Raw genomic sequence first — 109,844 nt, forward strand, 5'->3', positions numbered from 1 at the left:
TCCGCTCGACCCCGTCCAGCACCGTCGAGGTGGCGACCAGCGCCAACTCGTCGCGGACCCCCTCCAGCGCCATCACCGCGTAGATCTCGCAATCGGGCGCGTGCCGGCCGCAGACCTTCAGCGCCTCGCGCTTGGCATAATCGATGCTCAGGTAGCCCCGCGCCCAGCCATAGGCGCCATCGGGCGAGACCGCAAACGCCCCCATGTGGCTCTGCTCGCTGGTGAAATTCGTCCACCCCTCCTCGGCCGAGGAGACGCGCGGCAGGTCCATGCCGGGGGTGAAGCGCATCTCGAACGGGGTCTCCACCACCTGAAGCGGCTGGGCCTGCTGGGCCGCGGCCGGGCCGGCCAGCCCCAGCACAAGGGCCACAATCGCGGAGGACAGGCAGGAAAGGGATCGTGTATCAATCATGGCGGCAACCGTTTGCAAGGCAATCGGCCGCCAGTATGCCACGCTTTCGGCGCCCTGTAACGCCCTTGCCGGGTCGGGTATTCCTCAGCCCGTCCCGCCGGGATCGCGCCAGCGGTTCACGATCGGGTAGCGCCGGTCGAGCCAGAAGGCCCGCGGCGTCAGCCGCACGCCCGGCGCCGACTGGAACCGCTTGTACTCGCTGATATAGAGCAGGTGCTCGACCTTCTTCGCATCGGCCCGGTCGAACCCGGCGGCCACGCAATCCTCGATCGAGCCGTCGCGATCCACGAGGATCTCGAGGATCGCGTCCAGCACCGGGTAGTCGGGCAGGCTGTCGCTGTCCTTCTGGTCGGCGCGCAGCTCGGCCGAGGGCGGCTTGGTGATGATCCGCTCGGGGATCACCGTACCTGCCGGGCCGGCCATCCAGTCGCGGTGCTGGGCGTTGCGCCAGCGGCAGGTCTCGAAGACGCGGGTCTTGTAGAGATCCTTGATCGGATTGTAGCCGCCGGCCATGTCGCCGTAGATCGTGGCATAGCCCACAGCCACCTCGGACTTGTTGCCGGTGGTCAGCAGCATCTCTCCGAACTTGTTGGACAGCGCCATCAGCAGCAGCCCGCGCAGGCGCGACTGCAGGTTTTCCTCGGTCAGGTCCTCGGCCCGGCCCGCGAAGAGCGGCGCCAGCGTGGCCGTCACCGCCGCGCGCGACTCGGCGATCGGCACGTAATCATAGTGGCAGCCCAGCGCCTTGGCGCAGGCCTCGGCATCCTCCAGCGAGGCGGGCGAGGTGTATTCCGAGGGCAGCATCACGCAGCGCACGTTCTCGGCGCCCAGCGCATCCACCGCGATCGTGGCGACCAGCGCGGAATCGATGCCGCCGGACAGGCCCAGCAGCACGCGGCCGAAGCCGGTCTTGCCGCAATAGTCGCGCAGCGACTCGACCATGGCGCGGTAATCCTGCTCCCAGGCGTCGGGATGGGGCGTGAACGGCCCGTTCATCGCCCGCCAGCCATCCGCCCCGCGCTCAAGGTCCACATGAGTCACCACCGCGTCAAAGACCGGCAGTTGCACCGCGATCTGCCCGCCCGGGTTCAGCACGAAGGACCCGCCGTCAAAGACCTGGTCGTCCTGCCCGCCCACCATGTTCAGGTAGACCAGCGGCAGGCCGGTCTCGACCACGCGGGCCACCATGTGGTTCAGCCGCGTCTCATACTTGCCGCGGTAATAGGGCGAGCCGTTGGGCACCAGCAGGAACTCCGCCCCGGTCTCGGCCAGCGTCTCGGCCACGTCCTCATGCCAGGCATCCTCGCAGATGGGCGAGCCAATGCGCGTGTCGCCCACCGCATAGGGCCCGGCGACGGGCCCGCTGTCGAAGATGCGCACCTCGTCGAACACGGTCTCGTTGGGCAGGTGATGCTTGAGCACCCGGCTGACCACGCGCCCGCCGCGGCAGACATGGTAGGCGTTGAAAAGCTCGGTGCCCTCGATCCAGGGCCCGCCCACGGCCAGCGCCGGGCCATCGGCACAGTCCCGCGCCAGCGCCTCGATCACCTCGATCGCATGGGCGTGGAAGGCGGGCTTCATCACCAGGTCCTGCGCGTTGTAGCCGGTGATGAACATCTCGGGCAGCGCCACGAGGTCGGCGCCCGCATCGCGCCCCTGCGCCCAGGCGTCGCGCGCCTTGGCGGCATTGCCGGCAAGGTCGCCGACCACGGGGTTCAGTTGTGCCAGTGTCAGGCGGAACCGGTCGGTCATCGCGCTGCGCCCCTTCTCTGCATCTCTCCGGCGACATAGCAGAAGCGGCCGGGGATGAAAGCCCAAGCGGCCCGAAGCGGTTTCGCCCTTGCCCCCGCCAAGCGCCTACGGTCATGTGGAAGTGCCTGAAAGAACCGGGAAACCCGCCATGCACAGCCCCCGCCCCCGCGTGCCCGCCTGTCTGCTTGCCGCCTGTTTGCTGGGCAGCGCGATCGCGGCCACCCCCGCCGAGGCCGCGTCCAAGACCTATCCCAGCGGTGCCGTCTACGAGGGCGAGATGTCGGGCGGCAAACCCCATGGCCAAGGCGTGATCCTCTTTCCCGACGGAAAGAGCCGCTACGAAGGCGCCTTCCGTGACGGCGCCTTGCAGGGCTATGGCCGGATCATCGACGCGACCGGCGCGATCACCTACGAAGGCCACGTGGTCGGTGGCCTGCGCAACGGGACCGGCCGGGCCTTCTACGCGACCAGCACCTATGAGGGCAGCTTCGCGGATGACAAGCGGCACGGCAAGGGCACCCTGCGCGGCGATGACGGTTATGTCTACACGGGCGACTGGCAGGCCGGCCAGCGCCATGGCACCGGGCGCGAGACACTGGGCGATGGCGGCATCTACGAAGGCGAATTCCGCGCCGACACGTGGCACGGCACCGGGCGTTTCACCTTTCCCGACGGCGCGGTCTATGCGGGCCGGTTCACCGCCGGCACCGCCACCGGGCGCGGCCGGCTGACCCATGCCGACGGCACCGTGCAGGAGGGGCTGTTCGCCGATTTCCGCTATCTCGGCCCCGCCGACTAGCGCCGGCCGCCCCGGTCGGCGGCCCGTCCGCGCGGATGATCGGCGCGGCGGGGAAAGAGATTGCCCCTGTGCCCCGGCTCCTCTAGTCTTTGTCAAGACAAGAGAAAACCGCGCAACCGGACAGTCAATGGCATGAAAATCGCTGGTACCGTCACCGCTGCCGTCGTGGCCTTCATGGGTCTCGCCGCGCTCGCGCAGGAAGAAGGCGAGGTCCAGACCAAGCAATACGATGATGGCGGGGTCTACGAGGGCACGTTCCAGAACGGGTTGCAGCACGGCACCGGCACCTACCGGCTGCCCAATGGCTACGAATATACCGGCGAATGGGTCGAGGGCGAGATCAAGGGCGAGGGCGTTGCGCGCTTCCCCAACGGCTCGGTCTACGAGGGCCAGTTCGCCAAGGGCAAGCCCGAGGGCGTGGGCAAGATCATCTTCGCCGATGGCGGCACCTATGAGGGCACGTGGCTGGACGGCAAGATCACCGGACAGGGCGTCGCGGTCTATGCCAATGGCGTGCGCTACGAAGGCTCCTTCCGCAACGCGCTGCACCACGGCCGCGGCGTGATGACCGCGCCCAACGGCTATGTCTATGACGGGCAGTGGGTGAACGGGGTCAAGGAAGGCCGCGCCACGATCACCTATCCCGACGGTTCGGTCTACGAGGGCCAGGTCGCCGATGGCGAGCGCGACGGCGAGGGCAAGCTGACCATGCCCGACGACCTGGTCTACGAAGGCACCTGGCGCGAGGGGCAGATCGACGGGCGCGGCCGGCTGGTCCAGCCCAATGGCGACATCTACGAGGGCCAGCTGGTCGACGGCCGCCGCGAAGGGCGCGGCAAGGTGACCTACGAGAATGGCGACATCTACGAGGGCGAGTTCAACAACGACCAGCGCCATGGCGAGGGGACGTTCATCGGCACGGATGGTTACCGCTACGAAGGCAACTGGATCACCGGCCAGATCGAGGGCCAGGGCAAGGTCACCTATCCCGACGGCTCGGTCTACGAGGGCGAGTTCAAGGGCGATCTCGCCAATGGCACCGGCAAGATCACCTATCCCGACGGCGCCACCTACGCCGGCGACTGGGTCGACGGCGTGATCCAGGGCGAGGGCATCGCCACCTATCCCAACGGGATGGTCTACGAGGGCAGCTTCGAGAATGCCCGCAATGACGGGTTCGGCGTCATGACCTATCCCGATGGCTACCGCTACGAGGGCGACTGGCAGGACGGGCAGCGCCACGGCACCGGCCGCGCGGTCTATCCCGACGGCACCGTCTACGAGGGCCAGTTCCGCGAGGGCCAGCGCCATGGCGAGGGCGCCATCGCCATGCCCACCGGCTTCCGCTACGAGGGCGACTGGGTGCGCGGCGAGATCAACGGCGAAGGTATTGCCGTCTACGCCAATGGCGACGTCTACGAAGGCACCTTCCGCAATGGCAAGCGGCAGGGCGAGGGCACGATGCGCTATGCCAGCGGCGAACAGGCCACGGGCGAATGGCTGAACGGCGCGCTCGCCCGCCCGACCGAGGTGACCGATCCCGAGGCCGAGGCACAGGATACGCCCGAGACGCCCGACGGCCCCGCGCCCGCCGAGGAGGCAACCGACCCCGCTGAGTGACCGCGCGCCCCGTCTGCTAGCCCGCCCTGCCCCATGGGCCGGGCCCGCATGCCGCGGTCGCGATACCGCCAGACTGACGCGAAAATCTGAAGAAGCCGTTACCGAACACGCGTTTCGGCGAAATCCCTGCCCGAAACGTACGAAACGGACAGGCCTACACCGTCTCGCCCGCGCTCATCCGTTCGAGAAAATCCTCGGCCTCGGACAGCACGGTCCGCCGCTTTTCCTCGCTCATCCGGTCCCATGTCGCGTACATCTGGCCCATCCGCGGATTGCCCGAAAAGCGCTCGCGATGGCGATCCAGGAAATGCCAGTAAAGCAGGTTGAACGGGCAGGCCTGCGCGCCGGTCTTGTCCTTGACCCGGTAGTGGCACTGCCCGCAATGATCCGACATCTTGTGGATGTAATTTCCCGAGGAAATATAAGGCTTTGAGGCGATGATCCCGCCATCGGCGAACTGGCTCATTCCCACCGTGTTGGGTGCCTCGACCCATTCGAACGCGTCGATATAGACCCGCAGGTACCACTCATGCACCTCGAACGGGTCGATCCCGGCCAGCAGCGCGAAATTCCCCGTCACCATCAATCGCTGGATATGGTGGGCATAGGCCTCTTCCTCGGTCTGCCGCACCGCCTGGCCCACGCAGCGCATCCGCGTCTCGGCGCCCCAGTAGAGCGGCGGAAGTTTTCGCTGTTGATTCAACTTGTTGCGGCGCGGATAGTCGGGACCTTCGCGGAAATAGATACCGCGCACATATTCCCGCCAGCCGATGATCTGGCGGATGAACCCCTCGGCCGCGTTGATCGGCACGTCACCGTTTTTGTACGCCTCTTCAACGGCCTGGCAGACCTCCAGCGGGTCCAGCAACCCGATATGCATGTAGGCCGAGAGCAGCGAGTGATAGAGGAAGCGATTGTCGTCCAGCATCGCGTCCTGGTAATCGCCGAATTCCGGCAGCGCATGTTTCACGAAATGCGTCAGCGCGCGCCGCGCCTGCCCCGGCTCGGTGGCAAAGTGGAACGGGCGTAACTGCCCGAAACTGTTGCCGAAACGCGCCTCGACAAGGTCCAGAACCTCCTCGGTGACCGCGTCGGGGGTGAACTGCATCGGACCGCCGAAATCGATCTCGTCCGGGGCAGGCTTGCGGTTGTCATGGTCGAAATTCCACTTGCCGCCCTCGGGCTCTTCGCCATCCATGAGCAAGCCGGTACGCTTGCGCATCTCTCGATAGAAATACTCCATCCGCAACGATTTGCGCCCCTTGGCCCAACGCTCGAACATGTCATGCGAGGCGACGAAACGGTCATCCTCGACCATGTGCAGCTTGAGCGGCATGTCCTGCAGCGCCTCGATCAGCCGCCACTCGCCCGGCTCGGTCGCGATCACCTCGGAGGCGCCGGTCTCGTCGGCGCGCCGCAAAAGCTCGCCCGGGATCGAGCCGGTATTCTCGGTATCGTCCAGCTGCGAATAGCGCACATCCCAGCCATCCTCTTGAAGGTGTTGGGAAAACTTGCGCATGGCGGCCAGGATCAGGGCGATCTTCTTGGGGTGGTGCTGCACGTAGGAGGTCTCGTCCGCGACCTCGGCCATGACCACGATATCATGCGCGCGGTCGGCCTGTTTAAGCGCCGCGATCCCCTCGGACAGCTGGTCGCCCAGCACCAGGACAAGCCGGCTCACCACGGGATCTCCTTGCCGGCATAATCGTAGAAGCCGCCGCTGTCGGCCGGCTCCAACCCCTTGATGACATTGATCAAACGCTCGGCCGCGTGGTCCGGCGTGACCGAGGGGTGGCGGCCCAGATATTTCTCGGTAAAGGCGGTCGCGACGGTGCCGGGATGCAGGCAGGCGCAGATCAGCTCCTTGTGGGTGCGCCCCAGTTCGACCGCGGCACCGTGGATCAGCTGGTTCAGCGCCGCCTTGGCGGTGCGGTAGCTGTACCAGCCGCCCAGCCGGTTGTCCCCGATCGAGCCCACGCGCGCCGAGAGCACCGCGAAGACGGCCCGCCGGTCGCGCGGCAGCAACGGCACAGCATGTTTCAACACCAGCGCGGGGCCGGCCGCGTTCAGCGCGAACTGGTCCATCATCGCCTTGGGCGTCAGCGCGGACAGCGCCTTTTCCGGCGCGCCGCCGTCGATCTCGAGCGCGCCGGTCGCCACGAAAATCAGGTCATACGTGTCGTCCAGCGCCGAGAAACAGCGCTTTATGCTGGCCTCGTCGGTGAGGTCCAGCCCATGTGTCGAGCGCGCAAGCCCGGTGACCAGCGTGCCCTCGTCCCGCAGCGCCGTGGCCAGCGCACGGCCGATCCCGCCGCTGGCGCCGATGATCAGTGCATTTTTCATGACGCGGAATTAGCGTCGCCCCGCAGCGCTTCAAGAGCTTTGCCGCGGCGCCGCCGCCCCGACATCCTCGCGCGCGATCGAGACGGTTTTTATCACGGCATGACAAGGGGTTCCGGGCGCCAGCCCCAGCGCCTCGGCCGAGCGTCGCGTGACCCGGGCAAGGATGCGGCCGGCCGCCGTGTCCAGCGTGACCAGCGCGCCCGGCCCCTCGCCCGCGCGCACCGCGTCGATGCGGCCGGGCAGGATGTTGAGCGCCGACAGGCCGCGTGGCGCCTCGCGCGACAGGATGACGTCCTGCGCCGCCACGCGCACCCGGACCAGCGTGCCCGGCGCCTGCGCCACGCGGGGCAGGAACAGGCGCTGGCCGCCCGCCTCCAGCTCGGTCAGCCCGTCCTCGTGATGGGTGCGGATGCGGGCCTGCAGCACGGCACCCACGCCGCGGATGCCCGCCGGGGTCACGGCGGGATCGCTCAGCACCTCGGCCGCGGGGCCGCAGCGGATCACGCGGCCCGCCTCCAGCACGACGACGGTCGAGGCCAGCCGCGCCACCTCGCCCGGGGCGTGGCTGACATAGAGGATGGGGGTGCGGGTGACCTCGCGCAGGCGTTCGAAATAGGGCAGGATCTCGGCCTTGCGCGGCTCGTCCAGCGCGGCCAGCGGCTCATCGGCCAGGATCAACGCGGGGTTGGCCAGCAGCGCCCGGCCGATGGCGACGCGCTGCTTCTCGCCCCCCGACAGGGCGGCAGGGCGGCGGGAGAGCAGCGCCCCGATCCCCAGCATCCCGACCACGTCGTCAAGGCGCGGCGCGCCTTCGCACGGGGCGAAGCGGCGCCCGTAGAGCAGGTTCTGCCGCACGGTGAGATGCGGGAAAAGACGTGCATCCTGAAAGACATAGCCAACGCGGCGGCGATGCGGCGGGCGCCAGATGCCCCGCGCGGTATCGACCAGCACCGTGCCGTCGACCGCGATGCGCCCGCTTTGCGGCCGCAACAGCCCGGCCACCGCATTGACCAGCGTCGTCTTGCCCGAACCCGAACGGCCGAAGAGCACGGTCAGCCCCTCGGTTGCGGAAAATTCCGCTTGCAGGTGGAAATCACCCAGCCGGTGATCCAGCGCGACGTCCAGCCCGCGATCCTGCGCGCCGCTCATGTGCCCGCGATCCTGCGCGCGACGCGCTGCGACAGCCATTCCGACAGCAGAAGCGCGCTCATCGCCACGGCCACGGCGACCAGCACCAGCCGCAGCGCGGCCGCCTCGCCGCCGGGCACCTGCAGGAAGGCATAGATCGCCGAGGGCAGCGTCTGGGTCTGGCCGGGAATGTTCGAGACGAAGGTGATCGTGGCCCCGAACTCGCCCATCGCCTTGGCAAAGGCGAGGATCGCCCCGGTCAGCACGCCGGGCAGGATCAGCGGCAGGGTGACGGTGGCAAAGACCACGCCGCGCGAGGCGCCCAGCGTGGCGGCGGCCTCTTCCAGCCGCGTGTCCACCGCCTCGATCGACAGGCGCATGGCGCGCACCATCAGCGGAAAGCCCATGATCCCAGCCGCCAGCGCGGCCCCTGTCCAGCGAAAGGCGAAGGTGATGCCCAGGTCCTGCAGGAAGGCACCCAGCGGCGCCCGCGTGCCCAGCACCGCCAGCAGAAGGTAGCCCGTCACCACGGGCGGCAGGATCAGCGGCAAGTGCACCAGCCCGTTGAGCAACTGCTTGCCGGGGAAACGCCAGCGCGCCAGCGCGTAGGCGGTGAACAGGCCCAGCGGCAGGGCGACCAGCGTCGCCCAGAAAGAGACGCGCAGCGACAGGGCCACGGCGCGCCATTCCTCGGGGCCGAGCCAGCCCATGGCTCAGGGCCGCTCCAGCACGGCAAAGCCCTGCGCGGCAAAGATTGCGGCGGCCGACTCTCCCTGCAGGTAGGCAAGGAAGGCGTCCACATCGGCCCCCTCGCGCAGCGCCGCGACCGGGTAGCGGATCGGCGGGTGGGTGTCGGCGGCAAAGACATGGCGCACCGCGACGCGCGGCTCGGCCTGCGCATCAGTGGCATAGGTGATGCCCAGCGGCGCCTCGCCCAGGGCCACCAGCGCCAGCGCAGCGCGGACATTGTCGGCCTGCGCCACGCGATCCGACAGTTCGCCCCAAAGGCCCAGCGACTCCAGCGCCGCCCTGCCGTAGATCCCCGCCGGCACGGCGTCGACCAGCGCCATGGCCAGCCGGCGCTGGCCCAGCGAGGTGGCGATCTCATCGGGCGGCAGGGGCCCGGCGCCCGCCGGCCCGATCAGCACCAGCCGGTTCGAGAGCAGGTCGACCCGCGTGCCCGGTACCAGCAGCCCGTCGCGGTCGAGCACGTCCATCCACAGCGTGTTGGCCGAAATGTAGAGATCGGCCGGCGCGCCGTACTGGATCTGTCGCGCCAGCGCCGAAGAGCCCGCGTAGGACAGCGTGACCTGCGTGCCCGTCTGCGCGGCATAGCCCTTTGCCACGGCGTCCAGCGCGGTCTTGAGGCTGGCCGCGGCGAAGACGGTCACCGGCTCGGCCCGGGCCGGCAGCGACAGCGCGAGCCCGCAGAGCCAGAGCAACGCGGCGGGCAGAAGGCGAAAGCGAAACCAAGTCATCCTGCGCCCTGCATGGCACGGGCCGGCGCTCCGCGCCAGAGCCCCGACGCCGCGGTCACGTGCGCGTCAGCCCCTTGCGCATCGCCGCCATGTCCAGGTCGCAGGACACGAAGACCGCGCCGGCATCGATGCATTCCCGCGCAAAGACCGGGTCCAGCGTCAGCACGCCGGGCGGCTGGCCCGCACCGCGGATCCGCTTGATCGCCGAGAGGACGGCAGATTTGACCTCGGGCGCGCCGGGCTGGCCGGGCAGGCCCATGCTGGCGGCCAGATCGGCCGGGCCGACAAAGATGCCGTCGATCCCCGGCACCGCGGCGATGGCGTCGATCCGGGCAAGCGCGGCCTCGGTCTCGACCTGCACCAGCAGGCAGATCTCGTCGCGGGCGGTGGCATGGTAACCGGCGACCTGCCCGTAGCCTGTCGCCCGCGTCAGCCCGGCCACGCCGCGGATGCCCGCCGGCGGGTAGGTCACGGCGGCGACCGCCTCTGCCGCCTCCTCGGCGGTCTGCACGTAGGGGATCAGCAGCGTCTGCGCGCCGATATCCAGCAGGCGCTTGATCTCGGCCGCGTTCAGGTGGCTAGGCCGGACCAGCGGGCTGACCGGGTGCGGCGCGACAGCCTGCAGCAGCGACAGCACGCTCGCCACGTCGTTCGGCGCATGCTCGCAGTCGAAAAGCATCCAGTCATAGCCGCAGGTGGCCAGCATCTCGGCGGCCAGCGGGTCGCGCAGGGCGCACCAGATGCCATGCTGGACCTCCATCCGGCGCAGCGCGGCCTTGAAGCTGTTGGGTTTCAGGTCTGCCATGATCTCCCCCGATCCGGGCGCCGCGGGCCGCGCGGCGCAGATGGCACCGGGCGGGGCGGTCGCCTCTCCGGTCACTGCTCTCTGCATAAGCGGCTTTGTGGCAGGGATAAAGCCATGCGCGGATGTCCGGGCACGGAAGGTGCGACAGATTGTCGGAACCCTTGCCGCCAAGCCCGCGTTGATCAGCCGACAAACATGCGGGGACGGGCGCCGGACGGCACATGAGGGCCTCGCGATCAACAAGCGGACGGGAAGATATCATGGCGACGACAGACTCCGACACCTTGCCCGACGCGATGCGCGAGAAAGCCTCGGCCGTGGCCGGGGATGCCCGCGACATGGCGCATGAGAAAGCCGACGAGACCGTCGGCGCGGCCCGGGACCGCGCGCAGGACGAGCTGCGCTCGGCGCGCTCGGCCACCGATGCGGCGGCCGAGGAACTGCCCGAAGGATCGCTTCAGGCCGAGGCGCTGTCGCAGGCCTCGGGCCTGCTCGACACGGCCGTGGCCTCGCTCAACGACGTGGATTTCGACACGCTGGCGCAGGATGTCTCGCATTTCGCACGACGCAACCCGCTGCTGTTTCTCGGCGGTGCCGCGCTCGCGGGCTTTGCCGCGGCCCGGTTCCTGAAGGCCGGTGACGGCAGCACGGCGCGCCGCGCGCCAACGCAGGATCCGTGGAGCGGGCATGTCGTCCAACGGGGGGACCGCTCGTGACCCAGCCCGACCCGGATCCGACCCTGCGCGACGCGCCGGACATCCTGGGCGAGGCGATGACCCATGTCACCGGGCTGATCCGCGCCGAGGCCGCGCTGGCCCGGAGCGAGATCGCCGCCGGCTTGACCAAGATGCGCCACGGTGCCGTCCTGATCGCCGTCGCCGCGCTGGTCGGGCTGGCCGCGGTTCACGCGCTGGCCGCCGCCCTGGCTCTGGCGCTGATTGCCCTCGGCCTGCCGCCGCTGGCGGCCACCGCGCTGGTGGCGCTGCTGCTGGTCGCAGCCTGCGCCGGACTGGCGCTGATGGGGCGCAAACGCCTGAACACCGATGCGCTCGTGCCCGAACAGGCGCTGCGCAACATCGAGAAAGACATTCGATCCGCACGGGAGATGACCCATGGCTGAGACCCACGCACATGATCTGGACCGCAAGGCCGCGCATCACCGCAGCGAGCTGAGCCGGACGCTCGGCCGCCTGACCGAGGCCGTGAACCCCGCGCGCACCGGCGCGGATGCCGTTTCCGGCGCCGCCTCGCTCGGCCATGACGCGATTGGCACGGTCACCCGCGCGGTCAGCCGCAACCCGGTTGCGGCGCTATTGGTCGGCGCCGGGGCGGCCATGCTGCTGACCAAGTCCGAGCCGCGCCGCGGCGACGGGCCGAATGCCGATCCCACGGCCCCGCCCCTGACGGAGCCGGGCTTCGACGACCGTGTCGCGGCCGCCGATCGCAGCCTGCAGCGCGAGGCCGCGCTGAACGCGCGCGAGGCGCAGCCCACGCCGCCCGATTCCGACTATCTCGAGGCGCTGGTCGATGCCGGGCTCGAAAAGCTGGGCCCGGAGGCGCGCGCCCGTATCATCGACGCCCGCCGCCGCGCCATCGCGGCGCAGCGCGACATCGAACGGCAGGCCGCGCGGATCAAGGCGCGCGCCCGGCAGAGCCACCAGGATCAGCCTCTGATGACCGGCGCGCTGGCGCTGGGGATCGGCGCGGTGATCGGCGGGCTCTTGCCCTCGACCAAGCGCGAGACCCAGCTGATGGGCGCCAAGCGCGACCAGCTGTTCCAGCATGCCGAGGCGCTGCTGCACGAGGAGCTCGACCAGCTGAAGACCCGCACCGACGCCGCCATGCAGGCCGGCGTGTCCAGCGCGCGCCGGGAATTCGCCGACGATGCAGCGCAGTGACCCCAGCGACGCGCCGCCGCGCGTCCATATCTCGGGCACGGTCACCTGGCTTCTGGCCATCATCGCGGGCCTGCTGTCAATCACGGCCCTGCGTCTGGCGCAGGACCTGCTGGCGCCCATCGCGCTGGGGCTGGTCTGCTCGGTCGTGCTGGGCCCGCCCCTGACCCGGCTCGCTAGGATGGGCGTGCCGCGCGGCATCAACGCGACCGGCGCGCTCCTGGCCAGCATCGGGGTCTTCGTGCTGATGGTCGCGGCCATCGGCCCGATCATCGGCAAGCTGATGCAGGTGCTGCCCCAGATCGAGCGCGAGGCACAATGGTGGTTCCGCAAGGCCTCGAACACGTTGCGGGGGCTGGATATCGACATGGACCGCACCATCGCCGAGGAAGGCGAGGAAGCGGTCAAGGACGCGGTCCCGAACCTGATCGAGGCGCTCTGGCTGGCACCCAACTTCATGGGCCAGTTCCTGATCTTCGCCGGCACGCTGTTCTTCTTCCTGCTGACCCGTGACGAGATCTACGACAAGCTGGCAAGCTTCGAGACGCATATGCGCCGGGCCGACCGCGCCGTGTCGCATTATTTCGTCACCGTGACGATGATCAACGCCTGCCTGGGCGGTGCCACGGCGGGGGCGATGATGCTGATCGGCCTGCCCAGCCCGATGCTCTGGGGGTTTGCCGCCTTTATCCTGAATTTCCTGCTCTACCTCGGCCCGATCGCGATGATCTGCGCGCTGGCCATCGCCGGCATGACGCAGTTCACCGGGATCCAGTCGGTGCTGCCGCCGGTGGCGTTCCTCTGCCTCAACCTGACCGAGGCGCAATTCGCCACGCCGACACTGGTGGGCCAGCGGCTCAAGATCAATCCGCTGGCGGTGTTCCTGTCGATCATCTTCGGGCTCTGGCTCTGGGGACCTCTGGGCAGCATCATCGCGCTGCCGGCCATGATCTGGATCGGCGCCTTCTTCGGACGGATCGGCGCCGAGACGCCCGGGGCCGAGCCCGCCGAGGACACGACCGTCCCGGAGACGGCAAAGACTGCCACCTGACCCTGCACGGGAACCCCTGAACATGTTGATGCGTTGTGACTGCATGACCGAACCTCGATCCGCGGCGTTTCGGCCGCTGCCCCACGCCACCACGACGACCGGAGACCCGCGGCTGTGCGGTGTCGAGATCGAGTTCGGCGGCATGACCGAAATCGGCGCGGCCGAGGTCACGCAACGCCTGCTGGGCGGCACGATCGACGAGACCGGGCCGCGCCACCTCATCCTGCGCGACAGCGAGATCGGGGATGTCGGCATCGAGCTGGACACCGCGCTGCGCAAGGCCGACATGGCCGTGGTCAATGCGGGGCTGGACATGGCGCGCGGCCTGGTCCCGGTCGAGATCATCTCGGCCCCGCTGGACACCGACGGGATGGAACGGTTGGATGCGTTGCGCGATGCGCTGCGGCAGGCCGGCGCCACCGGGTCGCGTGACGGCGTACTGTTGGGCTTCGGCATCCACCTGAACCCAGCCGTCGTGGCGCCGGACGATCCGGTGACCCTGTCGACGATCCTGGCCTACGGCTTGCTCGAGGACTGGATGCGCGCGCATTGGGACCTGGACGGCACGCGCCGCCTTCTGCCCTTCGTCGACCCCTGGCCGCGGCGGCTGGTCGACGATCTGGTGGCCGAGGCACCCGAGGATCTGACCGCGCTGCGCCGGATCTATGCGCGCCACACCCATAGCCGCAATCACGGGCTGGACCTGATGCCGCTCTTTGCCCATGCAGATCCGGACGGTTTTGCCGAGGATTTCCCGTCGCCCGGCAAGACTTCGGCCCGGCCCACCTTTCACTTCCGCCTGCCCGATTGCCGCATCGACGAACCCGCCTGGTCGCTGGCCGAACCGTGGGAGATGTGGCGCAAGGTGGAATGCGCTGCGGGCGACAAGGCGCTGATGGGCTGCCTGCGCACCGCCTGGCGCATCAACCGCGACAAGTGGATGAACGGGCGCAGCGACTGGGTGCGCACCGTCTCCGAGATCCTCGAGGAAACCGCCAAGGAGGCCGGCGCATGAGCCGACCCAGAATTGGCGTCACCACGTCGCGCAAGTCGGGGTGGCGCATCTTTCCGCTGGTCAACCTGAACCTCTGGCTGACCGGGGGGCGGGGCACGCGCTGGGGCGCCGGTCGCCCCGCGGATCTCGACAGCGTCGACGGCATCATCATCGGGGGTGGCGATGACATCTCGCCCGAGCTGTATGGCGGCCGGCTGGAACTGGCCGCGCAGTTGAACCCGGAACGGGACGCCTTTGAACGCGAGCTGGCCGAGCAGGCGCTGAAGCGCAACATCCCCGTGCTGGGCATCTGCCGCGGCGCGCAGATGCTGAACGTGGCCCTCGGCGGCACGCTGGACCAGGACGCGTGGCAGACATACGGGATGGAGGACAAGATCAAGACCATCCTGCCCCGCCGCCCCGTGCTGATCGAGCCGGAGACTCATCTTGCCCGCATCGCCGGCGAGACGCCCATGCGGGTCAACGCGCTGCACACGCAGGCGGTGGACCGGCTGGGTGAGGGGCTGCGCATCGGGGCGCGCGACCGGGCCGGGATGGTGCAAGCGGTCGAACGCACCTGCGATCCCTTTGCGCTGGGTGTGCAATGGCACCCCGAGCACCTGTTCTACGCCCATCGCCAGCGCCGCATCTTTCGCGCGCTGGTCACCGCCGCGGGCGCCTATGCCGAGCAGCGCGAGCAATCGGGCGCCGTGATGGCCGATACCGTCACGCCTGCGCGCGCCGGACCCTGATTGTTTCGATAGCTCGGCCGAGAGATGCGCCGCCCCTTCGGGCGGCGCTTTTGCGTGTCAATCGCCCACCATCGTCTCGCCCAGCGTGTCGGCCTTGACCGCGCCGCGCTCGCCCATGGGGCGTTCAGGCCCGGTGGTGCTGTCCCGGCGGGTCTGCGCCTCCAGCTCGGCATCGGCCTGCGCGCCCAGCAGCACGATATAGGCGCTCAGCCACATCCAGGTCAGCAGCACGATCACGCCCCCCAGCGCGCCGAAGGTCTCGTTATAGGTGCCGAAGGACTGCACGTAACGGCTGAACCCGATGCTGCCGGCCACCCAGAGCGTACAGGCCAGCGCCGCACCGGGCGTCAGCCAGCGCCAGCGGGCCGCGCTGCGGTTTGGGCCGAACCGGTAGAGCGCGGCGATGCCCACCACGCCCAATGCGAAGAGGACCGGCCAGCGGATCAGCATCAGCACGCTGACGATGGTCGGGTTCTGGCTGACCAGCGCCACGATCGCCGGGATCGCGGCGACCACGATGGCCGAGACCATCAGCCCCAGCATCATCGCCAGGGTCAGCCCCAAGGTCAGCAGCTTGAGCATGAAGAAGCCGCGCTCTTCCTTCTCCTCGTAGATGACGTTCAGCCCGGCGATGAAATTTTCGACCGCGCGCGAGGCGGAGAAGAGCGCCAGCCCCGTAGCCAGAAGCGCGGCAAGGCTGAGGCTGCTCTGGTCCGAGCCGACCACGTCGTCGAGCTGGCCCAGAAGGATGTCCGCCGCCTGCGGCGGCAGCAGCGTCGCCACCGTGTCGGAGAACTCGACCAGCATCTCGGGGTCGACCAGCATGCCCGAGACCGCGACCAGCGCGGTGATTCCCGGAAAGACCGAGAGCAGCCCGTAGAAGGCGATGCCGGCGGCGAGCAGGCCGATATTGCGCTCTCCGAGCTTTCCGTAGATGCGCCAGAGAATGTCCAGGTATCCACGTGGCGGGATGTTCAACGGGGTGCGTGCCTCTCGTCCGCGGGCCATGATCTCTCCATCCATGTCTTCCGGTCAGTACTCGAACGTCGCCCGGCCGCGAAACCCCCGGCCGGGCGCACCGTCAGGCTGCGCGGGAGACGCCACCGGAGGGTGCGAAATCATGCTGGGTGAAGACCAGCTCCAGCCTGAACCCCGCCTCGGAACGGTCGACCTTGACCTGCCCTTCCAGCTGGCTGACGAAGGCGCGCATCAGGCGGTTGCCCAGCCCATCCTCGCTGGGGGTCTCGTCCTCGGCCGGGCGCACGGGCGTGCCGGCGCTGTTCTCGATCACCAGACGGGCCTTGCGGTCCTCGACCGAGAGGGTCACGGCGATCCATGGTTTGCCCTCGGACGGATGGCCGACATATTTCTGCGCGTTGGTCATCGCCTCGGCCAGGTACATCGACAGCGGCACGGCCTGGTCGGGGAACAGCTCCAGCGGCGCGAGGTCGGTGCGGATCTCGACCTCGGAATTGTCCGAGGGCCCCGAGATATCCGAGACCATGGCGGCGATCAGCTCGGCCACGTCCACGGTCGCCATCTCCGGCTTGGTGTAGAGCGTTCGGTGCAGGATGGCGAGCCCGCGCACCCGCTGCTGCAGGCTGGCCAGCATGCGCCGCGCCTCAGGCGTGCGGGCGGACCGTGCCTGCATGTTCATGATCGAGGCGATCAGTTGCAGGTTGTTCTTCACCCGGTGATGCACCTCGCGCAGCAGCACCTCCTTGTCGCGCAGGTCCTGTTCCTGCTGCGCCTCGGCATGGGACAGCAAAAGCACCATCTTGTTGAACGCGCGTTCGGTGTCCTTCAGCTCTTCCGGCGGGTTGTCCAGCTCCAGCTGGCCGCCCTTGAGCTTGCCCAGCGCGTATTGGCGCATGGCACGCCGCAGCGCCGACATGTGCCGAATCACCAGCCGCTGCACGCCGAAATAGGCCACGCAAACCCCGACGATCCACATGAGCCCGGGGAAGATCAGCGGCATCCAGTTGCGTTCTTGCCAACCGCTGTCAAAGGCTGAAGACACGTCGAGACTGCCCACCACGGCGACATTGCCCGGGATCATCTGGCTGACCGCAAACAGCCGCGTCTCGCCATTGCCGGCCTCGGAGATGAAGGTCTGCCCGATGCGGTTGACCAGCTCATCCACCGTACGGCCGGCCGGCAGGTGCTGCGCGGCCCCGTCCAGCGGGGTCGAGGCGGCCAACACGTTGCCATTGGCCGTGATCGTGGCCAGGAAGAAGCCCCCCTCTTCCGAGGTGGTGGGCATCAGGGCCTCGGCATAGCTGTGCGGGATCGAGATGATGATGTAGCCCAGAACCGTGTCGCCATCGCGCACAGGCAGGCTGGAGACGATCACCGTCTCGCCGGTGATGGCACCGGCGGGGCTTACCTCGACGAAGGGGCCGTCATTCTCGACGATGCTGGCAAACATGGGCCGGTCGGCCACGCTGATCGGATCGCCCATGGACTGGCAGTCCAGCAGTCCGTCGGGTTTCACGAATCCGGCAAAGATCGACTGGGGGAACGCCTCGACGAAACGCTCCATCACGGCGTCGCATTGATCGGGCTCGATCGAACGCACGACAGCGCCGAGCGCCTGCGCGGCACCCAGCGCTTCCTGAATCAGCTCCCGCTCTTCCGAGGCCGCGGCGACCGTGCGTTCCATGAGCGACGCGCGCCCGACATTGCGCGCCTCGGCCAGGACGGCCTGCGTCTGGTAGAGCGAGATGAGACCCAGCGGCAAGAGGGCAAGCGTCAGCAGCGCAACCAGCTGAAAGGACAGGCTGCGCAGCCGACTGAACCGCACCGTCATGAAGGCTCCCGTCTCACGCTGCCGAAGGATTCGCGGCCACGATCCCTGCCGTGACGATATCCGTCGCCTCGAGCACCTCGTCGTCGTTCAGCTGCATCAGCTCGGCCAGGCGGCTGCGTGCCCGGTTCACCCGGCTCTTGATCGTGCCGACGGCGACGCCACAGATCTCGGCGGCTTCCTCGTAGGAATGTCCCCCGGCCCCCACCAGCACCAGTGCCTCGCGCTGTTCGGCATTCAGCGTCTCGAACGCCTGGTTGAAGTCACGCATCTGCAGCCGACCATCATGATGCGGCTTGTTCGACAGGCCCGCAGACAGCGCGCCATCGCTGTCCTGCACCTCGCGCTTGTGCTTGCGGTGATAGGAATACAGCGTGTTGCGCAGGATCGTGAACAGCCAAGCCCGCATGTTGGTGCCGGCCTCGAACTTGTCGATATTCGTCCACGCCTTGACCAGCGCATCCTGCACGATGTCGTCGGCCAGCGCCGAGTTGCGCGTCAGGCTCATGGCGAAGGCCCGCATGGCGCCGATATGCTCGACGATTTCGTCTCTGGGATCACCGCTCATCGGCGTGCTCCTGTACGGGACTGCCGTCCTGATCGGCGGCCTTGAGACGGGCCAGCAGGTCGGTGAACCTGTCGGGCACGTCCTCGTTGAGGGTCTCTTCGTAGGCCCGCTTCAGGTTCGCATCAATTTCCTGCTGCAACTTTGATGTTCTCGCGTTGTTCGACATGGGGTGCTCTGTGGGTGCTCTATTTGAGTTCGTCTTTTTCGCGCATTATCTGGAACCAAACGCGGAAACCGACGTTGGGTTCCCGGCAATTGCAAAAAAACAGGACGGATCTGAACATGAACGGCACCTCCAGGGACCTCGCCTCCAAAGTCGGTGACAACCTGCCCTTCCTTCGGCGCTATGCGCGCGCGCTGACGGGTTCTCAGGTCAGCGGGGACAACTACGCGATGGCCGCTCTCGAAGCGATCCTGAGCGATCCTCACTCGTATGATGACAGTCTGGCCCCGAAGACGGCGCTGTTCAAGGTATTCCACAGCATCTGGTCGACCAGCGGTGCCGCCTTGGCCGATGACGAGGATGGGCTGCGCTCCAAGGCGCAGGAACACCTGGCCAAGCTGACCACCGGCACGCGCGAGGCGCTGCTGCTGCACACGATCGAGGAATTTCCCTACGCCGACATCGCCCATATCATGAGCGTGTCCTCGACCGAGGCCAAGCAGCTGGTCGATATCGCCATCGACGAGATGTCGCGCTCGCTGTCGGGCCGCGTCATGATCATCGAGGACGAGACGATCATCGCCGTGGACCTTGAGGGCATCGTTGCCGACATGGGCCACAAGATCACCGGCGTCGCCCGGACCGAGACCGCCGCGCTGGAACTGGCCGAGGCCGAGAAGCCCGACATGATCCTGTCGGACATCCAGCTGGCCGACAATTCCAGCGGCATCGACGCGGTGAACCGCATCCTCAAGACGCATGGCGACCTGCCCGTGATCTTCATCACCGCCTTCCCCGAGCGTCTGCTGACCGGCGAGGGGCCTGAGCCGGCCTTCCTGATCTCCAAGCCCTATTCCGAGGACCAGGTCCGCTCGGCCGTCAGCCAGGCGATGTTCTTCTCTTCGACCGAGACGCTGCGCGCCTGATCGCCGCGCAGCCCGTTTGCGTAGAGAAAAATGCCCGGGGTTTGTCGGCCCCGGGCTTTTTCGTGTCCGGACAGGCGTCGCGGTCACGACTTCCCGATCGCGCGCAGCATCCAGGCGGCCTGCTCGTGGAAGGCGCTGCGCTCGGTCGCCAGATCCTCGGTGACCGGATCCTTGCGACCTTCGACCAGGTCGACGATGGCATGCAGCCGGTGCGCTAGCTTCTCGTGATCGCTGGCCAGATCCTCGATCATATCGGCGGCGCTCAGCGGTCCGGCCCGGTCCTCGACGCGCGAGCGGGCGACGATGTCGGCCATGCTCTGCGGCGCCAGCTCTCCCAGCGCGCGGATGCGCTCGGCCAGCTCGTCCGCGGCGGCGAACATGTTCTCGTACTGCTCCTCGGTCAGCTTGTGGATCGAGTAGAACAGTGGCCCCTCGACGTTCCAGTGATAGGCATGGGTCTTGAAGGTCAGCCGGTAGGTGTCGGCCAACGCGTCGGACAGGCCCGAGGCGATCACCTGCGTGTCACGAACGCCGGTCGAGACGTCGTCGGTACTGGGAACAACAGTCAGTGCGTCTTTCATGTCAGATCTCCCTTTTGGCGGACTCAACGGGCGTGCGGCGGGTGAGTTCCGCCAAAAGGTTCCGATGCGTCACCTGAGCTGCGCGACCCGGCGTCGCGGTCAGATGATCCCCTGCGCCGAGATCGCCTGCGCGAGACGGCGGTAACCGGCGACATTGGCGCCGCGCACATAGTCGATGCCGCCCGGTTCGCGGCCCTCTTCGGCCACCCGCGCATGCAGGTCGCGCATGATGACGCAAAGCTCGCGGTCGACCTCCTCGGCGGACATGAACTGGCGATGGCTCATCTGGCTCATCTCCAACCCGCTGACGGCGACACCGCCCGCATTGGCCGCCTTGCCGGGCGCATAGGCCAGACCGGCGCCGGTCACGATCTCGACCGCCTCGGCGGTCAGCGGCATGTTCGCCCCTTCGGCCACCAGCCGCGTGCCACCATCGACCAGCTGCCGCGCCATGTCGGCATCCAGCTCGTTCTGGGTGGCGCAGGGCAGCGCGATCTCGGGCGCGATCTCCCACGGGACGGCGCCGGGTTTGAACTGCAGGCCCAGCCCGTCGGGCGGGGTGTCGATGCCGCGCCCCGCGGCCTTCTGACCCTGCACCCAGGCGATCGCCTCCTGCCCCATGCCGTCGGGCGCAAAAAGCGTGCCCGAGGTATCCGACAGCGTCTGCACGCAGGCGCGCTGCTGCACGGCCTTCTCGGCCGCATGGCTGGCCACGTTGCCCTTGCCGGAGATGGCGATCCGCTTGCCGGCTAGATCCTCGCCCTGCTCGGCCAACATGCGCTCGACGAAATAGATCAGCCCGTAGCCCGTGGCCTCGACCCGCATGGCCGAGCCGCCATAGCTCAGCCCCTTGCCGGTCAGCGCGCCCTGATAGGCGCCCGCCAGCTGCCGGTAGGCGCCGAAGAGCCAGCCGATCTCTTTCGTGCCCACGTTGATGTCGCCGGCCGGCACGTCCTTGTCGGGGCCGATATGCGGGGCCAGCGCGCGCATCAGCGCATGGCAAAAACGCATGATCTCGGCATCGCTGCGCCCCTTGGGATCGAAATCCGCACCGCCCTTGGCGCCGCCCAGCGGCAAACCGGTCAGCGCATTCTTGAAACATTGCTCGAAAGCGAGAAACTTCAGCGTGTCCAGATCCACCGCCGGGTGAAAGCGCAGACCGCCCTTGTAGGGCCCGATCGCGTTCGAAGCCTGTACCCGCCAAGCGCGGTTGATCTGCACCTTGCCGTCGTCATCCTCCCACGTGATGCGGAAAGACAGGATGCGGTCGGGCTCGACCAGCCGTGCCAGAACCCGCGCGGCGGCAAAGCTTGGGTCGTTCTTTTCCACGGTCAGCACGTGGCGCGCGACCTCTTCGACGGCCTGCAGGAACAGCGTCTCGCCCTTCGTGCAATGGCCCATTTCGGTCATGAAGCTTTCGACCAGCGCGTCGCGTCTGTCCATGGTGTCTCCTGTCATGTTCAGCTGCGCGACATAGCGCGCCGGGGCGCGCCGTCAGGTCCGGTCGCGGGTCAGGCGCACGATCAGCGCGACCACGAAGAGCGCGAGAAACAGAAAGAACAGGATCTGCGCGATCCCGGCCGACGCCGTTGCGATGCCCCCGAACCCGAACAGCCCGGCGATCAGCGCAACGGCCAGAAACATCAGTGCCCAGTACAGCATGACCGCCTCCTTGCGTTGCATGCGATTACCGCAGTCAACGAGGTGCGGAACCGGAAGTTCCGTCGGGAACAATCGGTCGCAGGTCCGTGTTTGTCGGGTGACAATCAAGGAGGTATCCCATGTCCAATGCGGAACTGAGCAAGACCGACTCGATGGAAAAGGACGCCCCGCGCCAGCCCGGCCGGGTCGGGGCGCTGCGCGACAAGGCGTCGGACACCTACGAGGCGGCCAGCGAGCGCGTGCGCGAAAGCGCCGGGCAGACCCGCGATGCCGCTGCCGACCAGGTGGATTACGGCCGCGTGCTGGCCGCCGAGGCGCATGACGACCTGTCGCGCATCGTGCAGCGCAACCCTGTCATGGCGCTCGCCGGCGCCGCGGGTCTGGGCGTGCTGATCGGGCTGGCCATCAAGCAGAAGGCCTGAGCGCGCCTTGGGATCAGAATCCCAGCGCGTTCAGCACCTGGTTGACCGCCCGGTCGGTGAACGGCCTCTGGAGGGTCGCGATCCCGCGGCCCTCTTCGCCGCGGCTGTCACGCACGCGGAGCAGGCCGACACCGGATCTCACGGCCTGCGCCTCGCAGGCGTCAGCGCCCGGCAGGGACGCATCCGCCGCGATGATCGCAAGATCGATTTGGGGCTGCATGGCCTTCAATTCGTCGATCATCTCTTCCGGCGATCTGACGAGGTCGATCCGCCGGAAACCGCGCCGCTGCAGCGCGTCACGCAAATCCTCTGCTTCCAACATGTTGTGAGACAATAGCACGGCCCGTGTGCTGGCCCGCGCCGGTGTCGCGAAATCTATGGTCGTCGTTGTCATGGGGCAGTGAGTGTCACGAATCGGATCCGCCTGCATTAAACCAAGACATAGGACACGCCCAGAATGAAAATCGATTGCGCCACGTGCCCCCTGCGCCAGCTGGAGTTGTTCCTGCCCATGTCGTCCAAGGAAGTGGCGTTCATGAAACGGTTCAAGACCGGCGAGTTCGCGGCGCAGCCCGGCACCGAGATCCTGGCCGAGGACGCATCCTCCAGCCAGCTCTTCACCGTGCTGTCGGGAATGGGGCTGCGCTCCAAGACGCTGCCCAACGGGCGACGGCAGGTGGTGGGCTTCGTGCTGCCCGGCGATTTCGTGGGACTGCAATCGGGCGTGATGGACGCGATGCGCCACTCGGTCGAGGCGACGACGCGCATGGTGCTCTGCGTCTTCAACCGCTCAGACCTGTGGCAGCTGTTCGAGCAGCAGCCGGAGCGCGCCTTCGACCTGACCTACCTGGCGGCCAGTGAAGAGCATTTGCTGGGCGAGGCCCTGCAGGCGCTGGGGCAGATGACTGCCGAGGAAAAGATTTCATGGGCGCTTGGCAAGCTCTACATGCGGCTCAGCGCGCTTGGCCAATGCCGCGAGAACGCGGTCCCCCTGCCCTACAAGCAGCAGGACCTGGCCGATGCGCTGGGCCTGTCACTGGTGCACACAAACAAGACGCTCGCCAAGCTGCGCGAGAAGCAGATCGCCAGCTGGTCCGGCGGGACGCTGATCGTGCATGATCGCGATGAGCTTTATGCGATGGGCCATCTCGACCGGCAGCATGCGCGCCCCCGGCCGTTGATCTGATCTATGACTTGGCGCGCGGTCCGAACAGCAGCCAGGCGATGAAGCCCAGAAGCGGCAGAAGCACGACGAACAGGCACCAGAGTACCTTCTTGCCGGTACTGGCGCGCGACCCCACGATCGAGACCAGCGCCCAGATATCCAGAACCAGCAGGATGAAGCCGCCGATCCCGGTGATTTCCAAGCTCATGTTGCGTCTCCCTGCGTTGCTGCCACGGTCCCGCCCGGTCTAGTCCGCATCGCGCTGGTCCCGCAAGGCATCGATGAGCTCGTCCTTGGTCATGTCCGAGCGCCCCTCGATCTCGAGCTCCTGCGCGCGGTCATAGAGTTCATCCTTGGTCCAGTCCTCGTAGGGTGGCGCCTTGCCGCCCTTCTTCGACGGGTTCTGGCTGGAATTGGCCTGCGCATTGGCGATCCGCGCCGCGGCGCCCTTGGAATAGCCATCCTCGCGCAGCGACTCGTAGGTCTCTTCATCCTTGATGCTGGGCCGATCGTTCCTGGCCATGCTGCCCCCGTCTCCATCGTTTCATCGCAGCGAGAACGCGGATCGGGTGTCAGGGGTTCCGTGCCTTCGGCGATGCCGGCGCGCGGGCATCGGGCCGAAGGCGACGCCCGATCAGTCGCCGTCGCCGTAGACCGGCGGGTCCTCGTAGATCGACCAGCCGAAATCGCGGTCGGTTTCGGGAAGGTCGTCCTCTCTTTCGCGCAGCCGGACATGGACCTGCGCCATGAAATGGGCGGTGATCGGCGCGGTCAGGAAGAGGAAGAGCGTGATCATCACCTCGTGAAAGGACACCTGCCCCTTGACCAGAAGGAAATACAGCATCGAGGCGATCAGCACGCTGCCCACCCCCACGGTCGAAGCCTTGGTGGGCGCGTGCAGCCGCTGCATGCAGTCGCGCAGCTTGAGCAGCCCGTAGGAGCCGACCAGCCCGAAGATGCCGCCGATGACAAGGAAGGCCGAGATCACGATTTCTGCCAGCATGGGGGCCTCCTCACTCGATGATGTCGCCGCGCAGGATGAAGCGGCAATAGGCGACGGTCGACACGAACCCCACCATGGCCACCAGCATCGAGGCTTCGAAATAGACCGCCGTTCCCTTCGAGATGCCGAACAGCACCAGCAGGGCGATGACATTGATCACCATCGTGTCCAGCGCAAGGATCCGGTCGGCCCGGCCCGGGCCCCGCACGATGCGCCACAGGTTGAACAGAAGGCCCGCACCGAAACAGGTCAGGGCAAAGATCAGCGCGTATTCGATCATTGGAAGATCTCCATCAGCCGTCGTTCATAGCGCGATTTGATCGTGTCCCGGATCTCTTCCGGGTCGTCGGTGTGCAGGCAATGGACCAGCAGGCTGCCGCCATCGGCCGAGAGCAGCGCGGTCAGCGTGCCCGGCGTCAGGGTGATCGTGCCGGCCAGCACGGTGATCGCCTCGGGCGAGGTCAGGTCCAGCGGGATGGTGACCCAGTGCGAGCGGATCTTGGCATTGGGCTTGAACAGCACGATGACCGCCACCTCGACATTGGCGACGATGATGTCCCAGACCACCACGGCCACGTAGTCCAGCGTGCGCCACGGGCGCTTCAGGCGCGGTCGACCGGGCCAGTAGGCCGAGGTCAGGATCGGCACGGCGATGCCGAGAAAGCCGCCCAGAAGCAGGTTGCCCAGCGTCACCTTGTTGACCAGCACGATCCAGACGATGACCAGCGTCAGGCTCAGCAGCGGATGGGGGAAGATGCGTTTGACCATGTTCAATGCTCCTCGCCCGCGTCATGCGCCGCGTCCGTGTCGCCATCCGCGGAAGGCTCGTCCAGCGGCGGGATCTCGGGCTCGGCCAGCACCGCCTCGATATAGGCGGAGGCATCGAAGAGCTCGGCCGCGGCGCCCTCGGCATAGCGGGTCATCGGCCCGGCAAAGACCGCGAGCCCGCCCAGGATGGCCAGCGCCATGATGCTGGGCGCCGCCTCGGCCACGCCGACGGGCTGCGGGCCGGCCACCTCGGTCACCGCCTCGGCAGTGTCGGGCGCAGGCGTGTCGGTCTGCGCGGTGGATTTCCAGAACAGCACGCTGCCCGCCCGGGCAAAACCCACGATCGTCAGGAGCGAGCCGGCCAGGATCGCCGTCCAGGTCAGCGCGATCGTGTCGGGGTCGCGCAGCGTGTCCATCACCAGCAGCTTGCCGAGGAACCCGCTGAGCGGTGGCATGCCGGCCATGGCGATGGCCCCCCCGAAGAACAGCGCCGCGAACAGCCCGTTCTGCACGGTGGGCGCCTCGGCGCGCAGGAAGTCCGACCCGCGGCGGGTCAGCACCAGATCGGCGACCAAGAAGAGCGCCGCGGCGGCAAAGGTCGAATGCACAAGGTAGTAGAGCGCGGCGGTCGTGGCCTCGGGGGTAAAGGCCGCGACGGCGACCATCAGCGTGCCCATGGACCCCACGACCGAGAAGGCCAGCAGGGAGGACAGGCGCCGTGCGCCCAGCACGCCGAAGGCCCCCAGCGCGATGGTCACGATGGCCGCGGGGTAGAGCCAGGTGGAGACCAGCCCCTCGGTCGCGCCGGTGCCCGGCCCGAAGACGGTGGTGTGGATGCGCAGGATCGCGTAGGCGCCCACCTTGGTCATGATGGCAAACAGCGCGGCCACGGGCGCCGGCGCGTTGGCATAGGTCGCCGGCAGCCAGAAATGCACCGGGAAGAGCGCGGCCTTGATGGCAAAGACCACCAGAAGCAGGATCGCGGCGACACGGATCAGCGCGGTCTCGCCCGGGTCCATGGCCTGCACCTTCACCGCCAGGTCGCCGATGTTCAGCGTGCCGGTCGTGGCGTAAAGCGTGCCGAGCGCGAAAAGGAACAGGGTCGAGCCGGCAAGGTTCATCACCACGTATTGCAGGCCGGCCTGCAGCCGCACCTTGCCGCCCGAGTGGATCATCAGCCCGTAGGAGGCAATCAGCAGCACTTCGAAGAAGACGAACAGGTTGAACGCGTCGCCGGTCAGGAAGGCGCCGCAGATCCCCATCAGCTGGAACTGGAACAGCGCGTGGAAATGCCGCCCGCGATTGTCCCAGCCGGTGGCGATGGCGTGCCACAGCACCAGCAGGGCCAGCACCGCGGTCAGCAGCACCATCATCGCCGAAAGCCGGTCCAGCACGAGAACGATGCCGAAGGGCGCGGGCCAGTTGCCCAGGTTGTAGACCTGCACCCCGCCATCGGCGGCCAGCACGGCCAGCCCCAGCGCGATAGCGGCCAGCGCCACCGTGCCTGCGGCCGAGGCGACCCGCGCCAGCGAGATGTCGTGGCGCATGACGAAGGCGATGATCGGGGCCAGGAGCGCCGGCAGCACGACCGGCGCGATGATCCAGTGGTTCATGCGCCGCTCTCCTTCTCGGCGGGATCCGGGCTCTCGACGTCGATGCTGTCGTCACCGGCCTCCAGGTAGGCGCCCAGCGCGAACATCACCAGCACCGCGGTCATCCCGAACGAGATCACGATGGCGGTCAGCACCAGCGCCTGCGGCAGCGGGTCGGTATAGCTGGCCTCGCCATAGGGGTTCAGGATCGGCGCGGCGTCGATCGCCAGCCGGCCGGTGGAGAACAGGAACAGGTTCACCGCGTAGGACAGCAGCGCCAGGCCCAGGATCACCGGGAAGGCGCGCAGGCGCAGGATCAGGTAGACCCCGGCGGCGGTCAGCGTACCGACGGAGCTGGCCACAAGAATTTCCATGTCACTCTGCCTTCTTCCTGAGGGATTCGACCGCGCGTGAGGGGTCGTAGCCCATCGGTTCCTTGTTCACCGTCTCGCCGGCATGGCGTGCCATGCGGGACAGGCTGTAGAGCATCAGCATCACCGCGCCGAGCACGCAGAGGAACACGCCCAGGTCGAACAGCGCCGCGGTGGCCAGTTCGAACTCCTCGATCGGTTCGAGATGCACGTAGCCGAAGGCGCTGGTCAGGAAGGGCCGCCCGGCCAGCCACGCGCCGGCGCCGGTCAGCCCGGCCACCAGCACGCCCAGCCCGATCAGCGTGTGATACTTGATCTTCTGGCGCCGCGTGGTCCAGGCAAAGCCCGAGGCCATGTACTGCATCAGCAGCGCGATCGACACGACAAGCCCCGCGACGAAGCCGCCCCCCGGCTGGTTGTGCCCGCGCAGGAAGATGTAGACCCCCACCATGATCGCGATGGGCAGCATCAGCCGCGTCACCACCACCATCATCAGCGGGTGCCGGTCGCGCGACCGGTCGAGATCATAGCTGGAATTGCGCAGTCGCGCACCGGCCGGCCCCGAGAGCAGCGCCTCCATCAGGGCAAAGATCGCAAGGCCCGCGATGCCCAGCACGATGATCTCGCCATAGGTGTCGTAGCCCCGGAAATCCACGAGGATCACGTTGACCACGTTCGTGCCGCCGCCGCCCTTGTAGGAGTTGGCCAGGTGATAGGCCGAGATGCTGTCGAAATCGCGCATCATGAAGGCGAAAGCCAGCAGCCCCACGGCCAGGCCCGCCGCCACGGCCACCACCGCGTCCGAGCCGATCCGCAGCCCGGTGCTTTCGGCCGGCGTCTCCTTGGGCAGGAAATGCAGCGCCAGCAGCAGCAGCATGATCGTCACCGTCTCGACCGAGATCTGCGTCAGCGCGAGGTCCGGCGCCGAGAGGTAGACGAAACCGGCCGAGACCATCAGCCCGACCACGCCGATCACCACCAGCGCCAGGAAGCGCTGCCGGTGCAGGATCACCACGGTCGCCGTGGCGATGATCAGCAGCAGCCAGCCGAAGAAGACCGGGATCGGCACGGGCAGCATCTCGCGCGTGGGCGCGCCCAGCGCACCGCCCTGGTAGGCGGCAAAGCCCACGATCACCGTGGCGGTGACGAAATAGGCGAGGTAGCGGCTGATGGCGCCGTTGTGCAGCGCCTCGCTGATGCCGCGCGTCCAGCGGACCACCGTCGCGACCAGCCCGTCGAAGATCACCTTGGCCTCGGGGCGCGGCGCGGCGATCCACGCCCGGTCCAGCGGCCGGTGCAGCGCCAGCAGCACCGCGCCGCCCAGGATCGCGCCCACCGACATGAAGAGCGCCGGATTGATGCCGTGCCAGATCTTCAGATAGGGCTTGGTCTCGGCGCCCGTGACGGCATTGGCCGCCATCTTGACCACCGGCTCGGCCAGGAAGGGCGCAATGCCGATCACGACCACCAGCACGGCCAGCAGCGCCGGGGCGGCATACATGCCGAAGGGCGGGTCATGCGGGTGATGGGGATAGTCGTCGCGCACCGGCCCGCCGAAGACGTGGAAGATGAAGCGCAACGAATAGGCAACCGAGAACAGCGCCCCCAGCGTGGCCAGCGCCGGCACGATCCACGGGTTCTGGAACCAGTAGGTGTGCGAGGCCTCCTCCAGCATCATCTCCTTAGAGATGAAGCCGTTGAACAGCGGGATGCCGGCCATGGACAGCGCCGCCACCGTCCCGATCGTCGCCGTGACCGGCATCAGCCGGGCCAGCCCACCCAGCCGCTTGATGTCGCGGGTATGCGCCTCGTGGTCGACGATACCGGCGGTCATGAAGAGCGCCGCCTTGAAGGTCAGGTGGTTGATGATGTGGAACACCGCCGCGATGGCCGCCGCCTTGGTGCCGAAGCCCAGAAGCATGGTCAGCAGGCCCAGGTGGCTGACGGTCGAGAAGGCCAGCAGTGCCTTCAGGTCGTCCTTGAACAACGCGATCACCGCGCCCAGCACCATGGTGATCAGCCCGACCGTGGCCACGAGGTAGAACCAGATCTCTGTCCCCGCCAGCGCCGGCCACATGCGCGCCATCAGGAAGACGCCGGCCTTCACCATGGTGGCCGAATGCAGGTAGGCCGAGACCGGGGTCGGCGCGGCCATGGCATGCGGCAACCAGAAATGGAACGGGAACTGCGCCGACTTGGTGAAGGCCCCCAGCAGGATCAGGATCAGCGCGGGCACATACCAGTCCGACGCCTTGATCTGGTCGCCGGCGGCGAGGATGTCGGTCAGGTTGTAGCTGCCCACGATATTGCCGAGGATCAGCATCCCGCCGATCATCGCCAGCCCGCCGGCCCCGGTCACCGCCAGCGCCATGCGCGCGCCCTGCCGCCCTTCGGGCAGGTGTTTCCAGTAGCCGATCAGCAGGAAGGAGGACAGCGAGGTCAGTTCCCAGAAGACCAGAAGCAGCAGGATGTTGTCCGACAGCACGATGCCCAGCATCGCGCCCTGGAACAGCAGCAGGTAGGTGTAGAACTGACCCATCGGGTCGTCCTTGGACAGGTAGAACCGCGCGTAGAGCGTGATCAGCAGACCGACGCCCAGGATCATCACCGCAAAGAGCAGCCCCAGCCCGTCGAGAAAGAAGCTCGCGCTCAGCCCCAGCTGCGGCAGCCAGGCGATCTCGGCCGTGTAGACCTCGCCCCGCATCACGCCGGGCGCGAGGATCAACAGCATGACCAGCGCAAGGAAAGTCGGCAGGGCGGTGAAGGTGGCACAGGCCGTCCGCCCCGCCCGGATCATCAGGCCCGGCACCAGCGCGCCGAGGAACGGCAATAGCGAGATGATCGGGAGGAAGCTGCTGTCGATGCTCATGCGCCACTCTGCCAAGTCCAGGATCATGGTTTTGTCAACAAACCTGGCCTGAAATGCAACGCGGTTTTCGGAAATTCACACGGATCCGTGCCCCGAAACCAACCCATGCCCCCTGCCCGGGCCCTGGCGCCGCGCAGGCGTGTGCCGAACTCCGTCTGGCACGCCAGCCCGACCCTGTCACAGCACGCCCTCACGCCCCCCGGATGACCGATCCGCCTCGATTCGCAGGCGGCGGCCGAACGGCGCCGTCTCAGGCGACGCGGGCCTCGGCGAGGGTGATGGCCTCGAAGGGGCGCAGCACCTTGAGGCCGGCGCGAGTGTGTTCGGGCATCAGGTTGTGCGGCACGTCGGCCAGCAGCGTCTGGGACAGCTGGTCGCGGCGGCGGCGCAGGCGGCCGACATAGAGGCTTTCCAGCCCCGCCCCAGCGCCGACCAGCTGGGCATGGCCGGGCAGCAGCAGGTGGTGGTAGCGCACCCGGCGCAGCCCCTCCTCGTAGACCGCGGCGAACCCGTTCACGAGGCTCAGCGCCGGGATCAGCACCGCGCTCCGGCCGAACAGGTACTCGACCTCGGTGCCGCCGATCACCAGCCGCTGGTAGGGCGCCACGACAAGATCGCGCTGCAGCCCGAAATAGGGCGCGCGCAGGCGGATCGGCTGGAACGAGCCCAGCGCCGGCACCTGCCGTGTCACCCGGTGCAGCACGGGCACCAGCTCGCCCGACCATGTGCGCACCGTGTCGCCGCAGCGCAGGTCCCCGACCGGGCGATAGCCCTCGCCGGTCAGCACCGGCACCTGAGCCACCAGCGACGGCATCGGCCCGACCGGCTCGATCTCGTCGGAGACGGCGAAGAACAGCACGTCGTCATCCTTCTGGCAGAGCTGCGGGCGCCGGGTCAGCGTGTAGATGTCTTCCAGCAGCAGCGGCGGCGGCGGCGGGGTCTGCTGCACCACCACCGTGTCGCTTTCGGGCCGCTCAACCGCCACCCGGCCCCAGCGCGCCTCGCTGTCCCAGGTGAAGGTCACGCGCAGCACGTCGGTGCGCGCCTCGTGACGGTGCTGCAGCACCGTGTGGAACACCTCGTCGCCCTGACTCATCACCAGCACGATGCCGCCGCCGGGCACCGCGCGGAACGAGATCGCGCCGGGCCAGGGGTGCAGGCGGTCATAGGACAGCAGCGTCTGCGGCCGCCCGTCGGGCGACAGGCGGGTCTCGATCAGGATCGAGCCGCGCGGCATCAGCGTGTCGCGGGTGGTCCCGAATGCATCCGGGCAGACCCAGCCGTCGCCCTTGCCCGAGATCGCGATCCAGCTCATGCGGCGCGCCCCCCGCGCAGCAACGCGGCCTCGTGCCGGCGCAGGATGCGGCGCGCGGCCGGGCCGTAGCCCGCGCCGGTGGCCGGGTCGAGCTCGGGGAAGAGCGCCACGATCTCCTCCAGCGTCTCGCGCGCGAAGACCGAGGCGGTCTGCGGCCCGGGCAGGAAACTTTCGCTGAGCAACCCGTTGGCACGGATGATCTCGTGCCGGTCGAAGAGCAGGTGCACATAAGTCACCTGGCCGCCCTCGACCACGCGGATCGACTGGCCGTTGACGAGGTGCCGGGCCGCGGCCAGCACCTCGGGATCCTCGAAGAGCAGATGCGCCATCACGTCCTGCACGAGGATCCGGTGCTGCGGCGAGACGCGCAGCGCATCGTGATCGCCCATCGCCCCGGCCGAGATCTGCACCGGCGCGAAATCGCCCGTCGCGGCGACGGTGCGCTGGCCGATCCAGCGCAGCGGCTGCGGGCCGCGGTCGCGCGTCTCGACAAGGTCGCCGGGGCGCAACGTCTCGACCGGGCGCGGCCCCGCGACCGTGTCGATCAGCGTGCCGGCCACGAAACAGGGCACCGACTCGACCGTGACATAGCCCACATCCGTCTGCCCGGTGGAGCTGGCGACGGTGTAGGTGTAATTGATCGTCTCCTCGTCGCCATCGCCCAGCACGCTCATCGTGCCATCGGCGTTCAGGGTGACTTGCTGGCCGGTGTTCAGCGTGACCGTGTCCCCGGCCGAGACCGCAATGCCGTTGATATGGGTGATGCTCAGCGTGCCGCCAGTGGCGTTGTCATCATTGGCCAGCGCGTCCAGCGTGCTGCTGCCGGTCGGGTTCACGGTGACCTGGTCGGATTGCGCGACCAGCGTGGTCTGCACCGAATCCGCCGCGATCAGCAGGTTGGAATCGTATTGCGTGTCCAGCACATCCGCCACGCCGATCCGGATCGAGTTCACCTGCCCCGGGTTGACCGGGATGGTCAGGGTCATGGTGACGGTGAACCCGTCCATCTCGGTATTGTACTGGTCGTCGGTGTTGTCGACGAAGAGGTTCTCGTTCGTGCTGTCGTTGACGTTGCGCGGGTCGACATCGCCGTCGCCGATCTCGACATCGACCTGCGTGCCGTTGATCCAGACGCCGACGAAATCCTGGTAGAGCGAGGTCTGGTACTCGGGATATTCCTCGGACGAGAAGACGAACTGCATCGTCATCGTGTCGCCGGTCGGGATGAAGTCGATGTCCATGTAGGACGCGTCATAGGTGTTGGCGCCGGCGGCCGCGTTGAAATCGCTCTGGTTGTTCGGCCCCGAGGTGTTGGTCGAGGTGTCGGTGTTCTGGTTGGAATCGTCGGAGTTCCACCACCACCACCGGCTGGCGCTGTTGGTGAAATCCGCGGCCCGGCCGGTCGACAGGATCACCCCGGTATCGGAGGGCGCCACGCCGGGCGAGGTGTCCAGCCCGTCGCTGTAGATCCCCGAGGACCGGCCATCCCCGGTATAAGAGGCCGAGACGATCGTGACCCCGTCGCCCATGATGGTCTGGGCCATCTGGGTGGCGGTGGCATTGGTGTTGATGGGCAGTTCACTGGGCGCGACCATGCCGGTTCCTTGCGATCTGCGAGGCATGGGGACACAGCACCGCGGACACCGGTCTGGGGACCGGCGATGCGGGGGGCTGCGGGATATGACTGCTCGCCTGCCTCGGCGTTCTTGTTTGACTTGTGGATAACACGCGGCGGCGGTCCTGTTAACGGATTGTTTACGCTGACCTCCCGGCAGCGCCCCGGTCTTGATGCAATTGCGCCACATTTGCGCTTGCCGCCGCGCCGGGCTAGCCAAGACCAGCCCCGCCCGCAAAGGAGACGCCCATGCCCCTCGATCCGGCCGACCTGACCGCCCGCCTTGTCCGCTGCCCCTCGGTCACGCCGGAGGATGGCGGCGCCCTGCCCCTGCTGCAGGAGGCGCTGGACCAGGCGGGGTTCGCCTGCACCCGGGTGGACCGCAACGGCATCGCCAACCTTTTCGCCCGCTGGGGCGAGAAGGGCGCGGCGCGCAGCTTCGGCTTCAACGGCCATACCGACGTGGTGCCCGTGGGCCGGCGCGAGGACTGGACCCACGATCCCTTCGGCGCCGAGATCGTGGACGGGATGCTCTACGGGCGCGGCGCGACGGACATGAAATCGGGCGTCGCCGCCTTTGTCGCCGCGGCGGTGGATTTCGTCACCGAGACGCCGCCCGAGGGGGCCGTGATCCTCGCCATCACCGGCGACGAGGAAGGCGAGTCCACCGATGGCACGCTGGCGCTGCTGGACTGGATGGCGGCCGAGGGCGAGCGGATGACCGATTGCCTCGTGGGCGAGCCGACCTCGCCCGATTTCATGGGGCAGATGATCAAGATCGGCCGGCGCGGGTCGCTCAACGCCTGGCTGACCGTGCGGGGCACGCAGGGCCATTCCGCCTATCCGCATCGCGCGCTGAACCCGATCCCGGCGATGGCGCGACTGGTCGACCGGCTCTCGGCGCACGAGCTGGACCGAGGCACCGCGCATTTCGACCCTTCGACGCTGGCGGTGGTGACCATGGACACCGGCAACGCGGCCACCAACGTGATCCCGGCCGAGACGCGCGCCTGCCTGAACATCCGCTTCAACGACAGCCATAGCGGCGCGTCCCTGACGGACTGGCTGCGCAGCGAGGCGGCCGCCAACGACGCAGCGTTCGGCACGACCACCGAGGTCACGGTGAAGATCTCGGGCGAGAGCTTTCTGACGCCGCCGGGCCCGCTGTCGGATCTCGTCACGCAGGCCGTCGCGGCCGAGACCGGCGTGACGCCGGAGCTGTCGACCACGGGCGGCACCTCGGATGCGCGCTTCGTCAAGGATCACTGCCCGGTGGTCGAGTTCGGGCTGGTCGGCAAGACGATGCACGCGGTGGACGAGCGCGTGGAGGTGGCGCAGATCCACCAGCTCAAGGCGATCTACGGCCGCATCCTGCGGGACTATTTTGCCTGAGCGCACGCTGATCGTGATGCTCAAGGCGCCGCGCCCGGGCCGGGTCAAGACGCGGCTTGGCCGCGAGATCGGCCATGTGGCAGCGGCCTGGTGGTTCCGGCACCAGTCGGCGCAGCTGCTGCGCCGGCTGCGCGACCCGCGCTGGCGGCTCGTGCTGGCGGTGGCGCCGGACCGCGAGGGGATGGCCTTCCGGGGCTGGCCCGCCGACCTGCCCCGGATTCCGCAGGGGCCGGGCGACCTGGGCCGACGCATGGCGCGTGCCCTGGCCGCCACCCCGCCCGGCCCCGCCTGCCTCGTGGGCGCCGACATCCCCGGCATCGACCGCACCGCGATCTGGCGCGCCTTCCGCGCGCTGGGGCCGAATGACGTGGTCTTCGGGCCGGCCGAGGATGGCGGCTACTGGCTGGTGGGGGTGCGCAACCGCGTGCCACGGGGCCTGTTCCGCGGCACGCGCTGGTCTACGCGGCATGCGCTGGCCGACAGCATCGCCTCGGTCCCCGATGCACGGGTCGGGCTGGTCGACAGGTTGCGGGACGTGGACAGGGCCGCCGACCTGAAGACGCGGTGACGGGCCCCTCGGGGCCGGGCGCGCGCCGGGCCGGAGGCCGGGGAGGCCGGCCGCGCTTGGCATGAGTATTTGGAAAGAGAAGAAGCCAGGGGCGCGCGCGGCAGGTCGGCTTTCGGCATGACGCGGCCCGGGGCGCGTGCTAGGGGTCGGGCATGACACAGCTGCCCACCAAATCCCAGATCCTCGAGTGGATCTCCGAGAACCCGACCCAGACCTCGAAGCGCGAGATCGCCAAGGCCTTCGGCATCAAGGGCGCGGACCGGATCGACCTGAAGCGGCTGCTCAAGGAGCTGGAGGCCGAGGGCCACCTGGAGAAGCGCAAGAAGACCTATCGCGATCCCGACCGGCTGCCGCCGGTCAGCGTGCTGCAGGTCAAGGCGCCCAATGACCAGGGCGACCTGTTCGCGCAGCCGCTGGAATGGCATGGCGAGGGGGTGGAGCCGGTGGTGCTGATCGTGCCGCGCGCCAGCGATCCGGCGCTGGGGGAGGGCGACCGCATCCTGGCCCGGCTGCAGGTGGTGCACGAGGAGGATCACAATTACGAGGCCCGACTGATCCGGCGCATCGGCGCCTCGCCCCGCCGGGTGGTGGGGATCTTCCGCAAGGGCGCCGAGGGCGGGCGGATCCTGCCGATCGACAAGGGTTCGGACAAGGAATGGCAGGTCGCCGCGGATGCCGCGGGCGGCGCTCGGGATGGCGAACTGGTCGAGGCCGAGCAGGCCGGGCCCAAATCCCGCCTTGGCCTGCCGCGGGCGCGCATCGTGCTGCGGCTGGGCGACCCGTCCGAGCCCAAGGCGGTGTCGCTGATCGCCATCCACCAGCACGGCATTCCCGACGATTTCCCGCCCGAGGTGCTGGCCGAGGCGGATGGCATGAAACCCGCCGGGCTGAAGGGGCGCGAGGACCTGCGCGACATGCCGCTGGTCACCATCGACCCTTGGGACGCGCGCGACCATGACGACGCGGTGCTGGCCCAGCCCGATGACGATCCGAAGAACCCCGGCGGCTTTGTCCTCTGGGTCGCGATCGCCGACGTGGCGCATTACGTCACCCCGGGCTCGAAGATCGATGTCGAGGCGCGCAAGCGGGGCAATTCCTCGTATTTCCCCGATCGCGTGGTGCCGATGCTGCCCGACCGGCTGTCGGGCGATCTCTGCTCGCTGCATGAAGGCGTGCCGCGGGCCTGCATCGCGGTGCGCATGGTGATCGATGCCGAGGGCAACAAGCGGTCGCACCGTTTCGTGCGCGGGCTGATGCGCTCGCCGGCCTCGCTCAGCTATCAGCAGGTGCAGGCGGCCATGGACGGCACCCCGGACGAGCGCACCGGACCGCTGCTGGAGCCGGTGATCCGCCCCCTCTTCGGCGCCTACAAGGCGCTGGCCGCCGCGCGCGACCGCCGCCAGCCGCTGGATCTCGACCTGCCCGAGCGCAAGGTGGTGCTGACCGAGGAGGGCAAGGTCGAGAGCGTGGATTTCGTCGAGCGGCTGGATGCGCATCGGCTGATCGAGGACTTCATGGTGCTGGCCAACGTGGCCGCCGCCGAGACGCTGATCGCCAAGAAGACTCCGCTTCTGTTCCGCGTGCACGAGGAGCCGCCGGCCGACAAGCTGGAGAGCCTGCGCGACACGGCCGAGGCGGCGGGGCTGGTGCTGGCCAAGGGGCAGGTGCTGAAGACCCGGCATCTCAACCGCCTGCTGCATGACGCCGCCGGCGGCGACGAGGCCGAGCTGATCAACCTCGCCACGCTGCGCAGCATGACGCAGGCCTACTACAGCCCCAAGAATTTCGGGCATTTCGGCCTTGCGCTGCAGAACTACGCGCATTTCACTTCGCCCATCCGGCGCTATGCCGACCTTGTCGTGCACCGGGCGCTGATCACCGCGCATGGCTGGGGGCCGGACGGGCTGAGCCAGCAGGATCTCGAGACGCTGGAGAGCACGGCCCAGCATATCTCGGATACCGAGCGACGCAGCATGATGGCCGAGCGCGACACGACCGACCGCTATCTCGCCGCCTATCTCAGCGACCGGCTGGGGGCCGAGTTCACCGGCCGCGTGTCGGGCATCGCCAAGTTCGGGCTCTTCGTGAAGCTGGACGAGACCGGCGCCGACGGGCTGGTGCCGATCAGCACGCTGGGCAACGAGTATTTCCATTTCGACCGCGATGCCGGCACGCTGATGGGGGCCGATTCGGGCCGGATCATCGGGCTGGGCCAGCGCGCGCGGGTCAAGCTGGTCGAGGCCGCGCCGGTGACCGGCGGCATCGCCTTCGAGCTGCTGGAGCTGGATGACGAGACCGTCGAACAGGGCGGCCGCCGCCGCGTGTCGCGCGGGCGCAAGCCGGGCCGCAACGGTCCCTCACCCCGGCGCAAGCCCGCCAAGGCCCAGAAGAAGGACGCCAAGACCCGTCGCAAGGTCTCGCGCCAGCGCCGCGCCAAGCCCTGAGCGAGGCCAATGCGCGGGGCCTTGCCGCCCCGATTTGACGCCTTCGCACAGGCTGCGTTTCGCGCTATGATGGTGCAAAACAAGACGAGCAGTCGGAAGAATCCATGAACAGATCTCTTGTGCCCTGGGCGCTTTGCGCGGCCATGGGGGTAGGACCGGTTTGCGCCGGTACGGTCGAGGTGTCGCTGCGTCCCAAGGCGCGGCCGGTGGCGGTGGCGGTCGAGGAAATCGTCGGCCGCGCGGTGATGATGCCGGATTTCACGGTGGCGCCCGCGCGTTCGCTACGGCCGCGGGCGCGCCCGGCGGCGCTGCTGCCGAAGGTCGACGGGGTCGATGGCACCGAGGCGGGGTTCCGCGCCTGGACGCGCGACTTCCGGCCCCGTGCCCTGCGGCAGGGAATCTCGGCCCGGGTCTTCGACGCGGCCTTTGCCGGCGTGCGGTTCGACCCGCGCGTGGTGGCGCGCGACCGCAGCCAGTCGGAGTTCTCCAAGACGATCTGGGACTATCTCGACAGCGCGGTGTCCGACACCCGCGTGTCCAACGGGCGCGCCGCGCTGCGCCGCCACGGCCCGCTGCTGAACCGGATCGAGGCGCGCTACGGCGTCGAGAAGGAGGTCGTGCTGGCGGTCTGGGGGATGGAGACCAACTACGGCAGCTTCCGCGGCGAGGACAACGTGATCCGCTCCATGGCCTCGCTGGCTTATGACGGGCGGCGCGCGCGGTTCTTCGAGACGCAGCTGGTCGCGGCACTGCGCATCCTGCAATCGGGCGACACGACGCCTGCGCGGATGAAGGGCTCGTGGGCAGGCGCGATGGGCCACACCCAGTTCATGCCCACCTCGTTCGAAGCGCTTGCGGTGGATTTCACCGGCGACGGGCGGCGCGACATCTGGGGCGAGGACCCGGCCGATGCGCTGGCCTCCACCGCGAATTACCTGGCCCGGAACGGCTGGGTGCGCGGGCTGCCCTGGGGGGTCGAGGTGCAGCTGCCGCGCGGCTTCGATTACGGGCTGGTGGGCAGCAAGACGAAACGCATGCCCTCGGCCTGGGCGCGGCTGGGCGTGACCGGGATGGATGGCCGCCCGGTGCGCGATTTCGGCAGCGCGCGACTGTTCCTGCCGGCTGGCCACAAGGGCGCGGCCTTCCTGGTGTTCAAGAATTTCGACGTGATCCGACGCTACAACCCGGCCGACGCCTACGCGATGGGCGTGGGCCACCTGGCCGAGCGGATCGCCGGCGGCCCGAAGATCCGCGGCGGCTGGCCCCGCGACGACCGCGCCCTGACCCGGGCCGAGCGGATGGAGTTGCAGCGCCGCCTGACCGCGGCGGGCTTCAACACGCACGGGGTGGATGCCCGGATCGGCCCGCGCACCGTCGCAGCCCTGCGCGCTTTCCAGCGGTCACGGGGGCTGGTGCCGGACGGCCATGCCTCGCTCGATGTGTTGAAGCGGCTGCGCTAGGGGCCGCCCCGAGCGCAGCGGTTCGACCTCATCCCACCGGATTGCCGCGGCAAGAGGACATGGCGATCGGCAACAAGCGGGCAGCGGCGGTCACGCGTGCGGCGCGGGTCGTGCCCCCGAGGGGAGCGGCCCCGAATGGGCGCGAGTGAGCACCGTCAGGCGCATTTTCGTTGCCAGACCTCGAACCGCAAGCGGACCGGGCCTTGGGCACACTCAAGCTCGGATCTCGGCGTCTGTCCGCGTGTCGGCGCCAATGCCCCGTGTCCCAGCGTCCAGCGAACCCAGTTGGACGGGTGGGACGGATCGCGGACCGGGTCCGCTGCCCAGTCCCGTGCGTGCGCGAGTTCGTCATGCAGGCGATTGTCGAACCGGTCGCTGGCGAAATCGCCGGCATTCGCGCGCTCGGCCAGCCTGTCGAACGCGCGGAACAGAGTCTGGTCGTCGGCGCCATAGCTGTGGCCCCGCCCCTCGCGAAATGCCGATTGATACGCCGCGGCGCTGTAGCTGAAGAAGAGTTCCAGGGCGGTCCCCCGGTCCAGCCGCGGATGGTGGGCCATGGCCTCGATCAGTCCGCCACAGTCGATGTCGCACAATCCGCAGGCAATCACGTGCAGGTCGTCGGCCGTCAGGCCTGCGATCTTCTCGGCCGCGCTTTGCCTTGTGTGGCCCTAGATGGCAAATAGCTGAGTTTTGCGCCAGCGCTCTCGGGCCTGACGGGTCTCGGCCGTTTCGAGTTTCGGCCGGGGCCGCGCCTTGGGGGCACCCTTGGGCATTGCGATCTCGGGGCGCAGGTCGCCCAGTTCGTTTGTGACCCGGATCAGGCTTCCCATGAGTAACGGATCGCCGCGCGCGGCGAGGCGCAGGAAATAGCGGAAGAGATCGGGGGGCAGGTGGTGGCCGGCCCAGCACGCGATGATATAGGCCCCTAACGGGCCGCTGATCGTTTTCGGATCGTTCTGGTAAGGCTCGTGTTCCTTGATCTTGTCATAGAAACTGGCGCGCAGCGGGTTGCCCCCCGTTTGCGCGGCGCGCCGGCCCTTTTCGAAATCCGCGCGCCAATGCGTGACCGCGACACCGATGAGGATCTGCAACGCCTTGCGCGGGCGGGCATGGGACAGGAGACGCGCGAGGAAGATATTCATGTGGGGCTGTCCTTCGGGTTCGGGGCCTACAGATCGCCCCGGACCCTGACCGCCGAATCGGGCGGCAATCCGGCAAGGGCCGGACAACTCCGCGAAGGGCGGAAGGCTCAGCTGCCGAACCCCGCCAGCGCCTGGAAGTCCATCGTTTCCAGCAGCATGCGCACGAGGTCGAGATCGCCCTCGCCCTGCACCAGCACGCGGTTGCCCACCAGCGCCATCAGCTGGTCGTCCTGCGCGGCAAAGCGCTGGCGGTTGATGCGTTCGACCTTCAGACCCATCATCGAGGCATTGCTGATCATGGCGGACATGCTCGACACCATCGGGTTGTCTGCCATGAGGGTGATCTTGACGCTCTCGCCGCCCGGACCGTCATACTCCGCCTCGGCCCCGACACCGCCGCCCATCATGGCCAGCCCCGCATTCATCTCGGAGTTCACCGCGCGCGACCACCCCTCGGGCGCGGCGGGCAGGAAGGCGCCGAGGCTGTCGGTCTTCATCTCGAGAAGGCGCTGGCGGGCGAAGTCCAGCTCGTCCAGCGCGTACTGGATATCGCCCTCTTCATAGGCGTCGATGGCCGATTGCAGCGTGTCGGTCACCTCGTCGGCCGAGACGAGGGTCGGACAGGCAAGGGCCGCGACAAGCACGAGGATGCGGGGCATGGGGATCTCCGTTTGCTGTTTTTGCCATCGTGGCAAGCGCGGCGCGATCCGGCAAGGCCGGGAAAATCCCGCCTTGACCGGGGCGCCGCCCCGCCCCACCTGCCTTGTGTGATCACCGCCCTGCTTCTTCCGACCCTTGCCCTGATGGCGCTGGCCGTGCTGGTCACGCGCGGCATCGAGGCGTTGGTGCCGGAAAGCCCGGCCGGGCTGGCCGCGATCGCGGTGCTCTCGAGCCTGGCGCTCTGGCTTCTGTCGGCTGCCGGCTTTGCCGGGCTCTACCTGATCCGGGACGCGCAGATCGCCGTGGTGCTGGGCGCGGCGCCGCAGGCCGGGCTGCGGCATTTCCTGGGCCTGGGCGCCAAGGCCGCGCTGATCTGGGCACCGCTGGTGCTGCTGGTCGTGGCCACCGCCCCGCGCCGCTGGAAAACCGCCACGTGGTAGCTTGATTTTCGGGCGCCGCCCCGGTCTGGTGACAGCAGGAGGCGAAGATGCTGGCACTTGCACGATTTCTGGTCCTGGGCTTCGTCGTGCTGACGGTGGTCTACGGATCGCTCTGGTTCTACCTGCGCGCCAACCGCCGCGAGCAGCTGGAGCGCATGTGGGAAACCGACCCGCAGGGTCTGCCGCAAAAGGATTTCATCCAGCTCGGGCTTGCCTATCACGACCGGTTGCGCCATCGCTTCCTCATCATAACGGTATATGTCATACCACTGAGCCTCGTGACCCTGATCGTCTACCTGACCAATTTCCACTGAAAGGCCGACCGCCATGGTTTATGTCAAATGGACCTTCATCGCCCTGTTCTGGCTGATCGTTCTGGCCTTCCTGCATTACACGCTGCCGCAGCACGACATCGCGCGGATCACCGACACCTATGAAAAGCGCATCGACCCCGGCGAGAATCGCTGGTTCTGGGCGCAGGCCGAGGTGGGCAACAACCCCGATACCGGCAGCCGCGATGTCTTCTTCATCCAGACGCGGCAGGCCGATGGCGACGTGATGGTCTATCGCAACGAGGATACGGGCTGGGGCTGGCCGCCCTATTTCAAGTTCGACACCTCCAACCTGCAGGCCGAGGCCAACGACCTGCGCTCGGATGCCGACAACCCACGCTGGGTGGCGATCCGGCATTACGGCTGGCGCAACGAGTTCATCTCGATCTTCCCCAATGCCGTCTCGGTGCGCCCGGTGGCCGGCCCGGACGTGACGATCATCCCGTGGATCAGCATCGCGATCCTCGTGACGCTGGCGGCGGCCTTCTGGGCCATCTGGGTGCGCTGGACCCGCTTCTGGAACCGCCGCGTGGACCCGGTGCTCGACAGCGCCGGCGACCGCGCCCGCGACGCCGGAGACGGCGTCCGAGGCCTGTTCTCGCGCAAGTCGAAGTAAAGCGGGGCCGGGACCGGCGCGACCCCGTCAATACCTGACAGCGCGTCCGACTGCCCGCGCTCACACGGCCCGTGCCGCTGGGTGAACCGGCACCGGGCGGTTGGCGCGTTGGCCGGCCCAGACCGCGCCGAGGACGATGATCGCGCCGAGCGCCTGGATCGGGGTCAGGGCCTGGCCCAGCACGATCCAGCCCAGGGCGACCGCGGTCACCGGGCTCATCATGCCCAGCATCGAGACGGCCCCCGGCTCCAGCCGTGCGACACCGCGAAACCACAGCGCGTAGGTGGCCGCGGCGCCGACCAGGCCCAGCCAGGCCAGCCCGGCGAGGTTCAGCGGCGTAAGTGGCGGCAGCGGCGGCTCGACCAGCAGGGCCAGCGGCAGCAGGATCAGCCCGCCGGCGGTCAGCTGCCACGCGGTGAAGCTCAGTGCCGAGACCGGGGGCTGCCACTTGCGGCTGAGCACGGTGCCTGCCGCCATCGACGCCGCGCCGCCCAGCCCGGCTGCGACGCCCAGCGGGTCGAGCGCGGCCTCGGGGCCGATCAGCAGCAGTGCCACGCCCAGCACGCCGGTCGCGGCGGCCACCACCGCACCGGCCCGGACCGGCGTGCCCAGCCAGCCGCGCGCCATGGCGATGACCATCATCGCCTGCAGTGCGCCCAACGTCGCCGCCACGCCGCCGGGCAGGCGATAGGCCGCCACGAAGAGCAGGACCCAGAACAGCGCGAAGTTGAAGCTGCCCAGCAGCATCGCCCGGCCCAGCCAGGCGCGGGGCGGCAGGCAGCGGGTCAGCGCCAGCAGCAACAGCCCTGCCGGCAGCGCGCGCAACGCCGCCAGCGTGATCGGATAGCCGGCAGGCAGCGCCTCGGTCGTCACGAGGTAGGTGCTGCCCCAGACCGCCGGGGCGAGTGCCGTGAGCAGCGTGTCGGTGACGCGTGTCATCTTTGGCCTCCGCGTCGCTGCCAGAGCGGCAGTAGGTCGAGGCGCGGCCTGTCCGCGCAACGCTCGAGGCCGATATCGCGCAGCAGGTGCGGTGGCAGGTCGCCCGCCGGGCAGCGCCCGACCACGCGCATGGACCGCCGGACACGGCGAAGAACTCTTTCAAACATGGGAATCTCCTTTCAGGCGGCCAGCCGCAGCGCGGCGCGCAGTTGTGCGGCCAGGTCGGCGCGGGGCCCGTTGACGAGGCGCGTGCCGGTCTCGCGCACGATCAGCGTGGGCACGGCCCGCACCTGCAGGCTGCGCGCCGCCTGCCTGTCGGCCGCGACGGCGCGCGCCGTCTCGGGCGCCTCCAGCAGCCGGGCAAAGGCCGCGGCCTCGAAGCCCTGCGCCACGGCGAGTTGCAGCACCGTTTCCGGATCGGCGATGTTGCGCGCCTCGGACAGATGCGCGCGTTGCAGGCGGTCGAACATGTCCCAGTGCCCCTCTTGCCCGCCCAGCCGCTCGGCCGCCTTGCAGCCCAGCGCCGCGACCTGCCCGTGGGGGTAGTCGAACGGCGCGGCGCGCATCGCCTCGATGTTCACCAGCGCGGGCCGATCGCTGACCTGCCGGCAGGCGGCCCAATGGTCGAGGATCGTGGCGCGCGCCGCTGCGGGGCTGCCCCAGCGGGCCGCCATCTCGGCGCGGCTGGCCTGCAGCACGAAGCTGCGGTGGCGGATGTCGAGATCGAACTCCTTTGCCAGGCTGCGCATCCGGGACGAGATGTTGAAGCACCAGCAGCAGACCACGTCATGGAAGAAGTCGAGTGTCAGCCGGGGCATCATGCGGCCTCCGCGTGCAGGGCGACCCCGGCCAGGCGGCCGGCGATCCGGGCCACATGCGCCCCCTGGAAGCGCGCGCCGGCCAGGTCCGTCTCGGTCGGGTGGCGCGCGCCATCCGCCCCCGCGATCGTGCCCGCACCGTAGGGCGCGCCGCCGATCACGGCATGGGCCTCGGTCTGGCCGGCAAAGCTGTAGGGCATGCCGACGATCAGCATTCCGAAATGCTGCAGCGGGATCTGCGTGGTCAGCAGCGTCGCCTCGTGCCCGCCATGCTGCGAGCCGGTGGAGGCGAAGACCGCCCCAACCTTGCCGACCAGCGCGTTGCGCGCCCAGAGCCCGCCCGCCTGGTCGAGAAAGGCCTTCATCTGCCCGGCCATCATGCCGAACAGGGTCGGCGTGCCAAGGATGACAGCATCATAGTCGGCCAGGTCCGCCGGTGTCGCCACCGGCGTGGCATCCTCGATGAAGCCGGCTTTCTGCCGAATCGCGTCGGGCACGGTCTCGGGCACGCGGCGCAGGTCGACGCGGGTGCCGGGCACGCTTTCTGCGCCCTGGGCCTCGGCCTGTGCAAGCGCGCGCACATGGCCATAGCTGGAATAGTAGAGAACAAGAACGCGGGTCATGGGATCCTCTCGGGCTGTCGGTTGCGATGCCGGGAAGATCGGTCAGACGGCGCGCCGGAATAACCGGGCCATGCGCACAACACTCTTTACGCTGGCTGAAGAATGTCAGCCGGACAGGGCCGGGCGGAGGTGGTCGAGAAAGGCCGAGACCCGCGCATCCATGCCCAGCCGCGAGGCGGTCACGGCAAAGATCTCGGGCGCGGGCAGCTCCCAGTCGGGCAGGATGCGCACCAGCGCGCCGCTTTGCTCGGCCGGGTCCGAGACGAAATCGGGCAGCGTGCCCAGCCCGTGCCCCGCGATCAGCAGGTCGCGCAGCACAAGGCTGTTGCCCACGCGCACCCGAGGATCGAGCGTCACCGTCATGCGGCCGTCCGGCCCGTGCAGCGCCCAGCTGGTCAGGTGATCGGCCAGCAGGAACCCCACCACCCGGTGCTGCGCAAGATCCCCGGGGGTCTCGGGCGTCCCTGCGCGCGCAAGATAGCCGGGCGCGGCAAAGATCCTCTGCCGCATGGTGCCGATCCGCCGCGCCACCAGCACGGAATCGGGCAGGCCGGGCCGGATGCGGATCGACAGGTCGAACCCGCCTTCGACCATGTCGACCACCCGGTCATCCATCGACAGTGTCAGCCGCAGTTCCGGATGGGCGTCGAGAAAACCCGGCAGCATCGGCGCGATCACCATCTGCCCGAACGAGGATGAGGCGTTCACCCGCAGATGGCCGCGCACCGCGCCGGCCCCCTCGCGGATCCGCGCCTCCACCCCTGTCACGGCGTCGAGAATGCCCGTCGCCTCCTCGTAATAGAGCCGCCCGGCATCGGTCAGCGACATGGCGCGGGTGCTGCGGGTCAGGAGCGTGGTGCCCAGGCTCTCTTCCAGCAGCTTGACCTCACGGCTCAACAGCGCCGGTGACACGCCCAGATCCTCCGCCGCCCGCGCAAAACTGCCCCGCTCGACGATCCGCTGGAAGGCACGCATGACGGATAGCTTGTCCATGTCGGTCTTGTCCCTGCCCGCCTCTGTCGCGGCCACGATGTGGGAATAGCACGTGGCGCATGCGGCCGCGACACGCAGCGCGGGCGAAATGCCGCTCCGCCCAGCCTCCGCACCACACGGGCGCGACCTGCCCCCTCCACATCCCGGCCCGCGGCTGATACAGCTTGCGCGACACAGCCGGAGGCGCATTTCCATGACCAAACCCGTCATCCTGACCATTCTCGACGGCTGGGGCCTGCGTGACGAGACCGAGAACAACGCACCGGCGCTGGCCGATACGCCCACGATCGACCGTCTCATGGCCAACTGCCCGCATGCCACGCTGGTCACCCACGGCCCGGATGTGGGCCTGCCCAGCGGGCAGATGGGCAATTCCGAAGTTGGCCACACCAATATCGGCGCCGGCCGCGTGGTGGCCATGGATCTGGGCCAGATCGACCTCGCCATCGAGGACGGCTCCTTCTTCGAGAACACGGCCATCCTCGATTTCGCCAAGACCCTGAAGGCCGCCGGCGGGCGCGCGCATCTGGCCGGGCTGACCTCCGAGGGCGGGGTGCATGCCCATGTCAGCCACATGATCGCCGCGGCCAAGCTGCTGACCGACCAGGGGGTCGAGGTCGTTCTGCACGTGCTCACCGATGGCCGCGACACCGACCCGAAATGCGCCGGCCAATCGGTCGAGGCGCTCGACGCCGCCTTGGGCGACAGCGCCACCATCGCCACCGTCACGGGGCGCTACTTCGCCATGGACCGCGACAACCGCTGGGACCGGGTGGAGAAGGCCTATCGCGCCATCGTCGACGGCACCTCCGAGGCCGATCCGCAGCCCGATGCGCACAAGGCGATCGAGGCCGCCTATGCGCGGGGCGAGAGTGACGAGTTCATCAAGGCCACGGTGATCGACGGCTATGCCGGCATGGCCGAGGGCGACGGGCTGTTCTTTCTCAACTTCCGCGGCGACCGCGCGCGCGAGATCCTCGCCGCCATTGGCGCGCCGGAGTTCGACGGGTTCGCGCGCACGCCCCCGAAACTCTCCGCCATGCTGGGCATGGTCGAGTATTCCGACGCGCATAACGCCTACATGACCACCGCCTTCCCCAAGCGCGAGATCGTCAACACGCTGGGCGAATGGGTGGCCAAGCAGGGCCGCAGCCAGTTCCGGCTTGCCGAGACCGAAAAATACCCCCACGTGACCTTCTTCCTCAATGGCGGCAAGGAAACGCCGGAGCCGCACGAGGACAGGTACATGCCGAAATCGCCCGGCGTGGCGACCTATGACCTCCAGCCCGAGATGTCGGCCGCCGAGGTGACCGAGAAATTCGTGGCCGCGATCGAACAGGGTTATGACCTGATCGTGGTCAACTACGCCAACCCCGACATGGTCGGCCATACCGGCGATCTCTACGCCGCCATCAAGGCCTGCGAGGCGGTGGATGCCGGGCTGGGGCAGGTCGTGGACACGTTGGAACGGTTGGGCGGCGCGCTGCTGGTGATCGCCGATCACGGCAATTGCGAAACCATGGTCGACCCCGAGACCGGCGGCCCGCACACGGCCCACACCACCAACCTCGTCCCGGTCATCCTCTACGGTGGCCCCGACGGCGCGCAGCTGGCCGATGGGCGGCTGGCCGATGTGGCCCCGACCCTGCTCGAGCTCATGGAACTGCCCCAGCCTCAGGAGATGACAGGCCGGTCACTGATCAGGCCGGGGGGCTGATGCGCCGGCCCGATCTTTCATCTTTCCGGAAATACTCCGGGGGGCCCGCAGGGCGGGGGCAGCGCCCCCTCCGACGTGTGGTCCTGGCGGGGGTCGCGGGGCTCTGCCTCGCCCTCGCCGCCCCGGTGAGCGGCCCGGTGGCCGCCCGGCAGGCCGGCGACGCGGCGCGGGACGCGGCCGAGGCGCTCGAGGCCGCCTCGGTGCTGCTCGACACCGCCGACAGCGCACGCGACCGGGTGGCGGCGCTGACCGACACGGTGCGCGCCTTCGAGGACGGGCTCGCCGCCATGCGCGAGGGGCTGCGCGACGCGGCCATCCGCGAGACCGAGCTGACCCGCCGTCTTGCCGCGCAAGAGGAAGAGGTCGCCCAGCTTCTCGGCGTGTTGACCGCGCTCGGCAACCGCGCACAGCCCGAGACGCTGCTGCATCCGCAGGGCCCGCTGGGCACGGCCCGGTCGGGCATGCTGGTGGCCGCGGTGACCCCGGGGCTGGCGGCGCAGGCCGCCGCGCTGCGCGCCGATCTCGAAGAGGTCACCGCGCTGCGCCAGCTGCAACAGAACGCCGCCCGCACGCTCGAGGAGGGGCTGTCGGGCGTGCAGAACGCGCGCACCGCGCTCAGCCAGGCCATTGCCGATCGCACCGACCTGCCGCGCCGCTTCACCGAGGACCCGGTCCAGACCGAGATCCTGATCGCCGCGACCGAGACGCTGCAGGGCTTTGCCTCGGGGCTCAGCCAGATCGGCGAGGGGGCCGAGGCCGACCCGCTGCCGCCCATCGGCGACCGCAAGGGGCTCTTGCCGCTGCCCGTACGCGGGGTGCTGATCCGCGGCGCGGGCGAGGCCGACGCGGCCGGCGTCACCCGGCCCGGCATCGTGCTGGCGACGCGGCCGCAGGCCCTGGTCACCACGCCCACCGCCGCCACGATCCGCTATAACGGCCCGCTGCTGGACTATGGCCTCGTCTCGATCCTCGAGCCGCAGGCCGGGCTGCTCTTCGTGCTGGCCGGGCTCGAGGCGGTCTACGGCTCCGCCGGCGAGGTGCTGCCCGCCGGCAGTCCGGTCGGGCTGATGGGCGGCGCGGATCCGCAGGCCGGCGACGTCGTCTCACCTTCCGGTGAAGGGGGTGGCGCCGGGCGTTCGGAAACGCTCTATATGGAAGTCAGGCAGGGCGATCAGCCCGTGGACCCGCTGGACTGGTTCACAACCGATTGAGGGAAGAGAGACCGACATGCAGAAATTCGTGATGGCCGCCCTGGGCGGCACGCTGGCCTCGGTGGTTGCGACCACCCAATTCGTCGGGCCCTTGCTGGCGCAAGAGGAGAACCGGCCCTCCAGCGTCTACGAACAGCTCGATCTCTTCGGCGACATCTTCGAGCGCATCCGCGCGCAATATGTCGAGGAAGTGGACGAATCCGAGCTGATCGAGGCCGCGATCAACGGGATGCTGACCTCGCTTGACCCGCATTCCAGCTACCTCGCCCCCGATGATGCCGCCGACATGCGGGTGCAGACCCGCGGCGAGTTCGGCGGGCTGGGCATCGAGGTCACGCAGGAAGAAGGCTTCGTCAAGGTGGTCTCGCCCATCGATGGCACCCCGGCCGATTCCGCCGGGATCGAGGCGGGCGATTTCATCACCCATGTCGACGGCGAGTCGGTGCTGGGCCTGACGCTGGACGAGGCGGTGGACCTGATGCGCGGCCCCGTGGGCTCCGAGATCATCATCACCGTGGTGCGCGAGGGCGTGGAAGAGCCCTTCGACGTCTCGATCATCCGCGACACGATCAAGCTGACCGCCGTGCGTTCGCGCGTCGAGGGCGAGACTGTGGTGCTGCGCGTGACCACCTTCAACGACCAGACCTATCCCAATCTCGCCGAGGGGCTGGCCGAGCAGGTCGAGGAAGCCGGCGGCATGGACTCGGTGAACGGCTTCGTGCTGGACCTGCGCAACAATCCCGGCGGGCTGCTGAACCAGGCGATCAAGGTGTCGGATGCCTTCCTCGAGGCAGGCGAGATCGTCTCGACCCGCGGCCGCGACCCGGCCGATGGCGACCGCCACAATGCCACGCCCGGCGACCTTGCCGAGGGCAAGCCGCTGGTCGTGCTGATCAATGGCGGCTCCGCCTCCGCCTCGGAAATCGTCGCCGGCGCCCTTCAGGACCATCGCCGCGCCATCGTCGTGGGCACCAAGTCCTTCGGCAAGGGCTCGGTCCAGACGGTGATGCCGCTGCGCGGAGATGGCGCGATGCGCCTGACCACGGCGCGCTACTACACGCCCTCCGGCCGCTCGATCCAGGCGCTGGGCGTCTCGCCCGACATCGTGGTCGAACAGCCGCGCCGCGATCCCAATGCCGAGGAAGACGCCGATTCGCAGGATCCCTTCGCCCGCTCCGAGGCCGATCTGCGCGGCCGGCTCGACAACGACTCGCTGAGCGAGGAGGAGGTCCGCCAGATCGAGGAGGACCGCGCCAAGGCCGAGGCCGCCGCCAAGCTGCGCGAAGAGGATTACCAGCTGGCCTATGCGATCGACATCCTCAAGGGCCTGTCGGCGCTGGGCGACCGCGACTGATCCGGCCTGTCCGATTGAAACAACCCGCAGGGGCCGTCACATCCGTGGCGGCCCCTTTTGCGTGGGCCCCGCTTCTTTCCCCGCGGAAGCGATCGCGCTAGACCTGCGGGCAACCCTGTTCCCCTTATCGCGAGCGCCCCATGACCCGAGCCCTGACCGCCGAAGAGATCGCCAAGCTGCCCTATCGCCGCAATGTCGGCGTGATGCTCGTCAATGCCGCGGGCCACGCCTTTGTCGGCCAGCGCATCGACAGCGAGACCCCGGCCTGGCAGATGCCGCAGGGCGGCATCGACAAGGGCGAGGACCCGCGCGAGGCGGCACTGCGCGAGTTGGAGGAAGAGACCGGCGTGTCGCGCGACCTCGTCACCGTCGAGGCCGAGACGCCGGACTGGATCGCCTATGACCTGCCGCACGAGATCGTTCCGCGAATCTGGAAAGGGCGCTACAAGGGACAGGAGCAGAAATGGTTCCTGTTGCGGTTTCACGGCACCGATGACCAGGTGCGGCTGGATGCGGACGATCACCAGGAGTTTTCCGAATGGTGCTGGCTGCCGCCCAAGGATGTCGTCGCCCAGATCGTCCCGTTCAAGCGGCCCGTCTACGAGCGGGTGATCGACATATTCCGGGAGTATCTCTAGATGCGCAGCCTTGCCCTTCTCCTCGCCCTTCTGGCCTCCGGTCCCGCCCATGCGCTCAGCTGCATCGGCGGCGACATCGCCAGTGCCTTCCTTTCCGCCGACGAAAGCCCCGACCCCTGGGTGGTGATCGACGGGCGGCTCAGCTTCGATGCCGCCCTGTTGCCGAAGGGCACGTTCGACGAGGGGGCGGAGGCTGCGGGGCCGACCGAGATCCCGGCCCGGATCGCCGGCCGGTCGCTGGGGCGGGAGGGGTTCAAGCAGCCCTTCGACCAGCCGGTGACGCTGCGGGTCAGCTGCGCCGGGCCATGGTGCGGCAGCGCCACCGACGCCGCCCGCTATGTCGCCTTCCTCAAGCGCACGGCCGAGGGCTACATGGCCTTTGCCGGCCCCTGCGGCGGCCACCTCTTCCAGGCGCCCACGGAGGAACAGAAACAGATCGTCGTCACCTGTTTCAACGGCGGGCCCTGCCAACCGGCCGAGTTCTGAGCGGCAAGCCGCTTCGAAGCGGCTTGTCCAAGCGCTTTCCAAAGCGCTTGAGGAACGCGTTTGCAAACGCGTTGACCAAGGCCTTTCGAAAGGCCTTGGCCCTGCCCGACTTCGTAAGTGCGATTGCTGACCCATGCGACGGAGCCTCGTTTCGTACGAAGGCGGCATTCGTCCTCATGCAGATCCACCGGCCACGTCAGCAGACCTTGCCAGGTCACGACCCGCCCGGTTTCAGCCACAGCTTGTAGTGCAGCACCACGCGGTCGTGGCGGGCGCGGTCGAGCTTGGCGCGGAACAGCGCATAGGCGCGTTGCGGGTCGGTGTGGTCGGCCCAGTTGCGGCCCGCCTCGTCGGCGCCGAGGATTTCCCAGCCGATGTCGCGGGGCGGCTCGCGGAAGGCCGGCGCGCAGGCCTCCATCATCGCGACACCCTCGCCGAAGGCCAGCCCGTAGCGGGCCAGCGCATCAGCCTGGCCCGCCCTGAGCCAGGGCGAGCCGTCTCCGCTCTGCGCGGCCCGCCGCCACGCCGCCAGCATGTCGGCCGGCGGGCGCGGGACGGGCGCGAGCAGATCGATATCCATCCTGTCAGACGCTCAGGCAGACATATTTCATCTCGAGGAAATCCTCGATGCCGTGATGGCTGCCCTCGCGGCCGAGGCCGGATTGCTTGACGCCGCCGAACGGCGCGACCTCGGTCGAGATGATGCCGGTGTTGACGCCGACGATGCCATATTCCAGTGCCTCGGCCACCTTGTAGACGCGGCTGAGATCCTTGGCGTAGAAATACGAGGCCAGGCCGAAGATCGTGTCATTGGCCAGCGCGATCACGTCATCCTCGTCCTCGAACTTGAAGAGCGGCGCCAGCGGGCCGAAGGTTTCCTCGGTCGCGAAGGCCATCTCCTGCGTGGCGCCGGTGACGATGGTGGGGTGGATGTAATTGCCCGTGCCCTCGGCCTGCTCGCCGCCCAGGATCACCTCGGCGCCCTTGGACTTGGCGTCGGCGATGTGCTCCAGCACCTTGTCCACGGCATCGGCATTGATCAGCGGGCCAAGCTGCGTACCGTCCTTCAGGCCATCGCCGACCTTCATCTGGCCGACCTTCTCGGCCAGTTTCTTGGCGAAGGCGTCATAGACCCCGGCCTGCACGTAGATCCGGTTGGCGCAGACGCAGGTCTGGCCGTTGTTGCGGAACTTGCACATGATCGCGCCCTCGACCGCGGCGTCGAGATCGGCGTCGTCGAACACGATGAAAGGTGCGTTGCCGCCCAGCTCCATCGAGCATTTCATGACCTGGTCGGCGGCCTGCTTGAGCAGGATGCGCCCCACCTCGGTCGAGCCGGTGAAGGTCAGCTTGCGGACCTTGGGGTTCTCGCAGAATTCCTTGCCGATCTGCGAGGCCGAGGAGGAGGTGACGATGTTGAACACGCCCGCCGGGATGCCCGCGCGCTCGGCCAGCACGGCCAGCACTGTGGCAGAGAGCGGCGTCTCCTTGGCGGGGCGGCCGACAAAACTGCAGCCCGCGGCCAGCGCCGGCGCGGCCTTGCGGGTGATCATGGCGGTGGGGAAGTTCCACGGCGTGATCGAGGCGGCCACGCCGATCGGCTGCTTCATCACCGTGATGCGCTTGTCGCGCTGGTGCCCGGGGATGGTCTCGCCGTAGATGCGCTTGGCCTCTTCGCCGAAGAACTCGATGAAGCTCGCACCGTAGCCGATCTCGCCCTTGGCCTCGGCCAGCGGCTTGCCCTGTTCGGCGGTCATGATCGTGGCCAAGTCATCCTGGTTCTCGATCATCAGGTCGAACCATTTGCGCATGACGCCGGCGCGCTCCTTGCCGGTCCACTTGGCCCACTCCTTCTGCGCGACATAAGCGGCGTCGATCGCGGCGGCGGCCTCGTCGCGGCTCAGGTCCGCCACCTCGGCGATCACGTCGCCGCGGGCGGGGTTGGTCACGTCGAACGTGCCCTGACCGGTCTGCCACTGCCCGTTCACGTAAGCCCGCGTTTCCAGCAGGGAGGGGTCCTTGAGGAGCGATTTGAGGTTCGTCGACTGGTCTAGCATGGTGTCCTCGCTATGCTTAGAAGTTGGCATCATGGAAACCACCTGATGCCGTGAAAGTACAGACCTGCCGGAGCCGACACATGGATCTCGACGACGCCTACGCCAATGCCCCCTACATTCCCGACGCGGCCGCGTTTCCGCCGCGCTGGGCCAGCGCGGCCGAGGCGTATCGCATGCGGATGTCGGTCTCCGGCAAGGCGCGTCTGGGGGTGATGTACGGTCATGGAACGCGGCAGGCCATGGATCTGTTCCTGCCCGATGGCCCGCCGGCGGGGCTGGCCGTCTTCGTGCATGGCGGCTACTGGCTGAAATTCGACCGCTCGGACTGGTCGCATCTGGCCGAGGGCGCGCGGGCGCGCGGCTGGGCCGTGGCGCTGCCCTCCTACGATCTTTGCCCGCGGGTGCGCATCGGCGACATCACCCGGCAGGTGGCGCAGGCGATCAGCGTCGCCGCGCAGGAGGTGCCGGGCCCGATCCGGCTGGCCGGGCATTCCGCAGGCGGGCATCTCGTGGCGCGCATGACGGCGCCGGGCGTGCTGGGCGACAGCGTGGCGCAGCGGCTGGCCCATGTCATGGCGATCTCGCCCGTGGCCGACCTGCGCCCGCTGCGCGAGACCGCGATGAACCGCGATCTCAAGATCGACGGGGCCGAGGCGCAGGCCGAAAGCCCGGTGCTCGCGCCGCGCCCGGCGGTGCCCGTCTCGGTCTGGGTCGGGGCCGAGGAACGGCCCGTCTTCCTCGAACAGGCCGCGGCGCTGGCCAACGCTTGGCAGGCAGGCCACGTGATCGACCCCGGGCGGCACCATTTCGACGTGATCGACGCGCTGGCCGATCCCGACAGCGCCATGCTGCGCCGCTGGCTGGACCTCTGAGCCCGAAACCTTCCGCAAGGTCAAGGTTTCCGGGTAGGGTTTCCAAGGATTGCCGCCCGGCCTGCGTCCAAGTCACAAGATGCGCATGGATGTGAGCGACGAAACCCTGGCCCGGGCGGCGGCTGATGGCGACCGGCAGGCCTTTGCGGCCCTGGTCGGGCGGGTCTATGACCGGGTCTATGCCTATGCCTACCGCGTGACCGGCAGCAAGGCCGATGCCGAGGATCTGGCACAGGACATCTGCGCCGCCCTGCCGGTCAAGCTGAAGGGCTGGCGCGGCGAGGCACGGGTGACCACCTGGCTCTACCGCATCACCGTCAACGCCGCGCGAGACCGGTTCCGGCGGCAGGCCAGTTTCGCCCGCGCCGCCGATGGCTGGGGCGACTGGGAACTGGCGCGCCGCGCCGAGGCGGCCGAGACGGCCGAGCGGGTCGACTGGCTGCACGCGGCGATGACGGCGCTGAACCGCGACCTGCGCGAGACGCTGGCGCTGGTGCTTGACGGGGTCAGCCATGGCGAGGCCGCATCCATCCTCGGGATCTCCGAGGGCACGGTCAGCTGGCGCATCTCGGAGGCGAAGAAGAGGCTGCGGGCCATCCGGGCGGCCGAGGCCGAGGAGACGAAGGCATGAGCGACGAGTTCGACGATCTGAAGCGCGCCTGGGACGACGCGACGCCCGCGCCCGACCCCGCGCGCCGGGCCGAGGCGCTTGCGCTGGCGATGAAAAACTTCGACCGGCTCCAAGAAACCGAAGAGACCGCGCGTCAGACCTCCGAAGCCCCGAAGACGGGGCCTTTCAGAGGAGTACGACAGATGATCGCCCAGTTCTCGACCCGCGGGATCCTGACCGCCACCACCGCCCTGGCCGCCGTTGCGCTGGTCGCCGTGCTGCCCGTGCTGCGCGACACGCCCGATGCGCCGTCGAACGGCGTGCTGGACATGTTCTCGCCCGGCGCGGATGCGCCCGTGCCGAGCACCACGACCAGCGCCCCTCAGCCGCAACTCGCGCCGCCGGCCGAAAGCATGGTGAAACGCGCCCCCGACCCGGTCGCGCCTGCCGCCGATCCGGCGCCCTCGGCGGGGCGCGCGCATAACGCGGCGAACCCTCCGGTCGCCCGTCCGATGAACCGGGCCGCCAACACCCAGTCCGGCGGACTCATGAGCCTGTCGCCGGAAGGCGGCAGCCCGGGGCAGTTGCTGGGCCTGCCCGCCGACACCCGACCGCTGTCCGAGGCCACGAGTGACCGCTTCCCCGAGGTGGAGGCCAACGGGCTGAAGGTCACGGTCGAGGAGCCGGTCTCGACATTCTCGATCGACGTGGACACGGCCTCGTGGTCGATGCTGCGCAATTACCTGAGCAACGGGCAGCTGCCCCCGGACGGCGCGGTGCGGATCGAGGAGATGGTGAACTATTTCACCTATGACTACCCGGCGCCGGAGGGCGAGGTGCCCTTTGCGACCAGTGTCGGGGTCACCGACACGCCGTGGCGGGAGGGCACGCAGATCGTGCATATCGGCCTGCAGGGCGCGCTGCCGGCCGAGCGTCCGCCGATGAACCTCGTCTTCCTGATCGACACGTCGGGCAGCATGAACCAGCCCAACAAGCTGCCGCTGCTCAAGCAGAGCTTCCGGCTGATGCTCGGCCAGCTGACCGAGGCGGACAGCGTCTCGATCGTCACCTATGCCGGCAGCGCGGGCCGCGTGCTGGACCCCACGCCCGCCACCGACCGCGACACCATTCTTGCCGCGCTCGACCGGCTGGAGGCCGGCGGCAGCACCGCCGGGCAGGCCGGGCTGCAACAGGCCTATGCCACGGCCCAGGAGATGTCTGAGGCGGGCGAGGTCAGCCGCGTGATCCTGGCCACGGATGGCGATTTCAACGTCGGCATCAGCGATCCCGACGACCTCGAGGCCTTCATCGCCGACAAGCGCGAGGACGGCACCTACCTGTCCGTGCTGGGCTTTGGCCGGGGCAACCTGAACGACGCAGGGATGCAGGCGCTGGCGCAGGCGGGCAACGGCATGGCGGCCTATATCGACACGCTGGCCGAGGCGCAGAAGGTGCTGGTGGACCAGCTGACCGGCGCGCTGGTGCCCATTGCCGACGACGTGAAGATCCAGGTGGAGTTCAACCCCGCCGCGGTCGCCGAGTACCGGCTGATCGGCTACGAGACCCGGGCGCTGAACCGCGAGGATTTCAACAATGACCGCGTGGATGCCGGCGAGATCGGCGCCGGCCACCAGGTCACCGCGCTCTACGAGATCACGCCCGTGGGCTCGGACGCGCGGCTGACCGACCCGCTGCGCTACAGCGCTGCGGCCCCGGCCGGCGAGACGGACGAGCTGGGCTTCTTGCGGCTGCGCTACAAGGCGCCGGGTGAGGCGGAGAGCCGGCTGATCGAGACACCCATCGCGGCCGATGCCGAACCGCTGGCCGAGGCCGATTTCGCGCTGGCCATCGCCGGGTTCGGCCAGATCCTGCGCGGCTCGGACCTGATCGGGTCGTGGAGCATGGGCGATGCCATTGCGCTGGCGCAGGGCGCGCGCGGCACCGATCCCTATGGCTACCGGCAAGAGGCGATCACGCTGATGCGCCTGGCCGAAAGTCTGGACCGGTAAACCGCCCCTCTGCGCCCCCTGCCCGCCGGGACAGGGGGCGCGGACCTGCCGCAAGGTCACCCGCATCGCGCGGTTTAACCTCAGCGTCACGGAACTGTCATCCTGCCGTTACCGAGCGGCCCCAGTGAGGTCCCCGAACCAATTGACAGGGGACCCACATGCATTTCCGCACGATTTGCCTGACCAGCGCGCTGGCGCTGAGCGCCGCGACCGCCCATGCCGGCGCGCATGGCGAGATGAATTTCAACCGCATCGCCTCGTTCGCGACCGTGTCCAACATGGCCGAGGGCGAAGACACCTCGCGCGAGACCTCGGCCGAGATCATCGCCGCGACCGCGGATGGCATGACGCTGGTCTATACCGACAGCCCGCTGGGTGTGCTGGGCCGCATCGACATCACCGACCCCGCCAACCCGCAGCCCTTGGGCAACATCGCCCTGGGCGGCGAGCCGACCGCGGTGGGCATTGCCGGCGGCATGGCCATCGTGGGCGTCAACACCTCCGCCTCCTACACCGACCCCTCGGGCTACCTGGCGGCGATCAACATCGATGACGGCTCCGAGGCCGAGCAATGCGACCTGGGCGGCCAGCCCGACAGTGTCGCGATCGCCAAGGATGGCAGCTTTGCCGCCGTGGCCATCGAGAACGAGCGCGACGAAGACCTGGGCGATGGCCGCGTCGGCCAGATGCCCGCGGGCTTTCTCGTCAAGGTCGGCCTGACCGCCGAGGGCCTGCCCGATTGCGACACGCTGCAGAAGATCGAGCTGACCGGTCTGGCCGATGTGGCACCCGAGGATCCCGAGCCCGAATTCGTCGACATCAATGCGCTGGGCGAGGTCGTCGTCTCGCTGCAGGAAAACAACCACATGGTCGTGGTCGGCGCCGATGGCAGCGTGATGAGCCATTTCTCGGCCGGTGCGGTCGACCTCGAGGGGATCGACACCACCGAGGAAGGCGCGCTGACCTTCACCGACAGCCAGTCCGGCGTGGTGCGCGAACCCGATGCGGTCAAGTGGCTGGATGACAACCACTTCGCCACCGCGAACGAGGGCGACATGGATGGCGGCTCGCGCGGGTGGACGATCTTCCACAAGGACGGAACGGTCGTCTACGAATCCGGCACCAGCTTTGAGCGGGCGCTGATCGAGATCGGCCACTACCCCGAGGAACGCTCGGGCAACAAGGGTGTCGAGCCCGAGTCGATCGAGACCGCCACCTTCGGCGACACACCGATGGTCTTCGTGGGCTCCGAGCGCGGCTCGGTCGTGGGGGTCTATGACGTGACCGACCCGACCGCCCCGGTGCTCAAGCAACTGCTGCCCTCGGGCATCGGGCCGGAGGGCTATGTCGCCCTGCCCGAGCGCAACCTGCTGGTCTCGGCCAACGAGGTCGGCGATGCGGGTCCGAACGCCCATGTCATGCTGTTCGAATATGCCGAGGGCGCGGCCAGCTACCCGCAGCTGACCTCGGCCGGCGCGGATGAGCTGATCGGCTGGGGCGCGATCTCGGGCATGGTCGCCGGCGAGAACGGCATCGTCTACGCGGTCAATGACAGCTTCTACGGCATGCAGCCGACCATCTTCACCATCGACACCACGCAGAGCCCGGCGCGGATCACCGATGCGCTGCGCATCACCCGCGAAGGCGCGCCGGCCCAGCTGATGGACATGGAAGGTATCGCGCTGGACGGTGACGGCGGGTTCTACGTCGCCTCCGAGGGCCGGCTGGACCGCGGCATCCTGCACGCGATCCACCACGTCTCGGCGGAGGGCGAGATCGAAGAGACCATCCCCTTCCCCAAGGGCATCATGGCCGTGGAACGCCGCTGGGCCGCCGAGGGCGTGGCCAAGGTGGGCGACACGCTCTGGGTGGCGATCCAGCGTGAGTTCGACGACGACCCCGAGAACCACACCAAGCTGCTCGCCTATAACCTCGAAAGCGGCGAATGGGGCGCCGTGCACTATCCCAAGGAAGCGGCCGAGAGCGGCTGGGTCGGGCTGTCCGAGATCACCGCGCATGACGATCACGTCTACCTGATCGAGCGCGACAACAAGTTCTCGGACGCGCAGGTCAAGCAGATCACCCGCGTCTCGGTCGACCAGCTCACGCCGGCGCCCATCGGCTCCGAGCTGCCGGTGGTCGAGAAGGAAGTGGTCTATGACCTGATCCCCGACCTGAAGGCACAGGGCGGCTACGTGGTCGACAAGGTCGAGGGGCTGGCCATCTTCGAGGACGGCACCACCTGGGTGTCGACCGACAATGACGGTGTCGATGACAGCTCGGGCGAGACCTTCTTCTGGACTGTCCAGTTCTGATTTCGGTCGCGTGACCAAACTGGCGCCCCGCGGCTTCCGCGGGGCGTTTTCCGTTTGCGGGGCTCAGCGGGGGGCGTCCTCCAGCAGGCCGGGCAGCATCTCGGCCAGCAGGTCCCAGACCAGCCGCACCCGCGGGCTGGTGCGCAGTTCGCGATGAGCGACCAGCCAGACCGGGTAGGTGAAGGCCGGCTCGGGCAGCACGCGGCGCATCCGCGGATCGGCATCGCCCAGCCCGCAGGGCCCCACGCCGATGCCCAGCCCGGCGCAGGCCAGTTCCCAATGCACCGGGTGGCTGCTGCCCATCGCGGGGAAATTCGCCTCGGTCACGGCGATGCCGTGCCGCACCAACGCATCGATGAAGGTCTTGTTGTCGTCGAAGCCCACGAAATCGGCGCGCGCCAGTTCGGCCTCGGTCGCGACCGGGCCCAGCCGCGCCAGGTAGTCGGGCGTCGCGTAGAAAGAGGCGCGGTCCTCGGCCACCCGCTTGCCGATCAGGTCGGGTTGGTCGGGCCGGGCGTTGCGGATCGCGATATCGGCCTCGCGCCGCTTGAGGTCGCGGATCTGGTTCGAGGCGACGACCTCGACCGAGATGCCCGGCGCCTCGTCGCGCAGCCGCCGCAGGATCGGGGGCATCAGCCATTGCGAGTAGATCTCGGAGGCGGTCACCGCCACGTGCCCCTCGACCGTCTCGGCCTGTCCGCTGGCCGCCAGCGAGACCGAGGCCGCCGCCTCGCCCATCAGCCGCACGTGATCGACCAGCAGCGCGCCGGTCCGGGTCAGCACCAGCCCGCGGCCGACCCGTTCGAACAGGGTCACGCCCAGCTCTTCCTCAAGCGCCGCGACCTGCCGGCCCAGTGTCGGCTGGGTCATGTTGAGCGCGCGCGCCGCTGCCGAGAGCGAGCCCTCTTCCGCGGTGACCAGAAAGGCCCGCGCGCGGTTCCAGTCGAAAGTGACAGAGCGCCAATCCATGCGTTCATGCATGGGATCTATCAGCATAGAGTCAATATCCCGACGCCCATGCATGGCGTATTTTCCTGGTATTCGAAACGCGACGGGAAAGGACAGGACATGCAAGCAGCAATCTACACGGCCTATGGCGCGGCCGACCAGGTGAGAGTGACGCAGCGCCCCGTCCCCGCGCCCGGCGCGAAAGAGGTGCTGATCCGGGTCGGCGCCGCCGCGCTGACCACGGCCGACTGGCGGCTGCGCGCCTCGGCCTTTCCCGGGATGCTCTGGCTGCCCGGACGGCTGATGACCGGGCTCTTCGCCCCGAAACAGCAGGTGCTGGGCAACTCGATGGCGGGTACGGTGGTGGCGGTCGGCGCAGCGGTGACGCGGTTCTCGGTCGGGCAGCGGGTCTTCGGCTTTGTCGGCCATGGCGCCCATGCCGAGTATCTCGCCGTCTCGGAAGAAGCCGCGCTGGTTCCGACGCCCGAGGCGCTGGACGATGCCGGGGCCGCCGCGCTGCCTTTCGGCGCGCTCTCGGCGCTGGTCTTCCTGCGCGACGTGGCGCAGCTGGCGACCGGGCAGCACGTGCTGATCGTGGGCGCCTCGGGCGGCGTGGGGGCCTATGCCACCCAGATCGCCCGGGCCATGGGTGCGCATGTCACGGCGGTGGCCGGGCCGGGGCGCGACGCGGCGCTGCGCGGGCTGGGGGCCCACCGGGTCATCGACTACCGGCAGGAGGATCCCGACGCGGCGCGCGCGGCCTATGACGTGGTGCTCGACACGGTCGGCGCGACCTCGTGGCGGCAGATGCGCCGCGCGATCAGGCCGGGCGGGGTCTACGTGCCGCTCAACTTCACCCAGCGCGAGATCTGGCACGCGCTGCGCGCGAAGCTGACCGGCGGGCCGCGCGTGGCGCTGGCCGTCAGTGGCGACACGGCCGAGGACCTGGCCGAGATCACCGCCATGGTGCAGGCCGGCACCCTGCGCCCGGTGATCGACAGCCGCTTTCCGCTGGCCCGGATCGCAGAGGCCCATGCCAAGGTCGAAAGCCGCCACGCCCTGGGCACCGTGGTGATCGACATGGCGGATGCGGCCAGCCCCGCCCGCGCCGCGTAAGTGACGCATGAAAAAGGCCCCGGGAACATCCCGGGGCCCGCACTCTGAACCGGAAACGCGTGATCAGTTCACGGTTTCGGCGTCCACCACGTCCTTCTCGACCGCCGAGGTGTTCGGCTTGGCGATGGCGATCCGACGCGGCTTCAGCGCCTCGGGGATCTCGCGCTTGAGGTCGATATGCAGCATGCCGTTTTCATGCACGGCGCCTTCGACACGCACGTGATCGGCAAGGTGGAAGCGGCGCTCGAAGGCGCGAGTGGCGATGCCGCGATGCAGGTAGGTCTTGGCGTCGCGCTCGTCCGACTTGCGGGCCGACACGACAAGGGCCTGTTCCTTGACCTCGACGGAGAGGTCGTCATCCGAGAACCCGGCCACGGCGATCGAGATGCGATAGGCATCATCGGCCGTCTTCTCGATATTGTAGGGCGGATAGCCCGGCTGGGCGTTCTCGCTGGCCAGAACGCGGTCCATCATCTCGGCCACCTGGTCGAAGCCGACAGTGGCGCGGTAGAGCGGGGCAAGATCGAAATGTCGCATGGAATCCTCCTTTGAGCGATACCTGTTTGCTTGCGGCGCCTTCCCTGCGGGACAGGCGTCTTTGCGGTGCCGGGACCCGGTCTGTGGCGTCCCGACACCGCCTATTTGGGCAATGTCCGGCGCGTTTCAAGAGGGGAATTCGCGCCTTACGGCCGGACGAAACGGGCGCCGGTCTCGTTGCGCTGCCCGGCATCCAGCCGACGCGCGCCGATGCTGATCTTGGGGCGCGCGGCGTCGCGGCGCAGCCGGCCCATCAGCACGGCCACATGCGTGTGCAGCCGCATCCCGAAGGCCGCCTTGCCGCCATCCTGCATGCGCCCCAGCGCCGAGATCACCGACAGGATGCGCATCCGCCCGTCGACCGAGACAAAGACCGGCGCGCCGGACGAGCCGAAGGTGACATCGCAGTCGAAGGCCAGCACCCCGTCGCTGTACTCGGCCGTCAGGTCGCAGCTGCGTTCGCGCGACAGCACCTCTTCGCGCCCCTGCCCGTAAGAGACCACGCTGACCCGCGTGCCGGCGCGGCTGGACTGGTGCACGCGGAAGGGATCGGCCTCGGCACTGACCACCGCGCGGTCCAGCCGCAGGAGCGCCACGTCATTGGCGATCATCGTGCCGTTCAGCTGGCCCCCGGCGCTGTCGCGGAAGCCAGAGGCGGCAAGCCAGCGCACCACCTTGCGGTCGGCGATGGACTGGCCGCGGTGATAGCCCGCGCGAAAGCCGATCCGTGCCGCGGGGATCGGCCGGCCCGTGTCGTCGAACAGGCAATGCGCCGCGGTCAGCACCACGTCGCGCGCGATCAGCGTACCGGTGCAGAACCCGTCGCCGGTCTCGACCCGGCCCACCGCCTCCCAGCCCAGAAGTTCGCCGCGCTGGTCCATCCGGTCGAACACCGCCTGTGCCCGGGACGGGGCCGGCAGGCCGGCCAGCAGCAGCGCCGCGAGATATGTCAGGGCTTTATGAATTTGGCCCCCGTTTCCCGGCGGCTGCCCGCCGGCATGCGCTCCAGCCCCGCGCCGGGATCGCCCTGCCGCGCCAGTGCCAGCTTCACGATCTGCAGCGGGCCGTCCAGATCCGTGGCCAGCGAGACCGGCGCGCCGTTCGCCTCGGCCTTGGCCGAGACGACCGAGACGATGCGCGGGGTGCCTTCGAGGTCGAAGCGGAACACGGGCGAGCCGGATGCGCCGAAATCCACCGCGCAGGACAGTACCAGCATGCCCGACTGGCGCGCCATGACACGGCAGAGATCCTGCAGCGCGGGCGCCTCGGAGCGATCATGCGCGTAGGAGACCACCCCGACCGAAGCGCCGGCCTCGGGCGCGGCCTCGGTCGCGAAGGGCAGGATGGTGGTGTTGCGGATCGGGTGCTGCAGCTCGATCAGCGCGAGGTCGGTGCCCACCCGCGCGACATCGGCCGCTTCGGCAAAGACGTAGTCGGGATGCGGCACCGCCTTGCGAATGCGCCGGTAGGCCGCCGCGCGACCGTTGCGCCAGCCGGCCAGGAACTGGATGTCATCGACCGGCACGCGCGCCCCGGTGCCGGGATCATACAGGCAATGCGCCGCGGTCAGCACCAGTTCGGGCGCGATCAGCGCGCCGGTGCAGAAGGCCTCGCCCGCGATTTCCAGCCGGCCGACCGCCTCCCAGGCGCGGCCATCCTGGTTGCTTTCCATGGTGAACAGGCCCTGGGCGCCGGCAGCCGCCGCCCAGACCCAAAGGCCTACCGCCAGTATTGCGCGCACGTCTTGTCCCTCGATGCCCCCGGTTTGGATCGGATTTATCCAAACTCTTAGGCAAAATTAGGGCAGAGGCGCCTCGATCAGCTTGGCTGGCCCAGCGCGCGTGGCCGCGGCCCCCCGGTCGCCCAGTCCAGCAGCTCGACGCTGTGCACCACGGGAATCTCCGTGCCCGAGCCGATCTGCATCATGCAGCCGATATTGCCCGCGGCGATCACGTCCGGCGCCTTGACCTCGAGCGTGCGGACCTTGCGCTCCTTCAGCTGCTTCGAGATCTCGGGCTGCATCAGGTTGTAGGTCCCGGCCGAGCCGCAGCACAGGTGGCTGTCGGCGGGCTCCACGACCTCGAAACCGGCGCGTTTCAGCAGGTCCTTGGGGGCGGACTTGATCTTCTGGCCGTGCTGCAGCGAGCAGGCCGCGTGATAGGCGACCTTGAGGCCCTGCGGCGCGCCCTCGGGGATCTCCAGCGTCTTGAGCAGCTCGCTCACATCCATGGCGATGCCGGCCACCCGCTCGGCCTGGTCGGCCAGCCTGGTGTTGCGGAACATGTGGCCGTAATCCTTCACCGTGGTGCCGCAGCCCGAGGTGTTGATGACCACGGCATCCAGCCCGTCGCCCTCGATCTCGGCGGTCCAGGCGCGGATGTTCTTCTCGGCGGTGGCGTGGCTTTCGTCGGTCTTGCCCATGTGATGGGTCAGCGCGCCGCAGCAGCCCGCGCCCTTCGCGACCACCACCTCGCAGCCCAGCCGCGTCAGCAGGCGGATCGTGGCATCGTTGATATCGGTGTTCAGCGCCCGCTGGGCGCAGCCGGTCATCAGCGCCACGCGCTTGCGCCGCGGGCCCTTGGCGGGAAAGCTCTGCGGGTCGTCGTTGCGGCTGACCGGCGGGATCTGCTTCGGCGCCATCTCGAGCATGGCGCGCAGCCGGGCATCGGGCATCAGCCTCGCGAACGGCCGGCCGATCTTGGCGCCCAGCAGGGCCACGCGGAACCGCGTGGGATAGGGCAGGATGCGGGCCAGCACCCAGCGCAGGGCGCGGTCGGACCACGGGCGGTCATAATGTTTCTCGATATAGTCCCGCGCGTGGTCCACGAGATGCATGTAATGCACGCCCGAGGGGCAGGTCGTCATGCAGGCGAGGCAGGACAGGCAGCGGTCGATATGCTTGACCGTCTTCTCGTCGGGCACGCGCTCGTTCTCGAGCATGTCCTTGATCAGATAGATGCGGCCGCGCGGGCTGTCCAGCTCGTCGCCCAGCACCTGGTAGGTCGGGCAGGTCGCGGTGCAGAAACCGCAATGCACGCAGGTGCGCAGGATCTGGTTGGCCCGGGCGGTGCCCGGATCCTTCAGTTGATCATCGGTGAAATTGGTTTGCATGTCAGACCATCATTCGGGCCGTGGCCAGTCCGAACCACGGCAGTGTCGTTGCCATCAGCGCCACGATCGTGACCCAGCGATGCAGGCGCGGCCCGCTGGCACGACGGCGCAGCGCCATCGCGACCATGGCGATGGCCAGCACCCAGGCCAGCCAGAGCATCGCCAGCGAGCCCGCGGCCGAGCGGCCCTGCAGCGCGAGCGCTGCCGCCATGGTCAGCGCCATCGCGACGGCCAGCGCGCCCAGGGTCCGGACGCCATGCGGCAGACGCAGCAGCAGGGCGCAAAGCAGCGGCCCGCCGACAAAGGTCATGCCGAAGGCGATCAGGACCGGTGGCGCCATCAGACGAGGATCCCGGGGTTCAGGATGCCCCGCGGGTCGAAGCGCTGTTTGAGCCCGCGCGACAGCGCAGCGATCGCCGCGGGCTGCGGCTGGAACATGGGCAGATCGCCCGTGCCGCGCACCTGCGTGGCGTACCCGTCATAGGCGCCCAGCCGTTCGCGCGCATCGGTGCCGGCGGGCAGCAGCGCCCAGATCAGCCCGCCCGCCCAGTCGAAGAGCTGCGCCTCGGCCTGCAGCCGCAGGGCCAGTTCCGGCGCGTCCGAGGGCTTGCACGAGATGCGCCAGACATCGCCGTCCCGGCCGTGCAGCTTGTCCACGTCGCGCACCCGGCGCCATGTGTCGGCCACCGCCTCGGGGTCGCTTTCGACGCGCACCTCGTGCAGGCCGAACATGGCCTGCAGCGCGGAGGCGCGATAGGCGACCGACTGGGCAAACCCCTCGATCCGCAGCATGGTGACCGGCTGGCCCGCCGCGCTCTCGGGGTCATGCGCCGCGCCGGTGATCTCGTAGGGTGAGCCCATGGCCTCGGCCATCAGCTGCACCGCCTGTGCCACGTCCAGCCCGTCGACCAAAAGGCAGGCGGCGGCCTCGGGGCGGGGCAACACCTTGAGGCTGACCTCGCTCAGCGCGCCGAGGCTGCCCCAACTGCCGGTCATCAGCTTGACGAGGTCATAACCGGTGACGTTCTTCATCACCCGACCGCCATTTTTGATCACGGTGCCCATGCCGTCGACGAAGCGCACGCCAAGCATGTAGTCGCGGCAGGCGCCGGCCTGCAGACGGCGCGGCCCGCTGACATTGCCGGCGACCACGCCGCCGATCGTCGGCGCGCCGGAGGTCCCCAGCAGCCCGCGAGGATCCATCGGCTCGAAGGGCAGGCGCTGGCCCTCGGCGCGCAGCGCGGCCTCGATCTCGTCCAGCGGCGTGCCGGCCTGCGCGGCCAGCGTCAGCGCGCCGGGTTCGTAGAGCGTGATGCCCGACAGGCCGCGCGTGTCCAGCACGTCGCCGTCGCAGGTCACGCCGCGCGTACCACCGCCCTGCAGGCAGAGCGGGCCCTTCGCGTCGCGGACCGCCTCAGCCAGTTGCGCCTCGGTTTCGGGCGCAAGGCCCGGCTTGTTCATCGTCTCGATCGCCAAACCGCTCTACTCCGCCGCCAGCGCCGACATGCGGCGGGCTTCCGAGGCGGCCAGCGGAAACACCTTGGCCGGGTTCAGAAGCCATTTGTCGTCGAACACGTCCTTGACCGCCATCTGCGCCTCCAGGTCGTCGGGCGCGTATTGGTCGACCATCAGGTCGCGCTTCTCGATGCCGACGCCATGTTCGCCGGTCAGGCAACCGCCCACCTCGACGCAGAGCTTGAGGATCTCGGCGCCCAGCGCCTCGCATTTCTCCAGCTGCCCGGGCGCGTTGGCATCGAACAGGATCAGCGGGTGCATGTTGCCGTCACCGGCATGAAAGACATTGGCGACCTCCAGCCCGTATTCGCCCGACAGCTCACCGATGCGGCGCAGCACGTAGGGCAGTTCCGAGACCGGAATCGTGCCGTCGAGGCACATGTAGTCGTTGATGTTGCCCATGGCGCCGAAGGCCGATTTGCGGCCCAGCCAGATGCGCGCGGCCTCATCGGCATCCTTCGCCTCGCGCAGCTCGACCGGGTCATGGCGCCGGGCGATCTGCAGGATCAGGCCCAGTTGCTCGTCGATCTCGGCCTCGGATCCCTCGACCTCGACGATCAGCAGCGCCTCGCAATCGGGATAGCCGGCCTTGGCAAAATCCTCGGTGGCGCGGATGCAGGGGCGGTCCATGAATTCGATCGCCACGGGCAGCAGCCCCGCCTTGATGATGTCGGACACGCAGGCACCGGCGACCTCGTTGCTGTCAAAGCCCATCAGCACCGGGCGCGCGCCCTCGGGCTTGCGCAGGATGCGCAGCGTCGCCTCGGTGACCACGCCCAGCTGCCCCTCGGAGCCGCAGATCAGGCCCAGAAGGTCCAGGCCACCGGAATCGAGATGCGCGCCGCCGATCTCGACCACGGTGCCGTCCATCTGCACCATGGTCACGCCCAGCAGGTTGTTGGTCGTGACGCCGTATTTCAGGCAATGCGCCCCGCCCGAGTTCATGGCGATATTGCCGGCGATGGCGCAGGCCAGCTGCGAGGACGGGTCGGGGGCATAGAAGAAATCATTCTCTTCGACCGCGCCGGTGACGCTGAGATTGGTGCGGCCGGTCTGCACCCGGATCACCCGGTTGTCGTAATCGGTCTCGAGCACCGCGTTCATCCGCGCGACGCCCAGGATCACCGAATCCGCGGTGGGCAGCGCGCCGCCGGCCAGCGAGGTGCCGGCCCCGCGCGGCACCACGGGCACGCCCTCTTCGTGGCAGATCCGCAGCACCGCGGCGACCTCCTCGGTCGTGGCGGGCAGCACGGCCGCCAGAGGCGGGCAGCGATAGGCGGTCAGCGCGTCGCATTCATAGGCCCGCGTCTCGGCCGGGTCGTGGATCACCGCATCGGCGGGCAGGACGGACAGCAGCCGTTCGACGATCCGCGCCTTGCGGGTCAGAACCGTGCTGTCGGGTGCGGGCATTTGCATGGGTCACCTCCCTTGGACGTGGGACACGTCCGAATTGGTAAAGTTATATTACCAAAACGCCCCATGAGCGAGTCATGATTGACCTGCGGCCCTGCGGCATCTTGCACTTCTCCCATCCCGATTGAATGGTGCGCCCATGGACTGGGTCAAGATCATTCATCTTCTTTGCGTCATGGGCTGGATGACCTCCATCTTTGCCGTGCCGCGCGCGCTGATCTACTGGCGGCGCGAATGGGACCGGATCGGAGAGTTCGGCCCGCTGGGCGACCTGACGGTGCGGCTCTACCGCTTTTCCGCCGGTCTGGCGGTGATCGCGCTGGGCACCGGGCTGTGGTTGGGCTGGTTCTGGGGCTGGCCCGTTTGGGTGCATGTCAAGCTGGCGCTGGTGGCTCTGCTGGCCGCGCATTACCTGTGGACCGGGCATCTGGTGCTGCGCGCCCGCAAGGGTCAGTTCGGCGAAAGCGACACCTACCTGCGCGTGTTCAACGAGATCAGCGTGATCGGCACCATCGCGATCCTCTGGGTCGTCGTGGTCAAGCCGTTCTGAATGGCCTGGGCCGGGCTGCTTGACCCGTTCGGGGCGTGGGACGTGGCCGCGCTGGCGGTGCTGATGGTCGCGTGGATCGGGTCGAGCCTGCTGATCGAGCACCCGCCCCGGCGCCGTCCCTCGACCTCGAACCTGATGGCCGGGTATCGCCGGCTCTGGATGGCCGAGTTCATCACCCGCGACCCGCGCATCTTCGACAGCCAGATCGTCGGCAACCTGCGGCAGGGTACCGCCTTCTTCGCCTCGGCCAGCATGATCGCCATCGGCGGGGGTTTTGCCCTGCTGGGCAATGCCGATCTGCTGCGCGACGCGGCGCAGGACCTGGTGCAGGAAGCGGATCCGGTGATCGTGTGGGAGATCAAGCTGATCCTGATGCAGGTCTTCGCGATCAACGCCTTCCTGAAATTCGTCTGGTCGCACCGGCTGTTCGGCTATTGCGCGGTGCTGATGGCGGCGGTGCCCAACGACCCGGCCGATCCCGCGGCGCGGCCCCGCGCGGCCAAGGCGGCCGAAATCAACATCACCGCGGCCAAGGGGTACAATCGCGGGCTGCGCTCGGTCTATTTCGGCATCGCCTCGGCGGCGTGGCTGGCCGGGGCCGTGCCGCTGATCGTGACCAGCCTGTTCACGCTGGCGGTGATCCTGCGGCGCGAGTTCACCTCGGCCTCGCGCGCGGTGCTGCTGGAGGACAGCGACCGCGCGGCTTCGTGAGTGCCCGTGCCCCGCGGTCTTGCTAGTCTGACCCCATGCGGTTCCTGATTCCCTTGCTCGCGCTTGCGGGCCCCGCCCTGGCCGAGCCCCCCGTGATCGAGGCGGTCGAAGCCGTACCGGACGGGGATGGCTGGCGCGTCTCCGTCACCCTGTCCCATCCCGATACCGGTTGGGATCACTATGCCGATGGCTGGCGGATCGAGGATGACGCGGGCCATGACCTTGGCACCCGCGTGCTGCACCATCCGCATGTGAACGAACAGCCCTTCACCCGGTCGCTGCGCTTGGCGTTAGAGGGCGACGGGCCGTTCCACGTCCGCGCGCGCTGCAGCGTCGATGGCTGGTCCGAAACGCGCGTACCGCTGGTCCTGCCCGACTAGCCGGGACTCAGCTGCGGCCTTCGCGCAGCCAGGCCCCCACGATCAGCCCAGAGGCCAGCAGCAGCACCAGCCAGGACGGCAGGATCGGCGTCTGGCGCACGTCCAGCGTCTCGTAGGCGTCGCGCGGGGTAAGCCCGATCCAGCCGCGACCCGCCGCGGGACGACCGGCCCGCACATTGCGGATGGTGGGCACGCCCTCTTCCAGCCGCGGGATGCCACCGCCGACCCGATCGATCACCGGCTCCAGCGCAGCGCCGCTGGCGATAGTCTGCTCGAACTCGCGCGGGGCGGCGGGGCCAAGGCCCACCACGGTGGACAGATCGCCCTCTTCCAGCCGGTAGAGCCCGATCTCGGGGCCGTCAAACACGGCCTCGAAGCGGCCCGGGCTGACCTCCTCGAGCTGGATCTCCTCGGTACCGCCATCGGGGCGCGTGATCGTCACCGACCCGATCTCGCGGTCGAGCGAGCGGCGGATGATGCGCATGGACTGGCCCGAGGGCTCGGCCCAGAGCGCCTCTTCCTCGAGCTCGGGTTCCTTCATCATCCAGTGTGCCAGCCGCCGCAGAAGGTCGAGCTGAGGGCCGCCGCCCTCGAAGCCGCGGTTCCACAGCCAGGCGTGGTCCGAGGCCAGGAGCGCCACGCGCCCCTCGCCCACGCGGTCGAGCACCAGAAGGGGGCGGTCCTCGACCCCGGCCATGACCACGTCGCCCTGCACCGGGTCGACCTCGATCTGGCGCAGCCAGCGGCCCCATGTCTCGGCGCCCTGCAGCCCGGCAGTCACCGGGTGCCGCTCGCCCAGCTCGGTCACGGCGGGGCGATAGCCCTCTTCCACGACGCGGGCCGTGGGCTCGGCCGGCAGGATGTCGGCCAGCGGCGAGCGGTAGATCGAATCGGCAGAGGCGAAATCCGGCCCCGCCGCCACCAGCACGGCGCCGCCGCCCTCGACATAGTTGCGCACGTTGTCGAGATAGATCGCCGGCAGGATGCCGCGCCGCTTGTAGCGGTCGAAGATGATCAGGTCGAAGTCGTCGATCTTCTCGAGAAACAGTTCGCGCGTGGGGAAGGCGATCAGCGACAGCTCACCCACGGGGACGCCGTCCTGCTTCTCGGGCGGGCGCAGGATGGTGAAATGCACCAGGTCGACCGAGCTGTCGGATTTCAGCAGGTTGCGCCATGTGCGTCCGCCGGCATGCGGCTCGCCCGAGACCAGCAACACGCGCAGCCGGTCGCGCACGCCGTTGATCTGCACCAGCGCGGTATTGTTGCGGTCGGTCAGCTCGCCCTCGGCCTCGGGCACGGTGAACTCGATCACGTTCAGCCCGCCATGCGGCAGGGTGACGGGCAGGCTCAGATCCTCGCCGATGGGCACGGTGAAGCGCTCGGGTTCGGCCCCGTCGACCGAGATCAGGATCTCAGTCCGGCTGTCGCCCGGGGCGGCCCCGTCATCCTCGATGCGCAGGGTCAGCTCGACCTCTTCGTCGAGGATGGCAAAGGCGGGGGCGTTCTGCACGATCAGGCGCCGGTCCCAGTCGCTTTCCTTGCCCGTCAGCAGCAGGTGCATGGGCGCGGGCAGGTCCGGCGCGCGTTCGAGGTCGTGCAGCCGCCCGTCCGACAGCAGCAGGATCCCCGCGATGCGCCCGCGCGGCTCTTCGGCCAGCGCGTTGGACAGGGCGGTCATCAGCTGGGTGCCGGCATCGCCCTCGGCGTCGCCCACCGGGATGCGGCGGATCTCGGTATTGGGGCGCGCGGCCAGCGTGGATTCCAGCTGATCGGCCGCCGCGCTGGTCACGCCGGCGCGCTCGGCCAGCCGCTGGCTGGCGCTCTCATCCACCAGCATCAGCACGATGTCGTTCAGGGTTGCGCGCTCTTCCTGCTGGAAGGAGGGCTGCGCCAGCGCGCCGATCAGGACCACGGCGGCCAGCCCGCGCAGGGCCCAGCCCGACAGGCCGCGCCACAGCGCCAGCGCCACGCCGGACAGCGCCAGCACGGCCAGCACCACGATGGCCGCCCAGGGCAGCAGCGGGTCAAAGACGATCTGTCCGGTCATTGTCCCAGCCTGTCCAGCAAAGCGGGCACGTGCACCTGGTCGGATTTGTAATTGCCGGTCAGCACATGCATCACGAGGTTGACGCCGAAGCGATAGGCGATCTCGCGCTGCCGCTCGCCGGTAAAGCCGCTGCCCAGCTGGACCAGCGGGTTGCCGCGGGGGTCCACGGCCCAGGCCGAGGCCCAGTCATTGCCGCCGATCACCACCGGGGTGACATTGTCGTTGAGGTCGCGGAAGGGCATGCCCTCGATCAGCTCGGCATCGGGCGGCGCGGCCTCGACCCAGACCTGCCGACCGGCATAGCGGCCGGGGAAATCCTGCAGCAGGTAGAAGGTGCGCGTCAGCACGTGGTCCTGCGGCACCGGCTCCAGCGGCGGGATGTCCAGCGGAGCGGCCAGCTGTTGCAGCTTGCGCCCGTTGGGCGTGGCCGCCCCGAAGCCCGCGATGTCGGCATCGCGCGTGTCGAAGACGATCATCCCGCCCGAGCGCAGGTAGGTGTTCAACTTGGCATAGGCCTCGCCCGACGGGGTGGGCTGGTCGGGCGTCACCGGCCAGTAGAGCAGCGGGTAGAAGGCCAGCTCGTCGGTCTCGAGATCGACGCCCATCGGGTCGGCGGGCTCGACCGAGGTACGGAAGAACAGCGTGTCGGACAGACCGCGCAGCCCGGCCGCGGCCATGTCGTCCAGCGCGGCATCGCCGGTCAGCACATGGGCCAGAACGACCTCGGAGGTGGCCGCCAGCGCCTGCGCATCGCCGCCCGTGGGCGGGGCCTCCTGCGCGCGGCCGGCCTCGGGCACCAGCGCAAGGGCCAGCAGGACGGTCGCGGCGACCCGGGCGCCGCGCAGCCGGCCCGACAGCGCCAGCGAGGCCACGACATCGGCCAAGAGCAGCGCGATGGACAGGCCCAGCAGCCAGCCGGCCAGCGGGCGTTCCTGCGGGCGGAAGAGCCCCTCGACGGTGATGCGCTCGGGCCAGGCCATGGGTTGCAGCTCCGTCTGTTCGGTGACGACATTGCGGGCAAGGCTGCGTTCCTCGCCCTGGTAGAGGCCGGGGCGCAGGTCGGGGCCCAGCGCCGCCTCGATCAGCTCCGGCCCGTCGACGCCGGGCAATGTGCCCGCATCCTGCGGCCGGCCAAAGGCGTCGAGCACCGAGACCGGCTGCCAGATTGTGCCCTCCATCTCGGTCATGTCCGGCGTCGCGGTGGCCGAGGAGACGGCCAGCCGCTCCAGCATCTGCACGAAGAGCCCCGAGAGCGGCAGGCTCGACCACTCGGCATTTGCGGTGACGTGGAACAGCACGACCTGCCCCTGCCCGATGCGCTTGCGCGTGACCAGCGGCGTGCCGTCGGTCAGCTGCGCGATCACCCGGTCGGCCAGCGTGGGATCGGGCTGCGCCATGACCTGGCTGTTGACGGTCACGTCGTCGGGGATGTCCAGCCCGTGAAAGGGGCTGTCCTCGGGGAAGGGTGCCAGCGCCTTGGGTTCGCCCCAGCTCATGGCGCCGCCCACGGTGCGCCCGCCGGCGCGCAGGCGCACGGGCATCAGCGCATCTTCGCGGTCGCGGCTGACATCCGAAGCGGCCAGACGCGGCCCGGCAAAGCGCAGCAGCATGCCGCCGGCCTCAAGCCACTCGGTCACGGCCTCTTCCTCGGTGGCCGACAGCGTGGCCACATCGGCCAGCACGATCACGTCCGGGTTGGCAGGCAGCACATCCTCGAGCGACCCGTCCAGAAGGTCGGCGGCGGGCACCAGTGCCTTTTCGAGGTAATGCAGCGGCGAGAGCAGTTCGAGCCCCTCGCGATCCTCACGCCCGGCGATCAGCGCCACCTCGCGGCGGCGCAGACTGTCATCGGAGAGCGAGACGGCGCCGGCGCTGCGGATCCCCTCGATCTCCAGCCGGTCGATGCGGGCGCGCAGCTCGGCCGGGATGGCGATCTCGGTCTGCGCGTCGCGCGCGCCGGCCTCGAAGGCGACGGGCACGCGGACCAGCGTGGCCGGGTTGCCGGCCGGGTCGCGCCCCTCGGCGGCCAGCGTGACCTCGGTGGCGGGGCCCTCGTGCAGGCGGCGCAGGGTGACGGACAGGTTGCCATCCTCGACGATGGCGGGGTTCAGGGCATAGACGCTGCGCCCGGCCTCGAAGACGGTGACCTCGCCCCGCTCCTCCAGCGCCGAGAGCAGCGCGTCACGTTCCGGCCGGTCCAGCCCGTCCGACATCCAGTAGCTGTCGAAATCGCCTTCGGGCAGCAGCGCGACGGCCCGCTCGATGCTGCCGGCATCGGGCTGCCATGGCTCGGGCGCCAGCCCGGTCAGCCGCGTGCGCACCACGTCGGCGGACAGGAACTGCACTTCCTGCGGGTCGGTCAGGCGCAGGATCGCCACGGGGCGCGCCTCGCGGTCGGCGCGGGCCAGCAGCCCCTCCAGCGCCGCGGTGCGCGCGCGCCAGTCGCCCGCCGAGGCCCAGCTGGCATCCATCACCACCAGCAACGGCCCGGTCCCCGCCGCCTCACGATCCTCGTCGGGATTCAACACGGGACCGGCCAGCCCGATGATCACCGCCGCCACGGCCAGCATGCGCAGCAGCAACAGCCACCACGGCGTGCGATCGGTGACCTGCTCCTCGTCCTTGAGGCCCAAAAGCAGCACCACCCCGGGAAACATCCGCCGGATCGGCGCGGGAGGCACCGCGCGCAGTATGACCCAGAGGATGGGCAGGGCCAGCAGGCCCAGAAGCAGCCAGGGGGTGGTGAAGCCGATCAGGCCGAACAAGGTCATCCGTGGCCTCCATCAAGGGCGCGATAGACCCAGAGCAGGGCCGATTGCGCCGTTGCGTCCGTGTGATGCACGAAATGCTGCCAGCCGGTCACCCGGCACAGCGCGTCGAGCCGCGCCTTCCGCTCGGCCAGCCGTTGCAGGTAGCGCGGCCGCAGCTCGCCCGCCTTGAGCGTCTCGTGCGCGAGCGTGTGGCCCACGCTTTCGAAAATGGTGCGCCCCTGGAAGGGAAAGGCCTCTTCGCTGGGGTCCAGCACCTGCAGCAGCACGCCGCGCACGCCGCGATCGGCCGCCTTGGTCAGCGCCGCCTCGACCGGGGCGATGTCGCCCAGGAAATCCGAGACGAAGACGGCGCGTGCATGGGGCAGCATGCCCCGCGCCTCGGGCTCGGCGTAATCGTCCTCGCCCTCCTCGCTCAGCATCTCGGCCAGCCGCAGCATCTGCATGTCGCCGCGGCGCGGGGGCAGTTTCCAGCCGGTCAGCCCCACCCGCTCGCCACCGCGGATCAGCAGCACGGCCGTGGCCAGCGCGATCAGCCGCGCGCGGTCGGACTTGGTGGGCAGACCCTTGTCGCCGGCAAAGCGCATCGACGCGCCGGGATCGACCCAGAGCTGCACGCTCTGCGCGATCTGCCATTCGCGTTCGCGCACGAACTGCTCGTCCCCGCGGGCCGAGCGGCGCCAGTCGATCTGGCGATAGCTGTCGCCGGCGCGCAGCGGCCGGTACTGCCAGAAATTGTCGCCCAGCCCGGCGCGCCGCCGGCCGTGTTCACCCAGCAGTACCGTGCCGGCCAACTGCTCGGCACGGGCGAGAAGGGCGGGAAAACGGCTGGCTTCTTCCTGGGCGCGGGAGCGGAGCTGGGCGACCTCGGCTGTCACGCCGCGGCCTCGGTGGCGGCCATGCCGCCCGCGACCTCGTCGATCAGCTTGCCCAGATCCTCGCCGCGGGCGCGGGCCGAGAAGGTGAGCGCCATGCGGTGCACCAGAACGGGCCGCGCCATGTCCAGCACGTCCTCGGGCGAGGGCGCAAGACGGCCCTGCAGCAGGGCCCGGGCGCGGACGGTCATCATCAGCGCCTGCGCGGCGCGCGGGCCGGGGCCCCAGGCCACCATGTCGCGCACCACCTCGGGGGCCGAGGGATCGTCGGGGCGGAAGGCGCGCACGAGGTCGAGGATCATCTCGACCACCGCATCGCCCACGGGCATGCGCCGCAGCAGATGCTGCGCATCGATCAGCGCGGGCCCGTCGAAGACCTGGTGGGCCTGCGCATCCTCGGTGCCGGTGGTGGCCAGCAGGATGTCCTTTTCGGTGCCGCGATCGGGATAGGCCACGTCGATCTGCACGAGGAAACGGTCAAGCTGGGCCTCGGGCAGCGGGTAGGTGCCCTCCTGCTCGATCGGGTTCTGCGTGGCCAGCACGTGGAACGGCGCCTCGAGCCCGCGGGTCTCGCCGGCGACAGTGACGACCTTTTCCTGCATGGCCTGCAGCAGGGCCGATTGCGTGCGCGGGCTGGCGCGGTTGATCTCGTCGGCCATCAGCAGCTGGCAGAAGATCGGCCCCTCGATGAACTTGAAGGCGCGGCTGCCATCGGTGCCTGTCTCGAGCACCTCGGAACCCAGAATGTCAGCCGGCATCAGGTCGGGCGTGAACTGGATGCGGTTGCCGTTCAGCCCCATCACGGTCGACAGCGTCTCGACCAGGCGGGTCTTGCCCAGCCCCGGCAGGCCGATCAGAAGGGCGTGCCCGCCGCAAAGCAGCGCCGAAAGCGTCAGGTCCACGACCCGTTCCTGACCGATGAAGCGTGCGGTGATCGACTGCTTGGCCTCTGCCAGCTTGGCTTCCAGCGCCTCGATGTCGGCGACCAGATTTTCGGCGTCGGCCATGTCATCTCTCCGTTGATGCCTACATATTAGGTAGGAGTGTATCTCGCGCATCGGAAATGGCAAAAGAACTATGGTTGGACAAAAAATCGTGACCCCCACCGCAGACGATCTTGCCGCCTCGGCGCGCAATGCGTCATCGAAAGGTCTGCCGCCCGTGCATGACTGGAACCCGCCCTTCTGCGGCGATCTGGACATGCGCATCGCGCGGGACGGCACGTGGTTCTACCTGGGCACGCCCATCGGGCGCTTCGGACTGGTCAAGCTGTTCTCGTCGATCCTGCGCAAGGATGGCGACCGCTACTTCCTTGTCACGCCGGTCGAAAAGGTCGGCATCACAGTCGATGACGCGCCCTTCGTGGCGGTCGATTTCGAGGCCGACGGCGACGGCGCAGCGCAGGTGCTGACCTTCCACACCCATGTGGGCGACCGGGCCGTCGCGGGGCCCGATCACCCGATCCGGGTTGAGCGCGACCCCGAGACCGGCGAGCCCTCGCCTTACGTGCTGGTCCGCGACCGGCTGGAGGCGCTGATCGACCGCAAGTCCTTCTATCGGCTGGTGGATATCGGCGCGCATCACGAGGGCTGGTTCGGGCTGTGGTCCTCGGGCCGGTTCTTCCCGATCATCCCGTCGGACGAACTGCCCTGAGCCCGCGCCGCCAGAGCCGGCCCCCTGGCGGGCGGTCACGCAATCGCGACTTGAATTCACATTCCGCAGTCAAGATATGAGTGGTCGACCCGAGATGAGAAGGACCCTGCCATGATCCCGCCCCGCTTCGCCCCCGTCGCCTTTGCTTTCCTGCTGTCCGGCATCATGTCGCTGCTGGTCTCGGGCGTGGCGACCTTCCGGGCCGCCGGGCTGGCGCCGGATTTCCCGGCGCTCTGGGGTGGCGCTTGGCTGTCCAGCTGGGCGCTGGCCTTCCCGATCGTGCTGGTCGTGGCCCCGGCCGTGCGCCGGCTGGTCGAGCGGATGACGCGCAAGCCCGCCTGAACGATCAGTCGCCCAGCTTGGCGTGCACCTCGTCCAGGTCGATCTCGCCCACCGGCATCTTGTTGGAGGGGTCGTCGAAGTCGTACTTGAACAGCTTGAAATCGCGCCAGTAGATTTCCTTGATCAGGTGCATCGACAGGTCGTCGAAATAGTCCTCGACCGGGTGCGCGCGCTTGGGGCCGTGCCCCTCGGATTCGTTGAAGCGCGGGATGGCCGACAGGTCGACCGCATGCGGCGTGTCGACCGCATCCAGCACCTGCCGCATGCCGTCATTGAAGGTCTCGGTCCAGAAAATCTTGTTGTAGCGCCCGCCATTGACGATGAAGGTCGAGACATGGCCCGACATGGCAGACCAGTGGATGTCCGGCTCCATCGGGCGGCGCCAGCGGATCGTGTCGCGCACGAAGAGCAGGAAGCGGCGAAAGCTGCGGACCTGGTCGAATTCCTGCTTGCCGTCCTCGCCGCCGACCTCGATGCCGTATTTCTGGATCAGCAGCGGCACGAGATTGCCGCGATAGCGGCGCCCGTTGCGTTGAATGCCGCAGATCTTGTCGAAGAAGCTGGACAGGATGCGTGTATAAGGGTTGCGCACGCAGGTGAACGCGTAGGAGGAGCGGGTCTTGACGTTGGCCTTGATCGCCGACTGGCTGTCCTCGCGCGCCCACTTGTGCAGCCCGTGGGTGGCGTCGTGGATGTCGCCGTCGTAGAACTCTCCGTGATCGGAGTAAAACATGATCTGGCCGATGGTCGAACAGGCGCATTTCGGGACGACCCGATACACCATGCTCTCGCTCTCGGTCATCCAAGTACCTGGAAAACCCATGCCCGATGTCCCCGGTCTGCCCGCGCCCGTGTTGTTTTCGGCGTCATACCCGCTTCAAAAAACCAAAGAAAGCAGGTTTATTCAACGCCCGTTCACCTCTATCAAAGTAAACAATCAGGCAAAACTAGGGCAGATCGTGCGCTGAATGGCAAAAATTGCCTTCATATTGCTGTGTCACAAGGATCCTGACGCCATCATCAAGCAGGCGCAGAGCCTGACGGCCGTGGGCGACTACATCTCGATCCATTTCGACGCCCGCGCCCGGCCCGAAGCCTACAAGCGCGTGCGCGACGGGCTGGCCGAGAACCCCAATGTCTGTTTCGCCCACAAGCGGATCAAATGCGGCTGGGGCGAGTGGAGCCTGGTGGAGGCGACGATCTACGCCGTGCAATCGGCGGTCGAGGCCTTCCCCCGCGCCACGCATTTCTACATGCTGTCGGGCGACTGCATGGCGATCAAGTCCGCGGAATACGCGCATGAATTCCTCGACCGGCGCGATTGCGACTATGTCGAGAGCTTCGATTACTTCAAGTCCGACTGGATCAAGACCGGCTGGAAGGAAGAACGGCTGATCTACCGCCACTGGTTCAACGAACGTACTCAGAAGCGGCGCTTCTATGCCATGTTCGAGCTGCAGAAGCGGCTGGGCCTGACCCGCGAGATTCCCCGCGATATCGAGGTCATGATCGGCTCGCAATGGTGGTGCCTGCGGCGGCGCACGATCGAATGGATTCTCGACTTCATCCGCGACCGGCCCGACGTGATGCGCTTCTTCGCCACGACCTGGATCCCCGACGAGACCTTCTTCCAGACCCTCGTGCGGCATCTCGTACCCGAGAACGAGATCGAGAACCGCACGCTGACCTTCCTGATGTTCTCGGATTACGGCATGCCGGTGGTCTTCTACAACGACCATTACGACCTGCTGCTGAGCCAGGATTTCCTGTTCGCCCGCAAGATCAGCCCCGAAGCGACCGAGCTGCGCCGACGGCTGGGTGTTCTCTACTCGTCGCAGGGCGCGCGGTTCCAGATCTCGAACGAGGGGCGATCGCTCTTCAAGTTCCTGACCGGCAAGGGCCGCATCGGGCGCCGCTTCGCGCCGCGCTTCTGGGAAACCGAGAGCAGCCTGGGCCGCGAGCGCGAGATGCTGATCGTCGTGTGCAAGAAATGGCACGTGGCCAAGCGCCTGCTGGAGCGCATCCGGCAGATGACCAACATCCCCTGCATCGAGTACCTGTTCAACGAGGAAAGCTGCCCGCTGCCCGACCTGGGCGGCATCCAGTCGACCATGGGCAAGCGCCATCGCCACCGCCGCGCGCTGATGCGCATGCTGTTCGACTATTACGAAAGCGACCGGCTGGTCGTCTGCATGGACCCCGCCAATCTCGACCTGCTCGAGGATTTCGGCCGCGATCGCTCGGTCACGCGGATGCTCGAGGTCGAATGCCAGTTCTCCGACGCCTACCTGATCGGCCACGCCATGCGCGTCGGGCTGGCCGGCGACCGCACCCCCTACGAGACGATCCAGCGGCTGCTGCCCACGGTGCGCAACGACATGATCCACGAAAGCGACCGGATCCGCGACGCCAATTTCGAGTTCCACAGCCGCATGCGCGAGATCGACCCGCCCGAGGTCAATGCCCGCGCCGTGGCCGAGTTCCTGACCGTGCCCGAGGCCACGGCGCAGGAGATCGTGCAGCTCGACCACCTCTTCGCCGACTAGGGTCGCGGTTGCACCGGACGCGGTTTTCGGCCTTCATGGCGCGCGACACGCAACCTTCCCGCAATGCGAGGGGCCATGGCCTATACCTATGACGACCAGAACATCTTTGCGAAGATCCTGCGCAAGGAGATCCCCAACGACACCGTGCTGGAGACCGAGCACAGCCTCGCCTTTCGCGACATCCGCCCGCAGGCGCCGCTGCACGTGCTGGTGATCCCCAAGGGCCCCTACGTGACCTTCGACCATTTCGCGCAAGAGGCCTCCGAGGCCGAGATCGTCGATTACGTGCGCGCGGTGGGCGAGGTCTGCCGGAGGGAAGGCGTGGCCGAGGACGGGTGGCGCCTGATCTCCAATGCCGGCCGGGACGGCGTGCAGGAGGTGCCGCATCTCCATGTGCACGTGCTGGCCGGCCGCGGCCTGGGCCGCATGCTCGAGCGCGGCTGACCCGCCTCCTGGCACGCGGCGCGCGCTGGTGCGCGCACAGGATATCTTGTCGTCGGCCTCCGGCCGTCTCCTCGGGGCCGCCCGTGGCCCCCGCAGACCATGACCACGGGTCAACCCGCGTGGCCCGGTCGGGACGCCCCTTTCATCTTTCCGGCAAATACTCCCGCCGGAGGCGTCCCCACCCTATCAAGAAGACGAACGCTCAGGCGCTCTCGCGGGTCAGCGACAGGAAGACATCCTCCAGGTCGGCCTGTTCGGTGCGCACGTCGCGGATCACCACGCCCGCCTCGCGCACCGCGTCCAGCACCGCGGCGGCCGGGATCTCGGAGGCGTTGTAGCTGAGCGCCAGCGTGCCGTCCGCACGCTGCTCGACCTCGATCCCCGGCGCCTGCGGCAGGGTGGCCGGGCGGTCCTGCGGCTGGATCACCATGGTCTTGGCATCCAGCTGGCCCAGCAGGTTGGTGGTCGAATCCTGCGCCACCAGCGTGCCGTGGTTGATGATGGCGATCTCGTCGCACATTTCCTCGGCCTCCTCGAGGTAATGCGTGGTCAGGATGATCGTCATGCCGCGCTCGCGGTTCAGCATGCGGACATTGTCCCACAGCATGCGGCGCAGCTCGATATCGACGCCGGCCGTGGGCTCGTCCAGCACCAGCACCTGCGGGTGATGCACCAGCGCCTTGGCCAGAAGCAGGCGCCGGCGCATGCCGCCCGACAGCGTGCGGGCATAGGCCTCGGCCTTGTCGGCCAGCCCCACCATCTCGAGGATCTCGTCCGAGCGGCGCTGCGCCTTGGGCACGCCGTAGAGCCCCGCCTGCACCTCCAGCGCGCCGCGCGGGGTGAAGAACGGGTCGAGGTTCAGTTCCTGCGGCATCACGCCGATGGCCGCACGGCTTTGGCGGGGGTTGCGATCCTGGTCCCAGCCCCAGATCGACACCTGCCCCGCGCTCTTGATCACCAGCCCGGCCAGGATGTTGATCAGGGTCGACTTGCCGGCCCCGTTGGGCCCCAGCAGGCCGAAGACCGACCCGGCCGGCACGTCCAGGTCGATGCCGCGCAGCGCCTGCTTACCGCCGGAATATGTCTTGGTCAGCCCGGTGATGGAAATTGCCGCATCCGCCAAATGCTTGCCCCCTGCCTTTGCTTTGGTCATAACGCAGATAGACCGATGCGTGCAGAAAGGGAACCGACTGCCATGGCCACCGACGCGCCCGAGACCAAGATCGTCGACAGTTACCGGATCGCCTGCGACGGGGGCGAAGGCGCGCTTGGCCACCCCCGCGTCTGGCTGCAGATCCCGCTCGAGACCGGCTGGGTCGAATGCCCCTATTGCGATGCCAAATACGTGCATCGCGATTTCGAGGGCAAGGTCTGAGCTGTCAGTAACACAGCACCGTATCGGCCGAGACCGCCTGCGCGACCAACGCGTCCGGCATGGCGAAGCGTGCGTCATACCCCGCCAGCAGGGTGTCATCATAGCCGCGCGCCTTGGCCGACATGCCCGACAGCAGGAAACTGGCTCCGGCCTCCTTCAGGCCGGCCAGGTGATCACCCACCCGCCCGGTGCCCGTGCCGGTCACATCGGCGTGATCGGGCGACAGCAGGTGCACCGCGTCACCGGCCAGGAACAGCGTGACGGCATGCCCCTCGCGCAAGCCGGTCAGCGCGACCAGCAGGCCAAGCGCGGCCTTGGTGGGGTTTTCGGGGCCGGTATGGACATGCACGAGCATCTGCGCCATCGGGACATCCTTTCACTGGAAACGTGCGACGCAGCCTAGCACGCGTCCCGATTCCCCGGAACGCCGCGATAGCGGCGCGCGTCGCGCTGGAAGCCGGCGCAACATCGTGTCAGAACCGGAACGGTCAGCAACAAGGGAGTGCGCCATGGCCTTCGGCAAGGGGTGTCATCTGCATCTGATCGACGGATCGGCCTATATCTTTCGCGCGTTCCACGCGCTGCCGCCGCTGTCGCGCAAGTCCGACGGTCTGCCCATCGGCGCCGTCTCGGGCTTCTGCAACATGCTGCAACGCTATGTCGAGGGGAACACCGGGCCCGACGCGCCGACCCATGTGGCGGTGGTCTTCGACAAGGGCAGCCACACGTTCCGCAACGATCTCTACGACCAGTACAAGGCCAATCGGGACGAGATGCCCGAGGATCTGCGCCCGCAGATCCCGCTGACCCGCCGCGCCACCGAGGCCTTCAACATCGCCTGCAAGGAGATCGAGGGCTTTGAGGCCGACGATATCATGGCGACGCTGGCCTGCCAGGCGCGCGAGGCCGGCGGGCGGGTGACGCTGCTGTCCTCGGACAAGGACCTGATGCAGCTGGTGGGCGACGGCGTCGAGATGCTGGACCCGATGAAGAACAAGCGCATCGACCGCGAGGGCGTGATGGAGAAGTTCGGCGTGGCGCCCGACCGCGTGGTCGACGTGCAGGCACTGGCCGGCGATTCGGTCGACAACGTGCCCGGCGCGCCCGGGATCGGCATCAAGACCGCGGCGCTGCTGATCAACGAGTTCGGCTCGCTCGAAGAGCTGCTGGACCGTGCCGAGGAGATCAAGCAGCCCAAGCGCCGCCAGACGCTGATCGAGAAACGCGACCAGATCGAGCTGTCAAAGAAGCTGGTGCAGCTGGATCACGGGATGGAGCTGCCCTTCACGCTGGACGATCTGGAAGTGCGCGACCCCGATCCCGAGACGCTGCTGGGCTTTCTGACCGAGATGGAGTTCCGCACGCTGACCAAACGGATTTCCGAGAAGATGGGGGTCGAGGCGCCGGTCATCCCTGACACCACGCCCGACGGCGCCAATCCCTCCGAGGCCGCGCCCGACTGGCCCGCCATCGACCCCGAGGCTTATGAATGGGTGCGCGACATGGACGCGCTGGAGCGCTGGATCACGCAGGCCCATGAGCGCGGCTGGGTCGCGGTGGATACCGAGACGACGGGGCTGAACGAGATGACCTGCGACCTCGTGGGTATCTCGCTGGCCATCGAGCCGGGCAAGGCCTGCTACGTGCCGCTGATCCACAAGGCTTCGGGCTCCGACGACCTCTTCGGCGGCGACGACCTGGCCGAGGGGCAGATCGGGCTGGAGACGGCGCTGGACGCGCTGCGCCCGCTGCTGGAGGATCCGGCCGTGATGAAGATCGGCCAGAACATGAAATACGATGCCAAGGTGTTTGCGCGCTACGGCATCGCCATCGCGCCGATCGACGACACGATGCTGATGTCCTACGCGATGAATGCCGGTCAGCACGGGCACGGCATGGACACGCTGTCCGAGCGCTACCTGTCGCACAGCCCGATCCCGATCAAGGAGCTGCTGGGCTCGGGCAAGAAGATGATCACCTTCGACCGGGTGCCCATCGCCGACGCGGTGAAATACGCCGCCGAGGATGCCGACATCACGCTGCGCCTGTGGAAGACCTTCAAGCCGCAGCTGCACAAGGCCCGGGTGACCCGCGTCTACGAGGGGCTGGAGCGCCCGCTGGTTCCGGTCCTGGCGCAGATGGAACGCACCGGCATCAAGGTGGATCGCGATACGCTGTCGCGCATGTCCGGTGCCTTTGCCCAGAAGATGGCGCAGCTGGAGGAAGAGATCCACGAACTGGCCGGCGAGAGCTTCAACGTCGGCAGTCCCAAGCAGCTGGGCGAGATCCTGTTCGACAAGATGGGGCTCGAGGGTGGCAAGAAGGGCAAGACCGGCGCCTATGCCACCGGGGCCGACATCCTCGAAGACCTCGCCACCGAGCATGACCTGCCGGCGCGGGTGCTGGACTGGCGGCAGGTCTCCAAGCTGAAATCGACTTACACCGATGCGCTGCAGGAGCATATCAACCCCGAGACCGGGCGGGTGCATACCTCCTACAGCATCGCGGGGGCCAATACCGGGCGGCTCGCCTCGAACGATCCCAACCTGCAGAACATCCCGGTGCGCAGCGAAGAGGGGCGCCGCATCCGCGAGGCCTTTGTCGCCGAAGAGGGCAAGGTGCTCGTCAGCCTTGACTATTCACAGATCGAGCTGCGCATCCTGGCACAGATGGCCGACCTGCCCGCGCTCAAGGACGCATTCCGGCAGGGCCATGACATCCACGCCATGACCGCGTCCGAGATGTTCAACGTGCCGCTGGACGAGATGACATCCGACATCCGCCGGCAAGCCAAGGCAATCAATTTCGGGGTGATCTACGGCATCTCGGGCTTCGGCCTGGCGCGCAACCTGCGCATTCCGCGGGCCGAGGCGCAGGGCTTCATCGACCGGTATTTCGAGCGCTTCCCCGGCATCAAGACCTACATGGACGACACGATCGCCTTCGCCAAGGAGCACAAGCGGGTCGAGACGCTGTTCGGACGGCAGATCCACACGCCCGAGATCTCGGCCAAGGGCCCGCGGGCGGGTTTTGCCCGGCGCGCCGCGATCAACGCGCCGATCCAGGGCACCGCCGCCGACATCATCCGCCGCGCCATGGTGCGCATGCCCGGTGCCATCGCCGACCTGCCCGCCAAGATGCTGCTGCAGGTGCATGACGAATTGCTGTTCGAGGTCGAGAGCGGCGCCGTGGATGACCTGATCGGCACCGCCAAGGAGGTCATGGAAGGCGCCGCTGCCCCGGTGGTGCATCTCGACGTGCCACTGGTGGTGGATGCGGGACAGGGCGCCAACTGGGCCGAGGCGCACTAGCCTCGCGCGCGGGCGGCCTCGGCGATGCTGCGCAGGTCGCCCATCAGCTCGTCCAGCAGCTTGGCGCTGCGCTCGTTGGTCAGCCGGCCATCCGCGTCCCATTGCTGCCCAGTCTGGCCGATGAAGACCTCGGGCCCGGGCAGCAGGCGGGGGCGGAACGGGTTGAGGCAGAGCCGCGCCATGTTCTGCGACCGCTCGCCCCCGGCCCGCCCGGCCGCGGCCGAGACCAGCGCGACGGGCTTGTCGCGCCACGGGTTGCCCTCGGTCCGGCTGATCCAGTCCAGCGCGTTCTTGAGCACGCCGGGAATGCCCTTGTTGTATTCCGGCGTGGCGATCACGACGGCATCGGCCTTTGCGATCTGGCGGGCCAGCGTCGTGACCGGCCCCGGGATGCCGGGATCGTCCTCCAGATCCTGATCAAATAGCGGAAAGCGGATATCGGCATCGATGAAATCGGCCGGGCCGAAGCGCCGCACGGCCTCCATCATCAGCAGCCGGTTGGTCGAGGCGGCGCGCAGCGCGCCGCAGATGCCCAAGAGGGTCAGATCGCTCATGTCGGGGTCTCCTGATCGGTTTGCCCATCAGCTACAACGCAACAGCGCCGCGGCAAGCCGCGGCGCTGCATCAGGTTCTGTGCGCGGATGCGCGGAACGTCAGGCGTTGGGCAGAATCACGATCTCGACCCGGCGGTTCTGTGCCTTGCCCTCGGGCGTCAGGTTGGACGCGATGGGCGCATCCTCGCCACGGCCGATGATCTGCAGGCGCGAGGACGGCACGCCCTCGTTGATCATGACATTGGCGACCGAGCGCGCACGGCGCTGCGACAGGTCGAGGTTGTAGGCCGCGTCACCGTCGCTGTCGGTATGGCCTACGACCTGCGCGGTGGTGTTGGGATAGGCCAGCAGGCTCTGTGCAACGTCGCGGATGTCGCCCACGAGGCCCGGACGCAGGTCGGCGCTGTCGGTGGCGAACAGGATGTCCTGCGGCATGGTCACGATCAGGCGGTCGCCGGTGTTGCGGATCGAGGTGTCCGACCCCAGCTGCTGGCGCAGCTCGGCTTCCTGCTTGTCCAGCTGGTTGCCGATGGCGGCACCCGCCGCGGCACCGACCAGTGCGCCGGCCACGGTGGCGCGGTTGCGCTCGCCCCGGTCATTGCCGCCGGCCAGACGACCGGCCACGGCGCCGGTGGCTGCGCCGATCAGCGCGCCCTGCTTGGCCTTCTGGTTCGGATCGCCCTCGAAGGGGCCGCCGGTGGTGCAGGCGCCCAGCCCAAGGGCGGCGACCATGCTCAGGATCAGGGATTTGCGTGCTCGGCTCATGATGTCCTCTCTCGCCTCGTCTGTCTCGCCCGTTCCGCGGGCATTGGATTTGTGGGACCACATATGCCCGCGCGCCGGGGCAGCGTCACGTGCAAAATCGGCAAGCCCCCGCCCATGGCGGGAAGACGCCGATCCTGCCCCACGTCCAAGGGACTAACGCCGTGGAAGCATTGAGGTTCCCGCGCGGAACATGTCGCAGGACGTGGCGCTCAGGCCTCCAGCCGGGCCGACTCCCAGGCCAGGATCGCACGCTTGACGGGCAGACCCCAGTGATAGCCGCCCAGCCCCCCCGACTTGCGCAGCGCGCGGTGGCAGGGGATCAGGTAGCTGATCGGGTTGCGCCCCACCGCCGTACCCACGGCGCGCACCGCGCGGGGGTGGTCGATGGCCTGCGCGATCTCGGAATAGGTGGTCACGTGGCCCGAGGGGATTTGCATCAGCGCCTCCCAGACCTTGATCTGGAACGGCGCCCCGATCAGGAACAGCGGCACCGGCCCGTCCTGCCGCGCGCCAAAGGCGGCCTGCACCCAGGGGCGCAGCGGTTCGGGATCCTCGGTGAAATGCGCCCCCGGCCAGCGGCCGGCGAGGTCCTGCATCGCCTCTTCCTCGGTTGTGTCCGCCGCGAAGGCGATGCCGCAGATGCCCTTGTCGGTGCCCATGACCAGCGCCGGGCCGAAGGGGCTGTCGAACCAGCCCCAGCGGATGGTCAGCCCCGCGCCCTGCCGCGCGAAGGCGCCGGGGCTCATCGCCTCCCAGCGCAGGAACAGGTCATGCAACCGCCCGCCGCCCGACAGGCCCGTGGCATGCGCGGTCTCCAGCGTGGTGAAGCGCTGCGCCAGCAGCGCCTTGGCATGGCTCAGCGTCAGGTATTGCTGGTAGCGCTTGGGCGAGACGCCGGCCCACTGGCTGAACAGGCGCTGGAAATGCGCCGCGCTCATGCCCATCTCGGCCGCGATCTCGTCCAGCGTGGCCTGCGGGCCCAGCCTGTCCACCGCCGCGATGGCGCGGGCCATGACGTGGTAGTGATAGCTTTGCGTGTCGTCCCTGGGCATGGCGTCTCTCCGGTTGCCGCGCCAATCTACCGGGCGCCGCCCTGCGCCGCGACCCGGATGTTGCGCAAGCCGCGCAAGCGCGCGATTTCCCCGGCGCCGGGCCTGTCGCGGGCTTGCGGGGACCGGGCGGGCGTTGCATGACAGGCCATGGCCAAGCAGCTCGACTATCACACCCTGCGCGAGATCTTCACCCGCTTCCAGTCGGTCGAGCCCGAACCGAAGGGCGAGCTGAACCATGTCAACGCCTACACGCTGGTCGTGGCCGTCGCGTTGTCGGCACAGGCCACCGATGCCGGGGTGAACAAGGCGACAGAACGGCTCTTTGCCGTGGCCGACACGCCGCAGAAGATGCTGGAACTCGGCGAAGAGGGCGTGACCGAGTACATCAAGACCATCGGGCTCTACCGCAACAAGGCGAAGAATGTCATCAAGCTGAGCCGCATGCTGGTCGAGCACTATGGCGGCGAGGTGCCCTGTTCGCGCGCCGCGCTGGAAAGCCTGCCCGGCGTCGGGCGCAAGACCGCCAACGTGGTGCTGAACATGTGGTGGGGCCATCCCGCGCAGGCGGTGGACACCCATATCTTTCGCGTCGGCAACCGCACCGGGATCTGCCCCGGCAAGGACGTGGTCGCCACCGAGCGCGCCATCGAGGATCACGTGCCGGTGGATTTCCAGCGCCACGCGCATCACTGGCTGATCCTGCACGGGCGCTATACCTGCGTGGCGCGCAAACCCAAATGCAAGGCCTGCCTGATCGCCGATCTGTGCCGGTTCGAGGAAAAGACGGAATGAAGAGATACAAGGTTGTCGGCATCGGCAATGCCATCGTGGACGTGCTGTCGCGGGCCGAGGATACCTTCCTCGTTCACATGGGGATCGAGAAGGGCATCATGCAGCTGATCGAGCGCGAGCGCGCCGAGACGCTTTACGGCGCGATGGAGAACCGCGTGCAGGCCCCCGGGGGATCGGTCGCCAACACGCTGGCCGGGCTGGGCAGCCTCGGCCTGCCAACCGCCTTCATCGGGCGGGTGCATGACGACGCGCTGGGCCGTTTCTATGCCGACGCCATGGCCAAGGACGGCACGGATTTCGTCAACCCGCCCGTGCCGGGGGGCGAGCTGCCGACCTCGCGCTCGATGATCTTCGTCTCGCCCGATGGCGAGCGGTCGATGAACACCTATCTGGGCATCTCGGCCGAGCTGGGCCCCGACGACGTGGCCGAGGACGTGGCCAGCGCAGCCGAGATCGTGTTCCTCGAAGGCTATCTTTTTGACAAGGACAAGGGAAAGGACGCCTTCCTGCGCGCGGCCCGCACCTGCCGGGCGGCCGGGGGCAAGGCCGGGATCGCGATCTCGGACCCGTTCTGCGTGGAACGCCACCGCGCCGATTTCCTGCGCCTGATCGAGGACGAGATGGATTACGTGATCGGCAACGAGGCCGAGATCCGCTCGCTCTACCAGAATGACGACCTCGACGCCGATCTTGCAGCGGTCTCTTCGATCTGCCCGCTGGTGGTCTGCACCCGGTCGGGCGACGGGGTGACCATCCTGCACGAGGGCAGGCGCACCGACATTCCCGTCACCAAGATCGTGCCGGTCGATGCCACGGGCGCCGGGGACCAGTTCGCCGCAGGCTTCCTCTACGGGCTGGCCACCGGGGCCGACATGAAGACCGCCGGCGAGATGGGCTGCGTTGCGGCTTCGGAGGTGATCAGCCACATGGGCCCGCGCCCCGAGGCCAACCTGCAGGCGCTTTTCCGCCAGAAGGGCCTGATTTAACGGCGGCCTTACGCGCTATTCACGCCCCCGCCCTATCGCGGGCCGGGGCGTGCGGGATAGGCTGCCGGCACGAGGACCCGTGCCGGAGCCGATCTGATGACCCGCTATATCGTGCTGCGCGATACGGCCGGCGCGTGGCGCAGGCCCGAGATCCCGCTCGAGGCGAAATGCGCCCGGATCGCCCCGGATGCCCTCGCCGCGCCCGTGATCGACGCGCATGATTTCACCCCGGCCGAGCTGCGCGAGGCGGCGCGCGCGCCGAATTTCCTTGTGGTCAGCCCCGTCATCCCCACCCGCATCATCGGGCCCGAGCCGCTGGACGAGCTGCGCGCCGACGATGGCGTCGCGGGCTGGGGCATCGACGCGGTGGGCGCGCGCCCGCATGGCGCGGGCGGGGCCGGTGCTGCGCTTGCCCTGCTGGATACGGGGATTGACGCGGGCCACCCGGCCTTTGCCGGGCTGAGGATCGAGCCACGGGACTTCGCGGGCAGCGGGATCGAGGATGCCAATGGCCACGGCACCCACCTGGCCGGCACGGCGCTGGGGCGCGACGTGGCGGGGGAACGGATCGGCGTGGCGCCCGGGGTCGACCGGCTGGTCGTCGGCAAGGCGGTCAGCGATACCGGCCGGGGCGACTCGCAGGGGTTCCTGCAGGCCATGCTCTTTGCACTGGCGCGGCGCGTGGATGTGATCGGCTTTGCGCTGGCTTTCGATATCGGGCGGCTGGTCGAGGACCTGGTCGAGGCCGACTATCCGATCAGCCTCGCCAATGCCGCGGCGATCCATGCCTATCGCGGCAATCTGCGCATCTTCGAGACGTTGCTGCAGATGCAGGACCGTCCGCCGCTGATCCTGGGCGCGGTCGGCAATGACTGCCGGCGCACGATCTCGCCGGAGTTCGAGACCGGCCCCTCCTCGCCCGCGGCGGCGCGCAACGTACTGTCGGTGGGGGCGCTGGCGCCGGGGCCGCAAGGCCTGTGCCCCGCGCCCTTCTCGAATTGCGGGCCGGAACTGGTCGCGCCCGGGGTCGACGTGCGCTCGGCCGAGCCGGGGGGCGGGCTGCGGAGCATGCACAGCAGCTCGGCCGCGATGGCGCATGCGCTGGGGGTCGCAGGGCTCTGGGTGGCTGCCCTCCGTGCCACCGGTCAACCCACGGATGCGCGTCATGTCGCGGCTCGGCTGCTGGCCTCTGCCACGCGCGACGGGCTGGCCGGCGCGCCGTCGGTGATCGACGTGGGGCAGGGATTGGTGCAGGCGCCGCCGGTGGCGTGACCTAGGCCGAGTTCGCAATCTCGATCAGGTTGCCATCCGGGTCGCGCAGGTAGATCGACCGGATCGGCCCGGTGGCACCGCTGCGCCCGACCGGCCCCTCTTCGACTGGGACGGACTGCCCGGACAAGTGATCCATCCACGCCTCGATCGGCGTCGCGGAGAGGAAACACAGATCGGCCGACCCGGGCCGCGGATCGCGGGCCTTGGGGTCGAACTCCCGCCCCGCTTGGTGCAGGTTGATCTTCTGGTCGCCGAACCGCAGCGCCCGCCGCGTGCTGCCATCGGCGGCGGTAAAGTGCAGAACGGACATGCCGAGCACCCGCGCATAGAAGGCGCAGGTGGTCTCTATATCCGCCACGGTCAGGACCAGGTGGTCGAACCTTTCGAGCTGTGGAGGATCCGCCTCTGGCGCGCTGCTCAACGCCCGGTGCCGTGCAGCACGACCCGCACCGTCTCTGCCAGCACCCGCAGATCGGTGGCCAGCGACAGGGTGCGCAGATAGTCGGTGTCGAACATGGCCCGCTGCGAGAACGAGGATTCATTGCGGACCGACACCTGCCAGGTGCCGGTGATGCCCGGGCGCAGCGCGTAATAGGCGGTGCCGGGATAGATCTCTTTCTGGCAGGGCATCATCGGCCGTGGGCCGACCAGCGACATGTCCCCGATGAGCACGTTCCAAAGCTGCGGCAGCTCGTCGACCGACGTCTTGCGGATCAGCATTCCGATCCGGGTGATGCGCGGATCGAAGCGCAGCTTCTGGTCGCGGTCCCACTCGGCCCGGGCGGCGGGGTGGTCGGCGAGGTAGGCCTGCAGGCGCGCCTCGGCATCGGGCACCATGCTGCGCAGCTTGTACATGTCGAAGATGCGCCCGTTCCGACCGACGCGTTTCTGGACATAGAAGGGCGATTTGCCGTCCCGCGCGATCAGCAGGGCGAAAACCGCCGTGACGATCAGTATGGGCAGGGCGGCGACCAAGACCAGCGCGATATCCAGCAGGCGCTTGGCCACGTCGCGATACAGGACCGGGCGGTCTTCGGCGAAGACGGCTTCGTCGATCAGCGTTTCGATTCGCGCCGTTGGCAGCGGCGGGCGAAGTTGCAGTGTCAAGATGACCTCCCAAGTCATGCGTTGACGGGTGCTCGGGTCAGCAAGATCGGAGGATCCGAAGCGGTGGGACAAAGCTCCGCCGGTCCACCGCCGGGGGCGATGGGCAAGCCGGTCGGGCAGAGGCCCCGCTATGTCACCGTGAATGGCTCAGTTCAGATCGCAGCAGACTTACGTACCGTTTACTCCCAGGTGGAAGCACCAACCCCCCAGTGCCGTTGAAGCAAATTTGGACCGAATTTTGTTCAAATTGCTCGATGCGAATGTTTATGCCGGCGACGCGGCTATGCGTCAACGCTTGGAAACGGTCACAACCTGAGAGTGAAAAGTTACTGTATAACAGAGGGTTGAGTCGTGAACGCCCAATGTGGGTGTGATGCTGATTGGCGTCACCTCCAGCGGCGCGAATTCGGGCACCTGTTCAGCCCGCCCGACCGGAAAAGATCAGGAAACAATACACCTTTGCTGTCACTGTACACTGCGCCGGAATGCGAAACATTCGTCGCGTGACGCACGGAGCTGGCCGCGTAAATCGGCCGATCTGGCGCACAACCGTTCCGGTTTCGCGTGACAGCGGAAACAATACGAGACGCGGAACATTGCGCGGATCCCTGCCGAGCCCGCGGTTTCCGGAGGGCCGCCGCGCCGTGATGCGCGGGAAATGGCCGAATCCGGCCAATTGTCGCCGACAATCCAGAGACGACTAAAAAGCCTCACGAAATGTTACAGTGCGGGGATTGACGTGTATCCCGCCGTCCGAATCGCGTCCTGCAATGGCCCTTTTGGCGCCGCATTCTGCCCGAATCCCGCCCGGATTCGGGCGGCGCGGGGCGAATTGGGGCAAACCGGCCCCGGGGCGTGCAGTTGAAAGCCGGGCATGGCGGGGATATGTGCCAAGACAAACGACGCTGGGGGAAAGGCCGCACCGTGAGCCATCAAGTGCACAAGGGGGATCTGCCCGACGACCTCGACCTTGGTCCGGTCGTCGCCATCGACTGCGAGACCATGGGGCTCAACCCCCATCGCGACCGGCTTTGTGTCGTGCAGCTGTCGTCCGGCGACGGGACCGCGCATCTGGTCCAGGTCGAGAAGGGGCAGGACAGCGCGCCCAACCTCGAACGTCTGCTGGGTGATCCGAATGTGCTCAAGCTGTTCCATTTCGGCCGCTTCGACATTGCCGCCATGTATCACGCCTTTGGTGCGCTGGCCGCGCCGGTCTATTGCACCAAGATCGCGAGCCGCATGGTGCGGACCTATACCGACCGTCACGGGCTCAAGGCGCTGACGCAGGAATTGCTGGGCGTCGACATCTCGAAGCAGCAGCAATCCAGCGACTGGGGCGCCGAGACGCTGACAGATGCGCAGGTCGATTATGCCGCGTCGGACGTGCTCTACCTGCATCGATTGCGCGAGGCGCTGGACGTCAAGCTGGCCCGCGAAGGCCGGACCGCGCTGGCGCAGGCCTGTTTCGATTTCCTGCCGGCCCGTGCCCTGCTGGACCTCGAGGGCTGGCCGGACACCGACATCTTCGCGCATGCCTGAGCGGGGATGAGCCATGGCGCGGGCCGACGGATGGTATTCGCAGGTCATCGCATGGCTGAAGATCCTGCTTCCGCTGGTGGCGCTGGCATTGCTCTCGACGATCTTCCTGCTGTCGCGCAGCGCCGACCCGGTCAGCAGCGTGCCCTTTGCCGATGCTTTGGAACAGGGCGAGATCGAGCGCGAGAATGTCACCGCCCCCTATTATGCGGGCACCACCGCGCGCGGTGACATCCTGACCATGACCGCGCGATCCGCCCGCCCCGAGGGCGCGGGCCGGATTCTTGCCGAAACGCTGGAGGCACGGCTGCAACTGGCCGATGGCAGCGAGATCCGCCTCGATGCCGGCTCGGCCACGTTGCGTGACGAGGACCGGCGCGCCCGGCTGGAAGGCGGTGTTCAGGTCGCCAGTTCCAACGGCTACACCCTGACCACCGACGTGCTGATCACCGGGCTGGACGCGGTCGAGGCGGAAAGCGAAGGCCCCGTCGCCGGCGAAGGGCCCGCGGGCACGCTTGAGGCGGGGAAAATGCGCATTGTCCCGTCAGAGAGCGGAGAAGATGTGCAAATGCTGTTCACCGACGGCGTGAAAATGGTGTATCAGCCCCGCAAGGAAAAGGATGCTGCCCCATGATCCGCCCCATTCTCATCACCCTGGCGCTGGCCGGGCTGCCCGCGCTGGCCGCCGCGCAGGCACAGGTCGCCTTTGGCAGCCTGCAACAGGACACCAGCGCCCCGGTCGAGGTGACCGCCGATGCGCTGTCGGTCAACCAGTCGGACGGCACGGCGCTCTATACCGGGAATGTCATTATCGCGCAGGGCGAGATGCGGCTGGCCGCGCCGCGCGTGCTGGTCGTCTACGCCCAGGAGGCCGGGCGTATCGAGCGGCTGGAGGCCACGGGCGGCGTCACGCTGGTCAGCGGCGAAGAGGCGGCCGAGGCCGAGCGCGCCGATTACATGATCGAGCAGGGACAGGTCGTGATGCGCGGCAACGTGCTCTTGACGCAGGGGCCCAACGCGCTCACCTCCGAGCAGATGACGGTCAATCTCGATGACGGAACGGCGCAGCTGGCCGGGCGCGTGCGCACGGTGTTGCAGCAGGGCGGGGACAACTAGATGGCCCGCCCGGACCTGACCGTGACCGAAGGCGACAGCGGGTTGCGGGTCAACCACCTGCGCAAGAGCTATCGCAAGCGCGTTGTGATCCGCGACGTGACCATGCGGCTCGACCGGGGAGAGGTCGTGGCGCTTCTGGGCCCCAACGGCTCGGGCAAGACCACATCCTTCTACGCGATCGCCGGGCTGGTGAACCCCGAGGGCGGGCAGGTGCTGATCGACGGGCGCGACGCGACCTACCTGCCGATGTATCGCCGCGCGCGTCTGGGCATCGGCTACCTGCCGCAGGAGATGTCGATCTTTCGCGGCATGAGCGTCGAGGACAATATCTCGGCCGTGCTGGACATTGCCGAGCGTGACAGCCACCGCCGGCGCGAACGGCTCGAGGAGTTGCTGGGCGAATTCTCGATCGAGCATCTGCGCCGCGCCCCGGCGCTGGCCCTGTCGGGGGGCGAGCGTCGCCGAGTCGAGATCGCCCGCTGCCTGGCCGCGGATCCCAAATACCTGCTGCTGGACGAACCCTTTGCCGGGGTCGACCCGATCAGCGTGGGCGACATCCGCCACCTGGTCGCGGATCTCAAGACCCGCGGGATCGGCGTGCTGATCACCGACCACAACGTGCGCGAAACGCTCGAGATCGTGGACCGCGCCTATATCCTGCATGACGGGCGCGTGCTGATGTCGGGCACGCCCCAGGACGTGGTCCAGAACGAGAACGTGCGCCGCGTCTACCTGGGCGACAATTTCCGCTTCGGATGACGCGGGACGACGATAGTCTGTCCGGGTTTGCAGGAAAATTTGACCACGGTTTCGATTGACACGACCCCGTCTTCCGTTCCTGAATAGAGGGATGGCACCCACGTTCGCTGCATGTCTGACCGGCGTCCCCCTGCTCGTGCAGGACGGGCCATGGCAGGCCGGCCGCGCCGGCGGGCGTCTTTCCTGAACCGTTGCTGCATCTTCGCGGGGGCCCTGTCCCCCGGACAGCCGCGGTGCAAAAGAGAAAAGGATGCAAGATGCGCTATCAGATCACGGGCAAGCATATCGATGTCGGGGAAGCTTTGCAGACGCATGTGCGCAACGAGCTGGGCGAGGTGCTGGAGAAGTACGGCCAGCGCCCCACCGATGCCACTGTGATCTTTTCCAAGGCCGCGCACGAATTCCATTGCGAAGCCGTCGTGCACCTGTCCAGCGGGCTGAACGCTGCCGCCAAGGCGCATGCGACCGAGATCTATGCCGCCTTCGACGATTGCGTCGAGAAGATGGACAAGCAGCTGCGCCGCTACAAGCGCCGGCTCAAGGATCACCACAAGGATCGGACGGAACCTGTTGAACATATCGGGGCGTCTTCGTATATCCTCGCCGGCGAGCCGGAATCGGAGGAGGCGGAGCCCGATACGCTTCAGCCGATCATCGTCGCCGAAATGGAAACGAAGATCCCGTCACTGTCCGTTGGTGAAGCAGTGATGCAAATGCAACTGGCAGGGGCCCCCGTGCTCGTGTTCCGGAACGAGAAAAAAGACGGGGTGAATGTCGTGTATCGCCGGGAAGATGGCAATATCGGCTGGATCGATCCCTGAACGAGCGGGCCGCCCCGACAATACAGGCTGAGCATGAAATTTGTAGATCTCCTCAAGACAGAGGCCGTGAAGGTCGTTGCCTCCGCATCGAGCAAGAAGCGCCTGATGCACGACATTGCCGATGTGGCCGCCGGCGCCTATGGCCTGTCGGAGAGCGAGGTGTTCGAAGCCTTGATGGAGCGCGAAACGCTGGGGCCGACCGGTGTCGGCCACGGCGTGGCGCTGCCACATGCGCGCGTCTCGCAGCTGACCGAGGTGGTCGGCGTGTTCATCCTGCTGGAAAAGCCCATCGATTTCGATGCGATCGACCGCCAGCCAGTCGACGTGGTCTTTGCGCTCTTCGCCCCCGAAGAGGCGGGTGTGGAGCATCTCAAGGCCCTGGCCCTCGTGTCGCGCACGCTGCGCGAAGGCATGACCTGCGCCAAGCTCCGGGCCAATCCCGACCCGGCTACGCTCTACACGATCCTGACCGAGGTCGAGGGCGTGCAGGCCGCATGACAGCTATGCCCGGCCGTGGCGTGCTGAAGAAACGCGCTTGGGGCCTGGGACAAAAGTTTTCAGAAAAACTTTTGCAAATTTCTTTCTCAAGAAATTTGTGCCCGCAGCCGGGGTGTCAGGCCCAGTCGTCGAAACCGAACATGATGTAGTCGCGGGCATAGGCCTCGCGGGCCAGTGCCTCGATCCGGTCGTCGTAGATCTCGGCCAGCGCGAAGGGGGCCGAGATCGGGACCGGTTCGGGATCAGGCGGCGTGGGGTGCCCGACCTGCATGGCCAGCGCCGGCAGGTAGAGCGCCATCTCGTCTTCGCGAACGACCATGTCCGGCAGGGTAAACTCGCTCATCCCTTGCAGGCATTGCGCCTGTGTCGCCCAATGACCATCGACCCGCACGGCGGTCTGGCCCGAGAGATTGGCCTTCACCCAGCCCAGCCACGCGGTGAAGGCGGCGCGATGGGCGTTGACGTCGTAATCGTCGCCCGGCGCATCCTCGGGGATGGGCAGGTTATGTGCCCGCCGCAGCGTCTTGCGGATGCCTCGGAAGCTGCCCTTCTCCAGCGACAGGATCTTGCTGCAGAACGCCTCATGCGCGCGGGCGACCGGGTGGCGCAGCACGGTAAAGCTGCGATGGCCGGGCCGGTCGCGCTTCCAGGCCCGCAAGGAGCCTTGCGTGAAGTCGCGCGTCAGTGCGCCCGGGTCGACACCGTCAAGCGCGGCCAGCCAGGCGGCAATGGCGGGTTCCGGCCCGGAGCGGATCGGCATATAGAGCAGCGGCGTGCGGGCGGCGGCGACATATCCGGGCACGACCGGGCCGCGGCGCGGCTCGAAATTCGGAGTGCGCGCCAGGTTGAACCGGTCGAGCCGGGCCAGCGCCTGTTCCATCTGGTCGAAATTCGCGACCTTCTCGGCTGTGGGCTGCGGGTTCTGGCGCTTGAGCGCCGTGTTCAGGCTGCCCAGCCGGGAGCGCGCGCCCAGCCATTGCGCCAGCCCGTTCATCACGTCGACATCCTGCAGATCTTCGTAGGCGACATAGAAAGCCGTCTGCGCCGTGGTCTGCAGCGCGTTCATGATCCGGACCTGGAAGTCCTGCAGCTCGGCCAGGTGCGTCTCGAACTCGGCCGCATCAAAGACCGCGCGGGCATCCTTGCGCCTCTTCACATTGGTCAGCTTCCACTGGCCGGTGGCCTGCGCGATCTTCCAGCTGACATAGCTGTCGACGGGGTTGCGCGTCAGCACGATCTTGGCCACGCGCGGATCCGCCAACAGCGGCTCCAGCACGCGCGGGTCGTGATCGTGGAAATAGCGGAAGCCCCCGATCCCGCCGGGCGTCGCGTGGCGGATCTGGCCCAGCAGGCGCGTGGGATCGTGATCGCGTTCGACCTGGGTGATGCCCAGGATTTCCTCGGAATTGGGGTAGCCGATGAAATGCGGATTGAAGGCCTCGCCATGGCAGGTGATGCCGTCAAAGGCGTTCAGGTTGGCTTCGAGGAAATTGGAGCCTGTCCGCATCTCGGCAAAGATCACGAAACAGTCGAAACGATCGGACATGGGGGCCTAGTGCTTGACGAGATAGGGTTTGCGCCGCTGAGACTGCGCCGCGCGCGGCCCGGGGTCCACCGGAAAATCCCCCATCAGGTAGGGGTGCATGCCCTGGTTCTTGAGATTCTGCAGGAACTGCCCAAACCCGGCGAGATCTTCCAGCCGCGGCGCCTCGGCCAGCCGGCGCAGGCTCTTCTGGCCGATCTCGTCGATGATGACCTGCAGCGGCTCCATCGGGGCCTCGATGAATTCCGCCATGCTCCAGATCCGGATGCGGGCCTTGACGTCGGGGCTGCGCAGCGTGTCGAGCATGCTGTTCTCGATCTTCTGCAGCGCCGCGGCCTCGGTCCGGATATCGGCGAAATTGGCGTTGGACTTGAACAGCGGCACGGCCCAGGCGCCCGAGATCACGCTGATCTGGGCATTGGGATCGCGCGACATGTCCCACAGCACCTTTGGGTTGTCATGCGGGCCGTATTGGAAACACTGCCGCTCGCCGCGCGTGTTCCACAGCAGGTTGGTGAGAAAGGCCTTGGGGTTGTAGTCGCGCAGCGCGGCATTGTCCGAAAGCGCGCCGTTCAGAACGCTCTGGCCGCCAGCGAATTCCGCCCGCTCGGGCCCGAAGAGATGGCCGTGCACCTGCGCGCCGGTGGCGCGGGCCAGCCAGGATTCGAAGTCCTGGAACAGCTCGGAAAACCCCTGGAAGACCGAGTACTTGCCGGCGGTCACGCCGTTCTCCCAGCCGAGATTGGGAAAGCGCGACTGCATGTAGAGCCCGGCCCGCCCCCGGGTTCGCCGGTCGACCGCCTTGGCGAAGATGCGGTCGATCTTGCCGGGATTGGGCTCCTGCCGGGAGGTGGTGCCGTTCGGCTCGGACAGGAAGGCATCGTAGAGCCGGCCGGCATGCGGCCAGATCTTGCGCGCCACGAAACAGTCGGAGCGGCGCAGCAATTGCAGATGGTCGTCGTAGAAGATGTGCGGCTTGCCCTGGAAGTCGAACTTGGACAGGGTCAGCGAGCGGCTTTCGATATTGGTGGAATAGAGCCGCGACAGGGTCTGGAAATAGCTTTCATCCGGGATCCAGACCCGCCGGAAGTAGCGGTCGTATTTCGGGCGGTCCGGATCCTGCAGGATGGCCGAAAGGGTCTGGCGCGTCAGGCACCACCACTGGCTGCCCATATGCGGCACCAGCCCCTTGGGCACGCGTCGGCGGAACCCGATCTGGCGCTGGAACTCGACGAAGCGGTCGAAAAGATAGCGGTGCTTGCGCCAGGAAAACGGAAAATACATGGTGAAGCGTTCATGGTCGAGCCCGCCCACCGTCCAGGGCACGTCGGCCGTGGTGGCGCTTTCGATGAAGTCGGTGCGCGGCCGCATCGCCAGATATTCGACCAGCTCCTCGACCGGGCGCAGCGGCAGGCAGGCGCCGGAGGCGAGGTAGACATGGCGCACCTCCTCGAAGCGGTTGAGCATCAGCTCGGCCGCGTCCTGGCTGGCCGCGACCAGCCCCCAGGTCCCCCATTCGCAGCGATGGCGGCGCGAGAACAGGATCGAAGGGCAATCCGACAGGCTTTCGACAAACGCGTCGAAGGCGGGTTTCGGCACGATCCGGTCGACATGGATCACCACGGGACAGCCGCCCCGGGTCCAGTGGCGCGCCACCTCCTCGGCCCGGTTCAGCGCCGTGTGCACCAGCATCACGATGCCGACGGTCATGCCCAGTTCCCCTTGGACATGAGGCCGAGGATCTCGAGCTGGCGCCAGTTGATGTATTTCTCGGACCACTTGCACCAGAGATCGGGATTGTCGCGCACCGCCTCGGCATAGGCGGTGTATTCGCGGCTGGCGCCGTAATGCTGCTTGCGCGTGAGCTCTTCCTCGGCCTTCTCGGCAAAGGTGCTGAGGAACTTGGTGTGCAGCAGGATGCCGCTGGCCTTCTCGCCGCCCCATTCGTCGTAGACCTGGTTCAGCCCGCGCGGCAGCAGGTTGTGGGTCGACGAAACATAGGCATAGCGCCGGTCCCACTTGACCAGCGGGATCTTGTTCAGCGCCGGCGCCTTGGCCGGATCATCGGCAAAGAATACGCGCGCCCGCGGTCCACCCTGGATCCACAGATTGCCCAGCTGGCCGTTCCGGCTGATCGTGTAATTGCCCGCATCGAACCAGGACGCGATCTCCAGCGGGTCCTGGCCGGCGCTGTAGGGTTGCTGGTCCAGCCGCCCCTTGGGATACATGTCCAGCAGCATGGCCGAAAAGGACTTGATCGAGGAGGCATCCAGCCAGTCGGTCAGCGCACGCAGCGGGCGCGTGTCGCAGAACGGGTAGAGAAACAGCTCATCCGGGTCGACGGTCAGGATCCAGTGCCCATGGGCGTATTTCATCGACAGCCAGTTCAGCCAGTCGACGCCGAACCGGGCCCGCTTGTAGCTGGCCCGCGTCGTCCAGACCGACACGTCGGGCTGCCGCGCGAGATAGTCGAGCGAGCCATCCGCGCTGTCATTGTCCACGAAGAAGAAGTGGTTCACCCCCATCTCGCGGTAGTATTTCAGGAACCATGGCAGGCGCACGCCCTCGTTGCGCTGCGTGGAGAAGAGCAGGATGTCCCCGGGGCGGATATCGGCGGTGCGGTTGGCGACCGGGCGCAGGTCGCGACGCTTGCGAAAGGCACGGATGCGCCAGCGCCTGCGGCGAAGCCTCAACCGGTATGACTGCCATGCCCCCAATAGAGCGCCCCCTCTGTCCGCCCCCGAAGCCGGCGTTGTCCTGTTGGCGTGCTGCTATCAGATCAGGTTTAACACAGTCTTGAAATGCGCCTCCCATGTCGGGGGGGCGAATTCCCGGATCCGGTCGGCGGAGGCTGACTGCGCTGCCCGATCGTCCTTTGCCAGCATGCTTATGGTTGTTGCCCAAAGATACCTGTCCGTCACAGGGGCGTAAATGGGAATATCTTCCAGAATTTCTCGATAGATGGACAAATCGTTGCAGACCACCGGCACGCCCAGCGCGGCCGCCTCGATCGGGGGCAGGCCGTAGCCTTCTGCGAGGCTGGGAAACAGCACGCCGTTTGCGCCCTGCATCAGCGCGGCGATTTCCGAATCCGGGAGGCCGGGCAGCTCATGCACCCGCTCGGGCCTGGCATCCAGCCGCTCGAACACGGCCTCGTTGCGCCAGCCACGGCTGCCGCAGATCAGCAGATGGGCCGGCGCAACCTCCGGCCAGAGGTCCAGAAGGAAGGCGTGGTTCTTGCGCGGCTCGATCGTGCCCAGCGTCACGAAATAGGGCGCGCCCTGCCAGGGGCCGCGCGGCGCCACGCCGGGCACGGGCGGGTCGATACCCAGATGCGCGACGACACAGGGCGGCACGCGCCCGGCGCCGAGATGGCGCGTGATGTCGGCCTGTGTCTGGTACGAATTGCAGATCAGCAGATCGGCACGCCCGGCCGCACGCGTCAGGAAGCGGCGGAAGCGCAGCGCGGTCTCGGGGCGCTGGTATTCGGGCGCGTCCAGCGGGATCGTGTCGTGGATCAACACGGCGATGCGCGCCCCGACCCCCGTCAGGGCGGACAGCACCCGGTCGGTCAGGTTGGTATGCCCGGTATTGATGTAGTGCACGCCCTGCGGCAGGTGCCGACGCAGCATGCGCGACAGCCCGATGGGCAGGCATCGGTCGCGACAGATACGCCGCAGATCCGCCTCGGCCCGCGCGCGTGTCGGATCGAGGCCCCGCTTGATCCGTGACAGGCGATCCGGCGGCCCCCACCCGCCATGGGTCAGGCGGTCACGCAGTTGCGCACAGCCCGCCGCGTCCAGAAGGACAAAGCCCAGCGAGCTGCGTACCAGCCCGTAAAGCGGCCCCTCTTCCAGAAGCTGGCGAAGATAGGCGAACTCGACACGGTCGACGCCGGTCATGGGGCGCCCGGCCCGGCTGACCAGCCGGGTCAGGTCGAGCAGACGGGCCTCAGGCCTCGTAATGCCCATTCTTGTGCCAACGCCACGCGTCCGAGATCATCTGTTGCAGGGTGGAGCGTTCGGGCCGCCATCCCAGCTCCTCGCCGGCGCGGGTCGAGCCGGAGACCAGCTTGGTCGCATCCCCCGGACGACGTGGGCCTTCGGTGCAAGGCACCTCGGCATTGGTCACGTGCCCGGCCGCGTCGATCACCTCGCGGACCGAGAAGCCACGCCCGGTGCCAAGATTGAAGACGCGGCTTTTCTGCCCCTCTTCCAGCCATTTCAGCCCGGCCACATGCGCATCGACCAGATCGCAGACATGCACGTAGTCGCGGATGCAGGTGCCGTCCGCCGTGTCGTAATCGGTGCCGTGAATGGTCAGGGCCGGGCGCTTGCCGTCGATCGCGTCCAGCATGACCGGGATCAGGTGCGTCTCCGGGCGGTGATGCTCGCCCACCTCGCCATCGGGATCGGCGCCCGCCACGTTGAAATAGCGGAAGATCACGTGCCGCAGCCCGTGGGCTGCCTCGAAATCGCGCAGCATGTCCTCGATGGCACGCTTGGAGGCGCCGTAGGCGTTCAGCGGCAGCTGGGGCGTGTCCTCGTCCAGCACGACATTGTCATGCTCGCCATAGGTGGCGCAGGTCGAGGAGAAGACGAATTGCGTACAGCCCGCGGCGGCGGCGGCCTCGAGCAGCGTCAGCGACCCCTCGACATTGTTGCGCCAGTAGAGCCCGGGCTTGGCCATCGCCTCGCCCACGAGGCTGAGCGCGGCAAAGTGCATCACGGCCACGGGCTGCCACTTGGCAAAGACATCATCCAAACGCGCGCGATCGGTCAATTCGCCCGTTTCCAGCGGGCCGAATTTCACCGCGTCCCGCCAGCCGGTCGAGAGGTTGTCATAGGTCACGGGCGTGTATCCTGCCCGTGCCAATGTCTTGCAGGCGTGGCTGCCGATATAGCCGGCCCCGCCCGTCACCAATACTGTCGTCACGTGGTTATTCCGCTGCCTTGCGCGAGGACATCATCTCTTGCAGGTAGGCGTCGAGATCGTCGCGCAGATCATCGCGGGCCAGGCCGAAGGCCACCGTCGCCTGCAGGAAGCCGGCCTTGGAGCCGCAATCGAAACGCTGGCCGCGGAAGCGATAGCCGTAGACGCCGTTGTCCTCGTCGCCGATCTGCTGGGCGATGGCATCGGTCAGCTGGACCTCGCCACCGGCGCCCGATTTCATCTTGTTCAGGTTCCGGAAGATCTCGGAGGACAGGATGTAGCGACCGATCACGGCGAGGTTGGACGGGGCTTTTTCTGCCTCGGGCTTCTCGACCATGCCCTTGACCTTGACCATGCTGCCCATGTCCTCGGCCACGTCCAGCACACCGTAGGAGCTGATACGTTCCTGCGGAACTTCCATTGCCGCGACCATGTTGCCGCCGACCTCTTCATAGGCCTCGACCATCTGCTGCAGGCAGGGCTTTTCGGCGGCGATGACGTCATCGGGCAGGATGACGGCAAAGGGTTCGTTGTGGATCAGGCGCCGCGCGCACCAGACGGCATGGCCCAGCCCCAGTGCCTTGTGCTGGCGGATATAGGCGATGTCGCCGGAATCCATGTTGGTGCTCTTGAGCGTCTCCAGCAGCGCATCCTTGCCCTTGCGGCGCAACTCCTGCTCCAGCGTGGGGGCATGGTCGAAATAATCCTCGAGCGCGCTCTTGCCCCGCGAGGTGACGAAGATGAATTCCTTGATGCCGGCCGCGCGCGCTTCATCGATCGCGTACTGGATCAGGGGTCGGTCGACCAGCGTCATGATCTCCTTGGGAACCGACTTGGTGGCCGGCAGAAACCGGGTCCCCAGACCTGCGACCGGGAAAATGGCTTTCGTGACCTTCTTGCGCATCTGCCTACTCCTTGTTCCATCGTGGCGGCATCTTACACGAACGTTTATCGGCATGTGCCTGTTTCGTGCGAGCCTGGCGCGTCAATTTCAGTTTTTGTTGTGCCTTTTCTGACAACTCGTTTCCTGACCCGTCTTTACGTAACTCATGTGGCCGCGAACAGGGACGAGGCGCCGCATCTCGTCCTCGATGCGAGCGGAAAATCGCCAATAGCGGAAAAATGAAGCATCTCGACGGCTGCGCCCGAAGAGACCGCCGCTCTGCTCCCAGACACCGGTCGCGGTGAACCGCACCCTGTGGGGACGCGCGGTTGGTGAAAGCAGGAACAGCGTCACGGTTGCGCCATGGCCCACCATGTCCGCCGCCTGCGCGCGCAGCGTATCAGCCTGCCAACTGCGCCCGGCAAGCACCTCGTGCGGCGCGCCCGGCATCGCGCCGAAGTCCTGGAAGGCCGGCGGGTCGGGCAGTTCCGGCAGGGCGTCGATCTCGCGCTGCGCCCCCTCGTGCGCGCCCCGATCCAGCCCGGCCAGCAGGCGCATCACGTCATCCGGGGCCAGCGGCCCGCGTTGCATGGCGCGCAACAGGCGTGCCCGTTGCGCCGCGTGGAAGGTGGCCCAGGCCTCGGCGTGCTCGGATGCAGGGCAGTGCTTGCGCAGGAAAACCTGCTTGGAGGCCGCGATCTGGGAAAGGTCGCGCGGCGTCCGGTCGGGCGCGCGCCGCGGGCTTTCGGCAAAGCCGTGATGGACCTGCGCCAGCGGCACGATCGCCGTGGCCAGCCCGGCCTCGGCGATGCGCATGTTCAGGTCGGTCTCGTCAAGGTAGAAGGCAAAGGCAGGGTCGAAACCGCCAAGCCGGGCCAGCACCGCGCGCCGCACCGCCATGTTGGTGCCCTCGGTCTTGGTGGCACGCCCCGGGCCGGGGTCCGGGATGGCCGGATCTGTCCCGGCCAGCGCCAGCGCATGTGCCTCGCCCGTCTGGTCGATGCTGCGCGCCGTCCATTGAAAGGAAATCCCGTTGCGGCCGATGACGTACCCGCCCGCGGCCGCCACCTCGGGCCGGTCGAAGGGGCTTACGAGATGCCTCAGCCAGAGCGGTTCGGGCACGGCGTCATCGTCGATGAAGGCCACAAGTTCGCCCGCGGCCTGCGCAACTCCCAGATTGCGCGCCTGCGAGATATTGGGCCGGTCGAAGGGCACCAGCTTGATGCCGCCATTCTCCGGCCAGCCCCGCACGACGGCCTGCCCCTCGGGGCAGGCCACCACCACGACCTCCAGCGGCGCATAGTCGAGCTGGGCGATCCCGGCCACGCAGCGCGCAAGCGCCGCGGGGCGACCCCGGCTGACAACGACCACGCTGACCGGGCGGGCGGGCACCGGGGCTCAGCCTTCCTTCAGCTCCACCCCCGGCGCGTAGGCGATGAAGAACGGGTTGGCGAACCCGACCTTGCCATAGGCGAGCGCGGAGTGATCGTCGAAGCGCACGACCCGTCCGCCAGCCCCGTTCAGCACGGCATGACCGGCGGCGGTGTCCCACTCCATCGTGCGGCCCAGACGCGGATAGAGATCGGCCTCACCGGTCGCCACGAGACAGAATTTCAGCGAGGAGCCGGCGCTGGTCATGTCCTTGACCGCATACTTGTTGATATAGGCGTCGGTCGCCTCGTCGCGATGCGACTTGGAGGCCACGACCATCAGCGCCTCGTTGTCGGGCTCGCCCACCTTGATGGGGGTGGTTTCGCCGGGGGTGTCCTTGTCGAAGGGGCCGGTCTCCTCGACCGCGACGCCCACGCTGTCGGTGTAGAACATGCGCTCGCGCGCCGGGGCATAGACCACGCCGCGGGTCGGCACGCCATCCTCGACCAATGCGATGTTCACGGTGAAATCGCCGCGGCGGTTGACGAATTCCTTGGTGCCGTCCAGCGGATCGACGATCAGGAAGGTCAGCGCTTCGGTGTCATGGCTGTCGGCCTGCTCCTCGGTCACCAGCGCGACATCCGGAAAGGCCTCGCGCAGCCCGGCCGAGATCAGCGCGTCGGCAGCCTCGTCCGCGGCGGTGACCGGGCTCTCGTCGGACTTGGCGCGCACGTCGAAATCGTCGGAGTTGTAGATCTCCATGATCTTGTCGCCCGCCTCCAGCGCAAGGCGCCGCATGATCGGGGTCAGTTCGGAATAGTTCATGGGGCCGGCTCCTCTCCGCGACAGGCGCGGTTTCATTGATTTGAAAGCTCTCCCGACTTATGCTGCCGATTACAAAGAACGGCAAGCATGCCGCAGATCAGGCCGCGTATCGGAGCAGCGCCATCATGTTTCAGGTCACCGCCCCCCGGTCCCGGCTGGGATCCGCCCTCTATATTGCCGAGCTCGTCTATCACAACTCGGTCCGCGCAGTCCGAAAGACGCATGGCAACGCGTTCATGGCGATCTTCATGAACATGCTGCAGACGATCATCTTCGTGCTGGCCTTCGTGGTCATGTTCTCGATCCTGGGGCTGCGCGGCACGGCGATCCGGGGCGATTTCATCATCTACATCATGACCGGGGTCTTCCTGTTCATGACCCATACCAAGACGCTGGGCGCCGTCGCCGGGTCCGAGGGGCCGGCCAGCCCGATGATGCAGCATGCGCCGATGAACACCGCCATCGCCATCGCGGCGGCCATGGTCAGCACGCTCTACATCCAGATCCTGTCGCTTTTCGCGATCCTCTTCGTCTATGACGTGGCCTTCAATCCCTATGTCATGAGCGAGATCCACGACCCGATCGGCTGCATGGCCATGGTGCTGCTGTCTTGGTTCTCGGGGGCGGCGATCGGGCTGGTCTTCCTGGCCGCCAAGCCCTGGTTCCCCGAGCCGGTCAGCATCATCTCGACCATCTACCAGCGCGCCAACATGATCGCCTCGGGCAAGATGTTCGTGGCCAACACGCTGCCGCCCAAGATGCTGGTCATGTTCGACTGGAACCCGCTCTTCCACACGATCGACCAGTCGCGTGGCTACGCTTTCGTGGATTACAACCCCCGGAATTCCGACTGGGAATATGCCTTCTACCTGTCTATCATCCTGATCATGATTGGTCTCATGGGTGAATTTTACACCCGCAAACACGCATCTGCTTCCTGGAGTGCGCGACGATGATTAGACTGGCTGCCTTTTTCATGATCCTTGCAGGCGCCGTTGCGGCGCAGAACCTGCCGGCCCTCTACGACGTGACCGATGTCGCCTCGGACGACATCCTGAACGTGCGCAACCGGCCCAGTGCCAGTTCCACCGTGATCGGCACGCTGGCCTTCGATGCCCGCGGCGTCGAGGTGGTCGAGACGCAGGACAACTGGGGCCGGGTCAACGTGGACGGCGTGTCCGGCTGGGCCTCGATGCGTTTCCTTTCCCGCCAGCCCGACAGCGACCTGCCGCATGCGCTGCGCTTCGACTGTTTCGGGACCGAGCCGTTCTGGTCGCTGGAGGTGACGCAGGGCAACAGCGCGATCTTCTCGACGCCCGAGGGGCGGAGCAAGGCGTTCCGCATCGGCAATGTCACGACCGCCTCGGGCCGGCCCTTCCCGCATGCCGTTCTGGGCACCGCCCCGGGCGAGAACATCGCGCTGGTCGTCGGGCGCGAGATCTGCTCGGACGGGATGTCGGACAACCTGTTCGGTCATGACGGCACGGTCGTGCTCAGCGGGTATGACATGCAGGTCTATTCCGGCTGCTGTTCGGTGCAGGCCGACTGATGCGCGCGCTGGTCCTCGCGCTGCTGGTCGCCCTCTCTCCCCTCGCCGTCGCTGCCGACCCGGTGCTCTACCACGTGACCGATGTCGCGGCCGATGATGTCCTGAACATCCGGGCCGAGCCGCGCAGCGGCACCGAGATCCTTGGCGCGCTCGGCCCCGATGACCGGTATGTCGAGGTGCTGGAGCTGGACAGCTCGGGCAAGTGGGGGCTGGTGCGCGCGGGCGAGGCCGGCATGGGCTGGGTCTTCATGCGTTACATGGCCGCGGTGCCCGGCGCGACCTATCCGGACTGGCCGCATCTGCGCTGCTCGGGCAGCGAATACCCGTGGAGCTTCATTGTCACCCAGGGCGGTGCCGCGCAATACCGGGTGGGTTACGGCGAGCAGGGCTTTCTGCTGCAGGCCGGCAGCCTTGCCAGCGGGGGCGAACATCTCTTCGCACGGGGCGTGCTCGCTCGCGGCGAGGGCATCACCGTCACCGCCGCGATCCAGCCGGGCAGTTGCTCCAGCACAATGATCGACGCGGAATACGGGCTGCGCGGCGCGATCTGGGCGCTGACCGCCGAGGGCGAGCGCTTTCACAACGGCTGTTGCGTGCTCACCGCCCCGCCGGCGCAGTGACGACGCGCAGCGTCAGGTTGATGCGCCCGCCCTGCGGCAGCAGCGTGGACGAGCCGAAGCGGATCCGGTCCACCCCGTGATGGGCGAGGCGCGCGTCGCCGCCCATCACAACCACGTCGCCCGAACGCAGCCAGACCGTTTCCGTCCGGCCGCCGCGCGCCACGTTGCCCATGCGGAACAGCGCCTCGTCGCCCAGGCTGACCGACACCACCGGGCAGGACAGGTCGGCCTCGTCATGGTCCTGGTGCATCCCCATGCGCGCGCCTTCGCCGTACCAGTTGATCAGGCAGCACTCGGGCGCGCGATCGCAGCCGCTGACCGCGTCCCAGATGGCGCGCACCTCGGACGGAATCTCCGGCCAGGCCATGCCCTCGGGGTGGCGCGGCTCATAGCGATAGCCGCGCCGGTCGGTGATCCAGCCGAAATCGCCCGCGGCGCTCATGCGCACCGACATGGGCCGGCCACGCGGCGTCACGGGCTGCACCAGCGGTGCGGCGCGCAGGATCTCGCGCAGGCGCGCGACCAGTGCCTCCTGCGCGGCACGGTTCAGGAATTCGGGGTGGATCACGAAACCCTTGCGTTCGATCGGTGTCATCGACGGTCCTTCCTGCCATGGCAACTTGCAAGCAGCGGGGGTTTCCCGACAATTGCCGCACTCACGGCGCTTGCAGCACTCAATACCCCTCCTTATATACCCTCCGAACGCGCTGGCGGGACGTCTCGCCGGCCTCAAGAGATGCGGGGCAGGATGCCGAAACGGGTCCCCACGCCTCGTGACATCGCCTGACGAAAGATAAGGGATCGAAACCATGGGTAAAGTGATCGGAATCGACCTTGGCACCACGAACTCCTGCGTGGCCATCATGGATGGCAGCCAGGCCCGCGTGATCGAGAACGCGGAAGGTGCCCGGACGACACCCTCGATTGTCGCCTTCACCGACGACGAACGTCTTGTCGGCCAGCCGGCCAAGCGGCAGGCCGTGACCAACCCCGAAGCCACCATCTTCGCGGTCAAGCGCCTGATCGGGCGCCGCACCACCGATGCCGAGGTGACCAAGGACAAGGACATCGTCCCGTACAAGATCATCGATGGCGGCAATGGGGACGCATGGGTCGAGGCCCGTGGCGAGAAGTACAGCCCCAGCCAGATCTCGGCCTTCATCCTGCAGAAGATGAAGGAAACCGCCGAAAGCTATCTTGGCGAGGAAGTGACCGAAGCGGTCATCACCGTCCCGGCCTATTTCAACGACGCCCAGCGTCAGGCCACCAAGGACGCGGGCAAGATCGCCGGCCTGAACGTGCTGCGCATCATCAACGAGCCGACCGCCGCCGCGTTGGCCTATGGTCTGGACAAGAAGGACAGCAAGACGATCGCGGTCTACGACCTCGGCGGCGGCACCTTCGACGTGACCATCCTCGAGATCGATGACGGCCTGTTCGAGGTGAAGTCCACCAATGGTGACACCTTCCTTGGTGGTGAAGACTTCGACATGCGGATCGTCAACTACCTGGCGAGCGAGTTCAAGAAAGAGCACGGCGTCGACCTGACACAGGACAAGATGGCCCTGCAGCGCCTGAAAGAGGCCGCCGAGAAGGCCAAGATCGAGCTGTCCAGCGCCACCCAGACCGAGATCAACCAGCCGTTCATCTCGATGGGCTCGGGCGGCACGCCGCTGCACCTGGTGATGAAGCTGACCCGCGCCAAGCTGGAAAGCCTCGTCAACGACCTGATCAAGAACTCGATCAAGCCGTGCCAGGCCGCGCTCAAGGATGCCGGGCTGTCGACCACGGATATCGACGAGGTCGTGCTGGTCGGTGGCCAGACGCGCATGCCCAAGGTCTTCGAGGAAGTGACCAAGTTCTTCGGCAAGGAACCCCACAAGGGCGTGAACCCCGACGAGGTGGTCGCCATGGGCGCCGCCATCCAGGCCGGCGTGCTGCAGGGTGACGTCAAGGACGTGGTCCTGCTCGACGTGACGCCGCTGTCGCTGGGCATCGAGACGCTGGGCGGTGTCTTCACCCGCCTGATCGACCGGAACACCACGATCCCGACCAAGAAGTCCCAGGTCTTCTCGACCGCCGAGGACAACCAGTCGGCCGTGACGATCCGCGTCTTCCAGGGTGAGCGCGAGATGGCCTCGGACAACAAGATGCTGGGCCAGTTCAACCTTGAGGACATTCCGCCGGCCCCGCGCGGCATGCCCCAGATCGAGGTGACCTTCGACATCGACGCCAACGGCATCGTGTCGGTCAGCGCCAAGGACAAGGGCACCGGCAAGGAGCAGAAGATCACCATCCAGGCGTCGGGTGGCCTGTCGGATGACGATATCGAGCGGATGGTGAAGGAAGCCGAGGAGAACGCCGAGGCCGACAAGGAGCGCAAGGAGCTGGTCGAGGCCCGCAACCAGGCGGAAAGCCTGATCCATTCGACCGAGAAGTCGATCGAGGATCACGGCGACAAGGTCGATCCCTCCACCGTCGAGGCGATCGAGCTGGCCGTGGCCGCGCTCAAGGACGATCTCGAGAAGGACGACGTGACCGCCGAGAAGATCAAGTCGGGCATCCAGAACGTCACCGAAGCGGCGATGAAGCTGGGCGAGGCGATCTACAAGGCACAGGCCGAGGAAGGCGCCTCCGAAGGTCCGGCCGAGACCGACAACCCGTCGGGTG

General features: G+C 67.9%; 115 protein-coding genes (2 of these 115 only partly in view). 51 read left to right on the forward strand and 64 right to left on the reverse strand.

Annotation, left to right across the window (positions count from 1 at the left end; genetic code table 11):
- Together AVJ23_RS11885 and AVJ23_RS11890 are read right to left on the reverse strand one after the other, a co-directional pair.
- A protein-coding gene (locus AVJ23_RS11885; RefSeq protein WP_157772670.1) for a hypothetical protein crosses the window boundary here: on the reverse strand, positions 1–412 show its 5' portion. Its footprint begins 254 nt before the window's first position; only the first 412 of its 666 coding nucleotides appear in the window; the start codon lies at positions 410–412; its stop codon lies beyond the left edge, outside the window.
- A gap of 84 nt (positions 413–496) precedes the next feature.
- Positions 497–2,164: an NAD+ synthase gene (locus tag AVJ23_RS11890; protein ID WP_058862411.1), complete on the reverse strand. Its 1,668-nt coding sequence runs from the start codon at positions 2,162–2,164 to the stop codon at positions 497–499.
- Positions 2,165–2,333: 169 nt separating this feature from the next.
- On the opposite strand from AVJ23_RS11890, the gene AVJ23_RS11895 reads away from it, so the two are divergent.
- Both AVJ23_RS11895 and AVJ23_RS11900 read left to right on the forward strand, forming a co-directional pair.
- Positions 2,334–2,963 (forward strand): MORN repeat-containing protein, encoded by a 630-nt coding sequence (locus AVJ23_RS11895; protein ID WP_169795940.1) that lies wholly within the window; start codon positions 2,334–2,336, stop codon positions 2,961–2,963.
- A 132-nt stretch (positions 2,964–3,095) separates the two neighbouring features.
- Complete coding sequence (locus tag AVJ23_RS11900; RefSeq protein ID WP_058862413.1) at positions 3,096–4,583, forward strand: MORN repeat-containing protein; 1,488 nt, start codon at positions 3,096–3,098, stop codon at positions 4,581–4,583.
- A 154-nt stretch (positions 4,584–4,737) separates the two neighbouring features.
- On the opposite strand, the gene AVJ23_RS11905 is transcribed toward AVJ23_RS11900, so the two are convergent.
- From AVJ23_RS11905 to AVJ23_RS11930, 6 genes are read right to left on the reverse strand one after another with little or no spacing between them, the layout of a single operon-like run.
- Positions 4,738–6,264, reverse strand: coding sequence for a cryptochrome/photolyase family protein (locus AVJ23_RS11905; protein WP_205626855.1), 1,527 nt, complete (start codon positions 6,262–6,264; stop codon positions 4,738–4,740).
- A complete protein-coding gene (locus AVJ23_RS11910) occupies positions 6,261–6,926 on the reverse strand; it encodes an SDR family NAD(P)-dependent oxidoreductase (protein WP_058862415.1) in 666 nt (221 codons plus the stop codon). Before AVJ23_RS11910 ends, AVJ23_RS11905 begins: the two co-directional genes overlap by 4 nt.
- Before the next feature lie 30 nt (positions 6,927–6,956).
- On the reverse strand, positions 6,957–8,075 hold the full coding sequence (modC, locus tag AVJ23_RS11915) for a molybdenum ABC transporter ATP-binding protein (protein WP_058862416.1): 1,119 nt from the start codon (positions 8,073–8,075) through the stop codon (positions 6,957–6,959).
- Complete coding sequence (modB, locus tag AVJ23_RS11920; protein WP_058862417.1) at positions 8,072–8,764, reverse strand: molybdate ABC transporter permease subunit; 693 nt, start codon at positions 8,762–8,764, stop codon at positions 8,072–8,074. The genes modC and modB overlap by 4 nt, the downstream gene beginning before the upstream one ends.
- Before the next feature lie 3 nt (positions 8,765–8,767).
- Complete coding sequence (gene modA, locus AVJ23_RS11925) at positions 8,768–9,532, reverse strand: molybdate ABC transporter substrate-binding protein (protein WP_058862418.1); 765 nt, start codon at positions 9,530–9,532, stop codon at positions 8,768–8,770.
- Positions 9,533–9,587: 55 nt separating this feature from the next.
- Positions 9,588–10,337 carry an HpcH/HpaI aldolase family protein gene (locus tag AVJ23_RS11930; RefSeq protein ID WP_058862419.1) on the reverse strand — a complete coding sequence of 250 codons (750 nt, stop codon included), beginning with the start codon at positions 10,335–10,337 and terminating at the stop codon, positions 9,588–9,590.
- 260 nt (positions 10,338–10,597) lie between these two features.
- Here AVJ23_RS11930 and AVJ23_RS11935 point away from each other — a divergent pair, with 260 nt between their 5' ends.
- The 6 genes from AVJ23_RS11935 to AVJ23_RS11960 are packed head-to-tail and all read left to right on the forward strand — an operon-like array spanning position 10,598 to position 15,029.
- Positions 10,598–11,053 (forward strand): hypothetical protein, encoded by a 456-nt coding sequence (locus tag AVJ23_RS11935; RefSeq protein ID WP_058862420.1) that lies wholly within the window; start codon positions 10,598–10,600, stop codon positions 11,051–11,053.
- The gene (locus tag AVJ23_RS11940; protein WP_058862421.1) at positions 11,050–11,457 is read left to right on the forward strand and encodes a phage holin family protein; all 408 of its coding nucleotides are present in this window, start codon (positions 11,050–11,052) and stop codon (positions 11,455–11,457) included. Before AVJ23_RS11935 ends, AVJ23_RS11940 begins: the two co-directional genes overlap by 4 nt.
- Complete coding sequence (locus AVJ23_RS11945; protein WP_058862422.1) at positions 11,450–12,235, forward strand: hypothetical protein; 786 nt, start codon at positions 11,450–11,452, stop codon at positions 12,233–12,235. Before AVJ23_RS11940 ends, AVJ23_RS11945 begins: the two co-directional genes overlap by 8 nt.
- A complete protein-coding gene (locus tag AVJ23_RS11950; RefSeq protein ID WP_084794521.1) occupies positions 12,222–13,283 on the forward strand; it encodes an AI-2E family transporter in 1,062 nt (353 codons plus the stop codon). The genes AVJ23_RS11945 and AVJ23_RS11950 overlap by 14 nt, the downstream gene beginning before the upstream one ends.
- A gap of 43 nt (positions 13,284–13,326) precedes the next feature.
- Positions 13,327–14,298: an amidoligase family protein gene (locus AVJ23_RS11955; RefSeq protein ID WP_058862423.1), complete on the forward strand. Its 972-nt coding sequence runs from the start codon at positions 13,327–13,329 to the stop codon at positions 14,296–14,298.
- Entirely contained in the window at positions 14,295–15,029 is a 735-nt protein-coding gene (locus tag AVJ23_RS11960) for a gamma-glutamyl-gamma-aminobutyrate hydrolase family protein (protein WP_058862424.1), read from the forward strand. The genes AVJ23_RS11955 and AVJ23_RS11960 overlap by 4 nt, the downstream gene beginning before the upstream one ends.
- Positions 15,030–15,086: 57 nt before the next feature.
- Here the strand turns inward: AVJ23_RS11960 and AVJ23_RS11965 are convergent, their stop codons facing one another.
- From AVJ23_RS11965 to AVJ23_RS23080, 4 genes are all read right to left on the reverse strand, one after another.
- The gene (locus AVJ23_RS11965) at positions 15,087–16,037 is read right to left on the reverse strand and encodes a YihY/virulence factor BrkB family protein (protein WP_058862541.1); all 951 of its coding nucleotides are present in this window, start codon (positions 16,035–16,037) and stop codon (positions 15,087–15,089) included.
- A gap of 73 nt (positions 16,038–16,110) precedes the next feature.
- A complete protein-coding gene (locus AVJ23_RS11970; protein ID WP_058862425.1) occupies positions 16,111–17,838 on the reverse strand; it encodes a sensor histidine kinase in 1,728 nt (575 codons plus the stop codon).
- A 13-nt stretch (positions 17,839–17,851) separates the two neighbouring features.
- Complete coding sequence (locus tag AVJ23_RS11975; RefSeq protein WP_058862426.1) at positions 17,852–18,403, reverse strand: RNA polymerase sigma factor; 552 nt, start codon at positions 18,401–18,403, stop codon at positions 17,852–17,854.
- Complete coding sequence (locus tag AVJ23_RS23080; RefSeq protein ID WP_169795941.1) at positions 18,393–18,569, reverse strand: NepR family anti-sigma factor; 177 nt, start codon at positions 18,567–18,569, stop codon at positions 18,393–18,395. Before AVJ23_RS23080 ends, AVJ23_RS11975 begins: the two co-directional genes overlap by 11 nt.
- Positions 18,570–18,685: 116 nt before the next feature.
- Between AVJ23_RS23080 and AVJ23_RS11980 the strand changes: the two genes are divergently transcribed.
- Entirely contained in the window at positions 18,686–19,492 is an 807-nt protein-coding gene (locus tag AVJ23_RS11980; RefSeq protein ID WP_058862427.1) for a response regulator, read from the forward strand.
- An 83-nt stretch (positions 19,493–19,575) separates the two neighbouring features.
- On the opposite strand, the gene AVJ23_RS11985 is transcribed toward AVJ23_RS11980, so the two are convergent.
- The 3 genes from AVJ23_RS11985 to AVJ23_RS22265 form a co-directional block, all read right to left on the reverse strand.
- Positions 19,576–20,073, reverse strand: coding sequence for a Dps family protein (locus AVJ23_RS11985; protein ID WP_058862428.1), 498 nt, complete (start codon positions 20,071–20,073; stop codon positions 19,576–19,578).
- Positions 20,074–20,172: 99 nt separating this feature from the next.
- On the reverse strand, positions 20,173–21,516 hold the full coding sequence (gene gdhA / locus AVJ23_RS11990) for an NADP-specific glutamate dehydrogenase (protein WP_058862429.1): 1,344 nt from the start codon (positions 21,514–21,516) through the stop codon (positions 20,173–20,175).
- A 51-nt stretch (positions 21,517–21,567) separates the two neighbouring features.
- Positions 21,568–21,735 (reverse strand): DUF1328 domain-containing protein, encoded by a 168-nt coding sequence (locus tag AVJ23_RS22265; RefSeq protein ID WP_084794525.1) that lies wholly within the window; start codon positions 21,733–21,735, stop codon positions 21,568–21,570.
- 119 nt (positions 21,736–21,854) lie between these two features.
- Here AVJ23_RS22265 and AVJ23_RS11995 point away from each other — a divergent pair, with 119 nt between their 5' ends.
- The gene (locus AVJ23_RS11995) at positions 21,855–22,157 is read left to right on the forward strand and encodes a DUF883 family protein (protein WP_058862430.1); all 303 of its coding nucleotides are present in this window, start codon (positions 21,855–21,857) and stop codon (positions 22,155–22,157) included.
- A 13-nt stretch (positions 22,158–22,170) separates the two neighbouring features.
- On the opposite strand, the gene AVJ23_RS12000 is transcribed toward AVJ23_RS11995, so the two are convergent.
- Positions 22,171–22,551, reverse strand: a complete 381-nt coding sequence (locus AVJ23_RS12000; RefSeq protein WP_058862431.1) for an ANTAR domain-containing protein — start codon at positions 22,549–22,551, stop codon at positions 22,171–22,173.
- A gap of 63 nt (positions 22,552–22,614) precedes the next feature.
- Here AVJ23_RS12000 and AVJ23_RS12005 point away from each other — a divergent pair, with 63 nt between their 5' ends.
- The gene (locus AVJ23_RS12005) at positions 22,615–23,343 is read left to right on the forward strand and encodes a Crp/Fnr family transcriptional regulator (RefSeq protein ID WP_058862432.1); all 729 of its coding nucleotides are present in this window, start codon (positions 22,615–22,617) and stop codon (positions 23,341–23,343) included.
- Between the two features lies 1 nt (position 23,344).
- Here AVJ23_RS12005 and AVJ23_RS12010 read toward each other — a convergent pair whose 3' ends face one another.
- The 10 genes from AVJ23_RS12010 to AVJ23_RS12055 form a co-directional block, all read right to left on the reverse strand.
- A complete protein-coding gene (locus AVJ23_RS12010) occupies positions 23,345–23,530 on the reverse strand; it encodes a PLD nuclease N-terminal domain-containing protein (protein ID WP_058862433.1) in 186 nt (61 codons plus the stop codon).
- Between the two features lie 39 nt (positions 23,531–23,569).
- Complete coding sequence (locus AVJ23_RS12015; RefSeq protein WP_058862434.1) at positions 23,570–23,845, reverse strand: DUF7218 family protein; 276 nt, start codon at positions 23,843–23,845, stop codon at positions 23,570–23,572.
- Positions 23,846–23,956: 111 nt separating this feature from the next.
- Positions 23,957–24,325, reverse strand: a complete 369-nt coding sequence (locus AVJ23_RS12020) for a Na+/H+ antiporter subunit G (protein ID WP_058862435.1) — start codon at positions 24,323–24,325, stop codon at positions 23,957–23,959.
- A 10-nt stretch (positions 24,326–24,335) separates the two neighbouring features.
- Complete coding sequence (locus AVJ23_RS12025) at positions 24,336–24,605, reverse strand: K+/H+ antiporter subunit F (RefSeq protein ID WP_058862436.1); 270 nt, start codon at positions 24,603–24,605, stop codon at positions 24,336–24,338.
- Entirely contained in the window at positions 24,602–25,093 is a 492-nt protein-coding gene (locus tag AVJ23_RS12030; protein ID WP_058862437.1) for a Na+/H+ antiporter subunit E, read from the reverse strand. The genes AVJ23_RS12025 and AVJ23_RS12030 overlap by 4 nt, the downstream gene beginning before the upstream one ends.
- Before the next feature lie 2 nt (positions 25,094–25,095).
- Positions 25,096–26,706, reverse strand: coding sequence for a monovalent cation/H+ antiporter subunit D (locus tag AVJ23_RS12035; protein ID WP_058862438.1), 1,611 nt, complete (start codon positions 26,704–26,706; stop codon positions 25,096–25,098).
- The gene (locus AVJ23_RS12040) at positions 26,703–27,059 is read right to left on the reverse strand and encodes a Na+/H+ antiporter subunit C (RefSeq protein WP_058862439.1); all 357 of its coding nucleotides are present in this window, start codon (positions 27,057–27,059) and stop codon (positions 26,703–26,705) included. Before AVJ23_RS12040 ends, AVJ23_RS12035 begins: the two co-directional genes overlap by 4 nt.
- A 1-nt stretch (position 27,060) precedes the next feature.
- Positions 27,061–29,925 carry a monovalent cation/H+ antiporter subunit A gene (locus tag AVJ23_RS12045; RefSeq protein ID WP_058862440.1) on the reverse strand — a complete coding sequence of 955 codons (2,865 nt, stop codon included), beginning with the start codon at positions 29,923–29,925 and terminating at the stop codon, positions 27,061–27,063.
- Between the two features lie 250 nt (positions 29,926–30,175).
- On the reverse strand, positions 30,176–31,240 hold the full coding sequence (locus tag AVJ23_RS12050) for a Hint domain-containing protein (RefSeq protein WP_058862441.1): 1,065 nt from the start codon (positions 31,238–31,240) through the stop codon (positions 30,176–30,178).
- On the reverse strand, positions 31,237–32,835 hold the full coding sequence (locus AVJ23_RS12055; RefSeq protein WP_058862442.1) for a Hint domain-containing protein: 1,599 nt from the start codon (positions 32,833–32,835) through the stop codon (positions 31,237–31,239). The genes AVJ23_RS12050 and AVJ23_RS12055 overlap by 4 nt, the downstream gene beginning before the upstream one ends.
- 269 nt (positions 32,836–33,104) lie before the next feature.
- Between AVJ23_RS12055 and dapE the strand changes: the two genes are divergently transcribed.
- From dapE to AVJ23_RS12075, 4 genes are all read left to right on the forward strand, one after another.
- On the forward strand, positions 33,105–34,247 hold the full coding sequence (dapE, locus tag AVJ23_RS12060) for a succinyl-diaminopimelate desuccinylase (RefSeq protein ID WP_058862443.1): 1,143 nt from the start codon (positions 33,105–33,107) through the stop codon (positions 34,245–34,247).
- 16 nt (positions 34,248–34,263) lie between these two features.
- Positions 34,264–34,815: a TIGR04282 family arsenosugar biosynthesis glycosyltransferase gene (locus tag AVJ23_RS12065; protein WP_058862542.1), complete on the forward strand. Its 552-nt coding sequence runs from the start codon at positions 34,264–34,266 to the stop codon at positions 34,813–34,815.
- A gap of 152 nt (positions 34,816–34,967) precedes the next feature.
- On the forward strand, positions 34,968–37,259 hold the full coding sequence (gene rnr, locus AVJ23_RS12070) for a ribonuclease R (RefSeq protein ID WP_058862444.1): 2,292 nt from the start codon (positions 34,968–34,970) through the stop codon (positions 37,257–37,259).
- 104 nt (positions 37,260–37,363) lie between these two features.
- On the forward strand, positions 37,364–38,719 hold the full coding sequence (locus tag AVJ23_RS12075; protein ID WP_058862445.1) for a lytic murein transglycosylase: 1,356 nt from the start codon (positions 37,364–37,366) through the stop codon (positions 38,717–38,719).
- A 155-nt stretch (positions 38,720–38,874) separates the two neighbouring features.
- On the opposite strand, the gene AVJ23_RS12080 is transcribed toward AVJ23_RS12075, so the two are convergent.
- The 3 genes from AVJ23_RS12080 to AVJ23_RS12090 all read right to left on the reverse strand — a co-directional run bounded on the left by AVJ23_RS12080 (position 38,875) and on the right by AVJ23_RS12090 (position 40,520).
- Complete coding sequence (locus tag AVJ23_RS12080; protein ID WP_157772671.1) at positions 38,875–39,312, reverse strand: hypothetical protein; 438 nt, start codon at positions 39,310–39,312, stop codon at positions 38,875–38,877.
- Between the two features lie 75 nt (positions 39,313–39,387).
- A complete protein-coding gene (locus AVJ23_RS12085) occupies positions 39,388–39,810 on the reverse strand; it encodes a hypothetical protein (protein ID WP_157772672.1) in 423 nt (140 codons plus the stop codon).
- A 158-nt stretch (positions 39,811–39,968) separates the two neighbouring features.
- Positions 39,969–40,520 carry a hypothetical protein gene (locus AVJ23_RS12090; protein ID WP_058862448.1) on the reverse strand — a complete coding sequence of 184 codons (552 nt, stop codon included), beginning with the start codon at positions 40,518–40,520 and terminating at the stop codon, positions 39,969–39,971.
- A gap of 108 nt (positions 40,521–40,628) precedes the next feature.
- Between AVJ23_RS12090 and AVJ23_RS12095 the strand changes: the two genes are divergently transcribed.
- Genes AVJ23_RS12095 through AVJ23_RS12105 form a run of 3 tightly spaced genes read left to right on the forward strand, consistent with a single transcriptional unit; the run spans position 40,629 to position 41,909 of the window.
- Positions 40,629–40,961: a hypothetical protein gene (locus tag AVJ23_RS12095; protein WP_058862449.1), complete on the forward strand. Its 333-nt coding sequence runs from the start codon at positions 40,629–40,631 to the stop codon at positions 40,959–40,961.
- Positions 40,962–41,008: 47 nt separating this feature from the next.
- On the forward strand, positions 41,009–41,275 hold the full coding sequence (locus AVJ23_RS12100; protein ID WP_058862450.1) for a hypothetical protein: 267 nt from the start codon (positions 41,009–41,011) through the stop codon (positions 41,273–41,275).
- Between the two features lie 13 nt (positions 41,276–41,288).
- On the forward strand, positions 41,289–41,909 hold the full coding sequence (locus tag AVJ23_RS12105; RefSeq protein WP_058862451.1) for a DUF1523 family protein: 621 nt from the start codon (positions 41,289–41,291) through the stop codon (positions 41,907–41,909).
- Between the two features lie 60 nt (positions 41,910–41,969).
- Here the strand turns inward: AVJ23_RS12105 and AVJ23_RS12110 are convergent, their stop codons facing one another.
- From AVJ23_RS12110 to AVJ23_RS12125, 4 genes are all read right to left on the reverse strand, one after another.
- Positions 41,970–42,848, reverse strand: coding sequence for an EamA family transporter (locus AVJ23_RS12110; RefSeq protein WP_058862452.1), 879 nt, complete (start codon positions 42,846–42,848; stop codon positions 41,970–41,972).
- 179 nt (positions 42,849–43,027) lie between these two features.
- Positions 43,028–43,666 (reverse strand): DsbA family oxidoreductase, encoded by a 639-nt coding sequence (locus AVJ23_RS12115; protein ID WP_058862543.1) that lies wholly within the window; start codon positions 43,664–43,666, stop codon positions 43,028–43,030.
- A complete protein-coding gene (wrbA, locus tag AVJ23_RS12120) occupies positions 43,666–44,289 on the reverse strand; it encodes an NAD(P)H:quinone oxidoreductase (RefSeq protein ID WP_058862453.1) in 624 nt (207 codons plus the stop codon). Before wrbA ends, AVJ23_RS12115 begins: the two co-directional genes overlap by 1 nt.
- 105 nt (positions 44,290–44,394) lie before the next feature.
- Entirely contained in the window at positions 44,395–45,282 is an 888-nt protein-coding gene (locus tag AVJ23_RS12125; protein WP_058862454.1) for a LysR family transcriptional regulator, read from the reverse strand.
- Positions 45,283–45,469: 187 nt separating this feature from the next.
- Here AVJ23_RS12125 and gpmI point away from each other — a divergent pair, with 187 nt between their 5' ends.
- From gpmI to AVJ23_RS12150, 5 genes are all read left to right on the forward strand, one after another.
- A complete protein-coding gene (gpmI, locus tag AVJ23_RS12130) occupies positions 45,470–46,999 on the forward strand; it encodes a 2,3-bisphosphoglycerate-independent phosphoglycerate mutase (RefSeq protein WP_058862544.1) in 1,530 nt (509 codons plus the stop codon).
- 77 nt (positions 47,000–47,076) lie between these two features.
- A complete protein-coding gene (locus AVJ23_RS12135; RefSeq protein ID WP_084794533.1) occupies positions 47,077–48,210 on the forward strand; it encodes a murein hydrolase activator EnvC family protein in 1,134 nt (377 codons plus the stop codon).
- 16 nt (positions 48,211–48,226) lie between these two features.
- Entirely contained in the window at positions 48,227–49,564 is a 1,338-nt protein-coding gene (locus AVJ23_RS12140) for a S41 family peptidase (protein ID WP_058862455.1), read from the forward strand.
- Between the two features lie 152 nt (positions 49,565–49,716).
- The gene (locus AVJ23_RS12145) at positions 49,717–50,202 is read left to right on the forward strand and encodes an RNA pyrophosphohydrolase (RefSeq protein ID WP_058862546.1); all 486 of its coding nucleotides are present in this window, start codon (positions 49,717–49,719) and stop codon (positions 50,200–50,202) included.
- Positions 50,203–50,688: a hypothetical protein gene (locus AVJ23_RS12150; protein ID WP_058862456.1), complete on the forward strand. Its 486-nt coding sequence runs from the start codon at positions 50,203–50,205 to the stop codon at positions 50,686–50,688.
- A gap of 214 nt (positions 50,689–50,902) precedes the next feature.
- Here the strand turns inward: AVJ23_RS12150 and AVJ23_RS12155 are convergent, their stop codons facing one another.
- A complete protein-coding gene (locus tag AVJ23_RS12155) occupies positions 50,903–51,268 on the reverse strand; it encodes a hypothetical protein (RefSeq protein ID WP_058862457.1) in 366 nt (121 codons plus the stop codon).
- A gap of 4 nt (positions 51,269–51,272) precedes the next feature.
- A complete protein-coding gene (locus tag AVJ23_RS12160; protein ID WP_058862458.1) occupies positions 51,273–52,745 on the reverse strand; it encodes an NAD-dependent succinate-semialdehyde dehydrogenase in 1,473 nt (490 codons plus the stop codon).
- Positions 52,746–52,825: 80 nt separating this feature from the next.
- On the opposite strand from AVJ23_RS12160, the gene AVJ23_RS12165 reads away from it, so the two are divergent.
- From AVJ23_RS12165 to AVJ23_RS12180, 4 genes are all read left to right on the forward strand, one after another.
- Complete coding sequence (locus AVJ23_RS12165) at positions 52,826–53,617, forward strand: hormone-sensitive lipase (protein ID WP_058862459.1); 792 nt, start codon at positions 52,826–52,828, stop codon at positions 53,615–53,617.
- An 85-nt stretch (positions 53,618–53,702) separates the two neighbouring features.
- On the forward strand, positions 53,703–54,248 hold the full coding sequence (locus tag AVJ23_RS12170) for an RNA polymerase sigma factor (RefSeq protein WP_058862460.1): 546 nt from the start codon (positions 53,703–53,705) through the stop codon (positions 54,246–54,248).
- The gene (locus AVJ23_RS12175; protein WP_058862461.1) at positions 54,245–56,236 is read left to right on the forward strand and encodes a vWA domain-containing protein; all 1,992 of its coding nucleotides are present in this window, start codon (positions 54,245–54,247) and stop codon (positions 56,234–56,236) included. Before AVJ23_RS12170 ends, AVJ23_RS12175 begins: the two co-directional genes overlap by 4 nt.
- A gap of 158 nt (positions 56,237–56,394) precedes the next feature.
- Positions 56,395–58,551, forward strand: a complete 2,157-nt coding sequence (locus AVJ23_RS12180) for an esterase-like activity of phytase family protein (protein WP_058862462.1) — start codon at positions 56,395–56,397, stop codon at positions 58,549–58,551.
- A gap of 63 nt (positions 58,552–58,614) precedes the next feature.
- On the opposite strand, the gene AVJ23_RS12185 is transcribed toward AVJ23_RS12180, so the two are convergent.
- Entirely contained in the window at positions 58,615–59,520 is a 906-nt protein-coding gene (locus AVJ23_RS12185) for a LysR family transcriptional regulator (RefSeq protein ID WP_205626856.1), read from the reverse strand.
- 99 nt (positions 59,521–59,619) lie between these two features.
- Between AVJ23_RS12185 and AVJ23_RS12190 the strand changes: the two genes are divergently transcribed.
- Entirely contained in the window at positions 59,620–60,615 is a 996-nt protein-coding gene (locus AVJ23_RS12190) for an NAD(P)-dependent alcohol dehydrogenase (RefSeq protein WP_058862463.1), read from the forward strand.
- A 63-nt stretch (positions 60,616–60,678) separates the two neighbouring features.
- On the opposite strand, the gene AVJ23_RS12195 is transcribed toward AVJ23_RS12190, so the two are convergent.
- The 7 genes from AVJ23_RS12195 to AVJ23_RS12225 form a co-directional block, all read right to left on the reverse strand.
- A complete protein-coding gene (locus AVJ23_RS12195) occupies positions 60,679–61,152 on the reverse strand; it encodes an Hsp20 family protein (protein WP_058862464.1) in 474 nt (157 codons plus the stop codon).
- 146 nt (positions 61,153–61,298) lie between these two features.
- Positions 61,299–62,045 (reverse strand): trypsin-like serine peptidase, encoded by a 747-nt coding sequence (locus tag AVJ23_RS12200; protein ID WP_240484626.1) that lies wholly within the window; start codon positions 62,043–62,045, stop codon positions 61,299–61,301.
- Between the two features lie 56 nt (positions 62,046–62,101).
- Positions 62,102–62,824 (reverse strand): trypsin-like serine peptidase, encoded by a 723-nt coding sequence (locus tag AVJ23_RS12205; protein ID WP_084794537.1) that lies wholly within the window; start codon positions 62,822–62,824, stop codon positions 62,102–62,104.
- Positions 62,825–62,970: 146 nt separating this feature from the next.
- Positions 62,971–64,263, reverse strand: coding sequence for a glycolate oxidase subunit GlcF (gene glcF / locus AVJ23_RS12210; RefSeq protein ID WP_058862467.1), 1,293 nt, complete (start codon positions 64,261–64,263; stop codon positions 62,971–62,973).
- 1 nt (position 64,264) lies between these two features.
- Positions 64,265–64,603: a hypothetical protein gene (locus tag AVJ23_RS12215; RefSeq protein WP_058862468.1), complete on the reverse strand. Its 339-nt coding sequence runs from the start codon at positions 64,601–64,603 to the stop codon at positions 64,265–64,267.
- Complete coding sequence (locus AVJ23_RS12220) at positions 64,603–65,724, reverse strand: FAD-binding protein (protein ID WP_058862548.1); 1,122 nt, start codon at positions 65,722–65,724, stop codon at positions 64,603–64,605. Before AVJ23_RS12220 ends, AVJ23_RS12215 begins: the two co-directional genes overlap by 1 nt.
- Before the next feature lie 21 nt (positions 65,725–65,745).
- Positions 65,746–67,194, reverse strand: a complete 1,449-nt coding sequence (locus AVJ23_RS12225) for an FAD-linked oxidase C-terminal domain-containing protein (RefSeq protein ID WP_058862469.1) — start codon at positions 67,192–67,194, stop codon at positions 65,746–65,748.
- 136 nt (positions 67,195–67,330) lie between these two features.
- Between AVJ23_RS12225 and AVJ23_RS12230 the strand changes: the two genes are divergently transcribed.
- From AVJ23_RS12230 to AVJ23_RS12240, 3 genes are read left to right on the forward strand one after another with little or no spacing between them, the layout of a single operon-like run.
- Positions 67,331–67,741 (forward strand): CopD family protein, encoded by a 411-nt coding sequence (locus tag AVJ23_RS12230; RefSeq protein WP_058862470.1) that lies wholly within the window; start codon positions 67,331–67,333, stop codon positions 67,739–67,741.
- On the forward strand, positions 67,742–68,452 hold the full coding sequence (locus AVJ23_RS12235) for a DUF599 domain-containing protein (RefSeq protein ID WP_058862471.1): 711 nt from the start codon (positions 67,742–67,744) through the stop codon (positions 68,450–68,452). It abuts the gene before it with no gap.
- 35 nt (positions 68,453–68,487) lie between these two features.
- Positions 68,488–68,832 carry a hypothetical protein gene (locus AVJ23_RS12240; RefSeq protein WP_058862472.1) on the forward strand — a complete coding sequence of 115 codons (345 nt, stop codon included), beginning with the start codon at positions 68,488–68,490 and terminating at the stop codon, positions 68,830–68,832.
- A 7-nt stretch (positions 68,833–68,839) separates the two neighbouring features.
- Here the strand turns inward: AVJ23_RS12240 and AVJ23_RS12245 are convergent, their stop codons facing one another.
- From AVJ23_RS12245 to AVJ23_RS12260, 4 genes are read right to left on the reverse strand one after another with little or no spacing between them, the layout of a single operon-like run.
- Positions 68,840–70,879, reverse strand: coding sequence for a glutamine amidotransferase (locus tag AVJ23_RS12245; RefSeq protein ID WP_058862473.1), 2,040 nt, complete (start codon positions 70,877–70,879; stop codon positions 68,840–68,842).
- Positions 70,876–73,650: a DUF4159 domain-containing protein gene (locus AVJ23_RS12250; protein WP_058862474.1), complete on the reverse strand. Its 2,775-nt coding sequence runs from the start codon at positions 73,648–73,650 to the stop codon at positions 70,876–70,878. Before AVJ23_RS12250 ends, AVJ23_RS12245 begins: the two co-directional genes overlap by 4 nt.
- Positions 73,647–74,525, reverse strand: a complete 879-nt coding sequence (locus tag AVJ23_RS12255) for a DUF58 domain-containing protein (protein WP_058862475.1) — start codon at positions 74,523–74,525, stop codon at positions 73,647–73,649. The genes AVJ23_RS12250 and AVJ23_RS12255 overlap by 4 nt, the downstream gene beginning before the upstream one ends.
- Positions 74,522–75,529: an AAA family ATPase gene (locus AVJ23_RS12260; protein WP_058862476.1), complete on the reverse strand. Its 1,008-nt coding sequence runs from the start codon at positions 75,527–75,529 to the stop codon at positions 74,522–74,524. The genes AVJ23_RS12255 and AVJ23_RS12260 overlap by 4 nt, the downstream gene beginning before the upstream one ends.
- A gap of 70 nt (positions 75,530–75,599) precedes the next feature.
- Between AVJ23_RS12260 and AVJ23_RS12265 the strand changes: the two genes are divergently transcribed.
- The gene (locus tag AVJ23_RS12265) at positions 75,600–76,175 is read left to right on the forward strand and encodes a DUF1285 domain-containing protein (RefSeq protein WP_058862477.1); all 576 of its coding nucleotides are present in this window, start codon (positions 75,600–75,602) and stop codon (positions 76,173–76,175) included.
- A gap of 111 nt (positions 76,176–76,286) precedes the next feature.
- Entirely contained in the window at positions 76,287–76,517 is a 231-nt protein-coding gene (locus tag AVJ23_RS12270) for a DUF2798 domain-containing protein (RefSeq protein ID WP_058862478.1), read from the forward strand.
- Between the two features lie 4 nt (positions 76,518–76,521).
- On the opposite strand, the gene AVJ23_RS12275 is transcribed toward AVJ23_RS12270, so the two are convergent.
- Positions 76,522–77,340 carry a sulfotransferase family protein gene (locus tag AVJ23_RS12275; protein WP_084794539.1) on the reverse strand — a complete coding sequence of 273 codons (819 nt, stop codon included), beginning with the start codon at positions 77,338–77,340 and terminating at the stop codon, positions 76,522–76,524.
- On the opposite strand from AVJ23_RS12275, the gene AVJ23_RS23085 reads away from it, so the two are divergent.
- From AVJ23_RS23085 to AVJ23_RS12285, 3 genes are all read left to right on the forward strand, one after another.
- Entirely contained in the window at positions 77,249–77,485 is a 237-nt protein-coding gene (locus AVJ23_RS23085) for a hypothetical protein (protein ID WP_169795939.1), read from the forward strand. The genes AVJ23_RS12275 and AVJ23_RS23085 overlap by 92 nt on opposite strands.
- A complete protein-coding gene (locus AVJ23_RS12280; protein WP_058862480.1) occupies positions 77,486–79,063 on the forward strand; it encodes a DUF5928 domain-containing protein in 1,578 nt (525 codons plus the stop codon).
- Positions 79,064–79,138: 75 nt separating this feature from the next.
- Positions 79,139–79,507, forward strand: coding sequence for a histidine triad nucleotide-binding protein (locus tag AVJ23_RS12285; protein ID WP_058862481.1), 369 nt, complete (start codon positions 79,139–79,141; stop codon positions 79,505–79,507).
- A gap of 202 nt (positions 79,508–79,709) precedes the next feature.
- Here the strand turns inward: AVJ23_RS12285 and AVJ23_RS12290 are convergent, their stop codons facing one another.
- The gene (locus tag AVJ23_RS12290) at positions 79,710–80,660 is read right to left on the reverse strand and encodes an ABC transporter ATP-binding protein (RefSeq protein WP_058862482.1); all 951 of its coding nucleotides are present in this window, start codon (positions 80,658–80,660) and stop codon (positions 79,710–79,712) included.
- A 42-nt stretch (positions 80,661–80,702) separates the two neighbouring features.
- Here AVJ23_RS12290 and AVJ23_RS12295 point away from each other — a divergent pair, with 42 nt between their 5' ends.
- Positions 80,703–80,882, forward strand: coding sequence for a zinc-finger domain-containing protein (locus AVJ23_RS12295; protein ID WP_058862483.1), 180 nt, complete (start codon positions 80,703–80,705; stop codon positions 80,880–80,882).
- A gap of 4 nt (positions 80,883–80,886) precedes the next feature.
- Here the strand turns inward: AVJ23_RS12295 and AVJ23_RS12300 are convergent, their stop codons facing one another.
- Positions 80,887–81,246 carry a DsrE family protein gene (locus AVJ23_RS12300; RefSeq protein ID WP_058862484.1) on the reverse strand — a complete coding sequence of 120 codons (360 nt, stop codon included), beginning with the start codon at positions 81,244–81,246 and terminating at the stop codon, positions 80,887–80,889.
- A gap of 145 nt (positions 81,247–81,391) precedes the next feature.
- Here AVJ23_RS12300 and polA point away from each other — a divergent pair, with 145 nt between their 5' ends.
- Positions 81,392–84,193 carry a DNA polymerase I gene (gene polA / locus AVJ23_RS12305; RefSeq protein WP_058862485.1) on the forward strand — a complete coding sequence of 934 codons (2,802 nt, stop codon included), beginning with the start codon at positions 81,392–81,394 and terminating at the stop codon, positions 84,191–84,193.
- Here the strand turns inward: polA and AVJ23_RS12310 are convergent.
- From AVJ23_RS12310 to AVJ23_RS12320, 3 genes are all read right to left on the reverse strand, one after another.
- The gene (locus tag AVJ23_RS12310; RefSeq protein WP_058862486.1) at positions 84,190–84,747 is read right to left on the reverse strand and encodes an NADPH-dependent FMN reductase; all 558 of its coding nucleotides are present in this window, start codon (positions 84,745–84,747) and stop codon (positions 84,190–84,192) included. The genes polA and AVJ23_RS12310 overlap by 4 nt on opposite strands.
- Positions 84,748–84,846: 99 nt before the next feature.
- Positions 84,847–85,512 (reverse strand): YiaD family glycine zipper/OmpA-like lipoprotein, encoded by a 666-nt coding sequence (locus tag AVJ23_RS12315; protein ID WP_058862487.1) that lies wholly within the window; start codon positions 85,510–85,512, stop codon positions 84,847–84,849.
- Between the two features lie 209 nt (positions 85,513–85,721).
- On the reverse strand, positions 85,722–86,564 hold the full coding sequence (locus AVJ23_RS12320; RefSeq protein WP_058862488.1) for a methylated-DNA--[protein]-cysteine S-methyltransferase: 843 nt from the start codon (positions 86,562–86,564) through the stop codon (positions 85,722–85,724).
- A gap of 147 nt (positions 86,565–86,711) precedes the next feature.
- Here AVJ23_RS12320 and nth point away from each other — a divergent pair, with 147 nt between their 5' ends.
- The 3 genes from nth to AVJ23_RS12335 all read left to right on the forward strand — a co-directional run bounded on the left by nth (position 86,712) and on the right by AVJ23_RS12335 (position 89,614).
- Entirely contained in the window at positions 86,712–87,356 is a 645-nt protein-coding gene (gene nth / locus AVJ23_RS12325) for an endonuclease III (protein WP_058862489.1), read from the forward strand.
- Positions 87,353–88,342, forward strand: a complete 990-nt coding sequence (locus AVJ23_RS12330) for an adenosine kinase (protein ID WP_058862490.1) — start codon at positions 87,353–87,355, stop codon at positions 88,340–88,342. Before nth ends, AVJ23_RS12330 begins: the two co-directional genes overlap by 4 nt.
- A 96-nt stretch (positions 88,343–88,438) precedes the next feature.
- The gene (locus AVJ23_RS12335) at positions 88,439–89,614 is read left to right on the forward strand and encodes a S8 family serine peptidase (RefSeq protein ID WP_058862491.1); all 1,176 of its coding nucleotides are present in this window, start codon (positions 88,439–88,441) and stop codon (positions 89,612–89,614) included.
- Position 89,615: 1 nt separating this feature from the next.
- Here the strand turns inward: AVJ23_RS12335 and AVJ23_RS12340 are convergent, their stop codons facing one another.
- Together AVJ23_RS12340 and AVJ23_RS12345 are read right to left on the reverse strand one after the other, a co-directional pair.
- Positions 89,616–90,035, reverse strand: coding sequence for a VOC family protein (locus tag AVJ23_RS12340; protein ID WP_058862492.1), 420 nt, complete (start codon positions 90,033–90,035; stop codon positions 89,616–89,618).
- Positions 90,032–90,721: a sugar transferase gene (locus AVJ23_RS12345; RefSeq protein WP_058862493.1), complete on the reverse strand. Its 690-nt coding sequence runs from the start codon at positions 90,719–90,721 to the stop codon at positions 90,032–90,034. The genes AVJ23_RS12340 and AVJ23_RS12345 overlap by 4 nt, the downstream gene beginning before the upstream one ends.
- 885 nt (positions 90,722–91,606) lie before the next feature.
- Between AVJ23_RS12345 and AVJ23_RS12350 the strand changes: the two genes are divergently transcribed.
- From AVJ23_RS12350 to AVJ23_RS12375, 6 genes are all read left to right on the forward strand, one after another.
- The gene (locus AVJ23_RS12350) at positions 91,607–92,260 is read left to right on the forward strand and encodes a ribonuclease D (protein ID WP_437176754.1); all 654 of its coding nucleotides are present in this window, start codon (positions 91,607–91,609) and stop codon (positions 92,258–92,260) included.
- Positions 92,261–92,273: 13 nt separating this feature from the next.
- Positions 92,274–92,891 (forward strand): LPS export ABC transporter periplasmic protein LptC, encoded by a 618-nt coding sequence (lptC, locus tag AVJ23_RS12355; protein ID WP_058862495.1) that lies wholly within the window; start codon positions 92,274–92,276, stop codon positions 92,889–92,891.
- Complete coding sequence (gene lptA, locus AVJ23_RS12360; RefSeq protein WP_058862496.1) at positions 92,888–93,373, forward strand: lipopolysaccharide transport periplasmic protein LptA; 486 nt, start codon at positions 92,888–92,890, stop codon at positions 93,371–93,373. The genes lptC and lptA overlap by 4 nt, the downstream gene beginning before the upstream one ends.
- Positions 93,374–94,132 (forward strand): LPS export ABC transporter ATP-binding protein, encoded by a 759-nt coding sequence (gene lptB / locus AVJ23_RS12365; RefSeq protein ID WP_058862497.1) that lies wholly within the window; start codon positions 93,374–93,376, stop codon positions 94,130–94,132.
- 257 nt (positions 94,133–94,389) lie between these two features.
- Entirely contained in the window at positions 94,390–94,953 is a 564-nt protein-coding gene (hpf, locus tag AVJ23_RS12370; RefSeq protein ID WP_058862498.1) for a ribosome hibernation-promoting factor, HPF/YfiA family, read from the forward strand.
- 33 nt (positions 94,954–94,986) lie between these two features.
- The gene (locus AVJ23_RS12375) at positions 94,987–95,451 is read left to right on the forward strand and encodes a PTS sugar transporter subunit IIA (protein ID WP_058862499.1); all 465 of its coding nucleotides are present in this window, start codon (positions 94,987–94,989) and stop codon (positions 95,449–95,451) included.
- Between the two features lie 115 nt (positions 95,452–95,566).
- Here AVJ23_RS12375 and AVJ23_RS12380 read toward each other — a convergent pair whose 3' ends face one another.
- The 8 genes from AVJ23_RS12380 to cysQ all read right to left on the reverse strand — a co-directional run bounded on the left by AVJ23_RS12380 (position 95,567) and on the right by cysQ (position 105,005).
- The gene (locus tag AVJ23_RS12380; protein WP_058862500.1) at positions 95,567–96,997 is read right to left on the reverse strand and encodes a hypothetical protein; all 1,431 of its coding nucleotides are present in this window, start codon (positions 96,995–96,997) and stop codon (positions 95,567–95,569) included.
- Between the two features lie 6 nt (positions 96,998–97,003).
- Complete coding sequence (locus AVJ23_RS12385) at positions 97,004–98,704, reverse strand: DUF5927 domain-containing protein (protein ID WP_058862501.1); 1,701 nt, start codon at positions 98,702–98,704, stop codon at positions 97,004–97,006.
- The gene (locus tag AVJ23_RS12390; protein WP_240484628.1) at positions 98,701–99,687 is read right to left on the reverse strand and encodes a glycosyltransferase family 2 protein; all 987 of its coding nucleotides are present in this window, start codon (positions 99,685–99,687) and stop codon (positions 98,701–98,703) included. Before AVJ23_RS12390 ends, AVJ23_RS12385 begins: the two co-directional genes overlap by 4 nt.
- 81 nt (positions 99,688–99,768) lie before the next feature.
- The gene (locus AVJ23_RS12395; protein ID WP_058862503.1) at positions 99,769–100,965 is read right to left on the reverse strand and encodes a glycosyltransferase family 4 protein; all 1,197 of its coding nucleotides are present in this window, start codon (positions 100,963–100,965) and stop codon (positions 99,769–99,771) included.
- Positions 100,946–101,929: a UDP-glucose 4-epimerase GalE gene (galE, locus tag AVJ23_RS12400; RefSeq protein WP_058862504.1), complete on the reverse strand. Its 984-nt coding sequence runs from the start codon at positions 101,927–101,929 to the stop codon at positions 100,946–100,948. The genes AVJ23_RS12395 and galE overlap by 20 nt, the downstream gene beginning before the upstream one ends.
- 4 nt (positions 101,930–101,933) lie before the next feature.
- Entirely contained in the window at positions 101,934–102,830 is an 897-nt protein-coding gene (gene galU / locus AVJ23_RS12405) for a UTP--glucose-1-phosphate uridylyltransferase GalU (protein ID WP_058862505.1), read from the reverse strand.
- An 87-nt stretch (positions 102,831–102,917) separates the two neighbouring features.
- On the reverse strand, positions 102,918–104,201 hold the full coding sequence (locus AVJ23_RS12410) for a glycosyltransferase family 2 protein (protein ID WP_058862506.1): 1,284 nt from the start codon (positions 104,199–104,201) through the stop codon (positions 102,918–102,920).
- Between the two features lie 6 nt (positions 104,202–104,207).
- Positions 104,208–105,005, reverse strand: a complete 798-nt coding sequence (cysQ, locus tag AVJ23_RS12415) for a 3'(2'),5'-bisphosphate nucleotidase CysQ (RefSeq protein WP_058862507.1) — start codon at positions 105,003–105,005, stop codon at positions 104,208–104,210.
- Between the two features lie 125 nt (positions 105,006–105,130).
- Between cysQ and AVJ23_RS12420 the strand changes: the two genes are divergently transcribed.
- Genes AVJ23_RS12420 through AVJ23_RS12430 form a run of 3 tightly spaced genes read left to right on the forward strand, consistent with a single transcriptional unit; the run spans position 105,131 to position 107,174 of the window.
- Positions 105,131–105,961 (forward strand): ABC transporter permease, encoded by an 831-nt coding sequence (locus AVJ23_RS12420; RefSeq protein ID WP_058862549.1) that lies wholly within the window; start codon positions 105,131–105,133, stop codon positions 105,959–105,961.
- A gap of 20 nt (positions 105,962–105,981) precedes the next feature.
- Positions 105,982–106,554, forward strand: coding sequence for a COG3650 family protein (locus tag AVJ23_RS12425; RefSeq protein ID WP_058862508.1), 573 nt, complete (start codon positions 105,982–105,984; stop codon positions 106,552–106,554).
- Complete coding sequence (locus tag AVJ23_RS12430; RefSeq protein ID WP_058862509.1) at positions 106,554–107,174, forward strand: SH3 domain-containing protein; 621 nt, start codon at positions 106,554–106,556, stop codon at positions 107,172–107,174. Before AVJ23_RS12425 ends, AVJ23_RS12430 begins: the two co-directional genes overlap by 1 nt.
- Here the strand turns inward: AVJ23_RS12430 and AVJ23_RS12435 are convergent.
- Positions 107,152–107,769 carry an alpha-ketoglutarate-dependent dioxygenase AlkB family protein gene (locus AVJ23_RS12435; RefSeq protein ID WP_058862510.1) on the reverse strand — a complete coding sequence of 206 codons (618 nt, stop codon included), beginning with the start codon at positions 107,767–107,769 and terminating at the stop codon, positions 107,152–107,154. The genes AVJ23_RS12430 and AVJ23_RS12435 overlap by 23 nt on opposite strands.
- A gap of 214 nt (positions 107,770–107,983) precedes the next feature.
- Here AVJ23_RS12435 and dnaK point away from each other — a divergent pair, with 214 nt between their 5' ends.
- Positions 107,984–109,844: the 5' portion of a molecular chaperone DnaK gene (dnaK, locus tag AVJ23_RS12440; RefSeq protein ID WP_058862511.1), read on the forward strand. Its footprint extends 65 nt past the window's final position; only the first 1,861 of its 1,926 coding nucleotides appear in the window; it begins with the start codon at positions 107,984–107,986; its stop codon lies off the right edge, out of view.

The sequence above is a fragment of the Pseudoponticoccus marisrubri genome (genome assembly GCF_001482405.1).
In the GTDB taxonomy this organism is placed as follows: Bacteria; Pseudomonadota; Alphaproteobacteria; order Rhodobacterales; family Rhodobacteraceae; genus Pseudoponticoccus; species Pseudoponticoccus marisrubri.

Excerpts from the sequence above, each read along its gene's own strand:
- AVJ23_RS12330 (WP_058862490.1), top strand. The coding sequence starts at position 87,353 with ATGAAGAGATACAAGGTTGTCGGCATCGGCAATGCCATCGTGGACGTG.
- AVJ23_RS12040 (WP_058862439.1), bottom strand. The coding sequence starts at position 27,059 with ATGGAAATTCTTGTGGCCAGCTCCGTCGGTACGCTGACCGCCGCCGGG.
- AVJ23_RS12035 (WP_058862438.1), bottom strand. The coding sequence starts at position 26,706 with ATGAACCACTGGATCATCGCGCCGGTCGTGCTGCCGGCGCTCCTGGCC.
- AVJ23_RS12290 (WP_058862482.1), bottom strand. The coding sequence starts at position 80,660 with ATGACCAAAGCAAAGGCAGGGGGCAAGCATTTGGCGGATGCGGCAATT.
- AVJ23_RS12285 (WP_058862481.1), top strand. The coding sequence starts at position 79,139 with ATGGCCTATACCTATGACGACCAGAACATCTTTGCGAAGATCCTGCGC.
- wrbA (WP_058862453.1), bottom strand. The coding sequence starts at position 44,289 with ATGACCCGCGTTCTTGTTCTCTACTATTCCAGCTATGGCCATGTGCGC.
- AVJ23_RS12110 (WP_058862452.1), bottom strand. The coding sequence starts at position 42,848 with ATGACACGCGTCACCGACACGCTGCTCACGGCACTCGCCCCGGCGGTC.
- gdhA (WP_058862429.1), bottom strand. The coding sequence starts at position 21,516 with ATGGACAGACGCGACGCGCTGGTCGAAAGCTTCATGACCGAAATGGGC.
- AVJ23_RS11960 (WP_058862424.1), top strand. The coding sequence starts at position 14,295 with ATGAGCCGACCCAGAATTGGCGTCACCACGTCGCGCAAGTCGGGGTGG.
- AVJ23_RS12245 (WP_058862473.1), bottom strand. The coding sequence starts at position 70,879 with ATGACCGGACAGATCGTCTTTGACCCGCTGCTGCCCTGGGCGGCCATC.
- AVJ23_RS11965 (WP_058862541.1), bottom strand. The coding sequence starts at position 16,037 with ATGGCCCGCGGACGAGAGGCACGCACCCCGTTGAACATCCCGCCACGT.
- AVJ23_RS12205 (WP_084794537.1), bottom strand. The coding sequence starts at position 62,824 with ATGGAAAGCAACCAGGATGGCCGCGCCTGGGAGGCGGTCGGCCGGCTG.
- AVJ23_RS12055 (WP_058862442.1), bottom strand. The coding sequence starts at position 32,835 with ATGGTCGCGCCCAGTGAACTGCCCATCAACACCAATGCCACCGCCACC.
- AVJ23_RS12075 (WP_058862445.1), top strand. The coding sequence starts at position 37,364 with ATGAACAGATCTCTTGTGCCCTGGGCGCTTTGCGCGGCCATGGGGGTA.
- AVJ23_RS11935 (WP_058862420.1), top strand. The coding sequence starts at position 10,598 with ATGGCGACGACAGACTCCGACACCTTGCCCGACGCGATGCGCGAGAAA.
- AVJ23_RS12215 (WP_058862468.1), bottom strand. The coding sequence starts at position 64,603 with ATGGCGCCACCGGTCCTGATCGCCTTCGGCATGACCTTTGTCGGCGGG.
- AVJ23_RS12195 (WP_058862464.1), bottom strand. The coding sequence starts at position 61,152 with ATGCGACATTTCGATCTTGCCCCGCTCTACCGCGCCACTGTCGGCTTC.
- AVJ23_RS12185 (WP_205626856.1), bottom strand. The coding sequence starts at position 59,520 with ATGGATTGGCGCTCTGTCACTTTCGACTGGAACCGCGCGCGGGCCTTT.
- AVJ23_RS12335 (WP_058862491.1), top strand. The coding sequence starts at position 88,439 with ATGACCCGCTATATCGTGCTGCGCGATACGGCCGGCGCGTGGCGCAGG.
- AVJ23_RS12275 (WP_084794539.1), bottom strand. The coding sequence starts at position 77,340 with ATGGGTTTTCCAGGTACTTGGATGACCGAGAGCGAGAGCATGGTGTAT.
- AVJ23_RS12235 (WP_058862471.1), top strand. The coding sequence starts at position 67,742 with ATGGCCTGGGCCGGGCTGCTTGACCCGTTCGGGGCGTGGGACGTGGCC.
- AVJ23_RS12380 (WP_058862500.1), bottom strand. The coding sequence starts at position 96,997 with ATGTCCGATCGTTTCGACTGTTTCGTGATCTTTGCCGAGATGCGGACA.
- AVJ23_RS12005 (WP_058862432.1), top strand. The coding sequence starts at position 22,615 with ATGAAAATCGATTGCGCCACGTGCCCCCTGCGCCAGCTGGAGTTGTTC.
- AVJ23_RS12030 (WP_058862437.1), bottom strand. The coding sequence starts at position 25,093 with ATGGTCAAACGCATCTTCCCCCATCCGCTGCTGAGCCTGACGCTGGTC.
- AVJ23_RS11995 (WP_058862430.1), top strand. The coding sequence starts at position 21,855 with ATGTCCAATGCGGAACTGAGCAAGACCGACTCGATGGAAAAGGACGCC.
- AVJ23_RS12220 (WP_058862548.1), bottom strand. The coding sequence starts at position 65,724 with ATGAACAAGCCGGGCCTTGCGCCCGAAACCGAGGCGCAACTGGCTGAG.
- lptA (WP_058862496.1), top strand. The coding sequence starts at position 92,888 with ATGATCCGCCCCATTCTCATCACCCTGGCGCTGGCCGGGCTGCCCGCG.
- AVJ23_RS12300 (WP_058862484.1), bottom strand. The coding sequence starts at position 81,246 with ATGGCGCAGATGCTCGTGCATGTCCATACCGGCCCCGAAAACCCCACC.
- AVJ23_RS12430 (WP_058862509.1), top strand. The coding sequence starts at position 106,554 with ATGCGCGCGCTGGTCCTCGCGCTGCTGGTCGCCCTCTCTCCCCTCGCC.
- polA (WP_058862485.1), top strand. The coding sequence starts at position 81,392 with ATGGCCTTCGGCAAGGGGTGTCATCTGCATCTGATCGACGGATCGGCC.
- AVJ23_RS12050 (WP_058862441.1), bottom strand. The coding sequence starts at position 31,240 with ATGAGCTGGATCGCGATCTCGGGCAAGGGCGACGGCTGGGTCTGCCCG.
- AVJ23_RS12045 (WP_058862440.1), bottom strand. The coding sequence starts at position 29,925 with ATGAGCATCGACAGCAGCTTCCTCCCGATCATCTCGCTATTGCCGTTC.
- modA (WP_058862418.1), bottom strand. The coding sequence starts at position 9,532 with ATGACTTGGTTTCGCTTTCGCCTTCTGCCCGCCGCGTTGCTCTGGCTC.
- AVJ23_RS22265 (WP_084794525.1), bottom strand. The coding sequence starts at position 21,735 with ATGCTGTACTGGGCACTGATGTTTCTGGCCGTTGCGCTGATCGCCGGG.
- lptB (WP_058862497.1), top strand. The coding sequence starts at position 93,374 with ATGGCCCGCCCGGACCTGACCGTGACCGAAGGCGACAGCGGGTTGCGG.
- AVJ23_RS12225 (WP_058862469.1), bottom strand. The coding sequence starts at position 67,194 with ATGCAAATGCCCGCACCCGACAGCACGGTTCTGACCCGCAAGGCGCGG.
- dapE (WP_058862443.1), top strand. The coding sequence starts at position 33,105 with ATGCCCCTCGATCCGGCCGACCTGACCGCCCGCCTTGTCCGCTGCCCC.
- lptC (WP_058862495.1), top strand. The coding sequence starts at position 92,274 with ATGGCGCGGGCCGACGGATGGTATTCGCAGGTCATCGCATGGCTGAAG.
- AVJ23_RS11910 (WP_058862415.1), bottom strand. The coding sequence starts at position 6,926 with ATGAAAAATGCACTGATCATCGGCGCCAGCGGCGGGATCGGCCGTGCG.
- AVJ23_RS11930 (WP_058862419.1), bottom strand. The coding sequence starts at position 10,337 with ATGGCAGACCTGAAACCCAACAGCTTCAAGGCCGCGCTGCGCCGGATG.
- glcF (WP_058862467.1), bottom strand. The coding sequence starts at position 64,263 with ATGCAAACCAATTTCACCGATGATCAACTGAAGGATCCGGGCACCGCC.
- AVJ23_RS12150 (WP_058862456.1), top strand. The coding sequence starts at position 50,203 with ATGCGCAGCCTTGCCCTTCTCCTCGCCCTTCTGGCCTCCGGTCCCGCC.
- AVJ23_RS12375 (WP_058862499.1), top strand. The coding sequence starts at position 94,987 with ATGAAATTTGTAGATCTCCTCAAGACAGAGGCCGTGAAGGTCGTTGCC.
- AVJ23_RS12090 (WP_058862448.1), bottom strand. The coding sequence starts at position 40,520 with ATGCCCCGCATCCTCGTGCTTGTCGCGGCCCTTGCCTGTCCGACCCTC.
- AVJ23_RS12310 (WP_058862486.1), bottom strand. The coding sequence starts at position 84,747 with ATGAGCGATCTGACCCTCTTGGGCATCTGCGGCGCGCTGCGCGCCGCC.
- AVJ23_RS12280 (WP_058862480.1), top strand. The coding sequence starts at position 77,486 with ATGGCAAAAATTGCCTTCATATTGCTGTGTCACAAGGATCCTGACGCC.
- AVJ23_RS12230 (WP_058862470.1), top strand. The coding sequence starts at position 67,331 with ATGGACTGGGTCAAGATCATTCATCTTCTTTGCGTCATGGGCTGGATG.
- AVJ23_RS12065 (WP_058862542.1), top strand. The coding sequence starts at position 34,264 with ATGCTCAAGGCGCCGCGCCCGGGCCGGGTCAAGACGCGGCTTGGCCGC.
- AVJ23_RS12115 (WP_058862543.1), bottom strand. The coding sequence starts at position 43,666 with ATGCCCCGGCTGACACTCGACTTCTTCCATGACGTGGTCTGCTGCTGG.
- hpf (WP_058862498.1), top strand. The coding sequence starts at position 94,390 with ATGCGCTATCAGATCACGGGCAAGCATATCGATGTCGGGGAAGCTTTG.
- AVJ23_RS12180 (WP_058862462.1), top strand. The coding sequence starts at position 56,395 with ATGCATTTCCGCACGATTTGCCTGACCAGCGCGCTGGCGCTGAGCGCC.
- AVJ23_RS12000 (WP_058862431.1), bottom strand. The coding sequence starts at position 22,551 with ATGACAACGACGACCATAGATTTCGCGACACCGGCGCGGGCCAGCACA.
- AVJ23_RS12435 (WP_058862510.1), bottom strand. The coding sequence starts at position 107,769 with ATGACACCGATCGAACGCAAGGGTTTCGTGATCCACCCCGAATTCCTG.
- AVJ23_RS12425 (WP_058862508.1), top strand. The coding sequence starts at position 105,982 with ATGATCCTTGCAGGCGCCGTTGCGGCGCAGAACCTGCCGGCCCTCTAC.
- AVJ23_RS12295 (WP_058862483.1), top strand. The coding sequence starts at position 80,703 with ATGGCCACCGACGCGCCCGAGACCAAGATCGTCGACAGTTACCGGATC.
- AVJ23_RS12105 (WP_058862451.1), top strand. The coding sequence starts at position 41,289 with ATGGTTTATGTCAAATGGACCTTCATCGCCCTGTTCTGGCTGATCGTT.
- AVJ23_RS12165 (WP_058862459.1), top strand. The coding sequence starts at position 52,826 with ATGGATCTCGACGACGCCTACGCCAATGCCCCCTACATTCCCGACGCG.
- AVJ23_RS12170 (WP_058862460.1), top strand. The coding sequence starts at position 53,703 with ATGGATGTGAGCGACGAAACCCTGGCCCGGGCGGCGGCTGATGGCGAC.
- modC (WP_058862416.1), bottom strand. The coding sequence starts at position 8,075 with ATGAGCGGCGCGCAGGATCGCGGGCTGGACGTCGCGCTGGATCACCGG.
- AVJ23_RS12420 (WP_058862549.1), top strand. The coding sequence starts at position 105,131 with ATGTTTCAGGTCACCGCCCCCCGGTCCCGGCTGGGATCCGCCCTCTAT.
- AVJ23_RS12320 (WP_058862488.1), bottom strand. The coding sequence starts at position 86,564 with ATGCCCAGGGACGACACGCAAAGCTATCACTACCACGTCATGGCCCGC.
- AVJ23_RS11945 (WP_058862422.1), top strand. The coding sequence starts at position 11,450 with ATGGCTGAGACCCACGCACATGATCTGGACCGCAAGGCCGCGCATCAC.
- AVJ23_RS12395 (WP_058862503.1), bottom strand. The coding sequence starts at position 100,965 with ATGGGCATTACGAGGCCTGAGGCCCGTCTGCTCGACCTGACCCGGCTG.
- AVJ23_RS12140 (WP_058862455.1), top strand. The coding sequence starts at position 48,227 with ATGCAGAAATTCGTGATGGCCGCCCTGGGCGGCACGCTGGCCTCGGTG.
- AVJ23_RS12125 (WP_058862454.1), bottom strand. The coding sequence starts at position 45,282 with ATGGACAAGCTATCCGTCATGCGTGCCTTCCAGCGGATCGTCGAGCGG.
- AVJ23_RS11890 (WP_058862411.1), bottom strand. The coding sequence starts at position 2,164 with ATGACCGACCGGTTCCGCCTGACACTGGCACAACTGAACCCCGTGGTC.
- AVJ23_RS12385 (WP_058862501.1), bottom strand. The coding sequence starts at position 98,704 with ATGACCGTCGGCATCGTGATGCTGGTGCACACGGCGCTGAACCGGGCC.
- AVJ23_RS12020 (WP_058862435.1), bottom strand. The coding sequence starts at position 24,325 with ATGCTGGCAGAAATCGTGATCTCGGCCTTCCTTGTCATCGGCGGCATC.
- AVJ23_RS12155 (WP_058862457.1), bottom strand. The coding sequence starts at position 51,268 with ATGGATATCGATCTGCTCGCGCCCGTCCCGCGCCCGCCGGCCGACATG.
- AVJ23_RS11900 (WP_058862413.1), top strand. The coding sequence starts at position 3,096 with ATGAAAATCGCTGGTACCGTCACCGCTGCCGTCGTGGCCTTCATGGGT.
- AVJ23_RS12010 (WP_058862433.1), bottom strand. The coding sequence starts at position 23,530 with ATGAGCTTGGAAATCACCGGGATCGGCGGCTTCATCCTGCTGGTTCTG.
- AVJ23_RS12160 (WP_058862458.1), bottom strand. The coding sequence starts at position 52,745 with ATGCTAGACCAGTCGACGAACCTCAAATCGCTCCTCAAGGACCCCTCC.
- AVJ23_RS12265 (WP_058862477.1), top strand. The coding sequence starts at position 75,600 with ATGGTTGGACAAAAAATCGTGACCCCCACCGCAGACGATCTTGCCGCC.
- AVJ23_RS12240 (WP_058862472.1), top strand. The coding sequence starts at position 68,488 with ATGCGGTTCCTGATTCCCTTGCTCGCGCTTGCGGGCCCCGCCCTGGCC.
- AVJ23_RS11950 (WP_084794521.1), top strand. The coding sequence starts at position 12,222 with ATGCAGCGCAGTGACCCCAGCGACGCGCCGCCGCGCGTCCATATCTCG.
- cysQ (WP_058862507.1), bottom strand. The coding sequence starts at position 105,005 with ATGAACTATTCCGAACTGACCCCGATCATGCGGCGCCTTGCGCTGGAG.
- AVJ23_RS11970 (WP_058862425.1), bottom strand. The coding sequence starts at position 17,838 with ATGACGGTGCGGTTCAGTCGGCTGCGCAGCCTGTCCTTTCAGCTGGTT.
- AVJ23_RS11955 (WP_058862423.1), top strand. The coding sequence starts at position 13,327 with ATGACCGAACCTCGATCCGCGGCGTTTCGGCCGCTGCCCCACGCCACC.
- AVJ23_RS12260 (WP_058862476.1), bottom strand. The coding sequence starts at position 75,529 with ATGGCCGACGCCGAAAATCTGGTCGCCGACATCGAGGCGCTGGAAGCC.
- AVJ23_RS12025 (WP_058862436.1), bottom strand. The coding sequence starts at position 24,605 with ATGATCGAATACGCGCTGATCTTTGCCCTGACCTGTTTCGGTGCGGGC.
- AVJ23_RS11985 (WP_058862428.1), bottom strand. The coding sequence starts at position 20,073 with ATGAAAGACGCACTGACTGTTGTTCCCAGTACCGACGACGTCTCGACC.
- galU (WP_058862505.1), bottom strand. The coding sequence starts at position 102,830 with ATGCGCAAGAAGGTCACGAAAGCCATTTTCCCGGTCGCAGGTCTGGGG.
- rnr (WP_058862444.1), top strand. The coding sequence starts at position 34,968 with ATGACACAGCTGCCCACCAAATCCCAGATCCTCGAGTGGATCTCCGAG.
- AVJ23_RS12315 (WP_058862487.1), bottom strand. The coding sequence starts at position 85,512 with ATGAGCCGAGCACGCAAATCCCTGATCCTGAGCATGGTCGCCGCCCTT.
- AVJ23_RS11980 (WP_058862427.1), top strand. The coding sequence starts at position 18,686 with ATGAACGGCACCTCCAGGGACCTCGCCTCCAAAGTCGGTGACAACCTG.
- modB (WP_058862417.1), bottom strand. The coding sequence starts at position 8,764 with ATGGGCTGGCTCGGCCCCGAGGAATGGCGCGCCGTGGCCCTGTCGCTG.
- AVJ23_RS12350 (WP_437176754.1), top strand. The coding sequence starts at position 91,607 with ATGTGCCAAGACAAACGACGCTGGGGGAAAGGCCGCACCGTGAGCCAT.
- AVJ23_RS12100 (WP_058862450.1), top strand. The coding sequence starts at position 41,009 with ATGCTGGCACTTGCACGATTTCTGGTCCTGGGCTTCGTCGTGCTGACG.
- AVJ23_RS11975 (WP_058862426.1), bottom strand. The coding sequence starts at position 18,403 with ATGAGCGGTGATCCCAGAGACGAAATCGTCGAGCATATCGGCGCCATG.
- AVJ23_RS12190 (WP_058862463.1), top strand. The coding sequence starts at position 59,620 with ATGCAAGCAGCAATCTACACGGCCTATGGCGCGGCCGACCAGGTGAGA.
- AVJ23_RS12175 (WP_058862461.1), top strand. The coding sequence starts at position 54,245 with ATGAGCGACGAGTTCGACGATCTGAAGCGCGCCTGGGACGACGCGACG.
- AVJ23_RS12250 (WP_058862474.1), bottom strand. The coding sequence starts at position 73,650 with ATGACCTTGTTCGGCCTGATCGGCTTCACCACCCCCTGGCTGCTTCTG.
- nth (WP_058862489.1), top strand. The coding sequence starts at position 86,712 with ATGGCCAAGCAGCTCGACTATCACACCCTGCGCGAGATCTTCACCCGC.
- AVJ23_RS23080 (WP_169795941.1), bottom strand. The coding sequence starts at position 18,569 with ATGTCGAACAACGCGAGAACATCAAAGTTGCAGCAGGAAATTGATGCG.
- AVJ23_RS23085 (WP_169795939.1), top strand. The coding sequence starts at position 77,249 with ATGATCTGGCCGATGGTCGAACAGGCGCATTTCGGGACGACCCGATAC.
- AVJ23_RS12015 (WP_058862434.1), bottom strand. The coding sequence starts at position 23,845 with ATGGCCAGGAACGATCGGCCCAGCATCAAGGATGAAGAGACCTACGAG.
- AVJ23_RS12270 (WP_058862478.1), top strand. The coding sequence starts at position 76,287 with ATGATCCCGCCCCGCTTCGCCCCCGTCGCCTTTGCTTTCCTGCTGTCC.